The sequence below is a fragment of the Agrobacterium sp. 20P9.1.2 genome (assembly GCF_057799395.1).
In genome coordinates, this window is the sequence record NZ_JBYOKI010000003.1 from 1 (window position 1) to 112667 (window position 112667).

Genomic DNA, 112667 nt, shown 5'->3' on the forward strand with positions numbered 1-112667 from the left:
TGGAGTGGTTTCGGTTGAGCGAGTAGAGGACTTTGTTGCCACGCGTCGACCGACACTGAAGGGCAAACTGAACGCAGACCTCTTGTCGATTTTTGAAGTCCTGACGACGGATCCGCGCGGGACCACGTTCCCGCCTTGTGCGGATACATTTGTAAGGGCACACGGCCGCAAAGAACGCCGTGGCCCTGCTGGCGGATTTACCAGACGTCGCAGCAAGGGAGTCTGGATTTTATTGCTTAGAGGCTTTATCTGTCGATAAGATATAATTGGAAATGGCAGATGAGTGACGCTGACACCAAAGAGCAGATCATTACCGTCGGCCGGTCGATGGTGCAGAGCCATGGCTGCAACTTCCTGTCGTTTCGCGAAATCGCAAAGGCCATCGGGGCCAAGAGCGCGAGCATCCACTATCATTTCCCGACGAAGGACGACCTCTGTGCCACGCTGGCTCCGCGGTACTCCGAGGATGCGACGACCTATTTCAATGAGATCGAGGCGAAGGGCAGCGAGGTTGCCGAAACCTGCAAGCAATACACCGCCATCTTCCGCTCGGCGTTGGTGAACAACAACCGCATGTGCTTGTGCGGGATCATGGCGGCGGAGTACGGTGACCTTCCTCCAGAGGTCTGTGCCGAAGTGGACAATTTCACCGACGTCAACGTAGCCTGGTTGAGCAGGATGATGTCTCGCAACGATCCGAGCCTGTCTGCGGACGAAGTTCGCGACAGGTCGGTGGCGATCTTTGCAGCCATCGAAGGCGCTCAGTTGGTCGCACGGGGACGTGACGACATCGGCGTCTTCGACCGGGCAATGCACGCCTACGAAAGCGTTTGACTGATGTAGTCTTCTTTGAGGGCGGCCGTCTGCTTCGCGCAAGATAGTTACACCATTCTAATTTCAATCCATCCTCAACGCGGCGAATACACTCCGCCGCTCTCCAGCTTTGATAAGGCTCTGCAACAATGACTAGCTTTTTGAAAATCGCCGCAGTTTGTCTAATCCTGCTTTCGCTTCTGCTTGCGCTAAAAGCGGTCTATTCGGCAGCAACAAGTCCTTTCGGAGCGCCAGGCTGGGCGTCCTTGCTTGTCGCGATTGGTGCGGCCGGCTGGGCAATCAAAGATGCGTTGGAGGCAAAGGAATCCTTGGGATTTCCCATTGCTGCGGTGGTCATTGGGATCATCTCCCTGGGCGTGGGTGCTACCATCGAGTTCGGTCGCGTTTCATACGACAACGCCCTCGAGCAAACGCTCACTGACGCCGATAAGAACAGCGACCAGATGCATGCGACGGAAAAGTCGCTGGGCATCAAATGATTTAGTGCGAAGCTTCTGCCCGCTGCTTTCTCGCCAATCTAGCAACTTGACGTGCGAGACTTGAGCAGCGGTCGCGCCCAACAAGCGACGTCGCCGTACTGCGGTTTTAGTCAGTCTGAATGTTGGGTCGCGCGATGGAAGTTGAAGACAACGACACACCGATCAGCCTTTGCCTGGCTTGCGCAAACACCCCAGCCTCATTCGCTTTCATTGGAACGAACACGAATATAATCGCCACTGGGGTGGTGACAGCTTGGGAGTTCTGTCGGAGGATCCAAATAATCCTCTGGTGGGTATTGGGCAGAGTTTAAAAGTCGGAGAGGTATCGTTCCTCGTTCCGCACGAACCCGCGCCAGTAACTTTATGTGCGTCGATCCCAATCAAACCGAATTCGAAATCCCGGACCCCGAGCAGATGCCGGACGGGGCGAGGCAGGACCTCTTCGATTTCATCATAGACCACCTCGACAGGTACAATCTACCAAGCTGAGCCAACGAGGTCTATGCCTAACGACCTTATTAAAGTGTAACTGGGCGGACAGCATTCGCGGTTACTCGGCGTAAGCTTTGTGTCGGCAGTAGGCCGCAAGAAAACTACGTGCTACGGTATCTGCCAAGCAGAACTTATCAACGGTTGGGCCCATGGCCAGCCACTCTCTGAACGCATCAGGTTTATCGCGGCCTGGATGACTCAGATTGCTCGAGCGAAATCGATATAGATTTACGGCCTGATCCTTCACATCGTCAGGTATCCGCAGAATTGAAGAAACCGTGGCGATTGACGGCAACATGTTGATGAGCCCTATTTTCCGCAGTTCGGTCGATGCTTGACGGATTGCTTCGGGCTTATCGGCGCGCTTGGAAAGAGTATCGGCGAAGTCTGTAGCGAATTTTCGTTCTTCCTGTTTTATGCTGTCCGACCTCTCCTTTCGTATCGATGTCATAACGCCGTTGACGATCGCTTCAACACAAAGGATGTAGTGCTGAAGGATCGAACGCTGCAACGGTTTCGCACCGGCAGTGCTCTGGAGTTGCCAAGCCGTCAGCAAATGGATGTATGCGTTTTCCGCGACTGAATCCTTGTCTATGGTAGAGAAAAGCCACCTGACCTCAGTTAGGTCCTCCTCGGACAATGTATCTGGCTCGTGAAACATGGATATTGAAGCCGACTGCGACCATGCAGTAACCTCTTGCTGCTCTCCGACACGCCGAAGCTTGCGAAGTTCAGCATGATAGCGCCTGCCGGGAACCGACAGGCTCAAGCTCAGAAGCAGCCTGTCAGCTATGCGTTGCGCGACATTCGAGGCCTCATCGGCATTCGATGCCTCGACGTCGATCTGAAGGCGGTGGCGGCTTTGCACCTCATCGCGTGGTGGATAACAGATAAGTTGAGAGTCAAACGAAGCCTCCATCTTCATCACTGGAGGGCGCCCCTTTTTAGCACTTTCGAATTCGACATCCGTGAGGGGCGCAAGAACAATACGATCCGAGAATCTGAACTCCTCGCGAGGGAGCTGAGGTCCGGTCACGATCCACCAAGTTTGCCACTGCTCCGTAACGGACGATGAATGCGATGCCATAATGATGCTCCCTTATGACGCACGCTAAAAATAGTTGATCAGGCCAGATTCTCAATGCGTAGTTGTGACGCCTTTGTGGAAAACATACACAAAACAGCCAGTTCATCTGCGCCAAAGGATGTTCATCTGTGAGGCCCGTTTTGAGAGAACGTCAGTTTACGCTTGGCGGAATGGAGTGACGTTGTTTCCGCGCGCAATCAACGGAGGTGGCGAGGTGTTGCGCTTGAAGGAAGCTCGTTGCTGGGCTACAGCCAAGGTCGTAATGGTGAGGCCCAGAACTGATGATACTCGTGACTGGCATATCAGGCGTAGGAAAGACCTACACGATCGAGCGCTTCGTCGCTACCGTTCCCAGCTACGTTTACGCCAGAGCGAGCGCTATCCTTCAGAGGCATGATCGGCCAATTCAATCTCTTTCGAAAGAAGACGTCATCGCAAACCAGGAAGTCCTAAAGGAGGAAATCCGCATACTCGCACTCGAGCACGGCGACGCCCTCATCGTTGACGGACACGCGACCGTTGAAGACGAGGACAACTTTGCCATTTCCGTCACACACCTCTTTGCCGAGCTTCCGATCAAAACAATCGTGTTCATTGAGGACGACCATGCGCAACTTGCGATGCGTCGCGCCATAAAGGGGAAGTCGACCAACGAAACCGTGGTTCGGAATCTGCAGGCCTTGGAACTGGCCGCGTCGAGAGAGTGGGCCAAAGCACGCGGTGCGCGTTTCGGCCGTGTGCGGAGCGGCGATCTGAGAGCTTTATACGAAGCTCTGGCTACGAGTTGAGTGTCGCAAGGCGACCGTTGAAGACGAACTCAGCCTTCCCTGGGCGATAGAAGGAGTCAAGCTTCTGGGTGAGCACGAAGCCCATCCTGACGAGGATGTCTCCAAGCTCCGGCATGCGCTCTTCCGGAACCGTCGCTAGAGGAGACGCTTCTCCGACCCAGCGCCTGCCCTCTTTTATTAGGCGCACGCCGACGCCGTGCCCCATGAAATCAGGACGCACCCACAAAGTGCACAGCTTACGCTCCCCGCGTTCGCGCTTGGCGATCAGCGCGGCGATGATCTCGTCGTCGCGACGGACGACGCGAACCATCCTCGTGCCTTCTGTGATGCCAGGAACGACTGTGCCCCAATACCAGCGCTCGAAATCAGGATAGTAGCATTCCAGATGGCTCAGGCATGAATAGACCTCGGCCGACTCCGACGGACGGGCCATACCAAGGCCATGTGAGATGTTGGTGCGGGACTCGATCATAATGACTACCTCTTTTGTCTCAATCTAAGCACTGGAACCACGAAAGTCACGACCTGCTACAGCCACATGAAATAAACTTTTTCGCAGATGAAATGAGCCAAGACCGGAACGCGAAAGCGAGCACGACGGCCATCGCAAACGCGATCCAAGCGGAGGCCATGAACGCACCCCAAACACCACCTTTGTACCAACTCGCTAATATGTCCTCGACCGCGCTCCCGAGGGCGCCCAGAAGCACGACGCCTATGAAGTAGTATGGAATGTTGCCCCGCGGTGCCCTGAACCTCGCAAGCGAGACGAAGTTTTCCACCGGCCCCGAAACGGCCCTCCAGTGATAGATCATCATGTTGCCGATATCGACGTACGACAACTCGGTCGGAAGATAGCCCTCCCAAAGATTGGCCTCCATCCTCCTCATCTTCTGCATGGCACCATGCGAAGCGACGAGCTCGAAAGTTAGATCGCGGATGATGAAGCAATGCGCTGCGGTGACGTCGAAGGTTTCTGAGGTCGTGGAATCAATCTGCGACAATACGCTCTCGGGAAGGTTTCTCATCTCGTTGAAACGAAGCTCGGTGAATTCTTCGCTCCACAGGGTGCTCGCTACGAACCCGCCTTGGCTTGCACGACTTGTACTGAACTCGGTGGCTGTCTCATCGGTGAGATTGAACCGTAGGCGAATGTAGTGTCTGCCCGGCGCACGAAGCCGCGAACAGAAGGTGGTGTTGAACTCAAGTTTCACTCCCGACCGTGAATTCGTCGGTTCGGACTGAGACCAAATCACATCCTTCTCCAAGTCGACGCCATGGAAAGTTAGAAAATGCTTTTTGCCCCGTGTCGCTACGGTGAAGCTCGTGTCGCCGGACGAACCGCTTTGCGTTACCACGTCGTTGAAGACGGCACTTAGTAGCTTGTTGTCTCGAAGTCTGGGACTCAGGTCTTCGATCTTATCCAAAGCCACAGCAGCGGGCACGAAGAAGGTCATCGTCTTCAGCTCGTAGGCGTCCGATATGAGAAGGCCGACGTCGAGGAAGTTCGAGTCATGGCTGCTTTGAATGTGCCGCCAAAGATTGAAGTGGACCTCTACCTTGGCACGGTCTCCCGTAGGCGGCGTCGTCGTCCGCTCATACCATAACGCAACACTTCCAGTCATAAGGATTCGCCCCCCTTTCTTCCACCCTATGTTGCATGTTCAAATACTTCGTTAAGCTGGGACCAGGGGATTCGACCGAAAGGACAGACAGTGCAGCTCCCGAACAAAGGTCTCCTCGTACGCGAACCTTGGGCGTCCGCTCTTGTAGAGGGCCGTAAGACGATGGAATTGCGCGGCGCCAAGACCGCGCACCGGGGTAGAACCGCCATCATCCGCGCCGGAACTGGGCTCGTCATCGGAGAAGCTTCGCTCGTCGACGTGAGAGGGCCTTTCACACGATCCGATCTCGCACTGAGTATGGACGAACACCGAGTTCGCGTTGATTGGGATACCGCTGATATCCCATATCGAAAGACATACGGATGGATTTTTGCTGCGGCAGTCGCATATGAAGTTCCAACTCCATACCGTCACCCTGCGGGCGCCGTGATCTGGGTGAATTTGGGGGGCGAACGTTTAGGTCAGGTCGGAAGGTTTGATGTTCGCTCCGGTGATTAAGCCATGATGTTTTCACGCTCATCCCTCGAAATTGATCACGTTCGGCAAACAACAACTGCGTAACCGGCAATGAAGTCACCGATTTAGTTGAAATTATTTAATGAATTCAGTGAGCGCTCGGCAAGGTGTCTATGCCCGTAATACCATGACTGCTGCGTTGACGCCAACGATCGTTGGACGCCTACAGTCCGCTGGTCTCATTACTTCTTGTTCTTCCCTTGATCGTAGTGCCACTTGATGGAGAAGAACATGCCCGTGCCCAATACGAGTATCTTCAACGGAAAGAAGACAATCGGAAACCAATCTACCCAGTCTGACATTTTGAATATTTCCAGCCATTACGTTACGGTATCGCTGAGATCACTACATCGTAATTGCCGCATGTAACATCAGCCATGTTGACGCAGATGGCGTCAGAAATGGACCAAGGGCTGCCGTAATGAGCCTCCGTCGACTTATTCAACTGATGCTTCTGCTTGTCTTGGGATCGGCGTCGCCCACCTTCGCTCAGACAGAAAATGCCGGGATCCGTCATATTCAGGCAGCAATCATGCTTGTTGGCACCGCGGCCCCCTTTTTAGGAACGGCCATGTGCCGGGTGAATGAAGAGTGTGATGTGATTTCCAACGCTGAGCCTCGTATCAAACTTTCCATCACACTCAAGCGACAGCAAGATGGTGAGCTTGGCACGATGGTTATTAAGTGTTCTGACGACTGCTCGTTTGTATCTGGTCGATCGCGGATCAGTCTGCAGAACCAAAGGTCGTTTGAAATCTTCCATGGTGACAACGGCGTGGAAATCGAAGCGGTTCTGAAGCCTCGACGCAAGATCGGCGATGTTTTTCTGATCGTTCGGTGATCTGCTCGGGAGCTTGAACACAATAAAGCTGAGTATTCAGAAATTTCAATGATATCAAACCATTGTGGCCTTACGCATTTCATATAGGTTGTTCTGATCCTTTTCTACAATGGCTCGTTTCATCTCCATGCAATTTCGCGAACGCCTCGTCCTCTACGCACTCCTCACGTCCTTGACCTCGCTTAGCATCGACGCCCTGTTGCCCGGCTTGCGCGCGATTGGAGCCGAACTCGGCACGCCACCGCTGCTCTCCACCCAGCACGTCATTTCGCTGTTCATCTTTGGCATGGCATTTGGCGAGTTGTTGCTGGGGCCGATATCCGATGCGATTGGACGGAAGCGTGCGCTTCTGTTCGGGCTCGGCATCTACCTCTGTGGCACCGTCATCGCGATGCTGGCGAATTCACTGGAGATGGTCATTGTCGGGCGTTTTTTGCAGGGCATCGGTGTGTCCGGCCCGAAGATCGCGACGCGCGCCATGATCAGTGATCAGTTCGAAGGCAATGCCATGGCGCGTGTCATGTCCTTCATGTTCACCCTCTTCATTCTGGTGCCGATGATTGCCCCGGCACTTGCGCAGGGACTGATTTCCATTGCGGGATGGCGCAGTGTCTTCGTCGCCTATTTGGTAATTTCCCTCGCTCTAGGCCTTTGGCTGGCAATTCGGCATCCGGAAACATTGCCTGCTGCGCGGCGCATTCCATTTCGCCCGCGCCTGCTTGTGGCCAATGGCCTTCGCATCCTTTCCAACCGCCGCGTGACGTTGCTGTTTGTGGCGAGTGGCCTCGTCTTCGGCGCGCAACTGCTCTATCTCAGCACGGCTGCCGACATCTTTTATGATGCCTATGGCGTTGCAGAGACCCTGCCCTTCTATTTTGCCGGGCTCGCCATTTCCATGGCGCTGGCCTTCTTCATGAATGCGAGGCTCGTTCAGCGCTTTGGCATGGAGGCCATGGCGCGCGGTGCTTTCTTCGGTCTGGCAAGTGTTACCTTCGTGATGATGATTGCTTCCATCGCTTACGGAAACCACCTGCCCTTTCCCGCCTTTCTCATGATGCTCTTCATCACCTTTTTCACCATGGGTCTGCTGTTCGGCAATCTGAATGCCTTGGCCATGCAATCACTCGGACAGATCGCGGGCTTCGGTGCATCCATCATCGCCTCGGGGTCGAGCCTTGTTTCGACACTCTTCGCCCTTGTTTTCGGCCAGCTTTATGATGGGACGGTCGTATATCTATCAGTGGGCTTTTTCGCTGCGGGCATCACCGCGCTTGTGGTGGCGGAGGTGGCTTTGCGCAGCGACGCCGCGGCAGTGCAAGCGGCTACGTAGTCGTTCACGCAAATTGCTCTTGGGAAATTGAGGCTGCGCTTCTAAAAGACTGTGTGAGTTTGTTTGAGAAGAAGTGTTGATGCCGCAGATTTATGTTGATGCCGATGCGTGCCCCGTAAAGCCGGAGATTTTGAAGGTAGCTGAGCGCCACGGGCTGGAGGTGACATTCGTTGCCAATTCCGGTCTGCGTCCTTCGCGCGATCCGATGGTGAAGAACGTCATCGTTTCTGCGTCTTTCGATGCTGCCGATGATTGGATTGCGGAACATGCGGGAGAGGACGATATCGTCATCACTGCTGACGTTCCTTTGGCGGGGCGATGCGTTGCCAATGGCGCGCAGGTAACGGGACCGACCGGGCGCATCTTCGATAAAAGCAATATCGGCATGGCAACGGCCATGCGTGATCTTGGCGCACACTTGCGGGAAACCGGTGAGAGCAAGGGCTATAACGCCGCCTTCTCACCGCGTGACCGCTCGCAATTTCTGGAAACGCTTGACCGCATGTGCCGTCGGGTCAAAAAATAGGCCGGGTTGGAGATATATCCATGAAAACACCGCAGCAGAAGGTCAGCAATTACTCCAGACATCGGCCGTTTCTGATCGCTGTTGCGCTCAGTGCACTGGTTCTAGTGGGGCTGCTCGTCGTCATACCGTCTCTGGCGGTGGAAGGCGCAGCCATCGCGTTCTTTCTGACCTATCTCGCAATCATCTGTTTCCACCTGCCTCGCCTCACCGCTGCACATATGAAGGCGCATGCCGACAGCGACGATCTGCCAGCAATCGCCATCATCGCCATTACCTTTCTGGCGGTCAGTGTTTCCGTCGCATCCCTGTTCATTGCGCTCAATCACTCGGCAGGTGAAACCGTGTGGTCGCTCGCTCTTGCGTTTTTATCGGTCTTCTTCGGCTGGCTCACCATTCATACGATGACGGCGCTCCATTACGCCCACCTCTTCTGGCGGCCTTCCAAAGCGCATGAGAGGAAGCAACCGCGTGGCGGAATGGATTTTCCGAATACGGACGATCCGGGAATTTATGAATTTCTCTACTTCTCCGTCGTCATCGGCATGACGGCACAGACGTCTGATGTCGCCGTTACCACGACCTCTATGCGCAAGGTGGTGCTGCTGCACTCCATCGTCTCGTTCTTTTTCAACACCGTTCTCGTCGCAGCGGCTGTCAACGCCGCCGTATCGCTGGCGGGCTGAATACAGTCTTCATACAAGGAATAGCCTCATGAAAATCATCTCTCAAAACTCCGCCTTTGGCGGCATGCAGGGCGTTTTTGCGCATGATTCAGACGTTACGAAGTGCGAGATGACCTTTGCCGTCTATGTGCCACCGAAAGCAATCAAGGAGCCCTGCCCGGTTTTGTGGTATCTCTCCGGTCTGACCTGCACCCATGCCAATGTCATGGACAAGGGCGAATATCGCCGCATGGCGTCGGAGCTGGGCTTGATCGTGGTCTGCCCCGATACCAGCCCGCGCGGCAATGATGTGGCTGATGAGCTGACAAACTGGCAGATGGGCAAGGGCGCTGGCTTCTATCTCAACGCCACGCAGGAGCCCTGGGCCGAGCATTATCAGATGTATAGCTACATCACGGAGGAATTACCGGCGCTGATCGCGGAGCAGTTCCGGGTGAATATGAGCCGCCAGGGCATTTTCGGCCATTCCATGGGCGGCCATGGCGCGATGACGATTGCGCTGAAAAACCCGGATCGCTTTAAAAGCTGCTCCGCCTTCGCCCCCATCGTCGCGCCCTCCTCCGCTGACTGGTCGGAACCTGCCTTCGAGAAATATCTGGGCGAAGACAAGGCCGCGTGGCGTCAATACGATGCCTGCGCGCTGGTGGAAGATGGCGCGTGCTTCCCGAAATTCCTGATCGATCAGGGCAAGGCCGACAACTTCCTCGAAAAGGGTCTGCGCCCCTGGCTGTTCGAAGAAGCGATCAAGGGAACGGACATTGCGCTGACGCTGCGCATGCACGAGCGTTATGACCACTCCTATTATTTCATATCGACCTTCATGGATGACCATCTGAAATGGCATGCGGAGCGTCTTGGCTGATACGCGGCATCAGTCTGGCTTGCGGTGTTCCAGCCGCAGGCCCTTTGCGGTGCGGTTGGCAAAGCCTTTCCAGTAGCTATGCTCCGGTTTCAGGCTGCCATCCTTGTTGGCGGCCCACACGCCCTTGTCCGAATCTTCGACCAGATCGAGATACGGCGCTTTGCTCTGATCGTTCTTCAGCTTGAGATCGAACCAGACCGTCGCGAAATGCTGGGCGATGTTGTTCATGCGCACCGTGTCCCAGACCGGATCGGCGTAATGTTCGAACGGCGCGAAGCCCAGGTCTTTGTTGAAGGTCCAGCTTTCTACCGGGGCTGGCATGGTGGCTGCCGCATTGTGGTTGGCATCGGCGAAGGTCAGCAGGTAACGGTCAACCGGCATTTTGCCTTCGAAAATCCGGCGTATGCCTTTCTGGTAATCCGAAACATCATCCGCACTACCAGCCATGAAGAGGACCGGAACCTTGATTTCCGAAAGCCCCTGCGCATCCCACATATCGCGCTGCATGCCCCAGGGGGCGATGGCGATGATGGCCTTGAAGCGCGGGTCGAAAAGGTCAGTATGCTCTTTCGATCCCGCCTGATGGATAGCGAGCGCACCTTCCTTGGCGCTCCAGTCCGCCGCAACTGCTTTTGCCGAGACGCCAGCGCCAGCCGTGACGACCGCGCCATATCCACCCATGGAATAGCCGATCAGCCCGGTTCGCGAGACATCGACGAGGCCGGATAGGAAGCCATCAGTCGCTCCACTCAGCCGTGCCATTTCCTGCAAGGCAAAGCGCTGGTCGAGCGGGCGGTTGACCAATGTGCTGCCGAAGGCGCGCTGGTCGTTGTAGGTGCTGTCGGTATGGTCGATGGAGGCGACGACATAGCCCTTGCTTGCCAGATTTTCTGCAAGCGGGCTCATCAGATAACGGTTGCCGGGATAGCCGTGGGAAATGATAATCAGCGGGAATGATTTGCCGTCTTCCTTGCGCGGTTCGGCATCTCTCTGCGCCTGCCCTGCAATGGAAACCTCGGTCTTCCCGTCGCGCAGGAAGACTCTGTAGTCTCCACCCTGCCCTGCATTTTTGGCCGGATACCAGACCTCCAGAACCAGCTTGCGGTCGTAACGGGGAAGCGGCTTTCCGGGCTGGATATTGACGACATCTATCTGGTCCGGATTGAGCGCCGTAATCGTTCGCACGCCAACCGGATAGCTGCCATAGGGCGCCAGTTTAGGGGCATCGGGTCGGATGCGATCTATACGGTTTTCAGTGGCTGAAGCATGAAGGGGCATAAGAACCAGAATTGCTAAACCAACGACGCCAATCAATTTCATCATATGCTCCTGCGGCCACGACGCACTCCCCCTAACCCAAGGATATGACGGTGAATTAAAACCGGCCCGGAAACAAGGCCGTTGCCAGCGACGCAGGGCGGTTGAGGCGGAACTCGGCGATGACGCGCTCGGCAATGCCGTAGGCGAGTTCCTGCTCTATGGCGGATTTGTCGATGCCGAGAATGTTGGCGGTAAAGGCCGACTCTGCGACCACCTCGCCCGTCTGCACGGCGGCAGCGCGTACCACCACGCGGGCCGAGGCGCGTTCACCGAAGATGAAGGAGCCCTTGGTGACGGAGATGAGGCGGATGGTCAGCACCACGCGCGGGCGCGTTCTGTCCCGCGTGGTGGACTTGATCGCATTCGACATCTGGTACTGGATGGATTGCATCAGTTCAGCGGAGATATCCGGCCGCGCTGCGACGAAGGCGCCGCGCACGTCGTAAAGCAGCCTTTCGCCGTCGCTCGTCTCAGGCTCCAGCCTGAAAGACATGAGCGCAAGAGACGCCAGCAAAATGATGCCAAGGCGCTTCAGCGAGTGGTGCATGATAGACGCTTCCCCTTACGTCAGGTTCCGCATCCATCATCAACATTTACGGTTAGAAAAGCGTTAAAGCGTTACGCTCTGCCATCTCTTGCAGCGGTAAGAACATGGACGGCGGCGCGCATTTCCAGGAGCCGCTTTGCGCGTCTTTCCTGCGCTTCCTCATCCTCGCCCCATTGCTCGGCGGTCCAGTCTTCGTCCAGATGCGCCAGCGCCCAGACCTCTTCCAGACTACGTTCACCCTCGGACAAGGCAAGCGCCAGAATGGCGGAGCCGGTCAGCGTTGTCATGGTGTGTAGGGCAGCCAGTTCGATGGGTGTATCGTATTTCCTAAGCGTCACGGCGAAGGCGGCAATCGCTTCGCGCGGCTGCTCCTGATGCATGACGCCTTCGACGAGAATGAACCGCGCGCCCAGCGTATGGGATGCCCAGTCGATGATCGGATCCCATTGCTCGGACTGACGCGCCACCAGTGCCTCCGGCTCGCCCGCCCGGTAGCAAAGAAGATCGCTGGATGAGAAGCGCAGAATATCCTCAAACACCGCCTGTGTATCGCTGGCAATGCCATCGATGGCCGTATTGATGTGGCGAGAAACCGGCATGACCGTCGGATCGATGACTTCGGCCTGTGCATCCCATTCGTCGCACAGCAACTGGGCAAGCGCGCGGGTGGGCACGGCCAAGGGGCTCTTGGCCGGGGTGCGCATGGTTTTACCGTCCAGAAGAACGCTGAACGCACCCTCCTCCGTCTCACCAACAGTGACATCCTTGTAGAAACGCTTCGGCAAAGGCTTCTGCATCTGGATTTGGGAACGGCGAATGGGGTCCGGGTGGCTCAAGCCTTCCGTCAGATCATTCAACAGGTCACGCATGATACGTCCTCATCAGCCCGGAATATGGCCGGGAATTTCGCTTGGATGGTTGACGATGGCGTCGGCTCCGGCCTTCCAGAGATCGTCAACGGAGGCATAGCCCCAGGCAACGCCAATCGCCTTGGCACCCGCCGCCTTTGCCATCTGCATATCGTAAATGGCATCGCCGATAACAATAGTATCGGCGGGAACCATGCCGGTTTCGTCACAGCATTCCGTCACCATGGCCGGATGCGGCTTGGAGGGGCAATCGTCTGCCGTGCGCGAAACGATGAAATGCGGACGGAAACCATGCGTGTCCATGATGAGGTTCAGGCCGCGGCGGGACTTGCCCGTTACCGCTCCCATCAACAGCTCTTCACGTTGCGCCAGCGTCTCGATCATAGCGCTGATGCCATCGAACAATGGTTCCTGAAAACCGTCCTCTGACCGCACTTCCGCAAAGATGGCCTTGTAATGGGCCGTCATCGCGGTCGCTTCGTCATCCACATGCGGTTTGCCCTGCATGCGGGCAATCGCGATATCCAGCGTCAGGCCGATGATGGATTTCGTCAGTAAGACGTCCGGGCGGTCATAGCCGAAATGAACGAAGGTACGGGCCATGACCTCATGGATGAGGCCTACGCTATCGACCAGCGTGCCATCGCAATCGAACAGAACCAGTTTCATTCGTCGTCCCTGTCACCATCGGCAACATCAAGACCCAGCAGGTTCCATGTCTGCACCATGTGTGGTGGCAAAGGTGCCGTCACGCGCAGGCGTCCGCCGGATGGGTGCGGAATGTCGATCTTTCGCGCATGCAGATGCAGGCGTTTCTGAACGCCACCCGGGAAATCCCAGTTGACGTCTTCGATGTAATATTTCGGATCGCCGATGATTGGATGGCCCATATGCAGAGCGTGTACACGCAGCTGGTGCGTGCGGCCCGTATAGGGCTCCATTTCCAGCCATGCCAGGTTCTGCGCAGCAGTATCGATGACACGGTAATAGGAAACCGCGTGGTCGGCCCCCTCCTCACCATGCTTGGCGATGCGCATACGGTCGCCATCTGGCGTCTGTTCCTTAACCAGCCAGGTCGAAATCTTGTCCTGATGTTTGCGCGGCACGCCCTTCACCAAGGACCAGTAGGTCTTCTTGGTATCACGCTCGCGAAACGCTGCCGTCAGTTTCTGCGCGGCACCTCTGGTGCGGGCGACGACGAGAACGCCAGATGTGTCGCGGTCGATGCGGTGAACAAGGCGCGGCTTTTCGCCCTTGGAACTTGTCCATGCTTCCAGCAAACCATCGATATGGCGGTTGATGCCGGAGCCGCCCTGCACGGCAATACCGGCGGGCTTGTTGAAAACGAAAACCTTCTCGTCTTCATGCAGCAGCATGCGCTTCAACAGATCGACATCGTCGGAGTTCTTGAGGTCGGTCGAGCTGATCGGCCCGCCCTTGACCTTGGAATCGACATCCAGTGGCGGCACGCGAACGGTCTGCCCGGCTTCCACGCGCGCATCGGTTTTCACGCGGCCACCATCCACACGCACCTGACCGGAGCGCAGCAGCTTTTGCAGCGGCCCGAAGCCGAGGCCGGGATAGTGGATCTTGAACCAGCGATCGAGGCGCATTCCGCCCTCTTCGGGCTCAACCTTGATGTGCTCGATACCTGCCATGGCTAATCCGTTCTTTCTTTTCTCGCGTCCGCATCGTCAGCGTGCGGTATTTTCCGTTGCCTTTAGAACAAAGCGCGGCCCAAGGCCAGCCCGGCGAAGATTGCAGCGAAAGAAACGACGAGACTCGCGCCAAGATAAAGCGCTGCAAGCCCTATATCGCCACGTTCAAACAGCACCACGGCATCCAGCGTGAAGGAAGACCACGTCGTAAAACCACCGAGAATGCCGGTGACGATGAAGACCCGCATTTCGGCGGACGCATCGAAACGACGGGCCACCATCTCCACCATCAGCCCGATCAGAAACGCACCGACCACATTGACGGTGAGCGTGCCCCAAGGGAAATTCGCGCCCGCTAGCCGCACGCCCCACAGCCCCACCAGATAACGGGCAACGGAACCGATTGCACCGCCAAGGGCAACAAGCGCGATGTTGAGCATAGAATTCTCCGGGATATGCAAGCAAATGAGCCCCTGTCTACGACAAATACGGCCAAAGAGAAATTCCCGAAGCCTCGCATAGGGTAAAAAATGCATTCCGCGTTTCGTTAAAACTTTACTTAAATGCAACCCTTGGATTTAATCGGGAGTCAATTCACATCTGATAAGTTGGATCATCCAAGATAGGGAGGGTGATCGTATGGTACAGGTTCTGACAGTTTCCGCGACCACCGCCGCATTTGTTGCCGATAGCATCAAGTCCGTGCAGCGCGCGCCGCGAAAGATGGAAATCGAGCAGGCTGCGCGCGAACTGGCACGCAAGACCGGAAAAAGTGATGAGAGCCAGCTCAACCAGATGGTCGCCGTGGTAAGCCAGCCTGCACTATCGCTTCATTTCCTGACAGCCGGAAAGCATCAGAACCCGCAGGCGACTCTTGAAGAAGTCATTGAAGCATATGAGGAAAACAAAGCCGCAACTGACTAATCGTCTTATGTGCGTTTTATCTTCAGCGTTCAGCCTGTTGTCAGCCAGCAGGCAAAAGCTCCCGGACGATGCAAATTGGGAGCAACTTCATGAAAATCGCGTCGACATATATTCTGGCCACAACAGCCGCCCTGTTCATCGCGGCACCCGCCTTCGCTGCGACAACCATCAAAGTAACTGAGAAAGGCGAGGCCGGGCAACCGATGTCGCTCGTTATTGATAAACCAACCGTCAAGGCTGGAAGCGCTACATTCGTGGTTCACAACGACGCCATGTCCGAAGAGCATGAAATGGTTCTTGTGAAGCTGAAGTCTGCGGACGAGACAATTCCTGTCGATACAGCAAAGAACCGTATCGACGAGAAAAAGCTCAAGAGCGTCGGCGAAGTGTCGGATTTGAAACCCGGAAAAAACGGCACGCTGAAAGCAAAACTCACTCCCGGAACCTATCTTCTTTTCTGCAACATCAAAGGCCACTATGCGGCCGGAATGCAGGCCAGACTGACGGTCACAAAATAAAAACAAACGTCAGTGTGGAAGGGCTGCCGGATCACAGCGATACCGGCAGCCTCTCTTTTAGTTATGCTGATGCGCTTCGTGGCCGCCCTTGGCAGAGCCCACATCCATTATCACATCGACCTTTCCGGCCTTTTCAAACGTCAGCGTTACCGGCACCTTGTCGCCTTCGGCGAAGGGCTTGCTGACATTGTAGAACATAAAGTGAAGGTCGCCGGATGTCATATCCACGGTCTTGCCCGCGGGAATGACGATACCGGCAGCCATTTTGCGCATCTTCATCACGTCATTGACCATTGCCATTTCGTGTATCTCGACGCGCCCGGCGAGCGGTGACGCCACCGATAACAGCCGGTCGTCAGAAGCGCCGTCATTCTTCATTATCACGGTCCCGCCACCGACCGGCTGGCCAGGCAGCATGGCCTTGGCAACAGCGCCTGAAAGCTCGATATCACCGGATTTCATGACATCTGCGGCATGTTCGCCAGCACCGTGATCGTGCGCGGCGTGATCATGGTCGTGACCCTCGGCCATCGCCTGCTTTGCAACGATCTTGATCGTCGGTGCCGGATTGTTCAGGGAATGCGGGTCCTGGCCCTTTTCGGCCACTTCGTCCCAATTGGCCGTCCCCTTGTCTCCGCAGATCTGCGTGACCTTGAATGGCAGGCTGGTGCCTGCATCGACGCCCGAGATTTTGCCCTGCACGTTGAATGTATCGTAATAGGCATCCGGAAGGTCGCCGCCCGTCCAGCGAATTTCGATAGGACCGCTTGTCACCTCGGTGCCGTGGTTCATGTAGCTCTTCTTGTAATCATCCTTGATGATCTCGATATCCCAACCCGCTTTCGGCTGAGGCTTGGCGGAGATGAAACCTTCCGGCAATTGGATGCGTACCTCCGTCGTGGGCAGGCCGCCATCGCAGCCATGCGGCACCTGAAGTGCGGCGACGATGGTGCTTTCCTGCTCCGCCGTTGGGTTGACGAAGCTGGTATGGGCATAGGCCGGGACGGTGGAAACGGATGCCAGCAGAGCGGCGCAAAGCGTAACATTGTGAATTTTCATCTTGTGATCCTCTCGACTGCGGCTGTTGAAGCATCGCAGGTCGTCTATGTAGCGGTCGTATAGGGTGGCTGTTCGGGGATCAAAGATAGGCAGGCGGGGCGCGTGCTTTTGGGCTTTGGCCATCGACATGATGCACGATGGCGACGCGTAACGTCGGGCGATTATCCAGCCACGCGAAATGCGTCCTCACCCAGGAATTCGTATCCGGTGTTGGCAAAAGAATCGAGGAGGCCAGAAGGCAGGCTTCGCAGAACAGGGATATACCGGAGTGATCCGTCCTGCCCTTCTCATGCGCGGTTTGCACAGCCGCATGGCCCTCGCAGATTTCGGCAAAACTTCCGTCAGGAAGGCGATAAGCCTCATCGAAATCAACCGTTGTAGCGGCAATCGCGACTGCTGGCTTGTGAGCGAAACCTAGCGACAGCATCAGCGTGGCGCAGAAGATGCGCAGAAGTCTCGTCGCCAATGTCGGTTGCTTGCTCATGGAAGCTCTCATGACACGAAGCGATATCGCGGTTTTTGCTGTAAATCAAAGTGCAATTGCACGCAGGCGGAACCGCTGCGTTTGACGCTACGTTCTCTGCACAGTCAAAGACAGCGAGGAGACCGTCCCCATGCCCGCAAAATCCAAGGCGCAGCAGAAAGCAGCCGGTGCGGCATTGGCCGCAAAACGCGGCGATATGCCGAAATCCCGTTTACAAGGCGCTTCAAAAACCATGGCTAAGTCCATGACAGAAAAGGAACTGGAAGATCTGGCATCCACCAAGCACAAGAAGCTTCCAGAAAAGAAAGAAGACTAAAGTCACGCTGACTTGGCTTGGTTAGAACTCCCGCCGTTCCCATGAACCGATGGCGCAGGCTGAACAAAAAACTGTTTGACTGCGTCATTTGGTCCTTGCCAAGAAACTGGCTAAGCAGATAATGAACTTCCATCCCGCTGGGAGACACCGCCTCACGGCGGGGCCGAAGGAGCAACCGCCCCGGAAACTCTCAGGCAAAAGGACCAGCGGACGAGGACGGAACTCTGGAGAGAAGCCACCTGCATAAGGACGGCTCGCCGAAGGGATAACAATCTCAGGCGACAAGGACAGAGGGGGCTCTTGAACCCGGCACTTTGAACAGTGTCATGACATGAGCCCACGCGACATCGCGTAACCCTGGAGGCGTCCTTGGCCGATACAGCCGAGTTACAAGTCACCCCGCTTCATTCCCTTCATGTGTCTCTTGGCGCCCGCATGGTTCCCTTCGCGGGATACGACATGCCGGTGCAGTACCCCGCAGGCGTGATGAAAGAGCATCTGCACACGCGTACCTCCGCAGGCCTGTTCGACGTTTCCCATATGGGTCAGGTCATCGTGAAGGCGAAGTCCGGCAAGGTGGAAGACGCAGCCCTCGCTCTCGAAAAGCTGGTTCCCGTCGATATCCTCGGTCTCAAGGAAGGCCGTCAGCGCTATGGCTTCTTTACCGATGAGAATGGCGGCATTCTGGATGATCTGATGATCACCAACCGTGGCGATCACCTCTTCGTCGTCGTCAATGCTGCCTGCAAGGACGCCGACCTGGCCCATATGAAGGCGCATCTTTCCGATAGCTGCGATGTGACGCTGCTGGAAGACCGCGCGCTCATCGCGCTTCAGGGTCCACGCGCCGAAGCCGTTCTGGCGGAACTCTGGGCTGGCGTTTCGGGCATGAAGTTTATGGATGTGCGGGAAGTTCCGCTGCATGACGTGCCTTGCATCGTATCCCGTTCCGGCTATTCCGGCGAAGACGGTTTCGAAATTTCCGTTCCATCCGACAAGGCTGAATTCATTGCCAAGGCACTGCTGGAACATCCAGACTGCGAGGCCATCGGTCTCGGTGCGCGCGATAGCCTTCGTCTCGAGGCCGGGCTTTGCCTTTACGGCAACGACATAGACACTACGACATCCCCCATCGAAGCGTCGCTTGAGTGGGCAATCCAGAAAGCACGCCGTACTGGCGGTGATCGCGAAGGCGGTTTCCCGGGTGCCGAGCGTATTCTGGGTGAGTTTGCCGAAGGAACCGCCCGCCGCCGCGTTGGCCTGAAGCCGGAAGGCAAGGCGCCTGTGCGTGGCCATGCCAAGCTTTTTGCTGATGCAGAAGGCAGCAAGGAGATTGGTGAAGTCACCTCCGGCGGTTTTGGCCCGACTGTAGAAGGTCCGGTTGCCATGGGTTACGTGCCGAAAGAATTCGCAACGCCGGGCAGCGCCATTTTCGCAGAAGTCCGCGGCAAGTATCTACCTGTCGCCGTTGCCGCCCTGCCCTTTATTACTCCCACTTACAAACGCTAATTTCCGGAGAGACCAATGCTGAAATTTACTCAAGAACACGAGTGGCTGAAGATTGAAGGCGATGTTGCCACTGTTGGCATCACAACGCATGCTGCCGAGCAGCTGGGCGATCTGGTCTTTGTCGAGCTGCCAGAAGTTGGCGCGACCTTCTCCAAGGATGGCGATGCCGCAACCGTTGAAAGCGTAAAGGCGGCTTCCGACGTTTATTGTCCGCTGGATGGCGAGATCACTGAGATCAACCAGGCCATCGTGGATGACCCATCGCTGGTCAACTCCGATCCGCAGGGTGCCGGCTGGTTCTTCAAGCTCAAGCTTTCCAACGCGTCCGACGCCGATGCGCTGCTGGATGAAGCGGCCTATAAGGAGCTTATTGCGTAATGACGACTCCCACAGAGTTCCATTTCACCGACTATCAGCCCTATGACTTTGCCAACCGGCGTCATATCGGGCCGTCGCCGTCGGAAATGACGGATATGTTGAAGGTCATCGGTTACAACAGCCTCGATGCCCTCATCGACGCGACCGTGCCATCCTCCATCCGCCAGAAGACGCCGCTCACCTGGGGTGCGGCGTTGACGGAACGCGAAGCGCTGGACCGCCTTCGCGAAACCGCCAACAAGAACAAGGTTCTGACCTCGCTGATCGGTCAGGGCTATTACGGCACCATCACGCCGCCGGTCATCCAGCGCAACATTCTGGAAAACCCAGCCTGGTACACCGCCTACACGCCCTACCAGCCAGAGATTTCTCAGGGCCGTCTTGAAGCTCTGCTGAACTTCCAGACCATGATTTCCGACCTGACCGGTCTGGATGTCGCAAACGCCTCGCTTCTGGATGAAGCGACGGCTGCTGCCGAAGCCATGGCCATGTGCCAGCGCGTGGCGAAGTCCAAGGCGACCGCCTTCTTCGTGGATGCCAACTGCCATCCGCAAACGATTGCACTGATCGAAACCCGCGCAGCGCCGCTCGGCTGGAACGTCATCGTCGGCAATCCCTTCACCGATCTCGATCCGGTCGATGTGTTCGGCGCGCTGTTCCAGTATCCCGGCACGCACGGTCAGTTGAATGATTTCACCGGCCTGATTTCCCGCCTGCACCAGACCGGTGCAATCGCGGCTGTCGCGACTGACCTACTGGCGCTGACGCTTCTGAAATCGCCCGGCGAAATGAACGCGGATATCGCCATCGGCTCGTCGCAGCGTTTCGGCGTTCCAGTCGGTTATGGTGGTCCACATGCTGCCTTCATGGCCGTCAAGGATGCCATCAAGCGCTCCATGCCCGGTCGTCTCGTCGGCGTATCGGTCGATGCACGTGGCAACCGCGCCTACCGCCTGTCGCTCCAGACGCGCGAGCAGCATATCCGCCGTGAAAAGGCCACGTCCAACATCTGCACCGCACAGGTGCTGCTGGCCGTCATGGCCTCCATGTATGGCGTGTTCCACGGCCCGCAGGGCATCAAGGCCATTGCCCAGCAGACCCACCAGAAGGCTGTGCTGATGGTCAAGGGTTTGGAGAAGCTCGGCTTCGTCATCGAGCCCGAAACCTTCTTCGACACGATCACGGTCGATGTCGGCCATATGCAGGCACTCATCCTGCGTGCCGCCGTCGCCGAAGGCGTCAATCTGCGCAAGGTCGGCTCCACCAAGATTGGCATGAGCCTTGACGAGCGCACGCGTCCGGCAACACTGGAAGCCGTGTGGCGCGCATTCGGCGGCAACTTCTCCATCTCGGATTTCGAGCCGGAATACCGCTTGCCGAAGGATCTGCTGCGGACCAGCCAGTACATGACGCATCCGATATTCCACATGAACCGCGCCGAAAGCGAGATGACCCGTTACATCCGCCGTCTTTCGGACCGCGATCTGGCGCTCGACCGCTCCATGATCCCGCTTGGTTCCTGCACCATGAAGCTGAATGCGACAGCCGAAATGCTGCCGATCACATGGCCGGAATTTTCCGATATCCATCCCTTCGTGCCAGCCGATCAGGCGTTGGGCTACAAGGAAATGATCGACGATCTCTCCGCCAAGCTCTGCCAGGTGACCGGCTACGACGCCTTCTCCATGCAGCCGAATTCCGGCGCGCAGGGCGAATATGCGGGCCTCTTGACCATACGTAACTATCACCTCGCACGCGGCGATGCGCATCGCGATGTTTGCCTCATTCCAACCTCTGCACACGGCACCAACCCTGCCTCCGCACAGATGGTCGGCATGCGCGTGATACCGGTGAAGGTGAGAGAAAACGGCGATATCGATATCGAAGATTTCCGTGAAAAAGCAAAGCAATACGCGGAAAACCTCTCGTGCTGCATGATCACCTATCCGTCCACCCACGGCGTGTTTGAAGAGACCGTTCGCGAGATTTGCGAGATCACCCACGAACACGGTGGTCAGGTCTATCTCGACGGCGCCAACATGAATGCCATGGTCGGTCTTTCCCGTCCGGGCGATATCGGCTCCGACGTGTCGCACCTCAACCTGCACAAGACCTTCTGCATCCCGCATGGCGGCGGCGGCCCCGGCATGGGCCCGATTGGCGTCAAGGCGCATCTGGCTCCCTACCTGCCCGGTCACCCGGCCAGCGATGGACGCACCGGTGCGGTGTCTGCTGCACCTTTCGGTTCGCCATCGATCCTGCCGATCTCCTGGAGCTACTGCCTGATGATGGGCGGCGAAGGGCTGACGCAGGCAACCAAGGTCGCCATCCTCAACGCCAACTACATCGCTGCCCGGCTGAAGGGCGCTTACGACGTGCTCTACAAGTCCGAAGCCGGACGTGTGGCGCATGAGTGCATCATCGACACCCGTCCGCTCAACGAGAGCTGCGGCGTGACGGTGGACGATGTGGCAAAGCGCCTGATCGACTGCGGTTTCCACGCCCCGACCATGAGCTGGCCAGTTGCCGGTACGCTGATGATCGAGCCGACCGAATCCGAGCCGAAGGCCGAACTCGACCGCTTCTGCGACGCCATGCTCGCCATCCGTCAGGAAGCCCGCGATATCGAGGAAGGTCGTTCCGACAAGACCAACAACCCGCTGAAGAACGCGCCCCACACGGTGGAAGACCTCGTTGGAAACTGGGATCGTCCTTACTCTCGCGAACAGGCCTGCTACCCACCTGGCGCGTTCCGCGTGGACAAATACTGGTCGCCGGTCAACCGCGTCGACAACGTATATGGCGACCGCAACCTCATCTGCACCTGCCCGCCGATGAGCGAGTATGCGGAAGCGGCGGAATAAGCCAAACCATCAAGCAAAAGGCCCGGAGCGATCCGGGCCTTTTGATTCAGGGCGTCTCAATTTGAGTGCTGCAAAACGGTGAATGCGGCAGGTCGCCGTGAAACGTCTGTCGCCCGCTTACAGCGAGCGCAACGTCCAGGCCACGATCTCACGCGAGGATGAGGCGAATGCGTTGTCCAATGCCTTTACGAGATTGGCATTTCCCGAACCGCTGACGCGGGCGCTGGAGCGGAACACTTCCTGTGATTTGACCGTGCCGTTCTTGTCGTTCAGCAGCTTCACGGAAATCTCGATATAAGCGATGTTCTTGGCCGTATCGACTTCGAAGGCGCGAATGTCAGTCACGACCTGATAGTCGATGGCCAGACCCTGCCCCGGACGACCGACGCCACCGAGCTTGCCGGTGTCTTCAAAGGCTTCCACCAGCTTGGACTGCACCATGCGCGGCAGGCGATCACTCCACTGCGAGTTGGCGAGATACTGCACTTCGGAGCCAGACAGGCGGACCACGATGTTTTCGCTGTCCAGTGCCTTGAGTGCCGTCGGATCGGCAATCAGAAGCTGGCGTGAGCGCAGCGACGGTGCCTGGCTGACGGGCGCGGACGATACGGAAAGGTCGAACGTATCGTTCTTAGCACTGCTGCCACAACCGGCTAGAAGCCCGGCGAGAAGCGGCATTACGACGAAAACCTTGGTTCGGGCCGGGACAGACCCCTGCCAGCGCATCAACGAAACTTTCAAATCCTCAACCCCCGTCAACGCCTTGTCCGGCCATCATACTGTTTCACGTTCTCGCCGCCAAAGATCAGGCGCTGCGGATCGCGATCGAAATTCGTGATCGTGTTGTTCAGATTGTCCACAGTCTGGCGAGTGCTGCCGATCAGCGCCTGGAAATCTTTCAGACCTGAGCTGGAGAACCGCGCCAGATTATCGGCAATCGGACCAATGCGTGTGTTGAGATTATCCGCAACCGCCTTGAAGGAAGCAAGCGTCTCACGCGCCTTGGCAAAAAGCGAATTGGCGTCATCGGTTCCAAGCAGACCGTCAACTTTCGCCAGAATTCCGTCTACACGGCTGGAAGCGGAGTTCAGCTTGCGCGACATATCGGTGAAATCGGCAATCGCCTGATCGATATCCGGACGGCGCGTGCCGACATCGTCCGCAATCTGACGGAAGGTGGAAATGGCCTGACGGGCATCGGCAGTTGCTGCGGAAACATCTTCCACCGCATTGCTGACCTTTGCCGCATCAACCGATGCCAGCAATTCATCCGCACGCTTCACAACTGTCTGAACCTCGGCGCTTGCCTGCTCGAAGTTGCGCGAGGTGCGCTGCACAGTTTCCATCACGGTCTGAATGCCGCCGGAAGACGCCGCCACATCGGCCGTGACCTTGTCGACATTGGTCAGAATGGAATCGATCTTCTGCGAATCCACAGCCTTTACCAAATCTTCAACCGCCGTCAGCGTGCTATCCAGACGCACGGACACGGACTGAACGGTGGTGGAGAGCGAGCTCAGGCTTTCCAGAAAATTCTCGATGCCATCGGAATTCGAGGCCAGCGCATTGGAGAATTTCTCCGCATTCCGCACCGTTTGCGTCAGAGGTCCACGGGCGTCCTGCACGAAGCCCTGCAACTCGCCAATTGCGCCATCGGCGCGGCGCAGAATCTTGTCGGCCGTCGCCAGAAGGTTCGTCACGCTCGAGAGATCGGCGGTCAACTCTGCTGGCACGCCGGTGTCGAAGGACTTTTGCAGAATACGCTCTTCATTGTTACGACCGCCGGAAAGTTCGATATAGGCGGCACCCGTCAGGCCCTGAATTTCAAGCACGGCGCGGGTGGATGGAAACACCGGCGCATCGGCCTGCACTTCCGTAAACGCAATCGAATAGGCCGGATCGTCCCGGTCGATGGACAGGCCGCGCACGGTGCCCACGGGAATACCGTTGAAGCGCACGGGAGAGCCGACCGACAGACCATTGGCGGAGCCGGGAATACGGATCGTCAGCTGGGCTGTTGGGCCACCGCGTCCGAATTCCGCCATCCAGTAAACGAAGCCAAAGGCGGCTGCGATCACGATCAGCGTGAAAATCCCGACGATGGTGTAATTTGCCTTGGTTTCCATGGCTATCCGTCACTCCCCGGAATGTGTTGCGTGCCATCCGGTAGGACGACGGCGCGTGCCCGCTTTCCGCGGAAATATGATTGAACCCAAGGATCGTCGCTATCGAACATTTCCTCAAGTGTGCCTTCCACGGCGACTTTCTTGTCGCCCAGGACGGCTATGCGGTCGCAGACCGAAAACAGACTGTCGAGGTCATGCGTCACCATATAGACCGTCAGTCCCAGCGAATCGCGCAGCCGCGCAATCAGCATATCAAATTCTGCCGCACCAATGGGATCGAGGCCAGATGTCGGCTCATCGAGAAAGACGAGGTCGGGATCGAGCGCCAGTGCACGCGCCAAGGCGGCACGCTTGATCATGCCGCCGGAAAGCTCTGACGGATACTTGTCCGCCGCATCGGCAGCCAGACCCACCATCTCGATTTTCAGCGAAGCAAGCTCGTCCATCAACTGCTGAGGCAAATCCAGATATTCGCGCATGGGCAGCTGGATGTTTTCCTTCACGGTCAGGCCGGAAAACAACGCACCCTGCTGGAACAGCACGCCAAGGCGGGTGTCGAGCGCCATACGCTCTTCTTCCGTCGCCTTGTCATAATCCGTACCCAGAATCTTTATCGTGCCGCTCTGACGGTTTAGCAGGCGCAAAACCGCGCGCATCAGAACGGACTTGCCAGCGCCTGATGGCCCGATGAAACCAAGAATTTCGCCGCGATAGACATCAAGATCAAGGTTGTCGAGAACGACCTTGTCACCAAATGCAACAGTCACGCCTTCCACCGAGAGAATGACTTCCCGATCCTTATTGTTCTCTTTGTTATCTGTCTTCCGTTCCTGATCCTGCACAGCCGCTCCTTAAAAATCGATGGCTGCATAGAAGATGGCAAAGACGCCATCCACCAGAATCACGACGAAAATGGACTTCACCACGGATGATGTCACATGCTGACCGAGCGACTCAGCACTGCCGCCCACTTTCATGCCTTCCACAGCCGCGACGATGCCGATGATCAACGCCATGAAGGGTGCCTTGATCATGCCCGATGCGATTGTCGAGATTTCCACCGCAGAATGAAGGCGCGACAGGAAGACCTCGAAGGTGATGCCGGAGTAAAGCAGCGAGACGACAGCCGCGCCCAACAGAGCCGCAAAGTTGGCGATGATCGTCAAAAGCGGCAGCGCGATTGTCAGCGCAACCAGCCGCGGAAACACGAGAACGCCGACCGGGTTCAAGCCGATGACCTTTAGCGCATCGATTTCCTCGCGCATTTTCATCGAGCCGATTTCGGCGGTGATCGCGCTGCCGGAACGGCCCGCGATCATGATGGCGGTCAATAACACGCCGATTTCACGCAGCTGGAGAATGCCGACGAGGTCTACAACGAAGACTTCAGCGCCGAAATACCGCAGCTGGAACGCGCCCTGCTGCGCGATGATCGCGCCGATGAGGAACGACATCAGTAGAATGATGGGAACGGCGCGTACGCCCATATGGTCGATCTGGTTGACGATGGCAGCAGGCGAAACGCCGCGCCCTCGCCCCAGCTTCATCTGCGCGCCACGCACGGCGGAGCCGAGAATATACATGCCCGCCAGAAAATCTGCGCCAGCCTGCACGACATTTTTGCCGATGGGATCAAAGACGCGCTCGACGAGACCCTTTTTGCTGGTTTCCTTGGGCGGGAGAGGTGCTTCCTCCGGCAAAGCAGAGATGATTTCCTCAATCTTCTCATTGCCCTCGAAGGCAACTTGCGTGCCGGACTGCTCCATGCGGTGGCGCATGCGCCGCAAAATCCAGGCACCCGTAGTATCGATGTTGTCGACATCCGAGAGATCAATGGTAATCGAGCCGGAAGGCTTGGATTTCTCGAGCTTTTCGATATCGGGAAGAACCGAAGAGATGTTGGCGTTGCGCCACGATCCGCTCAAGGCAAAGCGCGCAGCGCCATTCTGGGCGTCATCATTAGCCGAGATTGCTGCCGGTTGCGCCTGTTGCCGTGTTTCAAGTTCTTGCATCTTGCTCCAAGCGAATGCAGCCTATTAAAGATTCTTAACGATTCATATCGAGTGACGGATCACCAAGCCACAGCACTGCGGAAGAATTCCGGAGTTTTTTCGTCTGTTTACCGGTTTATCCCCCAACGCGAAGGCAATTTTGATGCATCGTTACATTCAAGCCACAGCTGAAACATTCCCGGTTGCGGGCAGCTTCACCATTTCTCGCGGAAGCCGCACAGAAGTGGAGGTCGTGATCTGCACGATCGAGCAAAATGGCGTCAAAGGCGTGGGTGAATGCGTTCCTTATAAGCGTTATGGCGAATCGATTGACGGCGTGCTTGCCGATATCCGCGCCATGGAACAGGCGATGTCGCAGGGCATGGACCGCCACGCGCTGCAAGACGCGATGAAGCCGGGTGCGGCCCGCAATGCGGTGGATTGCGCTTTGTGGGATCTGGAAGCCAAGCTCTCGGGCAAGAGTGTTACCTCCTCGCTTCTGCCAGTCGCCCCCGGCCCTATCGTCACCGCCTATACGATTTCGCTGGGCGATGCGGACACAATGGCTGCCAAAGCCGCCGAGAATGCCGCGCGACCGCTGTTAAAGATCAAAACCGGAACGGACGATGACGAGGCTCGGCTACGCGCCGTTCGAGCGGCAGCGCCCAAGGCTCGCATCATCATCGATGCCAATGAAGGTTGGACGGAGGAGAATATCGAGCATTACCTGAAAGTCGCGGCGGAGCTGGACATCGCGCTGATCGAACAGCCCCTACCCTCTGGCAAGGACAGTATTCTGTCGCGCATCAACCGCGCAGTACCTATCTGCGCCGATGAGAGCGTTCATCTGACCGCCGATCTCGCCTCGCTGCGCGACCGCTACGACGCCATTAACATCAAGCTCGACAAGACCGGCGGATTAACCGAGGCGCTCGTCATGAAGAAAGAAGCGCAGCGTCTGGGCTACACGATCATGGTCGGCTGCATGCTGGGAACGTCACTCGGCATGGCACCGGCGTTGATGCTGGCGCAGGATACGGCATTTGCGGATCTCGATGGCCCGCTGCTTCTGGCACGGGATCGTGTCCCGGGCCTCATCTATGAAGGATCGCTCGTCTACCCGCCAAAGCCGGAACTGTGGGGATGATCGGCAAAGTCCGTTATGCGGCGTAGGTGCCGATGAGCTTGGGGAAAGCGACTGGCTCCAGTTCGCCCACCGTGTGGTCTTCGGTCTTGTCACCGGCCTGCATCCAGGTGATCAGCTCGAAGGTGCCATCGGCATTTTCGGCAACCGCCGTGCAGCTTTCCACCCAGTCACCGGTGTTGATGTAACGGATACCTTCAATATCCTCCATCACCGCGTGGTGAATATGGCCACAGATAACGCCATCCACTTTGTTGCGGCGGGCTTCTTCCGCCACCACACGCTGGAATTCGCCGATGAAGTTGACGGCGTGCTTGACCTGAAGCTTTGCCCAGGCCGAAAACGACCAGTACGGAAGCCCTATCCTGCGGCGGATAGCCGCCAGCAAAACGTTGATGGCAATCGCCGCGTCATAGGCCCAGTCGCCCAGATAGGCCAGCAGGCGGGCGTTGCGAACCACAACGTCAAACTCATCGCCATGGATGATAAGGTATTTCTTGCCGTCTGCAGCTTCGTGGATCATGCGCTCGGCAACTTCGATGCCGCCAAAATGCGTGCCCGGAAATTCGCGTAGGAACTCGTCGTGGTTTCCGGGAATATAGATGATGCGGGTGCCCTTGCGCGCCTTGCGAAGAAGCTTCTGCACCACGTCGTTACAGCCTTGCGGCCAGTACCAGTTGCGGCGCAGGCGCCAGCCGTCAATGATATCGCCGACGAGGATGATGGTCTCAGCCTCGTGGTGACGCAGGAAATCCAGAAGGAAATCCGTTTTGGCCGCTTTAGAGCCAAGATGCACATCGGAAATGAAAAGCGTTCTGAACTGTCTGGCTTCGGTTTGCGCGGCCATGGAAATCTTCCCCCTGTCTCGGCAACTTTCATCCCCTGCAAAACCAGACTCGTGTTTCAGCAAGATGACAAAACGAGATTTACACGCACCGGACCACATTTTTACGCGATATCTAAACTACCGATTTTGCCGACCTCGGACAAAATAAACGGCTGTACGCACTGGCCGATTGTTGTATGCAAAGGCCTCCAAGAAACTTGAAATAAGCGGTGATAGAATGAGTTCTCAGGACACGGGCAACACGCAAAACAAAAACGCCAATGCGGATCTGGAAGAACAGGCGCTTTTCTACCACCGCTATCCGCGCCCCGGAAAACTGGAAATTCAGGCCTCCAAGCCGCTGGGCAACCAGCGCGATCTGGCGCTCGCCTATTCCCCCGGCGTGGCGGCACCCTGCCTTGCCATTCACGAAAACCCGGAAACGGCTGCGCAATATACGGCGCGCGCCAATCTGGTCGCCGTGATTTCCAACGGCACGGCGGTTCTCGGCCTCGGCAATATCGGCCCGCTGGCGTCCAAGCCAGTGATGGAAGGCAAAGCCGTTCTGTTCAAGAAATTTGCGGGCATCGATGTGTTCGACATCGAAATCGATGCACCCGGCATCAATGACATGGTCTCCACCATCTCGGCGCTGGAGCCCACCTTCGGCGGCATTAACCTTGAAGACATCAAGGCGCCGGAATGTTTCGAGGTGGAACGTCAGCTTCGCGAGAAGATGAACATCCCCGTCTTCCACGATGACCAGCACGGCACAGCCATCATCGTTGCCGCTGCGGTAACCAACGCGCTGGAGCTTGCCGGCAAGACCATCAGCAACGTCAAGATCGTCGCGTCTGGCGCGGGCGCTGCAGCACTGGCCTGCCTCAACCTGCTGGTCGAACTGGGCGCAAAGCGGGAAAACATCTGGGTCCACGATATTGAAGGCCTCGTTTATGATGGCCGCAACACGTTGATGGACGAGTGGAAAGAGGTTTACGCCCAGAAGACCGACAAGCGTGCGCTCCATGAAACAATCGATGATGCCGACGTTTTCCTAGGCCTTTCCGCTGCTGGCGTTCTGAAGCCGGAACTTCTGGCACGCATGGCCGAAAAGCCGCTCATCCTGGCGCTGGCCAACCCGAACCCGGAAATCATGCCGGAACTCGCCCGTCTGGCGCGCCCTGATGCCATGATCTGCACGGGCCGTTCGGACTTCCCGAACCAGGTCAACAACGTGCTGTGCTTCCCCTATATTTTCCGGGGCGCACTGGATTGCGGCGCGACCACCATCAACGAAGAAATGAAGATGGCCGCCGTTCACGCCATTGCAGAACTGGCGCGTGAAGAAGTTTCGGAAGTCGCGGCAAAGGCCTATAGCGATGAAACGCCGATCTTCGGACCGAACTACCTCATCCCCTCGCCCTTCGATCCGCGCCTCATCCTGCGCATCGCGCCAGCCGTTGCACGCGCTGCGGCAGCGAGCGGCGTCGCAGCGCGTCCGATTACCGATTTCGACGCCTATCTCGATCAGCTGAACCGCTTCGTCTGGCGTTCCGGCTTCATCATGAAGCCCATCTTCAATCTGGCGAAGACAGCGGAAAAGAAGCGCATCATTTTTGCGGAAGGCGAAGACGAACGCGTGCTGCGCGCCGCGCAGGTTCTGCTGGAAGAAGGCACCGGCGTTCCGATCCTCATCGGTCGTCCGCAGATCATCGAGACGCGCCTGAAGCGCTTCGGTCTTCGCATTCGCCCCAATGCCGACTTTGCCGTGGTCAATCCGGAAGACGATCCACGCTACCGTGAATATGTCGATGACTATTTCGCGCTGGTCGGCCGTGCCGGTATCAACCCGGAAGCGGCGCGTACCATCGTTCGTACCAACAGCACGGTCATCGGCGCGCTCTCCGTCAAGCGTGGTGAAGCGGATGCTCTAATCTGTGGTCTGGAAGGCCGTTTCGACCGGCATCTGCGCGATGTGAACCAGATCATCGGCAAGCAGCAGAATGCGCATACATTTGGCGGCCTCAGCCTGCTGATCACCCAGCAGGGCGCGCTGTTCCTGACCGACACCTTCGTCAATTACGAGCCGACGGCAGAAGACATCGCGGAACTGGCAATCCTCGCGTCCAAGGAAATCAAGCGTTTCGGCATCACGCCGAAGATCGCTCTCGCCAGCCATTCGAATTTCGGCTCGCGGGATTCCGAAAGCGCCCGCAAGATGCGCCGCGCGCTTCAGCTGGTGCGCAATGCAGCGCCGGAACTGGAAATCGATGGCGAAATGCAGGGTGGGTCGGCGCTATCGGAAACGCTGCGCAAGCGTGCCATGCCCAATAGCTCGCTTTCCGGCGAAGCCAACCTTCTGGTTTTCCCGAACCTCGATTCGGCCAACATTACGCTCGGCGTCGTGCGTACCATGACGGAAGGCCTGCATGTCGGCCCGATCCTTCTCGGCTCTGCCCTGCCCGTCCACATCCTGTCGCCGACAGTCACATCGCGCGGCGTGGTCAACATGGCGGCACTTGCCGTGGTGCAGGCGTCCAACCCATCCGAGTAAGCGCGGGTTAACATAATTTTGAACCGGCTGTTGCCGCTTTGCGGCACAGCACTATGTTATCCTGAGCTAAAGTATATTCGCTCACCCATCGCGGGCGATAATCAACAGGATATGACCGGCATGATGGCGGGTCAGGAAACGGACGGACCATTGATCCCGCGCCGCAGCCGATTGTTCGGCACGCTCGTTACGCTGCTGTTTGCTGCGCCCCTCTCGGCGCAGGCAAGCGCGGTCTGTGATTCCTTGCGCGCGCAGCTGGATCAACCGACACAGATCATCGGTAATACTGCGGAAGTTCGCCGATACGCCAACGCGCTCGCCCAGCAGAATATCGTCATCCGCCGTATCAAGAACGACATGCGCAGCTACGGCTGCTCCTCAGGCAGCATCATTGTTTACGGCAATCCCAACGCCCAACTTTGCGGGGAAATTGGTGACGCGCTGGTACAGGCGCAGGCCGAGCGGGACATGATCGCGGAAGATCGTGACCGGATGCTGGCCGCACAACGGGCAGACAATGCTCAGGACGGTCGCCAACGCATTATGGCGGCACTGGATGCGCAGGGCTGCTTCGACGAGCAATCGCCATCCTTTACGTCAACAGATACATCGCAAAACCCGGATATGCGTGGCCCCGGCGATCCCTTCGACCAACCGGACAATCCGGATTACGCGCCCAACCCGGATATGCCCATGCAGGGCGGGCTGAGAACGCTGTGTGTCCGTACCTGCGACGGCGCCTTCTTCCCCATTTCCTCAGACGCAACGCCGCTCGATTTCCGCGCACAGGCCGCACAATGCGAGCGCATGTGTCCCGGCACGGAAACCGAACTTTTCTACCACTCGCTTGAGGGTCAGGAGAGTTCCGACATGGTCTCCGCCAAAACCGGCCAGCCATACGCCTCGATGCCCACAGCCTTCGCCTACCGCAACAATCCCAGCGCCTCCCGCTCACCCTCATGCAGCTGCAACATGGCGGCGTACCATGACGAGATGAAAAAGCAGGAGCAGGCACCCCAATCCACCGCTCTTCAGAACGGCTCCAGCATCACCACCATCACATCGCCCAAGGTTGACGCTGCACCAAAACCAGCCGAAACGAAGCCGGTGGAGAAAGCCGAGCCCATTCCCGAGCGGGACTACGACCCTAAGAACAGCAAGGTCCGCATCGTTGGCCCTCAGTTCCTACCCGAGGAAACCAGCCGCATCGACCTCAAGAACCCGGCAGTGAAGGGCGCGCAGCCACAGCAGCAGTAGGTGGGTTTTCGGTGAGAAACGTATTCGCAATACGATCACCGCACATGGCAAGGCATCGATCACAAAGCCGATCTTCCGTTTTTCATCTCTCTGCTTGCTGCAAAGATGAAGCCGCAACGGCAAAATCCAAGTAAAACCAACGCAAAAACACCCATAAAAGCCAGAACATTAAGGACAACCCGTGCTTTACGCGCTTCGGGGCTTTTCCTTCGCGGTCGCGCGGTCTATAGGTGGCCCTGATTTTTTGACGGAACCGCAAATGAGCAACACGATCTTCGTCCTCAACGGACCCAACCTCAACATGTTGGGAAAACGGGAGCCGGGCATTTATGGCGGCAAGACCCTGAAAGATATTGAGAGCGACTGCATCAAGGCCGGTGAAGAGCTTGGCTTTGTGGTCGAGTGTCACCAGTCCAACCATGAGGGTGCTCTGGTAGACCTGTTGCACGAAGCTGGCGAACGCGCCGCCGGTGTCGTCATCAATCCCGGCGCTTATGCACATACATCCATTGCGTTGCATGATGCTATCAGAGCCATTTCCGTTCCGGTGCTGGAGGTTCATATTTCCAACATCCACGCACGCGAGGAATTCCGCCATAAATCGATGATAGCGCCCGCCGCAAAGGGAATGATCTGTGGCTTCGGGCCATATGGCTACATCATGGCGCTTAACGCCTTGAAAAATATCACGGCATAAAAAGAAACAATCAGAATAGGGTTTGTCATGTCTGAAAAGAAAAACGGTATCGATAAAGAGCTGATCCGCGATCTCGCGAATATTCTCAACGACACCGACCTTTCCGAGATCGAGGTCGAGCAGGACGATCTACGCATTCGCGTTTCGCGTTCCATCCCGCCAGCAACGGTCTATGCAGCAGCCCCGCCATCCTACGCACAGGCACCTGCCGCCCCTGCGCCAGCGGCTGCACCGGCAGCAGCAGCGGCTCCCGCTGCCCCTGCCCGCAACCCGGCCAACACCGTAACATCGCCCATGGTCGGCACGGCGTATCTTTCGCCTGCTCCGGGCGCACGCGCATTCATCGAAGTCGGCGCCACCGTCAAGGAAGGCCAGACGCTTCTCATCGTTGAAGCCATGAAGACCATGAACCAGATTCCGGCACCAAAGTCGGGCAAGGTCACGGAAATCATCGTCAACGACTCGCAGCCAGTCGAGTATGGTGAAGCCCTCGTGGTCATCGAATAAGGGCTGATTTCATGGTATCCAAAATCCTCATCGCCAATCGCGGCGAAATTGCCCTTCGCGTGTTGCGCGCCGCCAAGGAACTCGGCATTCCGACGGTTGCCGTCCACTCCACGGCTGACGCGGATGCCATGCATGTGCGCCTTGCCGACGAAAGCGTGTGCATCGGCCCGCCGCCTTCGCGTGACAGCTACCTCAACATCCACCAGATCGTTGCGGCCTGCGAAATCACCGGTGCGGACGCCGTTCACCCCGGCTACGGCTTCCTGTCGGAAAATGCCAAATTCGCGGATATTCTCGACGCGCATGGCATCACCTTCATCGGACCGACCGCCGACCACATCCGCATCATGGGTGACAAGATCACCGCCAAGCAGACCGCGCAGGAACTCGGTATTCCCGTCGTTCCCGGTTCCGATGGCGAAGTGAAGCCCGAAAACGCTCTGGATATCGCCCGCAAGATCGGCTTCCCGGTTCTGATCAAGGCGACGGCTGGCGGCGGTGGACGCGGCATGAAGGTTGCCAATACCGAATCGGAAGTCGAAGAGGCCGTTTCCACGGCGCGTTCCGAAGCGCTGGCCGCTTTCGGCAACGACGCCGTCTACATGGAAAAGTACCTCGGCAAGCCGCGCCACATCGAAGTTCAGGTTTTCGGCGATGGTGAAGGCAATGCGATCCATCTGGGCGAACGCGATTGCTCGCTGCAGCGCCGCCACCAGAAGGTTCTTGAAGAGGCCAACTCTCCGGCACTGACCGTTGAGCAGCGTATGAAGATCGGCGAGATTTGCGCCGATGCCATGCGCAAGCTGAAATATCGTGGTGCCGGCACCATCGAGTTTCTGTACGAAAACGGCGAGTTCTATTTCATCGAAATGAACACCCGTCTTCAGGTGGAGCATCCGGTCACGGAAGCAATCACCGGCATGGACCTCGTTCAGGAGCAGATTCGCGTTGCATCCGGCCAAGGCCTTTCGGTTACTCAGGATGAAGTAAAATTCAACGGCCACGCCATTGAATGCCGTATCAACGCCGAAGATCCACGCACCTTCGTTCCGTCTCCGGGTACGCTCACCTATTTCCACACGCCCGGCGGTCTCGGCGTGCGCGTGGATTCCGGTGCCTATCAGGGCTACAAGATTCCGCCTTACTACGACAGCATGATCGGCAAGCTGATCGTGCACGGCCGCAATCGCGACGAATGCATTCGTCGTCTGATCCGCGCGTTGGACGAATTCGTGGTTGACGGCATTAAGACGACGCTGCCGCTCTTTCAGGATCTTCTTCAGAACGAAGACATCCTGAAGGGTGATTACGACATTCACTGGCTGGAAAAATATCTGGCCGGCGACAAAAGCTGATCGATGGCAAGGCGCAGCAGAAATAACGATATAACCGTCGATATTCTGCTGCGCGCCTATTCCATCGGCCTCTTCCCCATGGCCGATGCGGCAGATGACCCGGAGCTTTTCTGGGTCGAGCCGGAACTGCGCGGCATCATCCCGCTCAACGATTTCCACGTCTCCAAAAGCCTCGCCAAAGTCATTCGCAAAAAGCCGTTCGACATCCGATTCGATACGGATTTCGAAGGCGTCATGGCAGGCTGCGCTGCGGAAGCTGACAATCGCCCTAGCACCTGGATCAACACCACCATTCGCCGCCTCTACTCCGAACTCCACGAGATCGGCCATGCCCACAGCGTTGAAGCCTGGGAAGGCGACGAACTGGTGGGCGGTCTCTACGGCGTCTCGCTCGGTTCCGCCTTCTTCGGCGAAAGCATGTTCTCCAGACGCACAAACGCCTCGAAGATCTGCCTCGTCTATCTTGTGGAGCGGCTGCGCGAAAAGGGCTTCACGCTGCTCGACACCCAATTCACGACAGAGCATCTCAAGACATTTGGTGCCATTGACGTGCCGAAGGTTGAGTATGCGAAGATGCTGGATGCGGCAATGCGCTCGGAACATCTGGATTTCGGCGGGGACAAAATCGATGACGGGCAATAGTTCGCAACTTGCTTGACGCAAAGTGCTGACCTAACCCTTTCAGGACGAATATCTAAACAGGGGTGTCATGCGGTTATTTGCGCTCATTTCAATAATTGCGTTCATGACCGTTGCCGCAAGTGCTGCACCGTCGTCCCAAGAGCAAGATGTCATTTCTTGGAAAAGGCAGCTCGCCAGTGAGCTCGTTCCAATCGTAAACAAACCAGACCTAAGAGAGTTGGCAACCGGCGAATTGCAGACGCTCTATATTCGGTTTCGGATCGACGGCAATGGCAAAGCGCAGTGGATCTCATTCACTGAAAGTACCAAGGCAAGACCAGAATCAAAGATTGCTATTCAGCGCCTGATCGAAGAACGAAAATTTCCTGTGCCACCAGCAGCCGTTGCTGGTGAGTGGCTTATACTGCCACTTACCATCCAGCCCAAAGTTGTCGGTAAAAATAGCAGCGACTAAAATATCGAATGATGAGGATCAGTTTGTCTTCGCCGCAGAAGACGGAGCCGGGACATCCGATTCCTGCTTGCAGCCGGTCAGCCACACGTCATAGATCGGATGCTCGACGGCATTCAGGCCCGGGCTGTCGGCAAACATCCAACCGGTGAAGATGCGCTTGATTTTGCGGTCGAGGGTGATTTCGTCGACTTCGATAAAGGCATCGATCTTCTGTGCTTCGGTGTCGTCACGCGAATAGCAGACCTTAGGCGTTACCTGCAGTGCGCCGAACTGGACAGTTTCGTTGAGATAGACATCGAAGGACGTGATGCGACCGGTGATCTTGTCGATACCGGAGAAGACGGCGACGCGGTTTTCGATGCGGGCGGCAGACGCAGGAGAGACGGTGCCTGTCACAGGCAAAAGTGCAATCAGCGACACAGCCAGTGCACGCAAAGAACCATCTCGCGTGAATTTTCCCATATCGAACCGTCTCCAGAAAGATTTCCCGCACCGGTCAGTGCGGGGTCAACGCCTACAGGCGGAATGTGGCGAAAACGGGTGATGGCCTGTGTCGATCAGGTCAACAAACCGACCGCTTATATAGCGGCCAGCCACCCTCGCCGCTATACTTAGTTGCCAGGTGTCCAGGCGTCGTAATCGCCGGTGACCTGTGGTCGCTCACCTGCAACGGCCAACGAACCCGGTGGGCGGTAAGCCTGCGACGTGCCGGTGAGGTTCGGCTGGTGTGGCTTCTGCCAGTCACGGGCCGTGTAGCTCTCCTGGCTTGGTGGGGTGTCGGTGCGGTAATGCATCCAGCCGTGCCAGCCCGGAGGAATGGCGGAGGCTTCGGCGTAACCGTTATAGATCACCCAGCGGCGCGGCATGCCCCAGGACGTGGTGCCGCCTTCGTAATAGGTGTTGCCCAACTCATCCTGCCCAACCTTCTTGCCGAAACGCCAGGTATGAAAGCGCGTTCCGATGGTCTGGCCGTTCCACCAGGTGAAGATTTGCGTCAGGAGAGTCTTCATTGTCAGTTCCTCGGGCTTGAGTGCACTGCGGTGATTTGAGGTGCGCAGCACAACAGAAGCTTATGCCGCTCCATGGGCCGATTGTCCAGTATTTCCCGCGATATCGACACTATTTCAGTTTCATACTGAAGCCGAAATGCCGCTTGTCGAAGCCCAGCCTCTCATAGAAGCGATGTGCATCCAGCCGCGCCATATTGGATATGAGCTGGATGTTTTTGACATCACGCTGTTTGGCATCGTCAATGCAGTAACGGATCATCACCGCACCAATGCCACGACCGCGCATATCGGCGCGAGTCTGCACCGCCTCAATCTTCATCGACGTCGCCCCGCGCCCGACCAGCTTGGTGAGAATCACCGTCTGAAATGTCCCTACGACTTCGCCATCCAGTTCCGCAACATAGAGCGTTTCGTTGGATGAGTTTTCGATAGCGTGAAAGGCAGCGAGATAATCCGGCAACGCCGATTCGTCAGCCGTATCTCCATGGCCGCCAATCTCATCAGCGGCAAAAATGGCGGCTAGCGCCGGCACATCGCTTTCACGCGCAAAACGAATGACCAGATTTTCGATTGGGGTGCTCATCGGGCAAGAATCTTTTCCATGACAATGCCGGGCAAACCTTCAACGCCCGCCATCCGCTCCACACGGTCCACCTCGGCAAAGCCGACACCTTCATAGAAGGCAATCGCAACCGTGTTTTTTGGCTCGACTTCAAGGCGCATGATTTCGGCATCTGGAAAGCAGGTTTCCAGTTCGGCGAAAATATCGCGGCCCACGCCCTGTCGCTGGAACTGCGGATCGACGTAAAGCTGGTGCAACAGAGCAGTCTTGGCCATTTTGGTGGACATGGCGGCAAAGCCCATGCCGGCAATGCGCCTGCCATCATCCGCCACCAAAAACTCGCCACCCTTTTTCTCGACGCGCTCTTTCATCGCCTTGGGCGAGTGCCAGTCCGCAATCAGCTGCGCCACACGGTCCGCACCATAGATGGCGTCATAGGTCGCGTGCCAGGTGCGCGCCAAAAGCGCCCTCACCGGCTCTATATCGCGCTCACTGGCCGTGCGAATGAAGAACACCATGTCAACTCCGTCTGAGAATGAAAAAGCCGGGTGTGACCCCGGCATCGTCGCATTCGACCTTTCAAGACACTTTACGTCATCCTCGAGCTTGGCCGGAGGATGACGGAAGCGATGTTTCGGTCTCTAACTGCTTGCCGAGATGGTCCCGGCGAGTAGACTTAATCTTCAATCCCCAGCTTCGCCTTGACCAGATCCTGCACGGCCTGCGGGTTGGCCTTGCCGCCGGTGGCCTTCATGACCTGGCCGACGAACCATCCAGCCAGCGTTGGCTTGGCCTTCACCTTCTCGACCTGATCCGGGTTGGCAGCAATGATCTCGTCCACGGCCTTTTCGATGGCGCCGGTGTCTGTGACCTGCTTCATGCCGCGGCTCTCGACGATCTCAGCCGGATTGCCACCTTCGTTCCAGACGATTTCGAACAGGTCCTTGGCGATCTTGCCGGAGATGGTGTTGGCCTTGATGAGATCGATGATACCGCCCAGCTGATCTGCGGAAACCGGTGTCTCTTCAATGCCCTTGCTGGATTTGTTGAGCGCGCCAAGCAGATCGTTGATGACCCAGTTGGCGGCGATTTTGCCATCGCGGCCTCCAGCGACAAGCTCGTAATAATCCGCGATTGCCTTTTCAGACACAAGGATCGAGGCGTCATAGACCGAAAGGCCCAGCTCGTTGACGAAACGGGCCTTTTTGTCGTCAGGCAGTTCCGGCAGATCCTTGCTCAGCGCTTCGACATAGGCGTCATCGAATTCCAGCGGCAGCAGGTCGGGATCGGGGAAGTAGCGATAGTCATGCGCGTCTTCCTTGGAGCGCATGGAGCGCGTCTCGCCCTTGCCCGGATCGAACAGACGGGTTTCCTGATCGATGGAGCCACCATCTTCCAGAATAGCAATCTGGCGACGGGCTTCGTATTCGATGGCCTGACCGATGAAACGGATGGAGTTGACGTTCTTGATTTCGCAACGCGTGCCGAAAGCTTCGCCCGGCTTGCGCACCGACACGTTGACGTCCGCACGCATGGAGCCTTCGTCCATGTTGCCGTCACAGGTGCCGAGGTAGCGCACGATGGAGCGCAGCTTGGTCATATAGGCCTTTGCCTCGTCGGACGAACGCATGTCCGGCTTGGATACGATTTCCATCAGCGCCACGCCAGAACGGTTCAGGTCCACGAAGGACATGGTCGGATGCTGGTCGTGCATGGACTTGCCGGCGTCCTGTTCCAGATGCAGACGTTCGATGCCGATTTCGATGTCTTCAAAATTGCCCTGACGATCCGGGCCCAGCGAGATGACGATCTTGCCTTCACCGACAATCGGGTCCTTGAACTGCGAAATCTGGTAGCCCTGCGGCAAATCCGGATAGAAATAGTTCTTGCGGTCGAAGATCGAGCGCTTGTTGATCTGCGCCTTCAGACCAAGGCCTGTGCGCACGGCCTGCGCCACGCATTCCTCGTTGATGACAGGCAACATGCCCGGCATCGCGGCATCCACCAGCGAGACGTTAGAGTTCGGCGCATTGCCGAATGTGGTTGAGGCACCAGAGAACAGCTTGGAATTGGAGAGAACCTGAGCGTGAACCTCCATGCCGATGACGATTTCCCAATCGCCGGTCGCGCCGGGAATGAAGCGTTTCGGGTCTGGCGTGCGCACGTCTACAAGGGTCATATCAAGCTCTTAATATACGGAATTTCTGTCAGTCGTGAGGTAGAACAATTGACACCGTGGCGCAAGGCTTGTCACGCGTTACCCGCCAAAGCTCTGACTTTTTGGCCAAGTTGAAGATCGAATATTTACAATTTTGAATTCCGATAGGCTGGATGATGCTGACCCTCGCCATTGCACTCGCGGCCTATCTCACATTCAATCTGCTGGTCTTCCTCATCTACGGGTGGGACAAGAAAGCAGCGAGGAAAGGCGAATGGCGCGTGCGTGAAAGCACCCTGCTGTGGCTCGCCTTCTTCGGCGGCAGTCTCGGGGCCATTCTCGCCCAGCGCATGCTGCGTCACAAAACCCGCAAGGAACCGTTCCGCAGCATTCTGCTGACCATCATCATCTTCCAGATCGCACTTGCCACGTCACTGCTCATCATGCCCGACTGGCCTATCCAGCTACTGACGATGGCTCAAAACCCAAAGCCGTAAGATTCGCTTTCCATCTCCACAAGCTGCTTTTGCAGACCGACGGATTGCACCTCTCGATCCAGCTTCTGGGAATATTTCAGCGATAGCCAGCTGACGCTATATCCATGCTTGCGGAAGAACGAGATTGCCGGATCGTTGTGGGCGTGGCTTTCCAGCTTGCCGGCGAAGAAGCCACGCTGCACGATCTGCCGTTCGATGATTGGCAGGAGACGGCTGCCCACGCCGAGCCTTTGATAGCCAGGATCAACCCAGAAATCGCTGATCGTGTCATCGAAATTTTCGCGCGCGGCCCAGCCCGCAATAGCGCCATCCAGCTCTGCAACGGTGATGGCATTCCAGGATGAGCGAACGAAATTGCCGAAAGCGAAGCGGGCATTTTCCCGCAACTCTTCCGTCACACCAATGACGGTCGTCGCATCCGCCCACGCCCGCAGACCGATGGCCGCAAGCATGGTAGCATCACCTTCTCTGGCTAGGCGAATGGTAATCAAACAAGCTCTCCGTAATTACGGCAATAAAACACCGGGAGCGCGATTCGGCCAGCATGCCCACTCTGACCACTTAGCTTTTGCGGCGCAGTGGAATGAGCATTCGCAGAGCTTCGGACCGCAGATAGAGCCCGCCCCATGCCAGCAGCCCCAGATACACGCCGAAAAGCAGATGCGTGAACACCGGGCTTCCGACCCGCAAATGGGTGGCGATTGCACCGCCCAGCAGCCCGGTCAGCAGAATTGCACCGAGTACGGACGTGCGGGGGATGGCATAGAGAAGCGCAATGATCAACGTCATGATGCCAAGGCCGCGCGCCAGCGATGGAGCACCGGAATATCCAAGCGCGACCAGCGTTTCAGTCACGGGCGCGATAGGTGCGAGCTTGATGGCTCCATCGAAAATCAGAAAGGCGATGACGAGCCCGCTCATCACCGACCCGGCGAGCCTCTGCCAGCGCGGCAGAGGCGTTGAAAAAGTAGCGTAAGACATGAGCTTTCCCTCGTTTCCGCCTTAGAGTGTCGCGACCAGCGCAGCCAGCTGATCAGCTGCCATTCCCCAGCCTTCATGGAAGCCCATCGCTTCATGGGCCTTCTTGTCGTCTTCGGTCCAGTGTCGGGCGATTGCGGTGTATTTCGTGCGGCCATCGCCCAAATCTTCGAAAAGAACGACACCTGTCATGAATGGCTTTTCTGCAGGTACCCAAGCGCTGGTGTAGGCATCGGTGAAAACCAGCTTTTCATTGGGGACGACTTCCAGATAGACACCGCGATTTTCAACCACTTCTTCGTCCGGGCCGTTCATGATGATGAAGCTTGAGCCGCCAGCGCGAAGGTCCAGTTCCGCATGCGAAACACGCCAAGGCTTGGGGCAGAACCATTGCTTCAGCAAATCAGGGTCGCTCCACGCGCGGTAAAGCTTTTCACGCGGAGCATCGAATTCGCGCATCAGAACCAGATCGTGGGCACCGTGATGAGTTGTCATGGTCATTTTCCTTTCGCTTAGTTGGTTCATCGTCTTGATGATGCTGCAAGGACGTCTGAGCAGACAGCCACCCGACACTCACTCAAAAATTATTTCGTATTTTCCAGTGCAAGCTTGTCCAACTGCTGGCGAATATGCGCGGCTTCGGCTGGCGTGTTGGCAAGGGCTATGGCACGATCAAAGGCTTCACGCGCCTCCGCCGCCCTGCCCGCCTGCATCAAAAGCCCGCCGCGAACGCCGTGGTAGTAGAAATAGGCGTCCAGCTTTTCATCCAGGGTCTGAAGCACGGCAAGCGCTGCCTCCGGCCCATCCATTTTTGAAACGGCCACAGCCCGGTTGAGCGTGACGACGGGCGATGGCTGGAGATGCTCCAGCGCCTGATAGAGCAGGTCGATGCCTAACCAGTCCGTATCCTTAGCCGTCACTGCCCGCGCATGCAGAGCCGCGATTGCTGCCTGAAGCTGGTATGGGCCGGGTTTGCGATGGCGCATCGCCTTGTCCAGCAAGGCAAGCGCTTCATCGATGATCTGCCGGTCCCAGTTGTCACGATCCTGATCTTCCATCAGAATGATGTCACCGTCAGGTGAAAAGCGGGTATTGCGGCGCGAATGCTGCAAGAGCATCAGCGTCAAAAGCCCCATGATCTCGGTTTCGGACGGGAAAATGCGCAGCAGAATGCGGGCCAGACGAATTGCCTCTTCGCACATTGCCATGCTGTCAGGATTGGAAATGGCCGACGAATAGCCCTCGTTGAAAACGAGATAGAGCATGGCGCAGACTTTGTCTAAACGCTCCTGCCGCTCCCAGGCGGTCGGGTTTTCGAAGGGCACACCGGCCTTGGCAACGCGGCCCTTGGCGCGGGTGATGCGTTGTTCCATCGCGGCGTCCGTTACCAGAAATGCACGCGCAATCTGCGTGACGCTGAGACCGGAGACGATGCGTAGCGCAAGCGCGATCTGCTGCGTTGCCGGCAGGTCCGGATGGCAGCAGACGAACATTAGACGCAGAATGTCGTCCCGGTAATGGGAATTGTCCAGTCGCTCCGCCATGTCGGCTTCCGCATCGGAAAGATCAGACAGCACATCCTCTTCCGGCAAGGGCACGGATTTTGAATGTTTGCGAATGGCATCCACACCGCTGTTGCGCCCAACAAAGATCAACCATGCTGCCGGATCGCGCGGCGGGCCTTTTTCGGGCCAAGTCCGCACCGCGCGCAGGCAGGCCTCCTGAAAGGCTTCTTCTGCTGTGTCCAGATCGCGGAAATAACGCAGCAATGCGCCCAGCGCCTGCGGACGCGCCGCCGTCACGGCAAGGTCGATCCATGCAATATCTGTCATTTGGGTGCACCTGTGGGGTGGAAGACGTAGAAGGGCCGGATTTCGTAAGAGGTCGAACCCGGATTGGCGGCAGAAAGCTGCTTGGCAAAACTCACCGCTTCTTCCAGATTTTCGACATCTATCGTGTAAAAGCCGAGCAGCACTTCCTTGGTTTCGGCGAATGGGCCATCCAGAACCAGAGGTTCCTGCTTGCCCTTGCGAACGGTGGTGGCTGCCGTCGTCGGCATCAGCCGTCCGGTAGGACCGAGCTTGCCAGCCTTGGCCAGTGGCTCCTGCACCGCATAAAGCCTGCCCATGACCGCCTCCTCTTCTTCCTTGGACCAGGCAAAGACGGCTTCTTCATCGGCGTAACACAGAATGGCGTAATGCATTTTGCTCTCCTTCTCCCTTGGAAGACGAAGAAGTAACGCGCCTGCCGACAAGGCGCAGCAGTTTTTTTGAAGTTTAGAGAATGGAAAGCTTCACGGGTGGCGCATAACCCCTCACCTAGAAAATCTACGACTTAGCCTTTGGCTAAGATCGTGATTTTCTGTCCTATCCCACAGGGGTAGAGGTAACCCGTGGCAGGCGCGGCATTCTTATCTCTCCCCGTGTGGGAGAGAAAGCGATTTCAACATCTTAGCCAAAGGCTAAGTGTTAGAAATCGCAAGTGAGGGGTCTGCCGCGGGCGCCTTGTTGCTATAAATACCCAGATCAGGTCCGCTCGATGCGGATGACCTGTGGTTCGCTGACGAGGTATTTCTCGCTCTTGATGGCCTTTACGGCCTTGCGAATAGCATCTTCCATCGTTGCGTGGGTGACGAGGATGATGTTCTGGGCACCGCCTTCGGCTGGAACGCGCGAATGCTGCACGATGGATTCCAGCGAGATGTTGTTGTCTGCCATGGCTGTCGCGATGGAGGCGAAAACGCCGGCCTTGTCCTTCACCGTCAGACGAATGAAGTATCCGCCTTCGTGGCTCTTCATCTTGGCGCGGCGATAATCCGTCAGCGACTTAGCTGGACGACCGAGTACCGGCACCTGCTGAACGCCGGGACGGCTCTTGGCGATGTCGGCGATGTCGCCAAGAACAGCGGATGCAGTAGCGTTGCCGCCAGCGCCGGGACCAACCATCAGCAACTCGCCGAGAATATCCGACTCGACAGCGACGGCGTTGGTGACGCCATCGACCTGCGCGATAACCGAATCCAGCGGCACCATCGTCGGGTGAACGCGCTGTTCGATGCCGGATTCGGTGATCTGTGCGACGCCGAGAAGCTTGATGCGGTAACCGAGATCGGAGGCGGCCTGAATATCTTCGATGGAGATATTGGTGATGCCTTCGAGATAAATATCGTCGGCGGAAATCTTGCTGCCGAAGGCAAGCGTGGTGAGAATGGCGAGCTTATGCGCCGTATCGTTGCCCTCGATATCGAAAGCCGGATCCGCTTCGGCATAGCCCAGACGCTGCGCTTCCTTCAGGCAGGCTTCGAAGGACAGACCTTCCTTCTCCATCTTGGTCAGGATGTAATTGCAGGTGCCGTTCATGATGCCGTAAATGCGCGACACATGGTTGCCCGTGAGCGATTCACGCAGCGCCTTGATGATGGGAATACCACCAGCGACAGCCGCTTCGAAATTGAGCAGCGCGCCCTTTTCTTCCGCCAGAATGGCAAGCTCGACGCCGTGCTTGGCAAGAAGCGCCTTGTTGGCCGTCACCACATGGAGACCGCGCGACAGCGCTGCACGAACGGCTTTTTCCGCCTGACCAGACGCACCACCGACCAGTTCCACGAGGACATCGATATCGGCTTTTTCCGCCAGTTCCTCAGGTGTGTCGAACCAGGTAATACCCTTGAGATCAATGCCGCGATCACGCGAACGGTCGCGTGCGCTGACGGCGATAATCTCAATTGCGCGTCCGCAGGTAATCGCAAGTTCTTTGCTTCTCTGCTGGAGGATGCGCACAAGCGAAGAGCCGACAGTGCCGAGTCCCGCTACGCCGATTCTCAATGAATCTGCCATTGGTATATTCCTGATTTGCTGAGTTGAGAGGTGGCCGGAACCGGCCACCCTGGTGGAATGCCCTTATCTGTGGGCGTTGAGCGAGACGACGTTGTGCAACGTATCGTCTGCTGTCGACAGGAAGCGCTTGAGATTGCGCGCGGCCTGACGAATTCGATGCTCGTTTTCAACGAGCGCAAGGCGAACATAATCATCGCCCATTTCGCCGAAGCCTACACCCGGAGCAACCGCGATGTCGGCCTTCTCGATCAGCAGCTTGGAAAACTCAAGCGAGCCGAGATGGCGGAATTTTTCTGGAATCTTAGCCCATGCGAACATGGTGGCTGCTGGCGGCGGAACTTCGAAACCGGCCTTGCCGAATGTATCGACCATCACATCGCGGCGACGGCGATAGACATTGCGCACTTCCGCAATATCGGAGCCATCACCGTTGAGCGCGTGAGTGGCCGCGACCTGGATCGGCGTGAAAGCGCCGTAGTCGAGGTAGGACTTCACACGCGTCAAAGCCGCAATCAGCCGCTCGTTGCCGACAGCAAAGCCCATGCGCCAGCCGGGCATAGAGAAGGTTTTCGACATGGAGGTGAACTCCACGGCCACATCCATGGCGCCCGGCACTTCCAGAACGGACGGAGGCGGGTTCTTGTCGTCAAAATAGATTTCCGAATAGGCAAGGTCGGACAGCACGATCAGATCATGCTTCTTCGCGAATGCGATGACGTCCTTGTAGAAATCCAGAGACGCGACATGTGCCGTCGGGTTGGACGGGTAGTTGATGATGAGCGCGAGCGGCTTGGGGATGGAGTGGCGCACGGCACGCTCCAGCGGTCCAAAGAAGCTCTCATCCGGCTCCACATTCATCGAGCGGATAACGCCACCTGCCATCAGAAAGCCGAAGGCGTGGATCGGGTATGTCGGATTTGGACACAGAATGACATCGCCTGGCGCCGTGATGGCCTGCGCCATGTTGGCAAAGCCTTCCTTGGAACCGAGTGTGGCGACAACCTGCGTATCAGGGTTAAGCTTCACACCGAAGCGGCGGGCGTAATAAGCCGCCTGCGCGCGGCGAAGGCCGGGAATGCCTTTGGAGGACGAGTAACGGTGCGTGCGTGGGTCCTGAACGACTTCGCACAGCTTATCGACAATCGCCTTCGGGGTTGGAAGGTCTGGATTGCCCATGCCAAGGTCGATGATGTCGGCTCCACCCGCTCGCGCGCTCGCTTTCAAACGGTTGACCTGTTCGAACACGTATTGCGGCAGACGCTTGACCTTGTGAAACTCTTCCATCTCTTTCCTCATGGAAATGAGCCAGACAACCCGGCTCACATAACGTTCGTTTTTTGGTTTGAAACACAGCCGACACGAACACATCGGGCCTGTATCATTTATTGTACCGCATGCGCCGGAAAACACGAATTGCTTTTCGGCAGGACACGACAGTGCCTTCGTGAGGGAAAGCATCGGGCAGCAGAGGCGGCGCAGATTCGCCGCATATCCATGCAGGTTCAATGGACTTGCATAACGCGAGTTTTTTCAAAAATGCAAGGCAAGCCGCCGCGTTTGGCGACGCCTTGGCTCAATCAGCCGCGTTCACCCTGCACAATTGCGCTGCGAATGACCGAAAGCACACGTTCCGGCTTAATATCCGTGCAGACGAGCTGGCTGGGATGGCCATCCCATTTGCCGGGCGGAAAGCCCACGCCATCCGGCTTCTGAATCGTCTGACCATCGGCCAAACCACCACAGACCACACGAATCGCGCCGCTGCGGGTCTCGAAAAGCTCAGGGTTGGTCAGATAGACGCAAGCGCAGCTATCATGCACCACCATACCGTCGCCGGTGCGCTGATTGTAGAACTCGATGTAGAACTGCGACAGATCCGACAGAAGCTGGACGGGTGCCCCGCCCTCCTTCGCCATCTCGGCCATGAAGGCAGATGTCATGACGGTGCGAGTCGTCACATCGAGGCCGACGACGGTAACGCGCCATGGTGCGGTAAACACCACGTCTGCGGCCTCCGGGTCGCCGTGAATATTGGCTTCCGCCGCCGGGCTGACATTGCCGTTGATATCGAACGCGCCGCCCATGACGATGACATCCTTGACCAGGGCAGCAAAATCCGGGTCTTCCCGCAGCGCCAGCGCAAGGTTGGTCATGCGGCCAACAGCAATCAGCGTCACCTCGCCCGGGTTCGCCTTGACCGTATCGATGATGAAGTTGTGGGCCGGACGCGGATCGAGCGGCAGATCGATTGTCTCGGGCACACCGATATTGCCGAGCCCATCTTCCCCATGAATGAATGTCGGCCAGTGGCCTTCCGGGCGTGATGGATCGAAGGTCACATCCGCGCCTTTGGCTACGGGTGCCGTCATAGCCCACTGCTGCTTGAGGAACAGCGCATTGCGGGTGGTGATCTCAATCGGCGCATTGCCGAACACGGTGGTCACGCCAATCAGATCAATGTCCGGGTGGCGGTGCAGAAATAGCAGCGCCATTGCGTCATCAATGCCGGGGTCCGTGTCGAAAATTACCTTATGCATGCCGTGTCCTCGAATTCATATGCAGGCGGAATCGCCCAATCGATGGCGAAGCAGCGAGCGCACCATAAACGGACGCGCAATTGACGCAATGGCTTCCTCGCAACAGATGAAAAACGTTGCACCTTGCACAATTCAGTGACAGAAGCAGCCATCCATATCCCCTCCCGGAATACTCCCGTGCAAGACGTTGCCCTTCAGCTGTTTCTCATCCTGTTTCTTGTCGCCGTTTTTGCGGGCTTCGTCGATTCGATTGCCGGCGGTGGAGGGTTGATCGTCATTCCGGCTATGCTGATCCTCGGCGTTCCGCCGCTGGAGGCGCTGGGAACGAACAAGCTGCAAGCGCAGTTCGGCAGCGCTTCCGCGACGATTGCTTATGCAAGACGTGGTCATGTCGATCTGAAAAAGCAGTTCCCCATGGCGTTCATGGCCTTTGTCGGCGGCATTTTGGGCGCAATCATCGCCGCCTACGTGCCGCCAGATATTCTGCGCGCCATCATGCCGTTTCTGCTGATCGCAATCGCCCTCTATTTTGCCTTCAAACCTAATCTCAGCGACATCGACAGCCACCAGCGCATCACACCCTTCGTGTTCGGATTGACAGTCGTTCCGCTCGTCGGTTTTTACGACGGCATTTTCGGCCCGGGCGCGGGCTCGTTCTATATGCTGGCCTTTGTAGGGCTGGCGGGCTTCGGCATGTTGAAGGCTACAGCCCATACCAAGCTTCTCAACTTCGGGTCGAATTTTGGCAGCTTCCTTGTATTTACGCTGAACGGCGCGATTTTGTGGAAGCTGGGATTGGTGATGGGGCTGGGTCAGTTTCTGGGTGCGCAGATCGGCTCTCGCCTAGCCATGAGTAACGGCGCGAAGATCATCCGCCCGCTGCTTGTCATTTCCTGCATCGCCATGGCGACGAAACTGCTGATGGATTCCGGCGCGTTTTCTTCGTTTGGCGCATTCGTCTCGCGCCTGATTGGCGGCTGAGAAAGCTCAGCTGCACGCCAGCGTGGCGGACTGGTCGGCGTGTTGCAACACGATGACCGCGCCGATGATCTCGTTCTGAACACCACGCAGCGGCGTCATCCGGCAACGCGTGGCGAAGTTCTCACGATTGCGACGTCCCTTGTGGATGTAGTCGATCTTTTCGCCCTTGAAACACTTGTCGAAAGCCGGCTTCGCCAACTTGCTGAAGCTCTCTTCACCCACGAACTCCGAGACGTGGCAGCCGATCATGGACAAGGTGGTGCGGCCCAGAAACTGTGCGTTTTCCTGGTTGGAATAGAGATAGCGATAATCCCTAGTAATCACGCCGACGCGATCCGGTAGACTGTCCAGAATGGCTTCGTTGAGCAGAGGTTGCTCGGCGAGGCCGAATGCGGCAGGCTTTTCCAGCGGGCGGGGAAGCAGCTGCTGCAAACTATCTTTGCCATCACCGCTCGTGCGGAAATACCGATCGATCAGCATTGCCATGGCAGCGCTGCGACGTGTCACGCTTGATTTGTCGTCTGCCTCGTCACGGATCAGGCCGTTGAGGAACTGTAATTGCATATGAGCTTCTTCGCGGTTCTCCGCCCTGAAGGACAGAATATCCGCGATCATCGGCTCAAGCTCCTTGTCCAGCAGACGAACGAGATCGTCATGCCCGCAAGCAACAGCCTGTTTCAATTGTATGCATTTCAGCGAAAAAGCGTCGAAGAGTCCTAACAATGGAGCCTCCATTCCATCACCCAAGTTCCTGATGTCCGACGCCACCCTCAGGCTTGGCCGAACACGGTCAGAAGAACTTCCTTCTTTCTAAAGCACGCCGGGCCGATCAAGACCCAATCCGCCGTCTCACGAGACGACGCTTCCTCCCTAAAGAAGCGGAGACGTTCACGGATGAAACGGCGTGCTCGAACGTCCAGCCCTCTGACACCATGAACACCACAGAGGCTCAACCCGTCAATACACTAGTTTTCACCTATCGAGCGCCGTCGAGGCGATTAATATTTATTATAGGATGAGAATTTTCCGATACGCAACAAAACCGAACGTAAGACTTCGAATGCTGGGGCAACAATACTGTCGTCAACGCGACAATATATTCATAAAATTGGTCGCAACATCACTTTTATTCATTGAATGGGCGATTTTTGACGAAAGTCAATTTTGCCGAGAGCTATAAATCTGTCCGACAAATCAGAAACGCGTATTGGGTACCTGCCCGCAGCAAGACGAATCGCAATGCGAGGACAGTTTATTGGAGCCAAATTAACGCCAACAGGCGTGTCAAATGACATACGCCTGAGCAAAAGCTCACGCCAACTTGGGGCGAACGAAGCTTATTTACGCTACCGCGCGGTTTCTACGATCAGCCAGTTCCTTCACGATGATGATCGCGCCCACCAGCTTGTAGGATGGAGAATAGCACGGCGACATCTCATAGGAGCGTACCACGGTGCGTCCGTCGATGTCCTCGGCATAGGTATATTTCGCCGCCTCGCCCTTGAAGCACGCGTCCAACTTCTCACGCAGAGCCTGCTGGAAGTGGTGGATGCCAATGAATTCGGCAATATGCCGACCGACGAGGTCGTTGGTCTTGGCTTCGTAGCAGAGCGCATTGAGTGCGTTGGTGTAATTGATGCGGTAGCCGGGAGATACGACGAAGACGCGCTCGTCCAGATCATCCAGCCGGTCTTCGTCCAGAATGACGTAAGGGCTCCAGGAGGCCGATTCGCCGTCCGGCGTCGCGCCGTCGTAGGGCAGACCCGCGCCGATATAGCGATCCACGAGTTTGCGCAGAAGTTCGGAGTTTCGCTGAACGCAGCCCGTATCCTCGGCCTCCTCGTTGAGGAGATCGATAGCAAAGCGGAACTGCTCAAGAACCTCTGAGGAATTCTTGGTCTTTCTGCTGGTTATGCTCTCGAGCAGCGGATCAAGCTCACGATCAAGCATCGTGATTTTCAGGGCGTCGTTGCGATCAACGGCACCTTTCAGCTCCGAATATCGTTGCCAGAACAAGTCAATCAAAGCTTTCAACTCGACTCTCCCCCGGAAGATCGTGCGCCTGCCGCACTTTCAAATCGTTTCCGGTTCCGTGGCGCGAGACTCGTTATAAGGTATCACCGTAAAAAATGACGTAACGAGAAACAGCACCGCCATTACAAACACAAGATAAATTAACACACGCAGAACGTCTTTAACAAATCCCAGAAATTGTGAAGAAAAATATACATACACAATCCTGGGATGTTAGCGCTTAACAAGAACCAAATCTGGTCTATTCTAGTCCTTGATACTGCCCTTGATATGCCAGCGGTCGTGATACCACAGCCACTGACCAGGATATTCCCGCACCCAGCTTTCCACCTTGTCGTTGAGAAGCTGCGCGGTTTTCTGAACGTCGACTGCACCCTTTTCGTTCAAGGGTATCTCGACCTTCGGCTCGATTTCCAACCTGTAACGATTGTCCGGCAAGCGAATGCAACGCGCTGGAAAAACATCGCAGCCAAACTGGCGCACCAGCTTTGCCAGCAGTGGGTTGGTCAGCACGTCATTGCCGAAGAATTGCGTCGGCAGGCCTTTTCTGAACTTCTGATCCACCAGAACGCCGATACCGCCGCCCTTTTCCAACTGACGCGCAAGCGCAAAAGAAGAGCCCGCATGCGACGGCACGAGATGGCCCATACGCTCCTTGCGGAAATCGAAAATGCGCTTTGCCACATAGGGATTGTTTGGCGGACGAAACAGCACTGTCACATCGAGGCCGAAGGCCGAACCTGCGACGGGCAACAGCTCGAAATTGCCGGAATGGGCGGTGAAGACGATGAACGGACGCGGATTGTCGCGCAGCTCGAGAAATGTCTCGGTGCCGATGACTTCTACCCTGCCCGGTTCTGTCTTTGTCGGATCGAAATCGAACAGGCGATCCAGAAAGACATATTCGGCAGCCAGGCGACCCATATTGCCCCAGCTGTCCAGCGCGATTTCCAGACGCTCCTCTTCCGATTTCTCGGGATAGGCACGACCAAGATTGAACAGCATCAGCTTGTGGCGCGGTGTCTTCGGGCCGATCTTGCGCGCCATTCTGTCCGCAAACCGAATGGCGGGATCGGCAGGCAAAAGTTTCAGCAGGTTCAGAAAGCCGAATGCGAGCGTCGCATTCAGCCACTGCCGGAAGTTTTCGAGCGCCAGAACGACGCGCGTGATGAACATTTTCAATGGCGTCAGTCCATCCGCAGAACGATTTTGCCGAAGACCTGACGGGTCTCCATACGCTCCAGCGCCGTTTCGATGGTGTCGAAGGTGACTTCGGTGTCGATAACAGGGTAAACGAGACCGCGCGCCATTTTCTGCATCGCATCAGCCATATTTTCCATGCGGCAACCGAAGGAGCCGAGCAGCTTCAACTGCTGCTGGAACAGCATCATCAGGTTGATTTCCGAGGACACGCCGGACGTGGAACCGCAGGTTACCAGTCGACCACCGCGCTTGAGGCAGAACATGGAGCCAGCCCAGGTGTCCTTGCCGACATGTTCGAAGACGACATCGACGCCCTTCTTCTTGGTCAGCTTGCGCACGACGCCTTCGAAGCGGTCGACGCGGTAATTGATAACGTGATCTGCACCCAGCGCCTTGGCGCGCTCGATCTTGTCGTCGGAACCGACTGTCGTGATAACGGTGCAGCCCATTTTCTTGGCGAGCTGGATAGCAGCCGAGCCGATGCCGGAGCCGCCAGCGTGAATGAGGATGGTTTCGCCCGGCTGGAGCTTGGCGTTATCGAACAGCATATGCTCGACCGTGCCGAAGGTGACAGGCGCAAGAGCCGCAGCAACGGCATCGACGCCGGGCGGTGCCAGCACGAGCTGACGGGCGGGAATGTTGATCTTTTCCTGCGCAAAGCCATCCAGATGGAAGCCGTGGACGCCGCCGACGTTTTCGCACAGATTGTCGCGACCGGCCACGCAGTGGTGGCAGCGACCGCAGGTGCGTGCGCCGTAGATGGAGACGAGCTGGCCCGGCAGAACATTGGACACGCCGGGGCCGATGGCTTCCACCACGCCAGATGCTTCCGCACCGATGGTCAAAGGCATCTTGCGCTTGGCGAAGGCCATGCCGCGCCAGCCCCAGACATCGATGTGGTTCAACGCCACGGCCTTGACCCGGAGCGTGACTTCGCCGGGTGCCGGGGCTCCCGGCTCGGGCAGGTCCACTCTTTCAAGTTTACGATCATCAACGAGTTGCAAGGCGCGCATAATGAAGTCCTTCGCCCGGAGGCGTTATTTTTGTTTTCGAGTTGGGGAACCGCTTAAGCCGGTTCCCGCGTCATGACAAGGCTTGCGTTCTGTCCGCCGAAGCCGAAGGAGTTGGACAGCACGGCGGTAACGTCCGCATCGCGCTTCACATTCGGCACCACGTCGAGCGCAATCGTCGGGTCTGGATTGGTGTAGTTGATGGTGGGCGGAACCGTTCCCGTCAGCATGGTTTGCAGCGAAAACACCGCTTCAACCGCGCCGGCTGCCGTCAACGTATGACCGATCATCGACTTGTTGGACGAGACAGGGATGGATTTCAGCCCCTCACCGAAGACGGCGAGCATGGCACCATATTCCATCTTGTCGTTCTCAGGCGTCGAGGTGCCGTGGGCGTTGATGTAATTGATATCGCCTTCGGCCACGCCCGCATCGGCCAGCGCCGCGCGGATGGTGGCAATGGCTGGACCGCCATCCGGTGACGAGCGGGTGCGGTGGAAGCTATCGGCCTTTTCACCGGCACCCTTGATGATGCCAAGAATTTTCGCACCACGGGCGACGGCTGCTTCCAGCGATTCCAGCACCAGCGTTGCAGCACCTTCGGCAATGACGAAGCCATCGCGGTCCTTGCTGAAAGGCTTGGAGGCCTTTTCCGGCGGATCGTTCTGGGTCGACAGCGCGGACAGAAGCGAGAAGCGGATGAGCGCTTCGGCGCTGACCGAACCATCGGTCGCGACCGTCAGCGCACGGTCCGTGCGTCCCTGACGAATGGCTTCGACGCCGAGCTGAATGGCCGTCGCGCCAGATGCACAGGCCGTGGACAGCGTAACGGGCAAGCCGCGTGTGCCGAACCGGTCAGCCAGACGCTCGGAAATCGCGCCGAACAGAGCGGCTTCCTGAAACTCAGGATCGGGACGTTCGCGCAGTGCCGCCATGAAGCGATCATAGGCATCGCCAGGCTTTGCAGCGGGTGGAGAGCGGTCGCCCAGTTCGAAACGGGCGCTCCATTCCGGCTCGATGGGCGGTGCCGCCAGAAACAGCGGGCCGTTGAAATCACCGGAGAGACCGGCCTGCGCCAGCGCCTCGATGGTGGTTTCGCGGGCAAAGGCGAAGGATCGCTCGACCGAGTTCGGCTTGGGGATCTCGATAAAATCCACCGTGCCGCAGATGCGGGTCGACAGATTGTCGGTCGGGAAACGGGTGATCTTGTGGATGCCCGATTTGCCTGATGTCAACGCCGCCCAGTTATCCGTCAGCCCCTGACCGAGCGAGGTGATGATACCCATGCCGGTAACGGCGACGATGGGACGACCGAGGTGATCCTTGAAATTGCTGGACGCCATGGTGTCTACTCCTCAAGAATCTTTGGAAAGCACGGCAACGCCTTCGCCGCGAACATGGCCAACGGTGGTGACAACGGCCTGCGTGGCGATTGCCGCCATTGGCTTTTCGGCCTTATCGTCGAAGGATGGGACCTTCGCATCGCTGCTCAAAGCAAGGGCTGCGAGCGCGAGACCCAGCGGAAATTGCGCTTCCAGCCCATGACCGGTAATACCGCTAAAGCCCCGAAGTGTTGCCTTCGGCAAAGCCTTGTCCAACACAGCCTTTTCGCGTGCGGTCACGGTATTATGGCCGCTGGCACCGGAAAACACGATTGTGGTCGCATCATCATGGGCAGGCGAAAGAAGCCGCTCGAAGCGCTGCTCGAACTTGTTGTCGTCCCGCGCACCGCGATCACCTTCGATGGCATCGATGCGGGCGTAAATCTTTGCGCCGCGCGCTTCTGCGCGCTTGCGTGATTCGAGAACGAGGAATGCGCCGACGGAGCCGGTGATCATGCCACCGCCCTCACCGTCTGTGCGCGACCAAAGCGGCTGCCACTGCCCTTGAGCATGGGCACCGATGGCTTCGAACAGCAGCGTCATGTCGGGACGTTCCGCAGCGAAGGCACCGCCAACGAGGGCATGGCTCGATTCGCCAGAGCGTATACGATAAAATGCGGTCTCGACGGCGGAGATGCCGGCGGCCTCTTCGCCCATGAAGGTGCGCGACGAGCCGGTCACCTTGTGGACGATGGAGATGTTGCCAGCCATGAGGTTGGACAGCTGGGCCAGAAACAGCGTCGGACGAAGCTCGGTCGTCAGCTTTTCGTTGAGCATGACCTCTCGGTCGTTGCGCTTCAGACCTTCATCGACAATCAGCGTATCGACATTGATGTCGCGCTCGCCACCACCGGCAGCAACGATCATGTCCATGGTGCCGCAGGCATCGGCATCCGTCTTCAGGCCAGCATCATCCAGCGCCAGACCGGCGGCGAACACGCCAAGGCGCTGCCAGTTTTCCATCTGACGCTGATCCTTGCGACCGATCTGGCTCGACCAGTCGATTTCCGGCAGCGGATGGATGGGATAGGGCGCGAACTTCTCGGTTTCAACGATTGCTTCGGGCGCAGCACCTGCAGAGAGCAGCGCAATATGGGCGTCGATACCGACACCATGACAGGTCACGATACCGACCCCGGTAATCACCACATCATTGTCAGACTTCATTATCTGTCATCCTTCGTCGCTTGCCCGTGAAGAAGCAGGCCAGCTTTTCAAAGCGGTCTTGGAGACCGCACATGCCATGCGAAATAAAGGGCGAGATGCAGCTTTGCAATGGCGAAGGCCCAAAGACGCGTCGCAATGCATGGATTTTCAGAGGTCTATGGTGAAAAAACTCAGCTTTTGGCATGGGATACGCGGCGGGTGCGGCTTACCCCCCTCTGCCCTGCCGGGCATCTCCCCCTCAGGTGGGGAGATCGGCTGGGCGCGAGCTGACCGGTTCAACCGCAACGGAAATGCGAACCTCCTCGACAGCGGTCAAGATACACGGGAGGTTGCCGCGATTCGATCTCCCCCCTTGAGGGGGAGATGTCCGGCAGGACAGAGGGGGGTAAACCACACCCACCATCGCGCCCTTATGACTCTCTCGACGACTTAAACCGACTTATCCGCAGCAATCGCCGCCATCAACCCCACCTCTTCGGCACGCTTTTTGACGATAGGTCCTAGGGGAATCTCGGAAAACGGCATGGTCCGCAGTTTCAGTTGCGCATCACACACCTTCTTGCCCTCAGACGTGATCTTGGCTTTCGTCACCGCAAAGCCGGAACCGTCATGTTCCAGATAGGCTTCGATATCGAGGACGGCGTTGGGCTCCACGAAGGTGCGCATCTTAGCGCCGTCTACCGTCATCAAAAACGGCATGGCCGCGAAATCGGTCATGGCGAGAACCAGCATGCCGGACGCCTGCGCCATGGTTTCAATGAGCAGAACGCCGGGAACCAGCGGCATACCAGGAAAATGCCCCTCGAAGACCGGGCTCTGCGCGGGCACGACGGAACGTGCTTTCAGGATACGCGCCGATCTGTCGATGGACTCGATCCGGTCCACCATCTGGAAATATTCTAGAAGCATGTTTTGTCCGTGGAATGGGTGGTGAGTTGGATGCTGCATTTTTGCAGCGGTTCCGTAGCACTCCGTCATCCCGGACTTGATCCGGGATCCAGCAGCCGCGCGTCTGCGCGGCAAAAGGTTCTTTCGCGATCAAGGACTTTATCGCACTGGATTCCGGCTCAAGGCCGGAATGACGGCCACTGTTGGTAGCCGTCCCTAGCCAGCACTAACGCAAAATCAGCCCTTGGCGGCCTTCAGTTCGTCGATCTTGGCGCAGAGGTTCTTCAGTACGAAGTATTCCTCGGTCGAAACCTTGCCTTCGTTGACTTCCTGCGTCCACTGCTCGAGCGGGATCTTGATGCCGAATTCCTTGTCGATAGCGAAAACGATGTCGAGGAAGTCGAGGCTGTCGATGCCCAGATCGTCGATCGTGTGGCTTTCCGGCGTAATGTTTTCGCGGTCGATCTCGCTGGTGTCAGCAATAATGTCTGCAACCTTGTCGAATGTAGCTGTCACGCCCATAATCCTTCGTGTGTCTTTATTTATAAGCTCTGTTCAGACGCACCACATAGGCAACTTGGGCAAAAAAGCCAATGGGGTCGTGAAGTATCCTTGAATTTTCAGCGCAAAGTGTTGCCTAAACAGCAACCGAATGGCGTCCGCGACCGCTGGAAAGATAGGTATCGAAGGTCGCAGCGATGCTTCTGGCGAAGGGTTTGCCAGCTTCGGTCAACCGGAAAACGCCCTCCTCCATCTCAACGAGGCCGTCGCGTTCGCCCTCTGCAAACTGCCGCGCCTCAGCAATGGCAAGAACCGCAGCCGGGCCGTAAAGCTGCGAGAGCGCCGTAAGGTCCAGCGAAAAATCGCACATGATACGCTCGATCACGAAGGCCCGGACGCGGTCTTCCTGCGATAGCTCGATGCCGCGCACCACGCAAAGCTCGCCGCTGTCCGCCAGCCGTTCATATTCGCCGGTGGCAGGCATATTCTGCACATAGCCCTGCGGCAATTTGCCGATGGACGACGCGCCGAGCCCAATCAGCGCATCGGCGCAGTCATCCGTATAGCCCTGAAAATTACGCTTCAATACACCGTCCTTCATGGCAACGGCCAAGGTGTCGTCCGGCCTGGCGAAATGATCGATGCCGATGGCCACGTAACCGGCCGCGACCAGCATCTGCCCGGCCATCGTCATCTGCAGATAACGCTCCGAAACATCGGGCAATGCCTTTTCGGGGATCATCGTCTGGTGCTTCTTCATCCACGGCACATGGGCATAGCCGAAAAGGGCGATGCGGTCGGGCGAAAGCGAAATGATCTGGTCGACCGTATCCTTCAACGTCTCCAGCGTCTGGAACGGCAGGCCATAGAGAATATCGCAATTGACGGAGTGAACGCCCCTCGCCCTGACAGCCTCGACCACCGAGCGCGTCTGGTCGAAGGTCTGGATGCGGTTGATGGTCTTTTGCACGTTCGGATCGAAATCCTGCACGCCAAGGCTCGCCCGCGTCATGCCGATGGCGGCGAGCGCATCGTAGCGCCCCTCATCCAGATCGTTGGGGTCCATCTCCACGCTGATCTCAACATCCGGCGCAAAGGAAAATGCACTGCGCAGACAGTCCACCAGCGCAATCATATCATCAGGCTTGACCATGGTCGGCGAACCACCGCCGAAATGCACCGCCGTCACCCTGGCATCACCAGACACAAGCCGGCCGACTTTCTCGATTTCACGGTGCAGAGATTTGAGATAAGTCGCGATGGGCTCGTATTTCAGCGTTTGCTTGGTGTGACAGGCGCAGAACCAGCAGAGACGGTCACAATAGGGAATATGCAGATAGAGCGAAATACGGTTATCCGCATCGAGCTTTTTTAGCCAGGAAGCATAAATGCCCGAATCGATTCCCTCATGAAAATGCGGCGCGGTTGGATAACTGGTGTAACGCGGCACGGCGGCGGCATATTTACGGATGAGATGCTCGGTCACGGCAGATTTCCCCCTTAGCATGTATCAATTCTGCGACTATGGGATACAGCCTGCGACAGTTTGCAACTTTGACTTCGATCAAGTCAGGTCGTAAACATCGCGTATCAAAAGCCGTGGGGGATTACGGCTTATCGGGGCGGGGCGACAAGCATATCAAGCAATTGGTTGCCACCCTTTGCCCTGGTCTTTGCGATCGGGACATTCACTATGGATACGTTGCAGCGAAACATCCACAATTCGGATATTCCTGTGGTTTGCCGTTCTTGCGAAGCAAGGCACGGCGGGCTGTGTGGTGTTCTGACGCCAGATCAGCTCTCGGAACTCAACCGGCAGTCCACCCGAAAGAAAGTCGAACTGGGTCACGAATTGCTGGGTCAGGGCGAGCAGGTTGCTTATTACGCCAACATTCTCAGAGGCGTGGTGAAATTGTCGAAGATGATGTCGGATGGTCGCCAGCAGATCGTCGGTCTGCAATTCGCTCCCGACTTCCTCGGTCGTCCCTTCATTGCCGAAAGCAGCATGAGCGCCGAGGCCGCAACCGATCTGGAAATCTGCAGTTTCCCACGCCGTCTGATCGATCGCATGGTGGGTGACGTTCCCGGCATGGAGCGCAGGCTTCACAGCCAGTCTCTGAAAGAACTGGACGAGGCGCGCGACTGGATGCTGACGCTTGGGCGCAAATCTGCGCAGGAAAAAGTGGCGAGCTTCCTTTATCTCATCGCCACGCATATCGATCCTGAGAATGAGGACAAATCCTGCTTCGATCTACCGCTATCACGTGCCGATATCGCGGATTTTCTGGGCCTTACCATCGAGACCGTCAGCCGTCAGATGACCAAGCTGCGCAAGGAAGGCATCATCCAGATCGAGAATAACCGTCACATCACGGTGCCTGACATGGATGAGCTGAATTTCGCCGCAGGTAACGACTGACCCTGCGGATTGCGACTCACCGAGCGTGGCCGGTATGGCTGGTGATCATGTAAGGCGCTTTCGCCTGCGCCGGATTAAACACGGCGGCTGCAACGATCAGACAAACAAAAAAGCACTTCATTTTAACGCTCCCCAGCGCCAGTGAAACTGTGGTGTTTCATGGGAAGAGTTATAACGCATAAGTTGCCTATACGGGCTTAAGGAACGCGGTAAGCTGGTGCTTTCCGGATTGCGTAAAAATGCCAGATGCCTGTTTACGCTGCGTTAATCAGCAGATTACTGCGCGGCTGCTGGTGTCGCGACAGGCTTTTGCTGTTCCTGCAAAGCGCGAAGTTCTGCAACGCGACGCTTGTATTCCGCTTCGGAAATCTGGCCCTTGCGACGGGCGCTGCCGAGGCGCGTCATGGTCGTTTCCATGGAATCGGCCTCTTCATTGTCCATTTGCGGCAGAGCGGCGGTCATGGGGGCGGCGAAAGTCGGGTAGGTCCCGGTGTCGCGCTTTTGAGCAACGGGCGAAGCATCGACCTTCTGCGGGCCAACGATCTGTGCGGCGGGCCGCTTCATGTTGGCGGGCGCAACGACGGGGTCGAGCGTCTTGCAGGCGCCCAGCAATGGCAAAAGGATGCCGCAAACCGACAGCACCGTTGCCGCTCTTACGCATTCCATATGCTTGCCCATTTCACTGTCCCGCCTGTAACGTAGTATTTGAATGCCGGACGCCGGTTTCTTGGGCGTCGCTGTTGCTGGAACTTGTATTCGTTTTCATGCAGAATGTGCAAACACAAAAATGCGCCGGAGGACAATGTATGGCAGGCACTGAAGGCGGGGTGAACGACGAGGAGGAAAAGCCCAAGGGCTTCGACCCCAAATCCGCCGACGCCTATATTGTGCGCGACCCGCAGGCCTTTGCCATGAACGTGGCGAGAGCCCTGGAAAATCTGGGCAAGGCAGCTTCCGAATGGCTGGCACCCAGAGAGCGTGGAGACATTCCGCAAACCAGTGCCAGTCCCATGAGCGATCTGGTCCAGACACTTTCCGACGTCGCCGAATACTGGATGGCGGAGCCGAAGCGTTCGGTGGAAGCACAGACGCATCTCCTCTCCAGCTATTTCGATATCTGGCAGAAATCCGTCTCGCAAATGTCTGGCGAAGCCAAATCCGCGCCGGAACAGCCGGGTAACCAGCGCAAGGACAAACGCTTTGCCGACGAAGACTGGCAGGCCAATCCTTTTTTCGATTTTTTGCAGAAGGTCTATTTCGCCACCGCCAACTGGGCGGAGAAGATGGTGGCAGAGGCAGACGGTTTAGATGAACACACCCGCCAGAAGGCCCGCTTCTACATGCGGCAGGTGACGGAGGCCATCTCGCCCGCCAACTTCGCCTTTACCAACCCGCAGGTGTTTCGCGAAACCGTGGCCACCAGTGGCGCCAATTTGGCCAAGGGTATGGCCCAACTTGCCGAAGACATGGCAGCGGGCAATGGCAACATCAAACTGCGCCAGACCGATTACAGCAAATTCGTCATCGGCCAGAACATCGCCGTTACCCCCGGCAAGGTCATTGCCCGCAGCGATCTTTGCGAAGTCATTCAGTATGCGCCATCCACCGAAAAGGTGCTGAAGCGCCCCCTGCTGATCATCCCGCCATGGATCAACAAGTTCTACATTCTCGATCTCAATGCCCGCAAATCCTTCGTCAAATGGTGCGTGGATCAGGGCCATAGCGTGTTCATGATCTCATGGGTCAACCCAGATGCGCGCCACGCGGAAAAGGGTTGGGACAACTACACGAGTGAGGGAATCGATTTCGCGCTGGATGCCATCGAACAGGCGACCGGCGAAAAGCAGATCAACGCGGTGGGTTACTGCATCGGCGGTACACTGCTCGCCTCCACCCTAGCGCTGCATGCGCAGGAAAAGAACAAGCGCATCCGCTCCGCGACATTTCTGGCAGCCCAGACAGATTTTACCCATGCCGGCGACCTGAAGGTCTTCATAGACGAGCAGCAACTGGCAGCCCTCGATGCGCACATGAAGGCGGTAGGGTATCTGGATGGAGCGATCATGGCCAGCGTCTTCAATATGCTGCGCGCCTCCGACCTCATTTGGCCCTATGTGGTTGATAATTATCTGCGTGGCGCGCAACCGCCGCCTTTCGACCTGCTCTACTGGAACTCCGATTCCACCCGGGTCGCTGCCGCCAACCACTCCTTTTATCTGCGCAATTGTTATCTGGAGAACAATCTGGCGCATGGTCGCATGAAGGTAGCGGGCAAGGTTGTCGATCTCAAGGACATCGAGATACCGGTCTATGATCTCGCCACCCGCGAAGACCATATCGCGCCCGCCAAATCCGTCTTTACGGGAGCCGCATGCTTTGGTGGACCGGTGGAATTCGTGCTGAGCGCGTCTGGCCACATAGCCGGTGTCGTCAATCCGCCTGAGATGGAGAAATATCAATATTGGACAGGCGCGTCACCGGGCGGTGACTTCGACGAATGGCAGGGGCAGGCGAGCGCTCACAAGGGCTCATGGTGGCCGCATTGGCAAAAATGGATCAAGGCGCAGGACAAGCGCAAAGTCGCGGCCCGCATTCCCGGTGATGCCGCCCTGCCCGCGCTTTGCGATGCGCCGGGCACCTATGTGCTTGAATAAGCGCGCAGCGGACACGACACTGCACCATGCTTTTTGATTCTCCCCTCACTTCCGCCACGCTCGTCTCCCGCTACAAGCGTTTCCTGTTCGATGCCGTGCTGGAAGACGGCACAGAGATCACCGGCTCCTGCCCCAATACCGGCTCGATGCGCGGGCTGACGACGCCGGGGTCACGGATCTGGTTGTCCGAACACGACAGCCCTACCCGCAAATATCGCCACATGCTGGAGATGGTAGAGGCGGATGGCACGGTGGTTGGCATCAACACTGGGATGCCCAACAAGCTTGCGCAGGAAGCCATCGAGACCGGCAAAATCCCATCCCTTGCCGGTTACTCTACGCTAAAGCGCGAACAGAAATGCGGCATCAATTCCCGCATCGATTTTCTGCTGTTTGCTACCGGCAGGCCGGATGCCTATGTGGAGGTAAAGAACGTGCATTTCATGCGCGAAAAAGGCCTCGCCGAATTTCCCGATACCGCCACCGCACGCGGCGCAAAACATCTGGAAGAGCTGGGCGACGCGGCGCAGGCAGGATATCGCGCCGTCATGCTCTACCTCATCCAGCGCAGCGATTGCGACCGCCTTCGCATCTGCGGCGATCTCGATCCGGTCTATTCGGCCGCCTTTCAGCGGGCAATGACGCGCGGCGTGGAGGCTTACGCCATAAAATGCAGCGTCTCTTCGTTGGAAATCGTCGCAAACGAGATGGTTGCAATAGACGACTGGTACCCTGCTGCTTTATGAAACGAAGCATTGAAGACAAGAAAGCGGTATAATGGTTACTTACATCGACGCGGCACAGGCACCCATGAAGAATACGGGCGTCATCCGCCTGTATAATGCGGAAGACTTCGCGCGCATGCGCAAGGCAAGCCAGCTGACCGCGCGCTGCCTTGATGAACTGGCCAGCATCGTCAAGCCGGGCGTCACCACCAATACCATCGACCGCTTCGTGTTTGAATTCGGCATGGACAACAACGCCCTGCCCGCCACGCTGAATTATCGCGGCTACACCAAGTCCGTCTGCACCTCCATCAACCACGTTGTCTGTCACGGCATTCCCGATGACAAGCCACTCCGAGAAGGCGATATCGTCAATATCGACGTCACCTATATCTTGGATGGATGGTACGGCGATTCCAGCCGCATGTATCCGGTGGGGCAGATCAAGCGCGCGTCCGAGCGTCTTCTGGAAGTGACCCATGAGTGCCTGCTGCGCGGTATCGCCGCCGTTCGGCCTGGTGCCCGCACCGGCGCAATCGGTGCCGCCATTCAGGCCTATGCTGAAGGCGAGCGTTGCTCGGTGGTTACAGATTTCTGTGGTCATGGCGTTGGACGTCTTTTCCACGATACGCCGAATATTCTCCATTACGGCAAGGAAAGCGACGGCCCGGAAATCCGCGAAGGCATGATTTTCACCATCGAGCCGATGATCAATCTCGGAAAGCCGCATGTGAAGGTGCTGTCGGATGGCTGGACCGCCGTCACGCGTGATCGCTCTCTCTCCGCGCAATACGAACATGCCGTGGGCGTGACGGCGACGGGCTGCGAAATTTTCACGCTTTCGCCCGGCGGTCTGCACCGTCCTGGCCTGCCACCGCTCTGATTTAGAGAACAATGCCGATGGCCAAACATCCCGCCGATCAAACGACAATGTTCAACTCCGAAGACGGCGCGGACAAGGTGATCGGCGGCCTTGCCGAAGATATGGACGAACGCGGCTTCTTTGCCGAGCCACGGCAAGTCTCCAAAAAGATGAAGATGAAGGCGACGCCAACGCCATCACCGGATGGTGACATGGCGCACTACCACGGCCACCGCGAGCGGCTGCGCGCCAAATATCGCGACAATGGCGATGCGGCGCTGGCCGATTACGAGCTGCTGGAGCTTCTGCTGTTCCGGCTTATTCCACGACGGGACACCAAGCCGATCGCGAAAGCGCTGATCGCACGCTTCGGCACCTTCGGTGGCGTCATGGGTGCGCCGATTGCGCTGCTTCAGGAAGTGAAAGGCGTTGGCGAAGCGGTGGCGCTCGATCTCAAGCTCATCGCCTCCGTGTCCCAGCGCATGCTGAAAAGCGAAATCCGCAACAAGCAGGTTCTGGGCTCCTGGTCATCCGTCATCGATTACTGCCACGCCGCCATGGCGCATGAATCCCGCGAGCAGTTTCGCATCCTCTTCCTCGACAAGCGCAATGTGCTGATTGCCGACGAAGTGCAGGGCCACGGCACGGTCGATCACACCCCCGTCTACCCGCGCGAGGTGGTGCGCCGTGCGCTGGAGCTGTCTTCCACCGCCATCATCCTCGTGCACAACCATCCCAGCGGCGATCCGACCCCGTCCCGCGCCGATATCGACATGACCAAAACCATCATCGATACGGCCAAGCCGCTTGGCATTGCCGTGCATGACCACATCATCATCGGCAAGGATGGGCATGTCAGTTTCAAGGGTCTGCGGTTGATTTAGAGCGCTTCCGCCTCACCTCTCGCCCCATCTGTCCCGAAACACCAGCTCCTCCAGCGGCAGCCGCTGCCGCCAGCCTTTGACGGCCAGTTCCGGCTCGCCGTAAAGCGTATCGACCCGCCCGACACAGAGCCATGCGACGATTTCGATGTGCTGCGGAATGGCGAGGATTTCGCGAATATCTGCATCATGAAAAATGCTGACCCAGCCAACGCCGATGCCTTCGGCGCGTGCTGCAAGCCACAGGTTCTGCACCGCGCAGACGGTGGAATAGACATCCATGCGTGGATTGTGGGTGCGGCCGAGAACCACATCGCCGCCTCGCGTCGGATCGCAGGTCACGCAGATGGATAGCGGGGCCTTGCGAATGCCTTCTAGCTTGAGGCTGCGGTAAAGCGCCTGTTGCTCCTGCTCGAACATCTCGGCGGCTTCGGCATTGGCCCGGGAAAAGGCCTGCCATGCGCGCTCTTTGACATCAGCATTGGTGACGAGCGTGAAATTCCATGGCTGCATGAAGCCAACCGAGGGTGCGGCATGTGCAGCCTTGAGCAGGCGTTCCACCAGCTCTTCCGGCAACGGATCGGGCAGAAACTGATCGCGCACATCCCGGCGCGTTTCTATGACGCGGTAGACCGCCTGCTTGTCGCTGTCTGAAAACTCGCACGCTTTTACCAGCGCGTTCTGAAACTCATCGGGCCGCATCGTCAATCCCCAACAATGCACAGGCCGGACGCCGAAAGCATCCCACCCATCAACAACCTGCCGCCGTCCATGCGGTTCGGTCTATGGCATCAGGCCGGTCTTCTGACTTGGCTTCGTCCGCGCATTGCCGCCTTCCCGATTTCTCAGTGGTCTATGGCAATCCGCGTCCACCTTACAGCGTTGGGCACGTCGCGGGCTTTCACCGCGTTCCCGATTCTCCCGCTTGAAAGCAGGCACCTGACTGGCGGCTTTATGACGGCCAGAGCATTGTGACGCAAGAGCCCCCGCTTCATTTCCATGAGTACCGGAACCGCTGCCCGCCCCGCGCATTCTCTTCGCAAATGGAGAACCAATATGGACCACTATAGCGAACTTCGCCAACAGATCGGCCAGGATCTCGATACGCTCACCCGCAAGGAAAGCCCGAAATCCATTTTTGAACTTGCAGAAGATTATCTGTTGGGTGACCCCGCCTTGAAACGGCAGATGGTGGAAGACATCATCAAGGAAGAAGCCGACAAGCGGAATATCGAAATCCATTGATACGACACGCAATATCCGGGACAGGGAACCGACGCGGGTGAAACCATAATTGTGACTGCCATTGTAGCCTTCGCCATCTCAATCGTGGTCGTTCTTGTCGCGGGTATCGCCCTCGCTTCCTGCCACCGTGACAAAATCATCATCAAAATCGCCTCCGCCGCTTTGCGTAAAGAGCCGGACGCAACACCGCTGGACCGTCACTGGACCAATCTCCAGAACGCTCATGCAGAGCGCAATGCCCTGTCTCTCATCCAGTCCAACCTCGGTGCTTTTGCCGCGAGGGTAGAAGCCGCCCGCGCGGCCGGGCGCAGTCTTGATCTCATGTATTACATGTGGAATGCCGATCTAACCGGGCAATTGATGATGCGCGAAGTCATCGCTGCGGCAGACCGTGGCGTGCGCGTCCGTCTTCTGCTGGACGATCTCGGCGTGTCCATCTCAGATCGCGCCTTTCACGCCATCGACAGCCACCCCAACATCGAATTGCGACTGTTCAACCCCACCAAGGCTCGGGAGAACGTCTTCCGGCGCGGGCTGGAACTTCTGTTGCGGTTTCGCAGCGTCAATCGTCGTATGCACAACAAAGCCTGGATTGCCGATGGCCGGGTGCTGATCGTTGGCGGGCGTAATATCGGTGACGCCTATTTCGATGCGGCCGAACAGGCGAATTTCCGCGATTTCGATGTGATCGCTCATGGCGATTGCATCGCGCAGGCTGAAGAAATTTTTGACGATTATTGGAACAGCGCCGTTGCTGTGCCCGTGCGTTCCTTGCTGGCGCGGCGCCCCAGCAAACTCGCGAAACTTCGCCGCCGCATGGATATTCTGGCCTCCGGCAGCGCCGCGCGGCCTTATCTGGCGCAGGTGGAGAGCCAGCACCATTCCGGCAATTTTCTGATGTCCGACAATCTGCATTGGGTGGAGAGTGCACAGGTGGTTGCCGACCCGCCGGAGAAAGCTGCCGGGAAACGCCGCAGCGGCCATAATTTCCTGATGGAAACGTTGCTCCCGGTGATGGAGGAGACTGAGAAAAAGCTGAGCATCACCTCGCCCTATTTCATTCCCGGCCAGAAGGGCGTGGAAACGCTGTCGCGCCTCTCCGCCGAAGGTGTCAAAGTCAGTGTTCTCACCAACTCATTGGCCGCGACCGATGTCGCCGCCGTGCATGCGGGATATTCGCGCTATCGCCGACCACTTCTGATCAACGGCATCAAAATCCACGAACTGCGCTCGCTGGCCGATCATCACAAATCCTTCTCCCTACGCGGCTCAGGCCAGGCCAGCCTTCACACCAAGGCGTTTACACGCGATGGCAAGATCGGCTTTATCGGTTCGCTGAATTTCGATCCACGGTCCATGTCGCTCAACACCGAGATGGGCGTGCTGTTTTCATCCGCTGGACTGGTGGGCGAGATGGAGGAGATCTTTAAGGACGAGACGAGCCGCGAGATGAGCTTCGAACTGACGCTCAATGAACGCAGAAATCTGACATGGACGGGGCTGGTTCGCGGTGAGCCCCGCCATTACCGTCATGAGCCCTATGCCAGTTTCAGCCGCCGCGCTTTGGTCAGCCTCATGGGTTTGCTTCCCCTGGAATCGCAGCTTTAGGAAAAAAGCGCATCTCTGAACTGATCGAATTTCCCGCTCACGCATTTTAGAAACAGTGAAATGCAGGAGACGTATCATGTTCATCGACCCGCCAGAGCCGAAAACCAGCCGTAAAACCGCAGAAATGTACCGCAATGCGGAAGACACTTACGGATATCTGCCGAACATGTACCGCGCTTTCGGCCACCGGCCTGAGGTGATGGAAAGCTGGAGTGCTTTGCTGGTTAGTCTGCGCGGCAATATCGAGCCACGGCGCTATGAGCTGGTGACGCTGGCTGCAGCTCGCGAATTGCGATCATCCTATTGCATTCTGGCCCACAGTGCCGTGCTGGCCCGCGAAGGTGTTTCCGGTGAGGAACTGACCGCCATCGTCTCCAACGCAGAAGATGCGCCGCTGGATGAGCAGGAGCGCGCCATCATGATCTTTGCTTCCAAGGTCGTGCATGATGCGACGTCAATCACGCAGGCAGATATAGACGCCTTGAAGACACATGCTCTGACCGATGCGGAAATATTCGATATCGTCGCTGCCGCCGCAGCCCGCTGTTTCTTTTCCAAAACACTGGATGCGCTGGGCGCATCTCCAGACCAAGCCTATGTCAAAAAGCTTGGTCCGGAACTTGCCGAGAAACTGGCTCTCGGTCGCCCGATCGAGCAGGAGGCGGAAGCCGCCCTGCCCTGATTGTCAGGCGGCCTTCTTGCCGAGAGATTTTGCTGCCTGGATCTGGACCAGCGTGTCCAGATTCTGGTTTACGCGGCAGTAAAACTCTTCTTCGATGAAGGGCCGGAGCATGAAGTCGTTGCCGCCAGCTTTCAGGAAGCGCGCAGACAACAGCCTGTTGGTGGAGGACGATACGCCGATGATGCGAAGCTCGTGCGAGCCGCGCATAGTGCGAATGCGGCGCGTCAGTTCGAAACCATCGATATCAGGCATGTTATAGTCGGTGACAACAAGACCGATATCCTTGTTGTTCTTTAGCAACTCCAGTGCCTTGGCACCGCTTTCCGCCAGGCTGACACGGAAATTGTAGCGCTTCAGGCGGCTAGACAGAAGGGCGCGCGCCGTTGGGCTGTCATCGACAATCAGCACATGGTGGCGATGGTTGGTGAGGAAGCGGCAGACCGATTCCGTCAGCATATCGACGGCAAAGACATTGTCTTTCAGAATGTAATCGACAACTTCCTTGGTGATCAGCTTTTCACGCGTGTCTTCATGGAAGGTGCTTGTGAAGACGATGGTCGGGATGGAAAGATCGATAAGATATTCCAGCGCTTCGCCATTTTCTGCGCCTGGCAAATTGATGTTGGAAATTGCGAGCGTTACCGGCTCAGTAGAATGCTCGTAGCATTCCTGCAACTCTTCGAAGTTACGGCAGACTTCGACAGTCAGGCCCAGCAACTCCTTGAGACGTGCACCAATCATTTGGGTGAAGACATTGGAGTCTTCGGCCAGCAATATTCTTGTGTCATGAAATGGCACGCCAGAATACTGCATGCCCGTAATACCCAGAAAATTCATAGTGCCCCCAAAACACATAACGCTTTGGGAATCACTATAAGTCAGGCTGTTTTCAGAATAATTAATTACAAAAACCGCATTTAAACTGTGGTTACTTATTCACAAACGTTCATTAGCGATAAGTAACGGAAATAGCGGTCACGCCGTCATGCGTCTTAGCGTATCGACAACCTTCTGAAAGTCATACGGCTTGGAAAAGAACACGCTGCGGACGGGCAGATCTTCTTCCTCAGGCCTGTGGTGACCAGACGTCAGAACAATACCCAGCGGTATATCCGTTGCGCGCGCCCAGTTGGCCAACGCAACGCCGTTCATGCTGCCAGGCATATCGACATCGGTAAACAGAACCTCGACATCGGAACGGCTCTCGAGAATTTCCACGGCTTCATCTGCGCCCGATGCTTCTATCGCATCGAAACCCGCATCCTCCACCATGTCTACCGCCATCATACGCAGAAGCGGGTCGTCTTCGACAACCAACACCACCTGCCTGGCGAATGGATTTCTCTGTCCCATTGTTCCGCTACCTACTTCTACATCCGAGCGTCGAGTTCATGTGAACTCTTTACCCTTGGATTGAACAACGTCCCTGTGGGGTGCTTGTTCCTTGAAGACCCGTGGAAACAGGCCTTCTCTAGGTGTTTATGCAGGGTAGCTGGAGCAATCAGAGCGATAGATTAGCGGTAATAGCGTTTACACAGAACGAGTTAGCCCGCCATCGACACGCAGGTTCTGGCCGGTAATATAACCGGCCCCGTCGGACGCCAGAAAGGCAACGGTCGCGGCAATCTCTTCGCTTTTGCCGTAACGCTGCATCGGCACCATTTCGCGCCGCTGTTCCGTTGCGGGCAAGCTGTCGATCCATCCGGGCAGAACATTGTTCATGCGCACATTATCAGGCGCGTATGTGTCAGAGAAGATTTTGGTGTAGGCAGCAAGACCGGACCGGAACACGGCGGATGTGGGAAACATGTCGCTCGGTTCAAAAGCCCATGCCGTGGAAATATTGATGATGGCACCGGACTTCTGCGACACCATGGTCGGCGCGATAATACGCGTCGGGCGAATGACGTTGAGCAGATAGACATCGAGCCCGGTGTGCCACTGCTCATCCGTAATATCGAGAATCGGTGCGCGTGGCCCGTGACCGGCGCTGTTGACCAGCACATCGATGCGGCCGAATTTCTCCAGCGTCAGATCGGCAAGCTTTTGAAGATCGTCGTTGGACTGGTTGGATCCCGTCACACCAATGCCGCCAAGCTCAAGCGCCAAAGCTTCACCCTTGCCGGAGGACGACAAAATCGCGACCTTATATCCATCGGCAGCCAACCGCTTTGCGACCGCAGCACCCATGCCGCTGCCACCCGCCGTTACCACCGCCACTTTTTCTGCCGACATCTTTGCTCTCCCTTGAAATTTGCTGCGAGCTTATCCGGCTTCACCGGCAAACTCGAACCAAAATCATTGATAGAGAGTGCAGAAATCCTGCAAGGCTGTGCCCCTACTTCAACCAACCCTCGATACGCCCTACGGCTTCGGCAATATCCGAGACAGAGCCCGCATAGGAGAATCGCAAGGCGCGATGCCCTTCCAGCGGATCGAAGTCCAGACCCGGCGTGGCCGCTACATCGATTTCCGCCAGCATGCGCTTGGCAAAATCCATACTGTCATTGGAGTAGCGGCTGGTATCAACATAGGCGTAGAACGCGCCGTCCATGGGCGACGCCAACGGAAGGCCGAGTTCCGGGAGACGTGTGGTCAGGAAATCGCGGTTGGTGCGGTAGCTCTCCTTATAGACATCCAGTTCTTCTTCCGCGGAGAAAGCAGCCGTTGCAGCAAGTTGAGAAAGCTCCGGTGCGGAAATATACATGCTCTGCGCAAGACATTCGATGGGACGTATCAGCTTTTCCGGCAGTACCATCCAGCCGATGCGCCAGCCGGTCATGCAATAATACTTAGAGAAGGAATTGATGACGATGGCGTTTTCGCTGATCTCGACAGCGCTCGTCTCATCTCCCACGAAGGTCAGGCCATGGTAAATCTCATCGGAGATGAAAGCGATGTCGCGGCTGTCGCAATAGCTCACCAGACGCTTCAGTGCTTCACGCCCCGTGACGGTGCCGGTCGGGTTGGCAGGGCTTGCCAGAAGCACGCCCTTCAGCTTGCAGCCTGCCTTGGTTTCCGCTCGCTCCAGACTTGCTGGCGTCAGCGTGTAACCGGTTTCGGCAGTGACGGGCACTTCCACGACATTGAGACCGAGGGCTTTCAAGATATTGCGGTAGGCCGGATATCCGGGACGAGCAATGGCAACCGCGTCACCCACATCGAAGAGCGCGAGAAAGGCCAGATTGAACGCAGCAGAAGAACCCGTCGTCACGGCAATTCGGGCGGGATCAACAATCGCGCCGTGGCGATGCCGATAGCTTGTGGCGATGGCTTCACGCAGTTCCCGAAGCCCAAGCGCATCTGTGTAGCCGATGCGGCCATGTTTCAGCGCAAGTTCGGCAGCCTCGAGCGATGCCTTGGGCGCAGCATGCGAAGGCTGCCCCACCGCCATGGAGATAACGGGGCGCCCCGCCTGTCTGCGTCGGTTTGCTTCTGCCAGAATATCCATGGCATGAAATGGCTCAACCGCGCTTCGCTTGGATAAGGTTATCAAAAGCATGTTCTTTCTTGGAAAACTGTCGGAGATTTGCCGTATTATTGCTGTCTTCACAATGACGAGATCGCAACGGACAGATTACTTTGCGATATGGCAATTAAATTAAATTACGGTAATTGCGTGAGATAACAGAATCATCACGCACAACGAATCTATGAGGACCGACATGGCACTTTCGATCAAATCCACGGCTCTTGCCAGCCTGACGGCCCTTTCGACGCTCTTCGTGTCCCTGCCCGCCCATGCGCTGGATGACCAGCAGAAAAAAGAGTTCGGCGCTTTCATCAAGGAATATCTGATCGAGAACCCGGAAATCATGCTGGAGGTTCAGGAAGCGCTTGAGCGCAAGCAGTATGAAACACGAAATGCCAAGGCAGCGGAAGCCGTAGCGGACAATCAGAAGACGATTTTCCAATCCAAATACGACCTGTCGCTCGGCAATCCCGATGGCGACGTGACACTAGTGGAGTTCTTCGATTACAATTGCGGTTACTGCAAGCGCGCCATGAGCGATGTCGACACCATTCTAAAGACCGACAAGAAGGTGCGTTTCGTTCTCAAGGAATTCCCGATCCTCGGACCGGAATCCATGGAAGCTCACAAGGTTTCCAATGCCGTAAAGCTCATCGCGCCTGAGAAATACCCTGAATTCCAGCGCACCCTTCTGGGCAGCAACGGTCGCGCCAATGAGGCGAGCGCCATCGAAGTCGCAGAATCGCTCGGCATCAAGGAAGCCGACATCCGCAAATCCATGGCTGCAAACCCCAACGACGCCCAGGTGAAGGAAGCCTACACCCTCGCCACCAACCTCGGCATCACAGGCACACCTTCCTACGTCATCGGCAACGAAGCCATATTCGGTGCAGTCGGCGCAGTTCCCTTGAAGGAAAAGATTGCCAACATGCGCACATGCGGCAAGGCGACTTGCTCGTAAAGCTACCCTCGCCTTCCCTCATTTCTGACCGGAACAGATGAGGGAAGGGATAAATCCTTGCCGTCCGCGCCCTGCGCAACTCAATAAACCACCCCGAAGATCAGTGCTCAAAAACGGCACAACTGCGAATTCTCCCCCTTAATCAAAAATCAATTTATCTAAATTAGATTATTCGAAAATAATAATTCGGATCAGGGGGCGCCATGAAACATGTGGCAGAAATCATCCGCAATCGTTCCGGTTCAGCGGCGGTCGAGTTCGCAATCGTTGCTCCGGTTTTCATCCTCGTTCTTTTGACCATGATCGCCTACGGCATTTACCTGACGGCGGCCTATGCTGTGCAGCAAGTGGCTGCCGATGCGGCCCGCACTGCCGTTGCCGGCATCAACACGACAGAACGTCAGAGCCTGGCGAAGGACTTCATCGACAAGAGCGCGCTGAACTACATTTTCCTCGACAAGAAATATGTGAATGTCAGCGTCGGCAGCGACCCGGCCAATGTCAACCAGTTCACGGTCACTGTGGAATATGACGCGACGGAACTGCCCATCTGGAGCCTCTACACCTATGCGCTTCCGGACAAGACCATCAGGCGCTTTTCAACAATACGGATCGGGGGGATCTGAGATGCGGGCATCTGTTTCATTGATGCGGCGCCTGTCGCGTGACCGATCCGGCAACATCGCCATCATGGCGGCCATTACCGCACCGATGATAATGGGTGTGCTGGCATTGGGCGTAGATTATGGCTCGCTGACGCTGCAAAAGCGGCAGTTGCAACAGACGGCTGATCTCGCTGCCGTGTCCGCCGCATCTGCTACCAATGCGGAGCAGGCTGTGTTTCAGTATTTCCAGCTCAACAACAAGAACATCGGCGTCAAGACGGCTACCGGTATCCTGACGGACACCGGCACGATCCCTTTCGATGCCACGACCGTTTTTTCCAATCGCGATGGTTACGCCGAAGTCATCAAGGGCCGCTATGTGCCTGACGCCAGCGTCGCAGTCGGCCAGCGTTTCGTGGAAAATGCTACGCCGACCAACGCGGTGAAGGTCAATATTCTTGAAAAAGGCCGCATCTATTTCGCCGGGACGTTCACCACGCCACCTACGTTGGGCGCTGTCGGAACGGCAGCCGCGCAACGGGTTGCTGCCTTCTCTGTCGGGTCCCGCGTCGCCAGCCTCAATAGCGGCCTATTGAACAGCCTGTTGAGCGGGTTGCTGGGAACCACAATCAACCTGAACCTCGTGGACTATCAGGCGCTCGTCGCCGCCGATGTGAATGCGCTGACCATCGTTGATGCGCTGGCCACCGATCTCAATATCACCGCTGGCACCTATCGCGATGTTCTGCACACCGAAATCACCTATGGCAAATTCATCTCCGCACTGACCAAAGCCACAGGCACCAAACCCGTGGTGACGGCAGCGCTGAAGACGCTGGAAAAAACGCTCAACAAGACCACCGTAAAATTGCGGCTGGAACAGGTGCTGGCGCTGGAGCCCATTCTCGACAAGCAGATTGGCAACTCGGAAAACCTCAATGTTCAAGCGGGCATCTTCGATCTTATCACCGCTGCAGCAACTGCGGCCAATGGCGGCAAGCAGGTTGCGGTGGATGCCGGTGTCACCGTACCGGGACTTGCCTCGACCAAGATCACGCTGGCCATCGGAGAGCCGCCTGTCGGCACGCCATCACTCGCCGTCGGATCCCCTGGCACCATCGTCAGAACCTCACAGACACGTCTATCCATCGAAACGAAAGTCGATGGGCTGAAAGCTTTGCTCGGCCTCTCGGTCAACCTGCCACTTTATGTCGAGGTGGCCAATGCGGAAGCGAAATTGACAGATATTCGCTGCAACGCCAATGGCACCGGTGCGGTGGATGTGGATGTCGTTCCCGGCATCGCTGAAATCTCGCTCGGCAATGTCGATACGACCGCATTCAACAATTTCGGAAGAGACCCGCGCGTAACCAAAGCCGCCATCGTGGATTCGCTGGTGCTGAAAATCAACGGTATGGCCCATGTCGATGCGGCCAACATGACCAAAACGAAACTGACTTTCCAGCAGGCCGACATCACCCAGGCCACGGTCAAGACCGCCTCCACCAAAGATATCTCGACCTCTCTCATCAAGTCGCTGCTGAAGAACCTTGACGTCGATATCAACGTCCTCTTCCTCACAATCGGCACGCCTACACTCGTGCAGGCGGCGCTGGCAGAAACGCTCTCCGTGGCAACGGTGCCAATCGACGGTTTGCTCTACAACACACTCACCTTGCTCGGCGTCAAAGTTGGCGAGGCCGATGTGCGGGTCACGGATTTACGCTGCATGCACCCGGCGCTGGTGCAGTAAAAAACCACAAAACAAAAAAAGCCGCCGGATCGCTCCGGCGGCTTTTGTTTGTCTTTCAAAACCAATTAGCCGTTTACAACAGCCAAACGCTTCTCGTCGCGACCGCTCTTCATGCGCTCGGACAGGAGGAAAGCCAGTTCCAGTGCCTGATCGGCGTTGAGGCGCGGGTCGCAATGCGTGTGGTAGCGATCAGACAGCGAATCCGCCGTGACCGTGCGTGCACCACCGGTGCATTCGGTCACGTCCTTGCCGGTCATTTCGATGTGAATGCCGCCCGGATGCGTGCCTTCGGCGCGGTGAATCTGGAAGAAGCTTTCGACTTCCGACAGAATACGCTCGAACGGACGCGTCTTGTAGTGGTTGAGCGTGATCGTGTTGCCGTGCATCGGATCGCAGGACCAGACGACCTTGCGGCCTTCCTTCTCAACAGCGCGGATCAGCTTTGGCAGGCTCTCGGCAACCTTGTCGTGGCCGAAGCGGCAGATCAGCGTCAGGCGACCAGCTTCGTTAGAAGGGTTCAGCGCATCGATCAGCTCGATCAGATTGTCCGGCTGTAAGGATGGGCCGCACTTCAAACCAATCGGGTTCTTGATGCCGCGGAAATATTCCACATGGGCATGGTCCAACTGGCGCGTACGGTCGCCGATCCACAACATGTGGCCGGATGTCGCGTACCAGTCACCGGAGGTGGAATCGACGCGGGTCAGCGCTTCTTCGTAGCCCAAAAGCAACGCTTCATGGCTGGTGAAGAAATCGGTCTCGCGAAGGCTCGGCTGATTTTCAGCCGTGATACCGATGGCCTTCATGAAGTCCATGGTCTCGGAAATGCGGTTGGCCAGCTTGCGGTAACGGTCTGCCTGCGGGCTATCCTTGACGAAGCCGAGCATCCACTGGTGCACGTTCTCAAGGTTGGCATAACCACCCATGGCAAAGGCGCGCAGCAGGTTCAGCGTGGCAGCCGACTGGCGGTATGCATCCAGCTGGCGCTCAGGGTTCGGAATGCGCGAGGCTTCGTTGAACTCGATACCGTTGATGATGTCACCACGGTATGACGGCAGGCTGATGCCATCAGCCGTTTCGATGTTGGACGAGCGTGGCTTGGCGAACTGGCCAGCAATACGGCCAACCTTGACGACAGGAAGCTGCGCGCCATAGGTCAGAACGACCGCCATCTGCAGGAAGGCACGGAAGAAGTCGCGAATATTGTCGGCGCCATGCTCGAGAAAGCTCTCAGCGCAATCGCCGCCCTGAAGCAGAAAAGCTTCGCCTTCGGCAACGCTGGCAAGCTGCTTCTTCAAACGGCGCGCCTCGCCCGCAAACACCAGCGGCGGATAGGTCGCAAGCGTCGCTTCCGTTGCCGCGACTGCCGCCGCGCTAGGATATTCGGGAACCTGCTGGATAGGTTTGTGTCTCCAGCTACCGGGTGTCCAATTCTGTGCCATGTTCTTCACCTGGTTTCCACGCCAACTCTGTCCTGAGCGGCGATCTCGAAAGTTGCGCGGCTTATAGCTTCAAGGACAGGCTTTGCAAAGCCTGTCCTTATGAAGCCTATGCGTTTCAGCCATTTTTGTGCCGATAAAGCGAAGAAAATAGAATCTAAACGATTTAATTTCTCCTTTTGTCGCAACGCAACTATACGCGCTGCCCGTTCCTGATGCGGTAGCTTGGCGAATACATCGTCACCAGTTCTTCCGCAGCCGTGGGGTGGACGGCCATAGTGGCGTCGAAATCGTCCTTGGTGCAGCCTGCTTTCAGGGTGATGCCCAGAAGCTGCGCCATTTCGCCTGACTCATGGCCCAGAATATGCGCGCCAACGACCTTGCGATCTGCGGCGTTGACGATGAGCTTCATAATGGTCTTTTCCGTGCGGCCGGACAGCGTTGCCTTCATGGGGCGGAACTGGGCGCGGTAGACTTCGATTTCCTCGAATTTAGCAGCCGCCTCTTCCTCGGAAATGCCGACAGTGCCGATTTCCGGCTGGGAGAACACTGCCGTTGCGATCAGGTGATGATCCGGCTTGGTCGGGTTGTTCTTGAACTCGGTTTCGATGAAGCACATGGCCTCATGGATAGCGACAGGCGTCAACTGTACCCGGTCGGTGACGTCGCCCAGCGCAAAGATGCCAGGCACGTTGGTGCGCGAATACTCATCCACGATGATCGCGCCCTTTTCGTTGACCGCGACACCGGCGTTTTCCAGACCCAGCCCCTTCGTGTTCGGATCACGGCCTAGCGCCAGCATGACCTGCCCGACATTGAGCGAATGGCCCTGCTTGGTGCGCGCGACGAGACCACCTGCGCCGTCCTTGCTCACTTCCTGAATGACATCTTCAAGGATAATGCGAATGCCCTTTTCAGTCATCGCGGCATGTAGGCCCTCACGCATATCGTTATCGAAGCCATTCAGAATTTGCTTGCCGCGATAGATCAGCGTCGTTTCGACACCCAGACCATGGAAGATGTTGGCGAACTCCACGGCGATGTAACCACCGCCAGCAATCAGGATAGCTTTCGGCAACTCGTCCAGATGGAATGCTTCGTTGGAAGAAATTGTCAACTCGTGGCCGGGCAGCGAAACATGCGGGTTGGGTGTGCCGCCAACCGCAATCACGATGCGTTCTGCCGTTACCGTCTTGCCGGTTTTCGTCAGCTTCACCGTATGGGCATCGACCAGTTCAGCGCGGCTGTCGAAAATATCGGCCTTCGCGTTTTCCAGCCCCTTGCGATAAAGGCCTTCGAGACGTTCGATTTCCTTGTCCTTGGCAGCAATCAGTTTTTTCCAGTCGAACGTGCTTTCGCCCACGGTCCAACCATAACCGGCAGCATCTTCAAAATGCTCCTGATATTGCGAGGCATAGACGAACAGCTTCTTCGGCACGCAGCCTCTTATGACGCAGGTTCCGCCGTAGCGGTATTCTTCCGCAATGCCGACGCGCTTGCCGAGAGATGCTGCCACACGGGCGCTGCGCACGCCGCCGGAACCGCCGCCGATAACGAAAAGATCATAATCATAAGATGTCATGGAAGAGCCTCTGATAGGAAAGACGGCTGCAAGCCATCCCGTTTGGCATTCATATAGGTGGTGCAGCGCACAAATGAAAAGCCCGGACTGTTATCCGGGCTTTGAAAAATTCTGACACTGGTAAAAAGGATCAGGGCTTTGGCTTGGCAGCCGGTGCCGCTGGAGCAGGCGCTGTTGCGCCCGGTGCACCGCCGGTGTTGGCGCTGTTTGCAGGCAGCGGCTGAAGATCAGCGCCGGCTACCTTTTGCAGTTCGGTCATGCTCGACGTGTTGAGATCGCGGTTGATGCCAGCGGCCCAGATGTCGGCAGCCTTCATCAGTTCGCGCGTGGCAATCGGGCCATCCTTCAACAGCTTCTTGCCAGCTTCGCTGCTGTAGAAGGTCGAGATTGCCTTGAGCTCATCCAGCGAGAAAGCGCGTGCATAGGTCAGCGCAGCTTCGCGCTCCAGATCGGCGCGGCGCGGTGCAAGTTCCAGTGCCTTTGCATCCACAGTTTCAGTGATCGCGTCCTGAACATTCGGCGAAGCCTGAATAAGCTCGGCCTTCAGGCGCTCTGCAAGACCCGGCAGAATGTCGTCGAAACGGTCGGTCACGCCCAGAGCGGCGATTGCCTGCTTTGCAGCGGCAACATGCTCCGGCGAAATTTCCTGTGCGCGCACGGCAGTACCGAATACGACGCCGGAAATGAGGATCGAAGCAGCGGCAGCTTTGCCCAGTCCCGCAAGTTTGATCATGAAATCTCTCGCTCCTGTTATAGTTTCGCCTGCATTACGCGGGCGCCATCCGGCCCGGCGATAATGGCAAGCGATGCCAGATTAATGAAAAGTCCGTGCTCGACAACACCGGGTATGGTGTTCAGCTCGCGTGCCAGTGCTTCTGCATCAGGAATACGGCCAAAAGATGCGTCGAGAATGAGGTGTCCACCGTCCGTTTTGAAGGGGCCATCCTCCAAAGAACGCAGCTTCAATTCGCCTGAAAGGCCAAGCTTTGAAGCCAGTTTTTCGATAGCGATGCGCGTCGCGACCTGACCGAAAATATTGATTTCGATGGGCAGTGGAAACGCACCCAGCGTGTCCACCACCTTGGTCTGGTCGGCAATCACAATGACGCGAGACGAGGCTGCGGCCACGATTTTTTCGCGCAGCAAAGCGCCGCCGCCGCCCTTGACCAGCCGCAAGGCGTGGTCGACTTCATCCGCACCATCAATGGTCAGATCCAGTTCCGGCAATTCATCCAGAGACTTGAGCGGGACGCCCAGTTCCACGCACAGACGCGCCGTGCGCTCGGATGTCGGAACACCCTGAACCTTCAGGCCGGACGAAACCTTTTCCGCCAGAAGCCGGACAAATTCTTCCGCCGTGGACCCGGTACCAATTCCAAGACGCATTCCGTCTTCGACATGGGACAACGCCGCTTCTGCGGCCTTGATCTTCATTTGGCGGGCATCCATGCGGCTGCAAACTCCGGGTCTAATCCACTCGATCCGCGCTTCGGACCTGCTTTTGCGGCCTGACGCTGGCGTGCTGTTTACACGGGTCGAATAGCAAACGAAAGCCCTTTTCGGAACGCAGCAGGCGACGATTCAAAGGTTTCGTTGCAAATGCCTGCGCCTTTGCTTAGCCTTGCCGAAGATAGACAGTTCATCATGAGGCATTCCTTGACTTCTCCCCTCGTCATATTCGATCTCGACGGCACTCTGGTCGATACCGCACCCGACCTGATCGACAGCCTGAATTACGCCATCGCAGCCGATGGCCTTGCGCCTACAACCTTTGCTGATCTCACCCATCTGGTCGGCCAGGGCGCACGCGTCATGATCAAGCGGGCCTTTGCCCTGCGCAACAAGCCGCTTGCCGACGACCAACTGGAGCCGCTTTATGAGCGCTTCATCGCGCACTACATCGAGAAAATGCCGGGTGAAAGCGTGCCTTACCCGGGCCTAACCCAAGCGCTGGACAGATTGTCGAGCGCGGGCTTCACGCTGGCCGTCTGCACCAACAAGACGACCGTCCTAGCACTTCCACTTCTGGAAAAGCTTGGCCTAAGCAACCGTTTCAGGACCATCACCTGCGGAGATACCTTCGAGTGGCGCAAGCCGGACGGACGCCATATTCTTGGCACCATTGAAAAGGCTGGCGGCGACCCCGCCAAAAGCGTGATGGTGGGCGATAGCGGCAACGACATTCTTGCCGCCAAGAACGCCAATGTGCCCTCTATCGGCGTGACTTTCGGTTACACGGACGTACCGATGGCCGAACTCGGACCAGACGTGACAATCGATAATTTCGATGAGTTGGATGCGATGCTGATCGAACGGCTCATGTCGAAGCGCGTAGCCGCAGCCTAAGGGCAAGCTCCGCTCTCAGTCATACCGGGCTTGCCCCGGTATTCAGCAGCCACATCTCCGCGTGGCTGTAAACATCACGAATAGAAATGTTTGGTCGGGAGCCTGACTGACGTCAGCAATCAGTCGGCGTCGCCCGCTGAAATATTCTGCGCCAGCGATATGGCGACGCGTCTGTCGTCTTCCGCTGCCACGGAGAAAGCCTGTTCCTGCAGGTTCTGAATCCACTTGCAATTGGCGACAGAACATTTGTCCAGCGCAGCCGTCATGAACGCGAGCCCGCGCACGGTCTGGCCTTCTTGAAACAGAAGATTGCCGAAAATCGACATAGCACCGGCATGACCATGCTTGCGGGCCTGGTTCAGCCACTTCTTGGCCTGCTGCGCATCGGCACGACCGCCCTCGCCTGCCAGAATCATCTGCGCCAGTTCAAACTGCGCTTCAGCAACGCCGAAGGTGGATGCTACCTGGAAATAAAGCTGGCGGGCCTGCGACAGATCGGTCTTCACCGGACTGCCCGGAATGCCGTGGCGATAATAGTCAGCCAGCGACAGAAGCGCGTTCACGAAGAAACCCGTATCCTCAGAGCCGGGCTCTACGCCCTGGCTGGCAATTTCGCTGTAAATCTTGAAGGCTTCGAAGTCGTTTTTGGTCACGCCATCGCCGAAGGCATACATATTGGCAAGCGCCCAGCGCGAGCCGGTGTGACCCTTTTCAGCCGCGTAACGATAAGCCTCGACGGCGTCTTCCTTCTTGCCGCTCTTGTAGGACTTGAAGCCAAACTTGAACAGGTCGAAAGGGCCGGATTCCTTGGTCACGCCGGAATTGATATCAAAAGCCGCAGCGGGCATTGCAAGCGTCGCAAGCAATATTCCCGTACACAGCGGCTTAAAAACGTTGATGTCACATTTCAGCATTTCAACGGACTTCTCTCACTCTTCCCGGCGTATAGCGAATACTTACGCAATACTGCAAAGCCAATTCACGCCGGGCTGCGATTTTAGAACACACTGCGTCTTTCCAGCCGCACTTTTCATCGTGCTGCCAGTGATCATTTGCGGCGGTCGATCAGTATTTGCATGAAGACAGATATAGGCGCCGTTTCCGGCAACATAACGGCGTTTGAACGCCTGAAGGATTCCTCCAAGCAAGACGGGCAAGGCAATTCCCGCCTTTACTTGCTTAGACACTGAATCCACACCTGTTTTCACATTAACCACTTCCGCAGAACCACTTTCGAAGCCTGCATATTCTTCCATTTCCCGCGTCTTCGAAGACAAACAAGCAACTTGTTTGTGGCGGGAAATGGACAAATAAGCCCGCATTCTTACGCTACGTGAAGGTTGCAGAAATATGTTGCCAAATCGTCACAATATTGCGGATAGGCAACAAAAAACCCGGCCGCGAGAGGCCGGGTTTGCATGATGCAGGCACTGGTTAGAACTTCACCTTAACAGAGGTGGACACAGCAGCCACCAAATCGTTACCGAAGCTGTACGAGGCGTCACTACCATAAGAGACACCATTTAACACAACAGGTCCTGAGCTACCACTGGTTAGGATACCGAGAGCACCAGCGAGGCGAAATTCGACGTTTTGATTGGGCGCATAGGAAACGCCAGTACCTACGGTCCAAGTGTCTGTCTGAGTACCAAAGCCCTGCGAAGTACCACGATCCCATGTCAATGTGACCGCACCGCTCCATTGTTCGTTAAATTTATGTCCGACACCGCCGGAGACGGTCCAGCCATCTCGATAGCCTAGGTCGAGAGATGTTGCCGCAACGGAAGGATTACAAAGCGCTACCCCAGCAACAGAGCAGAAGAAGGGAATTTTTCCGAACTGGCTCCAGTCAGTCCATTTTACTGAACCCAATACAAGCCAATCAGGTGCAATACCGCTCTGGAATTTAAACTCTAGAGAATCTGGCATTGCCTGAGAACCGTACACCGGTAACAAAGGAAGTCCAAGCTGTGTCAGGTTAAGCGTTCCAGTGATGTCGTCCAGCTTTACTTCACTGTTGTAGACCAAACTGGCTCTAAGCGCGTATTCTGGAATTTCGTATGCTACCCCGGTGCGCCAACCCCATCCGTCAGCCTCGAGATCTAAGCGTCCAGTGGCCGTCGGCGTCACTTGCCGCTCTTTAAAACCCGAAAGCTCTTGATAAAACCCTCCGCCAATCAAGCGCAACTGGCCTTTGCCAAGATCAAACTTGTAGGAGCAGGTTAAAGCATAATTATCACTTTCGACTTTCGTTTCGATATTCTCTCGACGCCCAGCCCAGGTGTTGCCGGGCTTGGTATGCGCACCCCACGGCTGCGAATAGTCAGCCATACAATCGACAGCATCGCCAAAGCCCGCTTTTAAACCCACTCTGGGCACCCAGTAATTTTCAGTGTCGTCAGCTGTTGACCCACCTCCAAATGCGCCAGTCGCATTCTTGAGCTTACGCTGAGGTGCAACGAACGTCGCAGCCGATTCTGCTGCAAATCTCGAATTGTCGAAAAGCAGGTCAATATTATATCCACCACGCTCCAAACCGCCCGCGAAAGCAGGTGTCATCGATGTGATACCGACAGCAAGGCCCAAAGCGCCACTAATAATACGATTTTGTGTTGCCATCTCTCTCCCCAATCAAGGCAATGTCGTGACGGTGAACGTGCAGGGCTTTGAAACAAAAGACAATCTGCCGCAGCGGACCGGGTCTTTTTTGCAGTGCGAAAAATTGTTACGTAAGATGCTGATCAACATGGTCTCATCGTTTCTATTTGGATGATTATTCTAATGATTTTGGATTAATACGTTTCAAAATAGAATGATATGTCAATTGCGCGCGTAGGTGTGACCCCATGACCACATCCACAATTTTCACACGCAAAAGCCGTGATTTTGCCCGCTTGAGGCGGACCCGCCCGAACCGCCTTCTCGATTGTGGAGCACGGGCAAAGTGATTCTTCGCTCTGCCACCCTGACATTCCAAAGCAGATACAAAAAAGCCGCCCCTCAGTGAAGGGCGGCTTTTATTGAGCTACGCTTTGATCAGCCTGCTTCGTTGACCCGCTGAAGCGCGACCTTGAGGCTTTTGATCTGGACTTCCAGCTCCGCCTTGCGGTCGCGGTCGGCGGCTACGACTTCCGGATCGGCATTGGACACAAACTTCTCGTTCGACAGCTTCTTGTCGATGCGTTCCAGTTCGCTTTCTGCCTTGCCGATAGCCTTTTCGAGACGTCCCTTTTCAGCCGCGATATCGATGAGGTTGCCGAGCGGAATGCACACGGTTGCCTCACCCAGCACCAGCTGCGCCGAACCCTTCGGCGCGACATCAGCTGCCAGAATTTCATCTGCGCGGGCCAGACGGCGGATGGCCGCCGAGTGACGGTCGAGACGCATTTCCGTCGTCGGGTTCGCCGCAACGATGACCAGTGGTGCAGTCGCGCCTGGCGGAACGTTCATTTCCGAGCGGGTCGAGCGAATGCCGGAGACGAGATCGACCAGCCAGTTGATTTCGGCAGCAGCAGCATCGTCGCGGAACTCAGGTGTTGGCCAATCCGTATGGCACAGCAGGTCCTTGCGGCTTTCGCCCTCACCTGCCGAATGCTCCCACAGTTCTTCTGTCATGAATGGCATGAACGGGTGCAGCAACTTGTAGATTTCTTCCAGAACATAGGCAGCGCAAGCCTGTGCTTCCTTCTTGGCAACCTCGTCCTCACCGCTGAAAACGGGCTTCAGCAGTTCAAGATACCAATCGCAGACCTGATTCCAGACGAAGCGGTACAGTGCGCTTGCCGCATCGTTGAAACGGTAATTCTCGATAGCCGATGTGACGTCCTTTGCCGCATTGGCAAGTTCCGTCAAAATCCAGCGGTTGATCGTCTGTGTCGTTGCTTCCGGCAGGAAGTGCGGGTCGCGCTTCACGCCGTTCATTTCGGCAAAACGCGTCGCATTCCACAGCTTGGTGCCGAAGTTGCGGTAACCGGCGATGCGGGCCGGGTCCAGCTTCACATCACGTCCCTGCGCCGCCATGATGGCCAGCGTGAAGCGTAGCGCGTCTGCACCATACTCGTCGATCAGTTCCAGCGGATCGATGACGTTGCCCTTAGACTTCGACATCTTCTGGCCGTTCTTGTCGCGAACCAGCGCGTGAATGTAGACGGTATGGAATGGCTCGACCGGGTTGCCGGCATCATCCTTCATGAAATGCAGACCCATCTGCATCATGCGCACGACCCAGAACGGGATGATGTCAAAGCCGGTGACCAGAACGTTGGTTGGATAATAGCGCGCCAGTTCCGGCGTCTTTTCCGGCCAGCCGAGTGTGGAGAATGGCCACAGCGCGGACGAGAACCATGTGTCCAGAACGTCTTCATCACGGGTCAGAATTTCACCCGGCTTGAAGTTTTCCAGCTTCTCCTCAACCCAGGCCTTCCACGGGCCCTCGTGCGAGATATAGTGCTGGATTGCGGCCTGAAGCGCCTCTTCCTCCGTTTTCTCGACGAAGACCTGGCCATCCGGACCATACCATGCCGGAATCTGGTGGCCCCACCAGAGCTGGCGCGAAATGCACCATGGCTGGATATTTTCCATCCACTGGAAGTATGTGTTTTCCCAGTTCTTCGGCACGAAATTGGTGCGGCCTTCGCGAACGGATTCGATGGCTGGCTTGGCAAGCGTCTTGTTGTCCACCCACCATTGATCGGTCATGCGCGGCTCGATTGGCACGCCGCCACGGTCGCCATGCGGCACCATGTGCTTGTGCGGCTCGATCTTGTCCAGCAGACCTGCTTCTTCGAATATCTCGACAATGATCTTGCGAGCGGTGAAACGATCCTGACCTTCGAGGCGATCCCATGCTCCATGCAGGGCGGCTGGATGATCCAGTCCTTCGAGAAACTCCTCGTTTTCCTTGATGGTAATTGTCGCGTCGATGTTGAGAATGTTGATCGCACGAAGACCTGCACGCTTGCCGACTTCGAAGTCGTTGAAATCATGCGCAGGCGTGATCTTGACCGCGCCGGTACCCGCTGTCGGATCGGCGTAGTCATCGGCAACGATTGGAATCTTACGACCAACGATCGGCAGAATGACGTGCTTGCCAACGATGGACTTGTAACGCTCATCATCCGGGTTCACGGCGATGCCGGTATCGCCCAGCATGGTTTCCGGGCGCGTGGTGGCAACGACGATGTAATCGCGGGTTTCGAATTCGGTGGCCTTGCCCTCTTCATCGAATGCGATTGGGTATTCGTAGGTAACGCCCTTTTCCAAGGGGTAGCGGAAGTGCCAAAGGTTGCCCTTCACTTCCAGCTGCTCGACTTCCATGTCGGAAATCGCTGTCAGCAGCTTCGGATCCCAGTTTACAAGGCGCATGTCCTTGTAGATCAGGCCTTCCTTGTAGAGCGTAACAAAAACTTCGAGAACGGCCTGAGAAAGGCCTTCATCCATCGTAAAGCGTTCGCGCGACCAGTCGCAGGATGCGCCAAGGCGCTTCAGCTGGTTGAAGATCAACCCGCCGGACTCTTCCTTCCACTGCCAGACTTTCTCGATGAAGGCTTCACGGCCCATGTCGCGGCGGCCAGGCAGCTGATTTTCCATCAACTTGCGCTCGACCACCATCTGCGTTGCGATACCGGCATGGTCCATGCCCGGCTGCCATAGCACGTCCTTGCCGCGCATACGCTCAAACCGGACCATGATGTCCTGAAGCGTGTTGTTGAGCGCGTGCCCCATGTGGAGAGAGCCGGTCACATTCGGCGGCGGTATCACGATTGTGAACGTTTCCGCGCCCGGCTTGGCGTTCGCGCCAGCGCGAAACGCATTGGCCTCATCCCAGGCTTTGGCGATTTTGGGTTCTACGGATGCGGAATCGTAGGTCTTTTCGAGCATTTACTGACCTGAATTTTAGAGTTCTGGAGCATGTCGCGCAAATTTGCAGCGGTTTTGCGGAAACGACATACGACAATACAAGGAATCTACAGTGCACCACGAATCCTAGGGATCGCAATGCGCCATATGTTTGATTTTTTAAATAAGGATGGGCGGTGCAGAGTCAACAGAAAGTGGCGTTTTCAACGGCAAAGGCTAACAAACAAAAAAGCCGCCCCGGGTTCTGAAGCGGCTTTGCGTTGGTTTCTTTCGCTGTGATCAGCGGCGCGGGCCGCGGGCTACGCGCTCGATTTCCTCGCGCACCAGCCTCTCGACCAGCGTAGGAAGGTTGTCTTCCAGCCAATCCTTCAGCATCGGGCGCAGCATATCCTGTGCCATCTGCTCGACGGAGGGACGCTCTACGCCATCGAACATCTCCGCCAGTTCGCCGAAGGACTGCGCGATCTGCGCACCTGCGGCAGCGGAAATGAGGTTAAGCGAGAGGCCAGTTTGTTCCGGCTGACGGTGCTGCGGCTCGGCTGCTACCGGCTGTTCGGCAACGGGCTGCTCCATAACGACTTCCGGCTGAGCAGCAGGTGCCGGGGCTGGCGCAGGCTGCTCAGGCTCAACGGCACCGCGAAGGGCCATGTTTTCCCAAACCGGCAAAGGCTGTGGTTCCGGCGCGGCAACGACCGGGCGCGTGAAAACGGGCGCGGGTTCCGGCTGCTGGCGAACGGGGGCCTGCGTTGCATTCAGCAGCGGGCGCATGTCGGTCGGGCGAATGGATGCAGCGGCTGCCCGCTCCTGCTGGAACGGTGGCTGCGAAACCGGGGCTGGCTCGACCAGACGCTGGGCTGCGTAGCCTTGAGGGCCGAGCGACGCATTGCGATCCGCAGCAGCACGGACACGGGCCGCGACATCTGCCAGCGACATGGTCTTGTCCGCCGAATCTGCACTGGTCATATCAGGCCGTTCCGCAAAGGATGGCTCGGGCTGGCGCGCGCCGTAACCTTGGTTTGCGGCTGGCGGCACATGTGCGGGCGGGCTGGCAAGCTCTGCCGAGAAGGACGAATCCGCATCCTCTTCCTCATCATAAACCGGAGGCAACGGCGCCGAAAAAGCATCCGATGACGCAGGCTCGTTGCTTTCGATGATCCTGCGAATGGATGCCAGAATTTCTTCCATGGATGGTTCGCGCGCTACACTTGGCTGAGCCATTTTTATCCCCGGTTTTCACGTTCAAGACGGAACGGAGCAAAATACGCACTCCGAATCACCGTTAGTGTAGGGCACCCATGGGTAGAAATGAATCCACCTGACGGCAGTAAGTCGCTTGTTACACAGCTTTATTTCGCGCGGCTGAAAAACGGAAATGCCGGACCCTCGCCGGCCCGGCACCTCAACATCCATTTAAAACTGAAGTCTTCGATCAGAAAACGAAGTCGCGCGCCTTGGCAAAACCCGGAACCGGCTTGACCGAAGCATTGAAGAACGAGGTGGATGATGTGCCCTTGCCATCGCGGCGGTAAACGGTTGCCTTGGCAGAGTTGCCGTAACCGACGACGGCGATGAGACGGCCACCATCACCAAGCTGATCGAGAAGAGCCGCAGGCACGTCTTCCACAGAGCCGTTGATGAAGATGAGGTCGTAAGGCGCCTCTGCGGCATAACCCTTGTCCAGCGCGCCGGTGACGGTCGCGACATTATCGAAACCAAGCGACGACAGCGTTGCTGTCGCGGCTGCGCTCAACTCTTCATCCGATTCCAGCGAAACGACCGAACCCGCCAGCTGCGAAAGGACCGCCGAAACATAACCCAGACCGCCGCCGATTTCGAGAACGACATCATCCTTGGTGATGGCTGCCAGCTGCAACAGCTTGGCCAGTGGCGATGCCTTCATTACGTAGCGAGGACCAAGTCCATCCTTGGCCGGACAGATCTGCAAATCCTCATCCGCGTAAGCAATCCGCTTCACACCGGCGGGCACGAACTCTTCCCGCGGCACCGCCAGAAAGGCCTTCAGCACCGAATGCGAGGTCACATCGGTCGTGCGCAACTGGCTGTCTACCATCTTGCCGCGTGCGGTTTCGAAATCCATCATGTCGTGTTCGCCTCAAATACAAGCTCGAAAGCAGCCTGAAATTCAGACCACCGTTGGCTACCGTCTTAATTGCCTGCGCGTTGGCTTTCAAGCACAAGCACACCGCAGAGGGTGGAAAAAGGCAGGTTGTGACTTTCATCGCAGATTTTAGCATCCAGATTGCGCAAAACACTCCAAAAGCGGGAACTTTTTATCCGCCTAATCATTGATAAAGGACTGGAAACGCTCAACAACCTTCGGAGGCCAGCATGCTCGGCACAATCCTTATTATCCTGCTCGTTCTGTTCCTGATCGGCGCTTTGCCGAACTGGGGTTACCATAATTACGGGTATGGTCTTTCAGGCGGTCTCGGCCTTGTTCTCGTGATCGTGCTGATTTTGGTCCTCCTCGGCCGTATCTAACGTCCCTGTAAAAGCCGCATCGTCCCATCAAAAAGGACATGCGGCTTTTTCACAAAACTTCTTCGGCTTTTTCAAACCTACCCTATTGCGTGGAAAATGGATTCGTTCTAAATCCCCGCCATGGCTTGAGCGATACAAGCCCGTGAGGCCTCGTGGCGGAGTGGTGACGCAGAGGACTGCAAATCCTTGTACCCCGGTTCAATTCCGGGCGAGGCCTCCAACAAAAATCACCGAAATTTCAAATGTTTACAGCAGTCCCTTAAAGTCACTCCATCGATGGTGTGACTGACGGATGGGACCGTGCTGTCTAATTCCCCCACCTCGTCGGAACATCAATCGGCTTTTGCAGTTTACCGCGATACAAGAGTAGTGTTGCGATATGCAACCCAACAGACTTTCCGGGAGAGCGCCATGAGATTGACCGTTGTTTTAATGAGTGCAGGACTGGCGTTGGGGCTTGGCGGTTGTACGGCTGGCGGCTTTACGGCCACGTCTATCTCGTCCTACAGCCTGGAGCCGATACCCGGCAGCATTACTTACGGCGGGCAGCCGCGAACGAAGTTGACGAAATCGCCTATCGGCAGCACGTTTACCCATAATTTCCGCCGCTTCGATGACCGCGTTATTGAAACGTATCAGATCCAGCCGGACCGTTCGCTGAAAATCATCGACCGCCGTATCATCAGGGACTGGTCGTTCCTTGGTCGGGATGACTAGGCTGGCAACATAATGCCGGTAGCATGCAGATAGACATTGAACAGCTACCCCGAACCTTCTAAACGCCCTTCCAGTATTGGAAGCAACGGGGAAAGCCATGCAGACGCCTTGGAAAAAGCCGGTTCTCATCGCGTTGGAAGAGCCAGGCGTCTATGTGAGCATCGAATCGACGCAGGCGGCGTCCTGGGCGTTGATCGAAGATTGGCCGGAAGAAGATGGCGAGATGCTGGACCGTGCACTTCTCGTCTTTGCGGCTGTGGATGCTGGCAAGAAAAAGCCCGAAGATGCGCGCAAGGCCTTCATCGATGCGGCGATTGAAGCTGGTCTAGACGTAAAGTCATAGTGACGCAGGTGATTTTGCCATCTTAAAAACCGGCCGCCTTGTCGGTAAGATGTTGACGAAAATCAAAAAATACCGAGGCACTCTTCTCAATGAAAAAGTTCATTTTCATCCTTATTCTGGCCTGCCTGCTGATCAGCATTGTCGGGCATTGGATTTTTGCACTCGTCGTGACCTGAGTGCAAATGCCGGGCATGTATGCTGCCCATAGAATTCCTAACAATTCATGTCAGCGTCACGGAACTCCGTTAAGTTTTGCACGTTCTTCTTCCACGAACATGGAGGGTAAAGCGATGCGTGACGGTCTCAACAGTCTGCTTGAAGTTTCACTACTTGGTTTTGTGGTTGTTACTTGCCTTATGATGGTTAACCCCATCATTTGATAGCAATATCAGAGTGATTATCAGACAACGTTATTTAAAATAACGATGCCAAAATGCGGCCTTTGTGCCGCATTTTGTTTTTCCGCTTCACGACTTTGTTCATCAGCTTTTTTTCAATAGCAACCTTATTGCATTCGGCGTGGGGGGCGCTAACGTCTGACAATAGCCTCTCGTGAGTAACGCGCATGTCTGCACCCCAGTCTTCCTCCACAATCGTCACCGCCGCCATGCTGGCCATTGGCGATGAGCTTCTTTCCGGTCGCACCAAGGATAAGAACATCGGCCACCTCGCCGATGTCATGACCATGTCAGGCATAGATCTCAAGGAAGTGAGAATTGTCGCGGATGAGGAACCTGCTATCATCGAGGCGCTGAATGCGCTGCGTGAGCGTTATGACTATGTCTTCACGTCGGGCGGGATCGGCCCCACCCATGACGACATCACCGCCGATGCCGTATCCGCAGCCTTCGGTCTGCCCTGCGAACATGACGACGAAGCGATGCGCCTGTTGGGCGAGATGTACCGCGTTCGAGAAATGGAATTTACCGATGCCCGCAAGCGCATGGCCCGCATGCCCCGTGGGGCGCAGCACATAGCCAACCCGGTATCGGTCGCGCCCGGCTTTATCGTGGAGAATGTCTACGTCATGGCCGGCGTACCGCAGGTGTTTCAGGCCATGCTCGACAATGTGATTCCCACACTCCGCACCGGATCGAAAATCCTGTCGCAAGCTGTTCGCTCGCCCTATGGCGAAGGTGATATCGGCACGCTTTTGACCGTCGTTCAGAAGGCCCATCCCGAAACGAGCATCGGCTCCTACCCCAAATATGACGGCCAGCGTTTTTCTACGGAGATCGTCGTTCGCGCCCGCAATGCAGCGGCCCTCAACGCCGCAGCGCAGGACGTGACCGCAATGATCGAGACCATCACTCGCGAGAAAGCAGCGCGCGCCGTTTGAACGCTTGCAGCCGTCGAACGTTTACGCAAATCGAAACCGCCTTTGCGTTCGCGTTGATCGTGATCAAGGCTTTGCTAGGCTGAAGGCAACAGAGTGCTGGCTTAAACGGAAGCGGATTGCAGATTTCCCAGGCTGCACAGCTTCACCATGATGAGGGAGCCCGAACATGGGTTACAAGACGATACTTGCCGTTATGGACACCGCGGAAAATGCCCGAAAGCTAGGCGATTTTACCGTTTCGCTGGCAAACACATTCTCCTCACACGTCATTGGCCTGCATATGGAAACATTTGCAGCCGTTCCGCTCGTTGCCCCCATGGAGATGCCAGACCCGGCAACCGTACAAGCGGTGCAGGAAGTCGCGCATCAGGAAACCACGGATGTGGGGCGGATATTCGATAAGAAAATGTCTGCCGAAGGCGTTTCGCACGAGTGGCGCAGCTTCGTTTCCTCCGTCGGTTACTCTTCCAACACAGCCGTTCAGAGCGCGCGCTGCGCCGATATCGTGCTCGCGAGGCAGACGAGTGCTTCGGCAATGTCAGATAGCCGTGCGGAGCTCGACAATTTTCTCTATGAAAGCGGGCGCCCGATCCTTCTCGTTCCACACATCTTGCAGCAACCCAAACCAATTAAACGCGTGCTGGTGGCGTGGAACGGTTCGAGAGAGGCCACCCGCGCGGCCTTCGATGCCCTACCCTTCATGATGGCGGCAGATAGCGTCGAGATTTTCTCTGTCGGTGCGGAGGACAGCGATGTTCAGTCCGGTGCCCTTGCAGGTTCCGAACTCGCCTCCACCCTCGCCCGCCACGGCATCAATGTCAGCGTCACCTCGCAGGAAAAAGCGCATGGCCTGTCTGCCGAAAAGGCAATCGAGCAGCGTCTGTCGGATAACAGCATCGATCTGCTGGTCATGGGTGCTTATGGCCATTCCCGCTGGTGGGAGATGCTGTTCGGCGGCGTTACGCGCACCGTGCTGGACAAGACTACTGCCCTGACGCTTTTGTCGCGTTAAGCCGATGGTGAGCTGAAAACCAAAGAAGCCGCCGAGACGATCGGCGGCTTATCGCACTCTGGCCGCTAGACTAAATTAGTCGCTTCTCACCCGTCGCGAATTTCGCCTTCAGCAGACATTCGTCATATTCCGCATCCGCAGTGGAATCGAACACGATACCGCCGCCGACATTGAACGTGGCTCTGCCATCCTCAAACAGCGTGATAGTGCGAATGGCGACGGAGAAGCGCATGTCTCCTGTGGGTGATATGAGGCCGATTGCGCCGCAGTAGGCGTTGCGCGGCCCTGTCTCCAGATCGTGCAGAATCTCCATGGCGCGCATTTTCGGCGCACCCGTGATCGAGCCGCAGGGAAACAGGGCTGCGAAAATATCTGTTATGGACAAATCAGGCAGCAGCTTTGCGCTGATATGGCTGACCATCTGGTGAACCGTCGGATAGGTCTCGATATCGAAAAGCTTGGGAACGTCCAGCGTGCCGACTTCGGTGATGCGCGATATGTCGTTGCGCAGCAGGTCAACGATCATTCGGTTTTCGGCCAGCGTCTTTTCATCCCGCAACATGCGCTCGATCAGGGCCGCATCTTCATCCGGTGAGGCGCCGCGCCGGATCGTGCCCTTCATCGGGTGCGTTTCAATCCAGCCATCCCGGATGGAGAAAAACAGTTCAGGCGAACGGGAGAGAATGACGGGGCCACCCAGATCGATCAACGCGCCGTATTTCACCGGCTGCCGCTCGATCAGCGACCAGAATGCGGTGAGCGGGTCTGCCTGCCAGCGCGCATGGATCGGCATTGTCAGATTGGCCTGATAACAATCGCCCTGCCGCAGATGCTGATGCAGCCTGTCGAACTGCTGGCGATATTGCGGAAGCGTCCAGGCCGGTTTGATGTCGGTCAGAAAATCATCGACTTGCATCAAGTCCGCCGGAGGCTCCACTTCGTCACCAACCGGTGACGTGAAGACGCCGAAGCAGAGAAGCGGGACATCGCGTTTTACGTCCGCGATCGGTGCGAGCTTTTTCTCGAAGAGGTAGCCTGCCTCATAGGACATATAGCCAGCGAGATATTTGCCACTTTCACGCGCCCGCTGCATGCGCTCCAGCGCGGGCAGGAATTCATCCGCGTTATGCGCAACGATGATTTCTTCCGGTTCAGTGAACAGCGTCACCGAACCGGTCGTATCATCGCGAAAGAGAACATAGGGCGCGGTTGGCAATGCGGTCGATCCGTTGAGTTTCAAACAGACTCTCAGATGCGATCGATATCGCCTTTCGCCCACATTTCAATGGTCTCGGCGTAGAAATCCGCAAAGCGGCCTTCTTCAATTGATTTGCGGATGCCCTGCATCAGTTCCTGATAATAGGCCAGATTGTGCCAGGAGAGCAGCATGCCGCCCAGTGCCTCGTTGGAGCGGGCGAGATGGTGCAGGTAGGCGCGGGAATAATCGCGCGATGCCGGGCAGTTGGACTGTTCGTCCAGCGGGCGCATGTCTTCAGCGTGGCGGGCGTTGCGGATGTTGACGCGGCCACGGCGGGTGAAGGCCAGACCGTGACGACCGGAGCGGGTGGGCATGACGCAATCGAACATGTCGATGCCGCGGGCGACCGATTTCAAGATATCATCCGGCGTGCCGACGCCCATCAGATAACGCGGCTTTTCCGTTGGCAGAACCGGAAGCGTCGTGTCGAGCATCGCCAGCATCACCTCTTGCGGTTCGCCCACGGCAAGACCGCCCACGGCATAACCCTTGAGATCGAGCTGCTTGAGCCCTTCCGCCGAGCGGATGCGCAAATCCGGCTGATCGCCACCCTGCACGATGCCGAACATGGCCTTGCCCGGTTGCTCGCCAAATTGAACGCGGCAACGCTCCGCCCAGCGCAGCGACATTTCCATGGCGCGTTCGATTTCCTTGCGCTCGGCAGGCAACGCGATGCATTCATCGAGCTGCATCTGGATATCAGAATCCAGCATGCCCTGAATTTCGATGGAGCGTTCTGGTGACATGTGGTGCAGCGAGCCATCCAAATGGCTTTTGAAGGTCACGCCCTTCTCATCCAGCTTGCGTAGGCCAGACAGTGACATGACCTGAAAACCGCCGCTATCGGTGAGGATCGGGTGCGGCCAGCGGATCAGCTCATGCAGACCACCAAGGCGCTGTACTCGCTCCGGGCCGGGTCGCAGCATCAGGTGGTAGGTATTGCCCAGAATGACATCGGCGCCGAGGTCACGCACCTGATCCAGATACATGGCTTTGACGGTGCCAACCGTGCCGACCGGCATGAAGGCCGGTGTGCGGATGGTGCCGCGTGGCATGGCCACTTCGCCAAGACGCGCGCCGCCGCTGGTTGCTTTGAGGGTGAAGGAGAAGTTCTCGTGCATCAGGTTTTCCGAAAAAGGAGGCTGGAATCGCCATAGGAATAGAAACGGTAGCCGGTTTCGATAGCGCGCGTGTAGGCCTCGCGCATGGTTTCCAGCCCGCAGAAAGCCGAAACCAGCATGAACAGCGTGGATTTCGGCAGGTGAAAATTCGTCATCAGAATATCGACAGCCTTGAAACGGTATCCCGGCGTGATGAAGATGCCGGTTGGCCCGGACCAGGGCATGATCTGTCCATCATCAGCAGCCGCACTTTCGATCAGCCGCAGCGACGTTGTGCCGACGCAAACGATGCAACCGCCCCTCGCCTTGACCGCATTCAGCTTGGCCGCAGTTTCCTCTGAGACAGTGCCGATTTCGAGGTGCATCTTGTGCTCTTCGGTGTCATCAGCCTTTACAGGCAGAAACGTGCCAGCGCCCACATGAAGCGTTACAAAGTGCCGCTCGATACCGGCGGCATCCAGAGCTTCGAAGAGCGCGGGCGTGAAGTGCAGGCCGGCGGTGGGCGCTGCGACGGCCCCTTTTTCGCGGGCGTAGATTGTCTGGTAATCGGTCTGGTCCTGCGCGTCTTCAGGACGCTTGGCGGCGATATACGGTGGCAAGGGGATGTGGCCGACGGACGCGATGGCCTCGTCCAGCACGGGGCCGGAGACGTCGAACAGCAGCGTGATTTCGCCCTCTTCGCCCTTTTCCTCGACGGTCGCCTCAAGGAAAGCCAAGCCGCAGACATTGTCACGCTCGTAACCGAAGCGGATGCGGTCGCCCTGCTTGATGCGCTTGCCGGGACGGGCAAAAGCCTTCCAGCGGCTGGCATCTGCGCGCATATGCAGCGTGGCGGAAACGGCAGTCTCCGGAGCGCCCTCGCGGAGCCGGACGCCTTCTAGCTGGGCGGGAATAACGCGGGTGTCGTTGAACACCAAGGCGTCGCCGGGCTTCAGAAAACTTGGGAGATCAAAAACCTGATGGTCCGTCATGCTGCCTGCATTCGGATCGACCACAAGCAGACGCGCACTGTCGCGCGGGTTCGCCGGGCGAAGCGCGATGTTATCGTCAGGAAGGTCGAAGTCGAACAGGTCTACACGCATGATGGGCTTTCGAAAAACATCAAACCCGCCCCGCATTCGCATGTGGGCGGGTAATTCGGGTGACGGGGCGTTCTCCAAACTCTGCGTCATCCTCGGGCTTGACCCGAGGATCTAACGATCCACAACGATCCTCGGGGCAAGCCCGAGGACGACGACGGAGAGGTTGATGCCCGCCACCCAATCAAAACCCGCCCCGCAGAACCTGCGAGGCGGGCCAAGTGTCTATATCCGACGATCAGGCCGCAGAAGCAAGGCGGATCGAGACGATGGAATCGGGGTCCTTCACAGGCTCGCCGCGCTTGACCTTATCGATGGCTTCCATGCCTTCGATGACCTGGCCCCAGACGGTGTACTGCTTGTTCAGCCATGGGCTGTCCGTAAAGCAGATGAAGAACTGCGAGTTGGCAGAATTCGGGCTTTGCGAACGGGCCATGGAGCAGGTGCCGCGAACGTGGGAAATGGCGGAAAATTCTGCCTGCAGGTCAGGCTTCTCGGAGCCGCCCATGCCAGCGCGGCTTGGGTTGAAGCTTTCAGAACCCTTCTTGCCGAACTTCACGTCGCCGGTCTGCGCCATGAAATCGGAGATGACGCGGTGGAAAACAACGCCGTCATAGGCCTGCTCGGACACCAGTTCCTTGATGCGGGCAACGTGGCCGGGGGCCACTTCCGGCAGAAGCTGGATCACGACCTTGCCAGTCGTGGTTTCCATGATGAGGGTGTTTTCGGGATCTTTGATCTCGGCCATGGTATCTCTCCTTTTACGTGGGCATGCGCCCGGTTTTATTTCTTGCCAACGGTGACTTTGACCATGCGGTCAGGATCGGAAACTTCGCCGTTGCCGCCTTTACCCTTCTTGATCTTGTCGACAAATTCCATGCCGGACACGACCTTGCCGACGACGGTATACTGGCCGTTCAGGAACGAGCCCTGATCGAACATGATGAAGAACTGCGAGTTGGCGGAATTCGGGTCCTGCGAACGGGCCATACCGACAGTGCCACGCTCGAACGGTGTCTTGGAAAACTCGGCCGGCAGATCAGGCAGGTCGGAACCGCCGGTGCCTGCGCGCTGGGCGTTGAACGACTTGCTCATGTTACCGTACTGCACATCACCCGTCTGGGCCATGAAGCCGGGAATGACGCGGTGAAAGGCGACGTTGTCGTAAGCACCTTTTTCAGCCAGCGCCTTGATCTGCGCAACGTGCTTGGGCGCAACTTCCGGCATAAGCTGGATGACGACAGGGCCGTCTTTCAGCTGGATCGTGAGGAATTCCGCAGCCGAAGCAAAGGTGCTGGCGGCGATGGCGCTGACGAACAGGGCGCCAGCAAAGGCAAATCGAAGCAGTTTCATCGGATTGGCTCCAGAGTATTGGCTGAGACTAGTGTTTCAGCTTGCTGTTGAGGGCTTGCAACACGGCTTTCGGCACGAAAGTCTCCACATTACCGCCCATTGCGGCGATCTGCCGAACCAATGTGGCGGTAATGGGCCGCGATGCCGTTCCGGCTGGTAGAAATACGGTCTGAATATCGGGCGCCATCTGCCTGTTCATGCCAGCCATCTGCATTTCGTAATCCAGATCGGTGCCATCCCGCAGGCCGCGCACCAGAAGCGTAGCACCATGCTCGCGGGCGGCATCCACCACCAGATTGCCGAAGGAAACGACCCGAAGGCGATCAACGGCATCCGGCAATGCTTCGGTCAAAGAACGGCGAATAAGCTCGGCTCTTTCCTCGAAGCTGAACATCGGCGCCTTGCCGGGATGAATACCTATAGCGACGATGACTTCCGACGCAACATTCAACGACTGGATCAAAACATCCAAGTGTCCGTTGGTCATCGGATCAAAAGATCCGGGATAAAAGGCAATCGTCATACCGCTCTCGATATTTAACGTTAGTTGTGCCGCCTTTTGTCATGTAAGACAGAGCTTCGCAAGACCTCGGCGTGGCAGGCTTTTCGCCGCGCAGCCTCAATATTACACTGAACACCACATGAACGCGCCATTCAGCGCGGCTTCAAAGCATATCTCTATAAACGTCTCATCGCATCGCAAACGGGCACTCTGCCCAATCGGAGACGGAAATGCTGGTATTTATGATGATCCTGACAATCGCGACATCCTTCGTCGTTGAATATGTCTTCATGGATTGACGTGAACTGCCGATTTCCTGAACGCCAGATGAACGAAGCATTCAACAAAGCTTCAGAGGCGCGATGCTAATCGATTTTTAACAATAACGCGGAACTGGATTAGCTGTCACGCGTTCAGATCGCAGTAAAGGAACGGGCACATGTTTATCAGAGAAAAACAGTCTACTTCGGCGAAAATCGGCGTGATCAGCACAGCCTGGACAATGTTGGTTATTGCAATGGTAGCAACCACGTTCAGCCTTTACGGTCAAAAGCCGGAACAGAACGGCCCTGAATTTCCGCAGCTTACTGCCCGCTCTCAGTATATGAATTATTATTGATCCAGCGGGAGTGAAATACTCATCACTTCTGGAGTTATGCCATGCTTACATTCTTGACACTGCTAGCAGCCTTGATCAGCGCAATGTTCGTGGCATCCGTTATCTCGGTGGTGACGGAGTCTCGTAAGGAAGATGAGGATTTCAAAGCGTTGATGGAACGCAGCAAGGCGTTATGACTGCCAGACTCTGAAGGTTTGATACAATATTCGAAGTTTGAAAGCCGCCTGCCCGTCAGGCGGCTTTTTGGTGTCTGGCGTTTCGCATGGTGCGCACAATTACTCCCACTGGCGCAATTGCTCACGCCATCGTTTGAAGAAGCACGCCTTTACGCGGAATTTAGCCTTCAATTCCAAAGAGGATTGATTTAAGGAAGCCCCATAGACCCGGCGTAACGGGCGAATATTGTGAGGTTTGCATAACGATGCTCGATTCCCTGAGAAATGCTTCTCGAACTTTGGCGGCAAAGATTCTTCTTCTTCTCCTCGTCGTGTCCTTCGGCGTGTGGGGCGTTTCCGCATCTCTGGTGTCGACAAATTCGCATGCCGTCATGACGGTGGGCGACCAGACGGTCACGCCCAATGAATTCCGTTTTGCCTATCAGCGCCAGATGGCAGATGTCGGCCGCCAGTTTGGCACGCGTCTGACCACGGAACAGGCCAAGGCGTTCGGCATCGACCGTCAGGTGTTCAGCCAGCTTGCTGCCGGTGCAGCGCTGGACGAACTGGCCTCGAAGATGAACCTCGGCCTTTCCGAAGATCGCCTCGCGACCCTCATTGCCGAAGACCCGGCATTCAAGTCTCCAAACGGCCAGTTCGACCGCAGTCTCTTTAGCCAGCGTCTGCGCGGCGCGGGCTTCAACGAAGATGATTACGTGAAGGAGCGCAGCAAGGTTGCCGTGCGCGGCCAGATCGTGGATGCCATTTCCGACGGCTTCAAGCCGCCGCAAGTTCTGGTCGATGCGCTGAAGCATTATCGCGATGAACAGCGCTCAATCGAATATATCCTGCTGTCCAACGCCAATATCGATCCGGTCAAAGCACCGGGTGACGATGTGCTGGCGGCATGGTTTGAGAAGAACAAGGCCAATTACCGCGCGCCGGAATATCGCAAGTTCACCTATGTGAAGCTTGAGCCGTCCGACATCGCCGATCAGGCCGCAATCACCGATCAGCAGATTGCCGACTATTACGAAGGTCACAAGGATAACTTCCGCACAGCCGGACGCCGCACCATCGAGCAGCTGACATTCTCCGACAAGGAAATGGCGCAAGCCGCTGCGACACAGATTCGCGCCGGAACCACCACTTACGATCAGGTCGTGAAAGATCAGGGCAAGCAGCCTGCCGATGTGACGCTGGGCGAATTCACCAAGGACACGGTTCCCGACCAGTCGGTCGCCGAAGCAGCCTTCGCAATCCAGAAGGATGGCGGCGTGTCTCCCGTCGTTGACGGCGCCTTCGGCCCGGTCATCCTGCGCGTGACGGGCATCAAGAACGAAAGCATGAAGACGCTGGATGAGGCGAAGGAAGAGATTCGCACCAATCTTGCCACGGCCAATGCTGCCGAAGAGCTGAACAATGTTCACGACCGCTACGAAGACCTGCGTGGCGGCGGCTCTTCGCTGGCGGATGCAGCAACACAGCTCAAGCTCAAGCCGGTTACGGTCGAAGCAATCGACGCCAATGGCGAAGACGACAAGGGCAAGCCTGTCGAAGGCCTGCCGACCCCTGCCCTCGTAACGGAAGTCTTCAAGGCCGATCAGGGAGGCGATGCGCCTGCTGTCAATATCGGCCGTGACGGTTACGTCTGGTTCGACCTGCAGCAGATCACCGCACCGCGCGACCGGACCCTGAACGAAGTCAAGGATCAGGTCGTGGCCGATTGGACTGCCGAACAGCAGCGCACAGCGCTGGCCACCAAGGCCGACGAACTGAAGGCACGCGTTGAAAAGGGCGAAACGCTGGCTGCGATCGCTGGCGAGATGGGCCTTGCCGTGGAAACCAAGATGGGCCTTCGCCGCACCAGCGAAGACGCATTGCTGGGCCAGCAGGCCGTGGCCGCCGTCTTTGCGGGCGCAAACGGCCTTGTCGGTACAGCGCCGGACACGGAAGGCTCCAGCCGCGTTCTGTTCAAGGTTACGGATGTCACCAACTCGCCATCCGACGCGCTTGATAACAACGACCAGCAGCTGACTGCCATGGCAACCGCCGCCGGCGATGACATGCTCGACCAGATGGTCAACCGTCTTCAGAATGATTATGGTGTCACCATCAATCAGGCTGTCGCAGACCAGGCCATGACAGCATTCTAAGCCGCAATTCGGGGGACGTGACGACATGGCTGACTTGAAGCCGCTGATTGCGAAGGTGGCCAATGGCGAAAGCCTGAACCGGGATGATGCCCGTCAGGCCTTCGACATTCTGATGTCCGGCGAAGCAACACCTTCGCAGATCGGTGCGTTCCTCATGGCTTTGCGGGTGCGCGGTGAAACGGTTGACGAGATCGTCGGTGCTGTTTCCTCCATGCGCTCGCGCATGCTGCCCGTAACGGCCCCTGCCGATGCCATGGATATCGTTGGCACCGGCGGCGATGGGCTGGGTACCTACAACATCTCCACGCTCGCCTCCATCATCGTGGCGGGCGCAGGCATACCGGTTGCCAAGCACGGCAACCGCGCGCTAAGCTCCAAATCCGGCACGGCAGATGCGCTCTCCGTTTTAGGCGTGAAGCTGGATATCGATCCGGAGCTGATCAGCCGCTGCATCGGCGAGGCCGGTCTTGGCTTCATGTTCGCACAGCGTCACCATTCCTCCATGCGCCACGTCAACCCCAGCCGGGTTGAGCTTGGCACGCGAACCATCTTCAACCTGCTCGGCCCGCTGTCCAACCCGGCTGGCGCGAAGAAGCAGTTGCTCGGCGTTTTTGCGCCGCATTGGCTGGTGCCGCTTGCAGAAGTGTTGCGCGATCTGGGCTCGGAAAGTGTCTGGGTCGTTCACGGTGATGGGCTGGACGAAATCACCACCACAGGCACCACCCATGTGGCCGCGCTGGAAGGTGGCAAGATCAGAAGCTTCGATCTGACGCCAAAGGATTTTGGTGTCGATACCGCCAGCATAGAGGATCTCAAGGGTGGCGATGGCGTTGCCAATGCGGCGGCCTTGCGCGACGTCTTAAGCGGGCACAAGAACGCTTACCGCGACGTATCGCTGTGCAATGCCGCGGCCTCTCTCGTCGTGGCTGGCAAGGCGCAGACGCTGGCAGACGGCATGAAAATCGCAAGTGCCTCGCTGGACGAAGGCAGAGCAACAGCAGCCCTCGACAGACTGATTGCTGTTTCGAACGAAGAGTAAGGCAAAGCCATGAGCGACATTCTGAAAAAGATCGAAGCCTACAAGCGCGAAGAGATTGCTGCTGCCAAGGCAAGGGTTTCGCTGGATGATCTGAAGGCAATGGCTGCCGACCAGACAGCGCCGCGCGGCTTTTACAATGCGCTGAAGCGCAAACAGGCAGATGGCGCGTTCGGGCTTATCGCTGAAATCAAAAAGGCCAGCCCTTCCAAGGGCCTCATCCGCCCGGATTTCGATCCGCCAGCGCTGGCAAAAGCCTATGAGGCCGGCGGTGCTGCCTGCCTTTCCGTGCTGACGGATACGCCAAGTTTTCAGGGCGCACCGGAATTTCTGACCGCCGCCCGCGAAGCCTGCGCCCTGCCCGCGCTGCGCAAGGATTTCATGTTTGAGGCCTATCAGGTCCATGAAGCCCGTGCCTGGGGTGCCGATTGCATTCTTCTCATCATGGCATCGCTTTCTGACGATGAGGCCAAGCGTCTGGAAGACGAGGCTTTCTCGCTCGGCATGGATGTTCTGGTTGAAGTGCATGACGAAGAAGAGACAGAACGCGCGCTGAAACTCACCTCCCCGCTGCTCGGCATCAACAATCGCAACCTGCGCACCTTCGAGGTCAGCCTCGATGTCAGCGAGCGTCTGGCGGCGATGGTTCCTGCGGACAAGCTGCTGGTGGGCGAAAGCGGCATCTTCATCTATGAGGATTGCAGCCGCCTTCAAAAATCAGCCATCACCACCTTCCTCGTCGGCGAGAGCCTCATGCGCAAGGATGATGTTACAGCCGCTACACGCACGCTGCTGACGGGCCGCAGTGACATTCTGGCTGCCGAATGAGCGCCGACCCTAAACTGACCCATATCGGCGCGTCCGGCGAGGCGCACATGGTCGATGTGGGCGACAAGACTGAGACGACGCGCGTTGCGGTGGCGGAAGGCTTCGTGAAAATGAAGCAGGAAACGCTGGCGCTGATCCGTGAAGGCAATGCCAAGAAGGGCGACGTCATCGGCACGGCCCGGCTGGCCGGTATCATGGCCGCCAAGCAAACCTCAAACCTCATTCCGCTCTGCCATCCGCTAATGCTGACGAAGGTCGCCGTCGATATTACCGAAGACGAAGCCCTGCCCGGCCTGCGCGTTCAGGCCACCGTCAAGCTGTCCGGCAAGACGGGCGTCGAAATGGAAGCCCTCACCGCCGTTTCCATCGCCTGCCTGACCATCTACGATATGGCGAAAGCCGCCGACAAGGGCATGGAAATCGGCTCCATCCGCCTGCTGGAAAAGACCGGCGGAAAATCCGGGCATTTCAAGGCACAAGACTAAGACATTGAATGGGTCCGGCGGGGATGCGGCGAATCCACCCTTACGGCCACAGGAAGAGGAAACGCCATGAAACCCCTCCTGCCCGTTGCGGAAGCTCAGGCGCGCTTGCTGGGTGCAGCCAGACCCGTCATGTCGGTCGAGACCGTGCGACTGGAAGACGCCGACCAGCGTGTGCTGTCGCAGGATCTTGAGGCGCGCCTCACCCAACCACCCTTTCACGCCTCTGCCATGGATGGTTACGCGCTGAGGGCCACCGACGCCCCACAGATCGGCTCCATCCTCACCGTCATTGGTGAGTCCGCTGCGGGCCATGCGTTCGAGGGCCGCGTGGGCGAAGGTGAGGCCGTGCGGATTTTCACCGGTGCGCCTTTGCCCGAGGGTGCCGATTCGGTTCTCATTCAGGAAGATGCGGAAAAGCTCGAAGGCGGCAAAATCCGCACGACGTTCGAGGTCACCGAGGGAAGACATATCCGCCCGCGCGGACAGGATTTTCTGGAAGGCGAAACCGGCCTAAGGGCCGGAACGGAACTCACCTTCGCAGACATTACCCTTGCCGCCGCTATGAACCATGCGGAGCTTTCCGTCTACCGCAAACCGCTCATCGCTGTTCTCGCAACCGGCGATGAACTGATCCCGCCCGGCGGCACCCCCAACCCCGCGCAGATCATCGCCTCCAACACCTTTGGCGTCGCCACGCTGGCCCGCAGAGCCGGTGCAAACATCCTCGATCTCGGCATCGTCGCCGATGACGAATCCCTCATCCGTGCCGCCATCGACAAAGCCATCGCCGCAAAAGCTGACGTCCTCGTTACCCTCGGCGGTGCCTCGGTCGGCGATCATGACCTCGTGCAAGGGGCGCTGAAAGCCCAAGGCATGGAGCTGGATTTCTGGCGCATAGCCATGCGCCCCGGCAAACCGCTGATGGTCGGCTCTATCGGCGACATGCAGGTGCTCGGCCTACCCGGCAACCCGGTCGCCAGCCTCGTTTGCAGCCTGTTGTTTCTGGAACCGCTTATCCAAAAACTCAGCCACCGCCCAATCACATCCCGGGAAATCAAAGCCAAGATTGCCACCGCGCTGAAAGGCAACGACCAGAGGCAGGATTATCTGCGTGCACGGATCATCGGTTATGAAGGTGGCTTTCCGGTTGTCGAAGCCTTTACGAAGCAAGACTCATCCATGATGAAAATCATGGCGGAGGCCGATTGCTTGATCGTGCGTGCGCCGTTTGCGGAGGAGTTGGAGGTTGGTGGGGAGTGTTTAGTGGTGCGGTTGCGTTAAGAGCAGCTATTGGTTTAATTTTACTTATTTAAATGGTGCTTTCATATCACCCGTTTCAGGTCTACCCAATACGAGCAAACTATGTGTTTCTTTCCGGTTTTATACTGCTTTCTTAATTCATAACTGCAGATACTGATTAAACTGTATCTAGCTCCGCCGCTAAACTACCGAACATACTGCGGGTTGTCGCAACTATCGAATCGTCGTCGCGGAGAAGTTGAAGAACTGCTGCTTCGTATTGATAGCGATTTTGAAGACCCACACCCTTAGCTATCGTATCCAAAGCTTGCGTTTCTCTGATGGGGCAACGAGTTAAAATCCGAACCCAGTCACCGGTCTGTGCTGCTGCAGAAAGCGTCGAGATCTCTCCTTTGACGATAGATTCCGTGTCTATTTGGAGTGCAACGGGTTCCCGCAATTCGATCTGCCGTAATGTCGGTAAGCTATTAAAAAATGTCCGTCGGATTGTCTTTTCAACTGCTCGGGCCGCTAGACGTGGAAAATGAGTCTCTGTCACAGATATCGCAGCACTGATGGCATTTTCTGCATTCGCTATACCGTCTCCCCCTGTTACAGAAGCTTGCTTCAAGGCGACAGCTCGGATCAGACCGGGATGGTAGTAGATTGATTCAACTGAATAAAAAGGAAGCGCGAAAATTCCATTGGATTGAAGGGATGCTATTGAGACTGCGTCACGCCCATCGTTGTCGATAATACCCCAAGCCTTTACCCAATGAAGCGTTTCTGAAGCTCTGATTCCACTCACAGCATACTCCACATCACGTGAAGACCCCTTTGACCGGACAGAGACACCTGGAAACAGGACGCTGTAAAGTGGCCGATCTAGGCTTGAGGAATCACCTTCAACGAAAACGATTTTACGGCGTGCGCCAACAATATCTTGCCTAATGGATTCTTCGATTTCTGCATTCGCTGGAATTATATCTACATCCCAGTTAGTAGCTGTCTGGCCAGCATAAACGCAGGACCTCACGAGCAACACGCGAGTGTCTGGATTGTCAACTGGTAGCATCAAGTCGTGCGTGGCAACTATGAACGCACAATCGTCCCGGAAACGAAATAACTGCGTCAACAAAGGTGAAATAATCGACCTATGAAGATGTCGCTCTGGTTCGTCGATAATCAACAAGGTCCCTGATTTAGCCGTCAATACATCTGCTGCTATGAGCAATGCATTTCGTTCACCGTCGGACAACTCTGCTGCACCATATGGCGGCCCCCCTTTTTTGGAGGCCACCAAACGATCACCCTCCTGAACGGAGATTTTTATCTCAATGTTTGAAAGTGCCAAAAGTTCGTTGATTTTTGCTATAGGTGCTGTTTTTCGGGCAAGTTTGGTCGCTTCATCTATATCACCTACACGCATGGCACCTGCAATTGCTCTCGCATCGACATTTTCTGCATCAATAAGGTCGTAGAGAGTTATACCTGATCGCATCTGAGCATTTTGCTCCATCCAGCGCGAATTAGTGGTATTATCCCAATTCTTAACTTGTTGCTCATACGACTGCTTCTGAGAGGCTGTGAACTCAAGCGAACTCGACTGGAACCATGTTTGTCTGCTCGCTGATATACGTCGCGCATTGGCACCGCCCATCGCTGAAAAAGTTTGCAATAAAGAGGATTTACCAGTCCCATTCGCGCCAAGCACAAAAAGAGTTTGACCGGACAAGATTTCGATAGGAAAGACTTCACCTGAAAGAGAAGGAATGTTTAAGCTGATTTTCACGAGTAATATTTCCCCATCGAGTTAACATAAGAGCTAAAAATTAAACCCATGGACAATTTGGAATAGAACAATCTCTAACTGCAAGAGCATATATCGTTCGAACGTATATCATTTTCTATTATTTTATTTTTTATTACGCAGCTCGTTATTGGTTTTAATTTCCTCCCTCCAAGTAGACCAATGCTCCATAAATGGCAAAAAGGCCGCATCGCTGCGGCCTTTTTAAATTTCGGTCCAATCAAACCAACCGGCTCCGCTCCAGCGCCGCTTCAATGAAACTCGCAAACAGCGGATGCGGGTCTAGCGGGCGGCTCTTGAGTTCGGGGTGGTATTGCACGCCGATGAACCACGGGTGGTCGGGGTATTCAACCGTCTCTGGCAGAACGCCGTCCGGGGACATGCCGGAGAAAACGAGGCCGCAGCTTTCGAGGCGATCCTTGTAATCCACGTTCACCTCGTAGCGGTGGCGGTGGCGCTCCGAGATATCCGTCGAGCCGTAGATTTCGGCGATCTTGGTGTCTTTCTTGAGCGACGCCTTGTAAGCACCGAGACGCATCGTGCCGCCGAGATCGCCGGCTGCGTTGCGCTTCTCTAGCTCGTTGCCCTTGACCCATTCCGTCATCAGGCCAACGACCGGCTCGGACGTCGTGCCGAACTCGGTTGATGATGCCTGCTCGATACCGGCCAGATTGCGAGCCGCTTCCACGACCGCCATCTGCATGCCGAAGCAGATACCGAAATACGGCACCTGACGCTCGCGGGCATATTGCGCTGCGCGTATCTTGCCTTCAGAGCCGCGCTCACCAAAACCGCCGGGAACGAGGATGGCGTCTACCTTTTCCAGATAGGGAGCCGGATCTTCTTTTTCGAAGACTTCCGATTCGATCCATTCCAGCTTGACCTTGACCCGGTTGGCAAAGCCACCGTGATGCAGGGCTTCGATCAGCGACTTATAGGCATCCTTCAGACCGGTATATTTGCCGACGATGGCAATGGTGACTTCGCCTTCCGGCGTGTGGATGCGGTTGCAGACTTCTTCCCAATGCTCAAGGCGCGGCTTCGGTGCAGGTTCGATACCGAAGGCGGCCAGAACCTCGTTGTCGAGGCCTTCCTTGTGGTAGGCAATCGGAACGTCGTAGATGTTGGCAACATCAAGCGCCTGAATGACGGCGGATGGACGCACGTTGCAAAACAGCGAGAGCTTGCGGCGTTCTGCTTCCGGGATTTCCCGGTCGGCACGTACCAAGAGAATGTCAGGGTGAATACCCAGCGCCTGCAATTCCTTGACGGAGTGCTGCGTTGGCTTGGTCTTAAGCTCACCGGCTGCCGGAATGTAAGGCATGAGTGTCAGGTGAACGAAGATGGCCGTGCCGCGTGGAAGGTCGTTCTTGGCCTGACGAATGGCTTCCATGAAGGGCATGGCTTCGATGTCACCCACCGTGCCGCCGATTTCGCAGATGACGAAGTCGTATTCCTCATTACCTTCGGTCACGAAATTCTTGATTTCGTTGGTGACGTGCGGAATGACCTGCACCGTCGCGCCGAGATAATCGCCGCGGCGTTCCTTATCGATGATGTTCTTGTAGATACGACCCGTGGTGATGTTGTCGGTCTTGGTGGCCGAGCGCCCCGTGAAGCGTTCGTAGTGACCGAGATCGAGGTCCGTCTCCGCGCCGTCATCGGTCACGAACACCTCACCGTGCTGGGTGGGGCTCATGGTGCCGGGATCGACGTTGAGATAGGGGTCAAGTTTGCGAAGTCGTACCCGATAACCACGGGATTGCAACAACGCTCCGAGTGCTGCGGCCGCAATGCCCTTACCAAGTGAGGAGACCACGCCGCCTGTGATGAATACATATCGCGCCATGGGATTCACCGCTTACCTTTAAATGAGTGATTCCGCCAGCCCAAATTTCTGAACGCCCGCATTCATCTGTTGATGGAAATGCGGCAGGCTTGCCCGGAATGTAAACAAAAGAAAACCGGCAGGCTTTTGGCCTGCCGGAGTGATATGCTTGAACCGGTTTTACTGGCCGGTCGGAACTGCGTTGTTGGCCGGAGCCGGTGTCGCTGGTGCCGGAGTGGCAGGCGTCGTGGCCGGTGCCGTACCTGTGGCAGGCGCAGCGCCTGTGGCCGGAGCAGCAGCGCCATTGGTCGTGGACGGAACGCCGCCCTCAGTCGGGGCCTGCGTCGCTGGCGCTGTCGAAGACGGGCCGAGCGTATCCAGAATGCCGTTACCCTGCCCCTGCGTGGCGGGAATGCGGTCCAGAATATCGGTCGGGCGCGATTCGTAGCGGGTCAGAAGACCAAGGCCGAGAGACGTTGCGAAGAACAGCGCCGCGAGGATGGCCGTGGTGCGCGTCAGCGCATTTGCCGTACCGCGCGCGGACATGAAGCCGGAACCACCGCCGATACCAAGGCCACCGCCTTCGGAACGCTGGATCAGAACCACGCCGACAAGCGCCAGCACGATCATGAGATGAATAACAATCAGTACGTTCTGCATGACAATCCATTCCATGCCCCGTTGGGAGCACAATGAAGAAGTTTGCGGCTCTTTACATGAGGCGAAAGCGTATTCCAAGCCCCTGTAAGACGAAAGAAGCGATCAAGCAGTCAATTGCTCGTATGCCGCATAGATGGAGAGAAAATCGGATGCTTTCAAGCTGGCCCCGCCAATCAGCGCGCCATCCACATTCTCGACGCCCATCAATTCCAGCGCGTTGCCGGGCTTGACCGATCCACCATAGAGAATGCGCATGCCCTTACCTTCCGCACCGAAGCGCTTGACCAGTTCTTCACGCATGAAAGCGTGCGCTTCCCGCACATCCTGTGTCGTCGGCGTCAGGCCGGTGCCGATAGCCCAGACGGGCTCGTAGGCAATCACGGTATCTGCAGCAGTCGCCTCATCCGGCAGAGAACCAGCCAGCTGGCGCTTCAGCACGTCCAGCGTCTGGCCTGCCTTGCGTTCATCCGCCGTTTCACCGATGCAGACGATGGCAACGAGGTCTGCGGCGTGAGCCGCGGAGGCCTTGGCGCGAACGAGGTGGTCGGTCTCGGCATGGTCCGTGCGACGCTCCGAATGGCCGACGATGACGTGCGTGCCAAAGCAATCAGCAATCATCTCGGCAGAAATGTCACCCGTATGCGCGCCGGATGCATTCTGGTGGCAATCCTGTGCGCCGATCAAAAGCGGGCTGTCTTCGCACAACGCGGTCGCGACATAGAGCAGCGTGGAGGGTGGGCAGATCAGCGAATCGATTTTTTCAGACAGCGATCCTTTGACACCTTCGGCCATCGCTTTGATCTGATCAAGCGACTCGCGCGTTCCGTTCATCTTCCAGTTTCCAGCGACGAGCGGGCGAACATCAGGGGTCATAAGCGATCCATTCCTCTTAACTAAAAGGGCGCCCTAAAAGACTGGACGCCGGTAACGGCAGGTACTGGCTAAGTCTTAAAGGCTAGCGAGATCATTTGGTACAAAAAAGAAAGGTTTTGGTTCAAAACTTTGGTCAAAATCGTCGCATTTTGTCGTTTTTTGATCAGCTGGCCGCTTCTTTTATGTTCAACTTGATATCAGGTAGTTCAGTACCGCCCGCCAATCCGTCATGCGTACCGGCGTACCGTGCGTTCCGCTTTTATACAGCGTGAACCGCGCGGGCTGCCCTGCTTTCAGCAATGTGCGGAAAATGCCTGCCTGCTGGTCTGCGGAATAAACCCTGTCTTCGCTGCCATGAGTAAACCAAACCGGCTTCTTGGCTTTCACAAAAGCGCTTTTGGGAAAATCGGGATCGACCGCGCCGCCAAGAATGGCCATGCCTTTCAGGTCGGAAACAGCTTTCTTATCGCGGCTAATGCCGTAGCAGATGAAGCTGCCCATGGATGCGCAGGCGAGTATGACCGGGCGCCCGCCGGATTTTGCTTTCGCATCGGCAATCAACGCGGCGATATCGGCAACGCCATTTTCATCGAAGCTTTTCACGCTCGGCGCGTAATAGGTGCCGCCATTGGCGACGGCGAGATTCTTCAGCCGGTTGAAATTGCCGCCGAAGGTATAATCATTCATGCCCAGCCTTCGGTCTCCACCTCGGCCGTGAATGAAGATCACCGTAAAGGCTTGCCCGGAGGCCGCCCCCACGCGCCCGACATCCAGCGCCCTACCCTCTACCGAGAGTGTTTCCAGTTCCTGAAATTTCTTCGGTGCCAGATCGACATATTGACGCTTCACCCGCCGTTCCGGCGTCTCGTCGCGGCCATTGATGTCGCGCATTTCATTGTAGTCGACGATCACGGAGGCACCGCCATCACCCGTGGAAAGCACGGGCTGATTGGAAAACAGATCGTCCTTGAAGGGTTTCAGCGGGCCGCCCGTGCTTTGCGCCTGAGCGGGCGTTATCGCAACAGACAGGCAAAAAAGAGTACAAAAGGTGAAGATAGCTGTGGACATGCCTTGAGTAACCGTTTCATTTGGGCCAGAACACTTGTCATCCGGGCGGGGGCAGCGCAATCCTTTGAGATGACGCAAACCCGATTATTCCGTGCTTGAGTAACAGCATGTCTTGCCGTCAGAGGCAAAGCAACGCTGATTCGCATGGCCAAATTCTGACTGAACTGGGTACAATGGACGATAGCAACGACCTATTTTCAAGCCAAGCCGCACCGCAACGCGGAGAGCCAGAGCCTCGCGAGGCTGCGCCTGTTGCTGCGGCCAAAGCTGTTGCCGCAACGCCAAAGCCTACGCTTGTGACCACCTCATCGGGCGATGATTACGGTGCATCCTCCATCCGTGTGCTGGAGGGGCTGGAGCCCGTGCGCATGCGCCCCGGCATGTATATTGGCGGCACGGATGAAAAAGCTCTGCACCATCTGTTTGCCGAAGTCATCGATAACTCCATGGACGAGGCCGTCGCCGGCCACGCCAATTTCATCGAAGTGCATCTCGATGCGGAAGGTTTTCTGACCGTCAGCGACAATGGTCGCGGTATTCCGGTGGAAAACCACCCACAGGTTCCGGGCAAGTCTACGCTTGAAGTCATCATGACCAAGCTGCATGCGGGCGGTAAGTTCGATGGCAAGGCCTATGAAACTTCGGGCGGTCTGCATGGCGTGGGCGTCTCTGTCGTCAACGCTCTGTCCGATCTTCTCGAAGTCGAAGTCGCGCGCAATCGCAAGCTCTATCGCCAGCGCTTTTCGCGTGGCGTTCCCATGGGTGGCCTTGAAGAGCTGGGTGATGTGCACAATCGTCGCGGCACCCGCGTTCGCTTCCATCCCGATCCCCAGATTTTTGGCGACCACGCCCGCTTCGAACCGGCGCGCATTTTCCGCATGGCACGCTCGAAAGCCTATCTGTTTGGCGGCGTAGAGATACGATGGAGCTGTGATCCCGGCATGGTCCCACCGGATGGTGACATTCCGGAAAAGGCCGTGTTCCACTTCCCCGGCGGCCTGAAGGATTATCTTGCTGCCACGCTCGGCAAGGACTTCACTGTCACCCGCGAAATCTTTGCCGGAAAGACGGAAAAGACCGGTGGCCACGGGGCGATGGAATGGGCCATAACCTGGTATGGCGGCGATGCCCAGCTGCATTCCTATTGCAACACCATCCCCACGCCCGAAGGCGGCACGCACGAGGCAGGGCTTCGCATTGCGCTGACCAAGGGCCTGAAGAATTACGCCGAATTGACGCAGAACAAGCGCGCCCGCGAAATCACTACCGATGACGTTATGATTTCGGCTGTCGGCATGCTTTCCGTCTTCATTCGTGAGCCTGAATTTGTCGGCCAGACTAAGGACAAGCTGGCGACGGTCGAGGCGCAGCGCATCGTCGAAAACGCGCTTCGCGATCCGTTCGACCACTATCTTGCCGGCAACCCGAATGAAGCGGCCAAGCTGCTGGACTGGGTTATCGAGCGTTGCGAAGAACGCCTTCGCCGCCGCAAGGAAAAGGAAGTCAACCGCAAGACCGCCGTTCGCAAGCTGCGCCTGCCCGGTAAGCTGGCGGATTGTTCGCAGAACACGGCAGAGGGTGCCGAACTTTTTATCGTGGAAGGTGATTCGGCTGGTGGTTCGGCCAAGCAGGCGCGCAACCGCGCCAATCAGGCCATTCTGCCGCTGCGTGGTAAAATTCTGAACGTGGGAAGCGCCAGCCGCGAAAAGCTGTCTGCCAATCAGCAGATCGCAGATCTCATTCAGGCACTCGGTTGCGGCACACGCACCAAGTATCGCGACGAAGACCTTCGTTACGAACGCATCGTAATCATGACCGATGCCGACGTGGATGGCGCGCATATCGCCTCGCTACTGATTACCTTCTTCTATCAGGAAATGCCGGAACTCATCCGGGGCAACCACCTCTATCTCGCCGTGCCGCCGCTTTACGTTATCCGCCAGGGTGCAAAAACGGTCTATGCCCGCGACGACGCGCACCGCGCCGAGCTGATGGAAACAGTCTTCAAGGGCAAGAAGGTCGAAATCGGTCGCTTTAAAGGCCTTGGCGAAATGATGCCAGCGCAGCTGAAAGAAACCACCATGGACCCATCCAAGCGCACATTGCTGCGCGTGGAAATCGATGACGTGGATTTCGAAGGCACCCGCGAAGCCGTGGACAATCTCATGGGCACCAAGCCGGATGCACGCTTCCGCTTCATTCAGGATCGCTCCGCATTTGCGGAAAATCTGGATATTTGAGGATAGAAAGGTATCTGTGAGACCAACGCCCAGATACTACACGCAGGCAACTGAGCTGATCCATCATCAGGTTAGTCTCTCTAAAGCCCCAACTCCTCCGGTCGATCCAGCACCGCGCCGAAATGGTGTTTCCACAGGCGCGCGCCCAATGCGCCGGAGCGGTCCAGGCTGGAGCCAACCGTTAGCCATGGAATGAGCGTCGGGTGCAGTCCGGCGTCGAAGAAGGCGAATCCGGCGGCGAGGACGCAGGTGTCGGCTTGGATGCCGCAGACGAGGACGCGGTCTGGGTTCAGAGACTTTAGATACTCCACCGCTTCCCGCGTCGGTGCGTAGCCGTGTTTGATGAAGATGCGATCTGCGGGCACAAGCGAATCGTCGGATGGTCCCGGTTTCCAGCCAAGCTGTCGCTCGAAGGGTGTTATGCTTTCGTCATGGCGCTCGACGCTTGCGACACTGGGCATTTTCTTGGCGAGAGTGGTGATGTCGCTCACCAGTTGAGCGGGCGGATTGAAGCTTGGTTGGACATCGACGATATAAAGTATCTG

The 112667-nt window shown here is 56.9% G+C and carries 116 protein-coding genes, 1 tRNA gene and 2 riboswitches (1 of these 119 running past the window's edge); of the genes, 51 read left to right on the plus strand and 66 right to left on the minus strand.

Features of this window, described 5'->3' with window-relative positions; translation table 11 throughout:
- Nucleotides 1-279: 279 nt before the first annotated feature.
- Both AC27VJ_RS09380 and AC27VJ_RS09385 read left to right on the plus strand, forming a co-directional pair.
- Nucleotides 280-834, plus strand: coding sequence for a TetR/AcrR family transcriptional regulator (locus AC27VJ_RS09380; protein ID WP_488683816.1), 555 nt, complete (start codon nt 280-282; stop codon nt 832-834).
- A 128-nt stretch (nt 835-962) separates the two neighbouring features.
- Nucleotides 963-1313 (plus strand): hypothetical protein, encoded by a 351-nt coding sequence (locus AC27VJ_RS09385; RefSeq protein ID WP_488683817.1) that lies wholly within the window; start codon nt 963-965, stop codon nt 1311-1313.
- A gap of 550 nt (nt 1314-1863) precedes the next feature.
- Here AC27VJ_RS09385 and AC27VJ_RS09390 read toward each other — a convergent pair.
- Nucleotides 1864-2892, minus strand: coding sequence for a hypothetical protein (locus AC27VJ_RS09390; RefSeq protein ID WP_488683818.1), 1029 nt, complete (start codon nt 2890-2892; stop codon nt 1864-1866).
- A gap of 281 nt (nt 2893-3173) precedes the next feature.
- Here AC27VJ_RS09390 and AC27VJ_RS09395 point away from each other — a divergent pair, with 281 nt between their 5' ends.
- On the plus strand, nt 3174-3680 hold the full coding sequence (locus tag AC27VJ_RS09395) for an AAA family ATPase (RefSeq protein ID WP_488683819.1): 507 nt from the start codon (nt 3174-3176) through the stop codon (nt 3678-3680).
- On the opposite strand, the gene AC27VJ_RS09400 is transcribed toward AC27VJ_RS09395, so the two are convergent.
- Both AC27VJ_RS09400 and AC27VJ_RS09405 read right to left on the minus strand, forming a co-directional pair.
- The gene (locus AC27VJ_RS09400) at nt 3670-4152 is read right to left on the minus strand and encodes a GNAT family N-acetyltransferase (protein ID WP_488683820.1); all 483 of its coding nucleotides are present in this window, start codon (nt 4150-4152) and stop codon (nt 3670-3672) included. The two genes, AC27VJ_RS09395 and AC27VJ_RS09400, sit on opposite strands and share 11 nt — an antisense overlap.
- Before the next feature lie 46 nt (nt 4153-4198).
- A complete protein-coding gene (locus tag AC27VJ_RS09405) occupies nt 4199-5305 on the minus strand; it encodes a hypothetical protein (RefSeq protein WP_488683821.1) in 1107 nt (368 codons plus the stop codon).
- A 90-nt stretch (nt 5306-5395) separates the two neighbouring features.
- Between AC27VJ_RS09405 and AC27VJ_RS09410 the strand changes: the two genes are divergently transcribed.
- The 6 genes from AC27VJ_RS09410 to fghA all read left to right on the plus strand — a co-directional run bounded on the left by AC27VJ_RS09410 (nt 5396) and on the right by fghA (nt 10063).
- A complete protein-coding gene (locus tag AC27VJ_RS09410; protein WP_488683822.1) occupies nt 5396-5803 on the plus strand; it encodes an ASCH domain-containing protein in 408 nt (135 codons plus the stop codon).
- A gap of 439 nt (nt 5804-6242) precedes the next feature.
- Complete coding sequence (locus tag AC27VJ_RS09415) at nt 6243-6662, plus strand: hypothetical protein (RefSeq protein WP_488683823.1); 420 nt, start codon at nt 6243-6245, stop codon at nt 6660-6662.
- Nucleotides 6663-6771: 109 nt separating this feature from the next.
- Nucleotides 6772-7992, plus strand: a complete 1221-nt coding sequence (locus AC27VJ_RS09420; RefSeq protein WP_488683824.1) for an MFS transporter — start codon at nt 6772-6774, stop codon at nt 7990-7992.
- A gap of 79 nt (nt 7993-8071) precedes the next feature.
- Entirely contained in the window at nt 8072-8518 is a 447-nt protein-coding gene (locus AC27VJ_RS09425; RefSeq protein WP_113088199.1) for a YaiI/YqxD family protein, read from the plus strand.
- 20 nt (nt 8519-8538) lie between these two features.
- A complete protein-coding gene (locus AC27VJ_RS09430) occupies nt 8539-9201 on the plus strand; it encodes a DUF1345 domain-containing protein (protein WP_488683825.1) in 663 nt (220 codons plus the stop codon).
- 28 nt (nt 9202-9229) lie between these two features.
- Entirely contained in the window at nt 9230-10063 is an 834-nt protein-coding gene (fghA, locus tag AC27VJ_RS09435; protein ID WP_488683826.1) for an S-formylglutathione hydrolase, read from the plus strand.
- 9 nt (nt 10064-10072) lie between these two features.
- Here fghA and AC27VJ_RS09440 read toward each other — a convergent pair whose 3' ends face one another.
- The 6 genes from AC27VJ_RS09440 to crcB all read right to left on the minus strand — a co-directional run bounded on the left by AC27VJ_RS09440 (nt 10073) and on the right by crcB (nt 14897).
- Entirely contained in the window at nt 10073-11383 is a 1311-nt protein-coding gene (locus AC27VJ_RS09440) for an alpha/beta hydrolase family protein (protein ID WP_488683827.1), read from the minus strand.
- Nucleotides 11384-11438: 55 nt separating this feature from the next.
- Entirely contained in the window at nt 11439-11930 is a 492-nt protein-coding gene (locus AC27VJ_RS09445; protein WP_113088196.1) for a hypothetical protein, read from the minus strand.
- Nucleotides 11931-12001: 71 nt separating this feature from the next.
- A complete protein-coding gene (locus tag AC27VJ_RS09450; RefSeq protein WP_488683828.1) occupies nt 12002-12799 on the minus strand; it encodes an ATP12 family chaperone protein in 798 nt (265 codons plus the stop codon).
- 12 nt (nt 12800-12811) lie between these two features.
- Nucleotides 12812-13468 carry an HAD-IA family hydrolase gene (locus tag AC27VJ_RS09455; protein WP_488683829.1) on the minus strand — a complete coding sequence of 219 codons (657 nt, stop codon included), beginning with the start codon at nt 13466-13468 and terminating at the stop codon, nt 12812-12814.
- On the minus strand, nt 13465-14457 hold the full coding sequence (locus AC27VJ_RS09460; protein ID WP_113088193.1) for an RluA family pseudouridine synthase: 993 nt from the start codon (nt 14455-14457) through the stop codon (nt 13465-13467). The genes AC27VJ_RS09455 and AC27VJ_RS09460 overlap by 4 nt, the downstream gene beginning before the upstream one ends.
- Before the next feature lie 62 nt (nt 14458-14519).
- Nucleotides 14520-14897 carry a fluoride efflux transporter CrcB gene (crcB, locus tag AC27VJ_RS09465; protein ID WP_488683830.1) on the minus strand — a complete coding sequence of 126 codons (378 nt, stop codon included), beginning with the start codon at nt 14895-14897 and terminating at the stop codon, nt 14520-14522.
- A gap of 199 nt (nt 14898-15096) precedes the next feature.
- Between crcB and AC27VJ_RS09470 the strand changes: the two genes are divergently transcribed.
- Together AC27VJ_RS09470 and AC27VJ_RS09475 are read left to right on the plus strand one after the other, a co-directional pair.
- The gene (locus AC27VJ_RS09470) at nt 15097-15381 is read left to right on the plus strand and encodes a hypothetical protein (RefSeq protein ID WP_488683831.1); all 285 of its coding nucleotides are present in this window, start codon (nt 15097-15099) and stop codon (nt 15379-15381) included.
- 89 nt (nt 15382-15470) lie between these two features.
- Entirely contained in the window at nt 15471-15899 is a 429-nt protein-coding gene (locus AC27VJ_RS09475) for a plastocyanin/azurin family copper-binding protein (protein WP_488683832.1), read from the plus strand.
- A gap of 57 nt (nt 15900-15956) precedes the next feature.
- Here AC27VJ_RS09475 and AC27VJ_RS09480 read toward each other — a convergent pair whose 3' ends face one another.
- Together AC27VJ_RS09480 and AC27VJ_RS09485 are read right to left on the minus strand one after the other, a co-directional pair.
- The gene (locus AC27VJ_RS09480) at nt 15957-16958 is read right to left on the minus strand and encodes a DUF1775 domain-containing protein (RefSeq protein ID WP_488683833.1); all 1002 of its coding nucleotides are present in this window, start codon (nt 16956-16958) and stop codon (nt 15957-15959) included.
- 79 nt (nt 16959-17037) lie between these two features.
- A complete protein-coding gene (locus AC27VJ_RS09485; RefSeq protein ID WP_488683834.1) occupies nt 17038-17442 on the minus strand; it encodes a hypothetical protein in 405 nt (134 codons plus the stop codon).
- Between the two features lie 130 nt (nt 17443-17572).
- Here AC27VJ_RS09485 and AC27VJ_RS09490 point away from each other — a divergent pair, with 130 nt between their 5' ends.
- The 4 genes from AC27VJ_RS09490 to gcvP all read left to right on the plus strand — a co-directional run bounded on the left by AC27VJ_RS09490 (nt 17573) and on the right by gcvP (nt 22509).
- The gene (locus AC27VJ_RS09490) at nt 17573-17758 is read left to right on the plus strand and encodes a DUF3008 family protein (protein ID WP_062449909.1); all 186 of its coding nucleotides are present in this window, start codon (nt 17573-17575) and stop codon (nt 17756-17758) included.
- 128 nt (nt 17759-17886) lie between these two features.
- Nucleotides 17887-17974: riboswitch (glycine riboswitch) on the plus strand.
- A gap of 153 nt (nt 17975-18127) precedes the next feature.
- A complete protein-coding gene (gene gcvT, locus AC27VJ_RS09495) occupies nt 18128-19267 on the plus strand; it encodes a glycine cleavage system aminomethyltransferase GcvT (protein WP_488683835.1) in 1140 nt (379 codons plus the stop codon).
- A 15-nt stretch (nt 19268-19282) separates the two neighbouring features.
- Complete coding sequence (gcvH, locus tag AC27VJ_RS09500; RefSeq protein ID WP_045230457.1) at nt 19283-19645, plus strand: glycine cleavage system protein GcvH; 363 nt, start codon at nt 19283-19285, stop codon at nt 19643-19645.
- Nucleotides 19645-22509, plus strand: coding sequence for an aminomethyl-transferring glycine dehydrogenase (gene gcvP / locus AC27VJ_RS09505; RefSeq protein WP_488683837.1), 2865 nt, complete (start codon nt 19645-19647; stop codon nt 22507-22509). Before gcvH ends, gcvP begins: the two co-directional genes overlap by 1 nt.
- A gap of 117 nt (nt 22510-22626) precedes the next feature.
- Here the strand turns inward: gcvP and AC27VJ_RS09510 are convergent, their stop codons facing one another.
- The 4 genes from AC27VJ_RS09510 to AC27VJ_RS09525 are packed head-to-tail and all read right to left on the minus strand — an operon-like array spanning nt 22627 to nt 26647.
- Nucleotides 22627-23235, minus strand: coding sequence for an ABC-type transport auxiliary lipoprotein family protein (locus AC27VJ_RS09510; RefSeq protein WP_488684322.1), 609 nt, complete (start codon nt 23233-23235; stop codon nt 22627-22629).
- A gap of 29 nt (nt 23236-23264) precedes the next feature.
- Nucleotides 23265-24635, minus strand: coding sequence for an MlaD family protein (locus AC27VJ_RS09515; protein WP_353575773.1), 1371 nt, complete (start codon nt 24633-24635; stop codon nt 23265-23267).
- A gap of 2 nt (nt 24636-24637) precedes the next feature.
- On the minus strand, nt 24638-25477 hold the full coding sequence (locus AC27VJ_RS09520; RefSeq protein ID WP_113088183.1) for an ABC transporter ATP-binding protein: 840 nt from the start codon (nt 25475-25477) through the stop codon (nt 24638-24640).
- 9 nt (nt 25478-25486) lie between these two features.
- Nucleotides 25487-26647 carry an ABC transporter permease gene (locus tag AC27VJ_RS09525; protein WP_113088182.1) on the minus strand — a complete coding sequence of 387 codons (1161 nt, stop codon included), beginning with the start codon at nt 26645-26647 and terminating at the stop codon, nt 25487-25489.
- A gap of 142 nt (nt 26648-26789) precedes the next feature.
- Here AC27VJ_RS09525 and dgcA point away from each other — a divergent pair, with 142 nt between their 5' ends.
- Complete coding sequence (dgcA, locus tag AC27VJ_RS09530; protein ID WP_488683838.1) at nt 26790-27773, plus strand: N-acetyl-D-Glu racemase DgcA; 984 nt, start codon at nt 26790-26792, stop codon at nt 27771-27773.
- Nucleotides 27774-27786: 13 nt separating this feature from the next.
- On the opposite strand, the gene AC27VJ_RS09535 is transcribed toward dgcA, so the two are convergent.
- A complete protein-coding gene (locus AC27VJ_RS09535) occupies nt 27787-28617 on the minus strand; it encodes a UDP-2,3-diacylglucosamine diphosphatase (RefSeq protein WP_113088180.1) in 831 nt (276 codons plus the stop codon).
- A gap of 217 nt (nt 28618-28834) precedes the next feature.
- On the opposite strand from AC27VJ_RS09535, the gene AC27VJ_RS09540 reads away from it, so the two are divergent.
- The 7 genes from AC27VJ_RS09540 (at nt 28835) to AC27VJ_RS09570 (ending at nt 36062) form a co-directional block, all read left to right on the plus strand.
- Nucleotides 28835-31150, plus strand: coding sequence for an NADP-dependent malic enzyme (locus AC27VJ_RS09540; protein WP_488683839.1), 2316 nt, complete (start codon nt 28835-28837; stop codon nt 31148-31150).
- A gap of 123 nt (nt 31151-31273) precedes the next feature.
- Nucleotides 31274-32407: a DUF2865 domain-containing protein gene (locus AC27VJ_RS09545; protein ID WP_488684323.1), complete on the plus strand. Its 1134-nt coding sequence runs from the start codon at nt 31274-31276 to the stop codon at nt 32405-32407.
- 259 nt (nt 32408-32666) lie between these two features.
- On the plus strand, nt 32667-33104 hold the full coding sequence (aroQ, locus tag AC27VJ_RS09550) for a type II 3-dehydroquinate dehydratase (protein WP_113088177.1): 438 nt from the start codon (nt 32667-32669) through the stop codon (nt 33102-33104).
- A 27-nt stretch (nt 33105-33131) separates the two neighbouring features.
- Complete coding sequence (gene accB, locus AC27VJ_RS09555; protein ID WP_353575778.1) at nt 33132-33611, plus strand: acetyl-CoA carboxylase biotin carboxyl carrier protein; 480 nt, start codon at nt 33132-33134, stop codon at nt 33609-33611.
- Nucleotides 33612-33622: 11 nt separating this feature from the next.
- Nucleotides 33623-34966 carry an acetyl-CoA carboxylase biotin carboxylase subunit gene (gene accC, locus AC27VJ_RS09560; RefSeq protein WP_113088175.1) on the plus strand — a complete coding sequence of 448 codons (1344 nt, stop codon included), beginning with the start codon at nt 33623-33625 and terminating at the stop codon, nt 34964-34966.
- 3 nt (nt 34967-34969) lie between these two features.
- On the plus strand, nt 34970-35608 hold the full coding sequence (gene aat / locus AC27VJ_RS09565; RefSeq protein ID WP_488683840.1) for a leucyl/phenylalanyl-tRNA--protein transferase: 639 nt from the start codon (nt 34970-34972) through the stop codon (nt 35606-35608).
- A gap of 103 nt (nt 35609-35711) precedes the next feature.
- The gene (locus AC27VJ_RS09570) at nt 35712-36062 is read left to right on the plus strand and encodes a hypothetical protein (RefSeq protein ID WP_488683841.1); all 351 of its coding nucleotides are present in this window, start codon (nt 35712-35714) and stop codon (nt 36060-36062) included.
- A gap of 18 nt (nt 36063-36080) precedes the next feature.
- Here the strand turns inward: AC27VJ_RS09570 and AC27VJ_RS09575 are convergent, their stop codons facing one another.
- The 5 genes from AC27VJ_RS09575 to gatB all read right to left on the minus strand — a co-directional run bounded on the left by AC27VJ_RS09575 (nt 36081) and on the right by gatB (nt 39813).
- On the minus strand, nt 36081-36524 hold the full coding sequence (locus AC27VJ_RS09575) for a DUF2155 domain-containing protein (protein ID WP_353575781.1): 444 nt from the start codon (nt 36522-36524) through the stop codon (nt 36081-36083).
- A 149-nt stretch (nt 36525-36673) separates the two neighbouring features.
- Entirely contained in the window at nt 36674-37072 is a 399-nt protein-coding gene (locus AC27VJ_RS09580; RefSeq protein ID WP_113088171.1) for an NADH:ubiquinone oxidoreductase subunit NDUFA12, read from the minus strand.
- Nucleotides 37073-37181: 109 nt separating this feature from the next.
- Nucleotides 37182-37655: a GNAT family N-acetyltransferase gene (locus AC27VJ_RS09585; protein ID WP_488683842.1), complete on the minus strand. Its 474-nt coding sequence runs from the start codon at nt 37653-37655 to the stop codon at nt 37182-37184.
- Nucleotides 37652-38149, minus strand: coding sequence for a GNAT family N-acetyltransferase (locus AC27VJ_RS09590; RefSeq protein WP_488684324.1), 498 nt, complete (start codon nt 38147-38149; stop codon nt 37652-37654). The genes AC27VJ_RS09585 and AC27VJ_RS09590 overlap by 4 nt, the downstream gene beginning before the upstream one ends.
- A 161-nt stretch (nt 38150-38310) precedes the next feature.
- Nucleotides 38311-39813, minus strand: coding sequence for an Asp-tRNA(Asn)/Glu-tRNA(Gln) amidotransferase subunit GatB (gatB, locus tag AC27VJ_RS09595; RefSeq protein ID WP_488683843.1), 1503 nt, complete (start codon nt 39811-39813; stop codon nt 38311-38313).
- A gap of 155 nt (nt 39814-39968) precedes the next feature.
- Here gatB and AC27VJ_RS09600 point away from each other — a divergent pair, with 155 nt between their 5' ends.
- Nucleotides 39969-40289 (plus strand): DUF1294 domain-containing protein, encoded by a 321-nt coding sequence (locus AC27VJ_RS09600; protein ID WP_488684325.1) that lies wholly within the window; start codon nt 39969-39971, stop codon nt 40287-40289.
- Here AC27VJ_RS09600 and AC27VJ_RS09605 read toward each other — a convergent pair.
- The 8 genes from AC27VJ_RS09605 to AC27VJ_RS09640 form a co-directional block, all read right to left on the minus strand.
- Entirely contained in the window at nt 40271-40780 is a 510-nt protein-coding gene (locus tag AC27VJ_RS09605; RefSeq protein WP_488683844.1) for a GNAT family N-acetyltransferase, read from the minus strand. The two genes, AC27VJ_RS09600 and AC27VJ_RS09605, sit on opposite strands and share 19 nt — an antisense overlap.
- A gap of 70 nt (nt 40781-40850) precedes the next feature.
- Nucleotides 40851-41270, minus strand: a complete 420-nt coding sequence (locus AC27VJ_RS09610; RefSeq protein WP_488683845.1) for a DoxX family protein — start codon at nt 41268-41270, stop codon at nt 40851-40853.
- 21 nt (nt 41271-41291) lie between these two features.
- Nucleotides 41292-41768 (minus strand): SRPBCC family protein, encoded by a 477-nt coding sequence (locus tag AC27VJ_RS09615; RefSeq protein WP_488683846.1) that lies wholly within the window; start codon nt 41766-41768, stop codon nt 41292-41294.
- An 83-nt stretch (nt 41769-41851) separates the two neighbouring features.
- Entirely contained in the window at nt 41852-43099 is a 1248-nt protein-coding gene (locus AC27VJ_RS09620; RefSeq protein WP_488683847.1) for an RNA polymerase sigma factor, read from the minus strand.
- Nucleotides 43096-43470, minus strand: a complete 375-nt coding sequence (locus AC27VJ_RS09625; RefSeq protein WP_353575788.1) for a YciI family protein — start codon at nt 43468-43470, stop codon at nt 43096-43098. The genes AC27VJ_RS09620 and AC27VJ_RS09625 overlap by 4 nt, the downstream gene beginning before the upstream one ends.
- 322 nt (nt 43471-43792) lie before the next feature.
- The gene (locus tag AC27VJ_RS09630; RefSeq protein ID WP_113088164.1) at nt 43793-45103 is read right to left on the minus strand and encodes a homoserine dehydrogenase; all 1311 of its coding nucleotides are present in this window, start codon (nt 45101-45103) and stop codon (nt 43793-43795) included.
- Nucleotides 45104-45166: 63 nt separating this feature from the next.
- Nucleotides 45167-46387: an LL-diaminopimelate aminotransferase gene (locus AC27VJ_RS09635; protein WP_353575789.1), complete on the minus strand. Its 1221-nt coding sequence runs from the start codon at nt 46385-46387 to the stop codon at nt 45167-45169.
- Nucleotides 46388-46680: 293 nt separating this feature from the next.
- Nucleotides 46681-47640 (minus strand): nucleoside hydrolase, encoded by a 960-nt coding sequence (locus AC27VJ_RS09640; protein WP_113088162.1) that lies wholly within the window; start codon nt 47638-47640, stop codon nt 46681-46683.
- A gap of 177 nt (nt 47641-47817) precedes the next feature.
- Here AC27VJ_RS09640 and AC27VJ_RS09645 point away from each other — a divergent pair, with 177 nt between their 5' ends.
- On the plus strand, nt 47818-48621 hold the full coding sequence (locus AC27VJ_RS09645) for a TSUP family transporter (protein ID WP_488683848.1): 804 nt from the start codon (nt 47818-47820) through the stop codon (nt 48619-48621).
- A gap of 6 nt (nt 48622-48627) precedes the next feature.
- Here AC27VJ_RS09645 and AC27VJ_RS09650 read toward each other — a convergent pair whose 3' ends face one another.
- From AC27VJ_RS09650 to hemN, 9 genes are all read right to left on the minus strand, one after another.
- Nucleotides 48628-49344 (minus strand): PAS domain-containing protein, encoded by a 717-nt coding sequence (locus AC27VJ_RS09650; RefSeq protein ID WP_488683849.1) that lies wholly within the window; start codon nt 49342-49344, stop codon nt 48628-48630.
- A gap of 618 nt (nt 49345-49962) precedes the next feature.
- Entirely contained in the window at nt 49963-50655 is a 693-nt protein-coding gene (locus AC27VJ_RS09655; RefSeq protein WP_488683850.1) for a hypothetical protein, read from the minus strand.
- Between the two features lie 246 nt (nt 50656-50901).
- Complete coding sequence (locus tag AC27VJ_RS09660) at nt 50902-51831, minus strand: lipid A biosynthesis lauroyl acyltransferase (RefSeq protein WP_488684326.1); 930 nt, start codon at nt 51829-51831, stop codon at nt 50902-50904.
- Nucleotides 51832-51842: 11 nt separating this feature from the next.
- Nucleotides 51843-52871: a zinc-binding dehydrogenase gene (locus AC27VJ_RS09665; RefSeq protein ID WP_488683851.1), complete on the minus strand. Its 1029-nt coding sequence runs from the start codon at nt 52869-52871 to the stop codon at nt 51843-51845.
- Nucleotides 52872-52924: 53 nt separating this feature from the next.
- Complete coding sequence (locus tag AC27VJ_RS09670; RefSeq protein WP_488683852.1) at nt 52925-54211, minus strand: beta-ketoacyl-ACP synthase; 1287 nt, start codon at nt 54209-54211, stop codon at nt 52925-52927.
- A 12-nt stretch (nt 54212-54223) separates the two neighbouring features.
- On the minus strand, nt 54224-55420 hold the full coding sequence (locus tag AC27VJ_RS09675) for a beta-ketoacyl-ACP synthase (RefSeq protein WP_488684327.1): 1197 nt from the start codon (nt 55418-55420) through the stop codon (nt 54224-54226).
- Nucleotides 55421-55846: 426 nt separating this feature from the next.
- Nucleotides 55847-56326, minus strand: a complete 480-nt coding sequence (locus AC27VJ_RS09680) for a 3-hydroxyacyl-ACP dehydratase FabZ family protein (RefSeq protein ID WP_488683853.1) — start codon at nt 56324-56326, stop codon at nt 55847-55849.
- A 216-nt stretch (nt 56327-56542) separates the two neighbouring features.
- Nucleotides 56543-56827 (minus strand): acyl carrier protein, encoded by a 285-nt coding sequence (locus AC27VJ_RS09685; protein ID WP_488683854.1) that lies wholly within the window; start codon nt 56825-56827, stop codon nt 56543-56545.
- Between the two features lie 115 nt (nt 56828-56942).
- Nucleotides 56943-58292, minus strand: a complete 1350-nt coding sequence (gene hemN / locus AC27VJ_RS09690) for an oxygen-independent coproporphyrinogen III oxidase (RefSeq protein WP_488683855.1) — start codon at nt 58290-58292, stop codon at nt 56943-56945.
- 207 nt (nt 58293-58499) lie between these two features.
- Between hemN and fnrN the strand changes: the two genes are divergently transcribed.
- Complete coding sequence (fnrN, locus tag AC27VJ_RS09695) at nt 58500-59225, plus strand: transcriptional regulator FnrN (RefSeq protein ID WP_488683856.1); 726 nt, start codon at nt 58500-58502, stop codon at nt 59223-59225.
- Nucleotides 59226-59501: 276 nt separating this feature from the next.
- Here fnrN and AC27VJ_RS09700 read toward each other — a convergent pair whose 3' ends face one another.
- A complete protein-coding gene (locus AC27VJ_RS09700) occupies nt 59502-59903 on the minus strand; it encodes a hypothetical protein (protein WP_488683857.1) in 402 nt (133 codons plus the stop codon).
- A gap of 128 nt (nt 59904-60031) precedes the next feature.
- On the opposite strand from AC27VJ_RS09700, the gene AC27VJ_RS09705 reads away from it, so the two are divergent.
- From AC27VJ_RS09705 to radC, 4 genes are read left to right on the plus strand one after another with little or no spacing between them, the layout of a single operon-like run.
- A complete protein-coding gene (locus tag AC27VJ_RS09705; protein WP_488683858.1) occupies nt 60032-61879 on the plus strand; it encodes a PHA/PHB synthase family protein in 1848 nt (615 codons plus the stop codon).
- Nucleotides 61880-61905: 26 nt separating this feature from the next.
- Complete coding sequence (gene sfsA, locus AC27VJ_RS09710) at nt 61906-62625, plus strand: DNA/RNA nuclease SfsA (protein WP_488683859.1); 720 nt, start codon at nt 61906-61908, stop codon at nt 62623-62625.
- 31 nt (nt 62626-62656) lie between these two features.
- On the plus strand, nt 62657-63487 hold the full coding sequence (map, locus tag AC27VJ_RS09715) for a type I methionyl aminopeptidase (protein WP_488683860.1): 831 nt from the start codon (nt 62657-62659) through the stop codon (nt 63485-63487).
- Between the two features lie 17 nt (nt 63488-63504).
- Nucleotides 63505-64350, plus strand: a complete 846-nt coding sequence (gene radC / locus AC27VJ_RS09720) for a RadC family protein (protein WP_488683861.1) — start codon at nt 63505-63507, stop codon at nt 64348-64350.
- Between the two features lie 12 nt (nt 64351-64362).
- On the opposite strand, the gene bluB is transcribed toward radC, so the two are convergent.
- On the minus strand, nt 64363-65049 hold the full coding sequence (gene bluB / locus AC27VJ_RS09725) for a 5,6-dimethylbenzimidazole synthase (RefSeq protein ID WP_488683862.1): 687 nt from the start codon (nt 65047-65049) through the stop codon (nt 64363-64365).
- Nucleotides 65050-65124: 75 nt separating this feature from the next.
- A riboswitch (cobalamin riboswitch) is annotated at nt 65125-65305 on the minus strand.
- A gap of 98 nt (nt 65306-65403) precedes the next feature.
- Here bluB and AC27VJ_RS09730 point away from each other — a divergent pair.
- The 3 genes from AC27VJ_RS09730 (at nt 65404) to AC27VJ_RS09740 (ending at nt 67882) form a co-directional block, all read left to right on the plus strand.
- Nucleotides 65404-65592, plus strand: a complete 189-nt coding sequence (locus AC27VJ_RS09730) for a hypothetical protein (RefSeq protein ID WP_113088146.1) — start codon at nt 65404-65406, stop codon at nt 65590-65592.
- 51 nt (nt 65593-65643) lie between these two features.
- Nucleotides 65644-67200 (plus strand): phospholipase D family protein, encoded by a 1557-nt coding sequence (locus tag AC27VJ_RS09735; RefSeq protein WP_488683863.1) that lies wholly within the window; start codon nt 65644-65646, stop codon nt 67198-67200.
- A 73-nt stretch (nt 67201-67273) separates the two neighbouring features.
- The gene (locus AC27VJ_RS09740) at nt 67274-67882 is read left to right on the plus strand and encodes a carboxymuconolactone decarboxylase family protein (RefSeq protein WP_488684328.1); all 609 of its coding nucleotides are present in this window, start codon (nt 67274-67276) and stop codon (nt 67880-67882) included.
- A 3-nt stretch (nt 67883-67885) separates the two neighbouring features.
- On the opposite strand, the gene AC27VJ_RS09745 is transcribed toward AC27VJ_RS09740, so the two are convergent.
- The 4 genes from AC27VJ_RS09745 to AC27VJ_RS09760 form a co-directional block, all read right to left on the minus strand.
- A complete protein-coding gene (locus AC27VJ_RS09745) occupies nt 67886-68719 on the minus strand; it encodes a response regulator (RefSeq protein ID WP_488683864.1) in 834 nt (277 codons plus the stop codon).
- Nucleotides 68720-68857: 138 nt separating this feature from the next.
- Nucleotides 68858-69235: a response regulator gene (locus AC27VJ_RS09750; protein ID WP_488683865.1), complete on the minus strand. Its 378-nt coding sequence runs from the start codon at nt 69233-69235 to the stop codon at nt 68858-68860.
- Between the two features lie 177 nt (nt 69236-69412).
- Entirely contained in the window at nt 69413-70117 is a 705-nt protein-coding gene (locus AC27VJ_RS09755) for an SDR family oxidoreductase (RefSeq protein ID WP_488683866.1), read from the minus strand.
- 103 nt (nt 70118-70220) lie between these two features.
- Nucleotides 70221-71378, minus strand: coding sequence for a pyridoxal phosphate-dependent aminotransferase (locus AC27VJ_RS09760; RefSeq protein ID WP_488684329.1), 1158 nt, complete (start codon nt 71376-71378; stop codon nt 70221-70223).
- A gap of 169 nt (nt 71379-71547) precedes the next feature.
- On the opposite strand from AC27VJ_RS09760, the gene AC27VJ_RS09765 reads away from it, so the two are divergent.
- The 3 genes from AC27VJ_RS09765 to AC27VJ_RS09775 all read left to right on the plus strand — a co-directional run bounded on the left by AC27VJ_RS09765 (nt 71548) and on the right by AC27VJ_RS09775 (nt 74673).
- Nucleotides 71548-72315, plus strand: a complete 768-nt coding sequence (locus AC27VJ_RS09765; RefSeq protein WP_353575806.1) for a DsbA family protein — start codon at nt 71548-71550, stop codon at nt 72313-72315.
- A 203-nt stretch (nt 72316-72518) separates the two neighbouring features.
- Entirely contained in the window at nt 72519-72941 is a 423-nt protein-coding gene (locus AC27VJ_RS09770) for a TadE family protein (RefSeq protein ID WP_113088138.1), read from the plus strand.
- Nucleotide 72942: 1 nt separating this feature from the next.
- The gene (locus AC27VJ_RS09775) at nt 72943-74673 is read left to right on the plus strand and encodes a pilus assembly protein TadG-related protein (RefSeq protein WP_488683867.1); all 1731 of its coding nucleotides are present in this window, start codon (nt 72943-72945) and stop codon (nt 74671-74673) included.
- A 65-nt stretch (nt 74674-74738) separates the two neighbouring features.
- Here the strand turns inward: AC27VJ_RS09775 and AC27VJ_RS09780 are convergent, their stop codons facing one another.
- The 4 genes from AC27VJ_RS09780 to rpiA all read right to left on the minus strand — a co-directional run bounded on the left by AC27VJ_RS09780 (nt 74739) and on the right by rpiA (nt 79143).
- The gene (locus tag AC27VJ_RS09780; protein ID WP_113088136.1) at nt 74739-76115 is read right to left on the minus strand and encodes a class II 3-deoxy-7-phosphoheptulonate synthase; all 1377 of its coding nucleotides are present in this window, start codon (nt 76113-76115) and stop codon (nt 74739-74741) included.
- Between the two features lie 190 nt (nt 76116-76305).
- The gene (gene gor / locus AC27VJ_RS09785; RefSeq protein ID WP_488683868.1) at nt 76306-77694 is read right to left on the minus strand and encodes a glutathione-disulfide reductase; all 1389 of its coding nucleotides are present in this window, start codon (nt 77692-77694) and stop codon (nt 76306-76308) included.
- A gap of 130 nt (nt 77695-77824) precedes the next feature.
- Entirely contained in the window at nt 77825-78427 is a 603-nt protein-coding gene (locus tag AC27VJ_RS09790; protein ID WP_488683869.1) for a DUF2059 domain-containing protein, read from the minus strand.
- 17 nt (nt 78428-78444) lie between these two features.
- Entirely contained in the window at nt 78445-79143 is a 699-nt protein-coding gene (gene rpiA / locus AC27VJ_RS09795; protein WP_113088131.1) for a ribose-5-phosphate isomerase RpiA, read from the minus strand.
- Nucleotides 79144-79350: 207 nt separating this feature from the next.
- On the opposite strand from rpiA, the gene gph reads away from it, so the two are divergent.
- Nucleotides 79351-80040 carry a phosphoglycolate phosphatase gene (gph, locus tag AC27VJ_RS09800; RefSeq protein WP_488683870.1) on the plus strand — a complete coding sequence of 230 codons (690 nt, stop codon included), beginning with the start codon at nt 79351-79353 and terminating at the stop codon, nt 80038-80040.
- 119 nt (nt 80041-80159) lie between these two features.
- On the opposite strand, the gene exoR is transcribed toward gph, so the two are convergent.
- The 6 genes from exoR to AC27VJ_RS09830 all read right to left on the minus strand — a co-directional run bounded on the left by exoR (nt 80160) and on the right by AC27VJ_RS09830 (nt 88000).
- Nucleotides 80160-80954 (minus strand): exopolysaccharide production regulator ExoR, encoded by a 795-nt coding sequence (gene exoR / locus AC27VJ_RS09805; RefSeq protein ID WP_488683871.1) that lies wholly within the window; start codon nt 80952-80954, stop codon nt 80160-80162.
- Between the two features lie 42 nt (nt 80955-80996).
- Nucleotides 80997-81296 carry a hypothetical protein gene (locus tag AC27VJ_RS09810; protein ID WP_488683872.1) on the minus strand — a complete coding sequence of 100 codons (300 nt, stop codon included), beginning with the start codon at nt 81294-81296 and terminating at the stop codon, nt 80997-80999.
- A 178-nt stretch (nt 81297-81474) separates the two neighbouring features.
- Nucleotides 81475-82659 carry an OmpP1/FadL family transporter gene (locus AC27VJ_RS09815; protein ID WP_488683873.1) on the minus strand — a complete coding sequence of 395 codons (1185 nt, stop codon included), beginning with the start codon at nt 82657-82659 and terminating at the stop codon, nt 81475-81477.
- 417 nt (nt 82660-83076) lie between these two features.
- Nucleotides 83077-85920, minus strand: a complete 2844-nt coding sequence (locus tag AC27VJ_RS09820) for a valine--tRNA ligase (protein WP_488683874.1) — start codon at nt 85918-85920, stop codon at nt 83077-83079.
- Between the two features lie 258 nt (nt 85921-86178).
- Entirely contained in the window at nt 86179-87117 is a 939-nt protein-coding gene (locus AC27VJ_RS09825) for a PopZ family protein (protein WP_488683875.1), read from the minus strand.
- Nucleotides 87118-87328: 211 nt separating this feature from the next.
- The gene (locus tag AC27VJ_RS09830; protein WP_488683876.1) at nt 87329-88000 is read right to left on the minus strand and encodes a protein-L-isoaspartate O-methyltransferase family protein; all 672 of its coding nucleotides are present in this window, start codon (nt 87998-88000) and stop codon (nt 87329-87331) included.
- Between the two features lie 248 nt (nt 88001-88248).
- Here AC27VJ_RS09830 and AC27VJ_RS09835 point away from each other — a divergent pair, with 248 nt between their 5' ends.
- The 6 genes from AC27VJ_RS09835 to AC27VJ_RS09860 all read left to right on the plus strand — a co-directional run bounded on the left by AC27VJ_RS09835 (nt 88249) and on the right by AC27VJ_RS09860 (nt 91812).
- A complete protein-coding gene (locus tag AC27VJ_RS09835) occupies nt 88249-88401 on the plus strand; it encodes a DUF3309 family protein (RefSeq protein WP_082469772.1) in 153 nt (50 codons plus the stop codon).
- Nucleotides 88402-88547: 146 nt separating this feature from the next.
- Nucleotides 88548-88621 (plus strand) — tRNA-Cys (locus AC27VJ_RS09840).
- Nucleotides 88622-88812: 191 nt separating this feature from the next.
- Nucleotides 88813-89118, plus strand: coding sequence for a hypothetical protein (locus AC27VJ_RS09845; protein ID WP_488683877.1), 306 nt, complete (start codon nt 88813-88815; stop codon nt 89116-89118).
- Between the two features lie 97 nt (nt 89119-89215).
- Nucleotides 89216-89461 carry a DUF982 domain-containing protein gene (locus AC27VJ_RS09850; protein ID WP_113088125.1) on the plus strand — a complete coding sequence of 82 codons (246 nt, stop codon included), beginning with the start codon at nt 89216-89218 and terminating at the stop codon, nt 89459-89461.
- 565 nt (nt 89462-90026) lie between these two features.
- Nucleotides 90027-90800 (plus strand): competence/damage-inducible protein A, encoded by a 774-nt coding sequence (locus tag AC27VJ_RS09855; RefSeq protein WP_488683878.1) that lies wholly within the window; start codon nt 90027-90029, stop codon nt 90798-90800.
- A gap of 166 nt (nt 90801-90966) precedes the next feature.
- Nucleotides 90967-91812 carry a universal stress protein gene (locus AC27VJ_RS09860; protein WP_488683879.1) on the plus strand — a complete coding sequence of 282 codons (846 nt, stop codon included), beginning with the start codon at nt 90967-90969 and terminating at the stop codon, nt 91810-91812.
- Nucleotides 91813-91882: 70 nt separating this feature from the next.
- On the opposite strand, the gene AC27VJ_RS09865 is transcribed toward AC27VJ_RS09860, so the two are convergent.
- The 6 genes from AC27VJ_RS09865 to coaD form a co-directional block, all read right to left on the minus strand.
- Nucleotides 91883-93028 (minus strand): aminodeoxychorismate synthase component I, encoded by a 1146-nt coding sequence (locus AC27VJ_RS09865; protein WP_488684331.1) that lies wholly within the window; start codon nt 93026-93028, stop codon nt 91883-91885.
- 32 nt (nt 93029-93060) lie between these two features.
- Nucleotides 93061-94191: a tRNA guanosine(34) transglycosylase Tgt gene (gene tgt / locus AC27VJ_RS09870; RefSeq protein ID WP_488683880.1), complete on the minus strand. Its 1131-nt coding sequence runs from the start codon at nt 94189-94191 to the stop codon at nt 93061-93063.
- Entirely contained in the window at nt 94191-95273 is a 1083-nt protein-coding gene (gene queA, locus AC27VJ_RS09875; protein ID WP_488683881.1) for a tRNA preQ1(34) S-adenosylmethionine ribosyltransferase-isomerase QueA, read from the minus strand. Before queA ends, tgt begins: the two co-directional genes overlap by 1 nt.
- A gap of 235 nt (nt 95274-95508) precedes the next feature.
- Entirely contained in the window at nt 95509-96018 is a 510-nt protein-coding gene (locus tag AC27VJ_RS09880; protein WP_488683882.1) for a peptidylprolyl isomerase, read from the minus strand.
- Between the two features lie 35 nt (nt 96019-96053).
- Nucleotides 96054-96623, minus strand: coding sequence for a peptidylprolyl isomerase (locus tag AC27VJ_RS09885; protein WP_045230545.1), 570 nt, complete (start codon nt 96621-96623; stop codon nt 96054-96056).
- Nucleotides 96624-96651: 28 nt separating this feature from the next.
- Entirely contained in the window at nt 96652-97146 is a 495-nt protein-coding gene (gene coaD, locus AC27VJ_RS09890) for a pantetheine-phosphate adenylyltransferase (protein ID WP_488683883.1), read from the minus strand.
- A 418-nt stretch (nt 97147-97564) separates the two neighbouring features.
- Between coaD and AC27VJ_RS09895 the strand changes: the two genes are divergently transcribed.
- The 7 genes from AC27VJ_RS09895 to AC27VJ_RS09925 all read left to right on the plus strand — a co-directional run bounded on the left by AC27VJ_RS09895 (nt 97565) and on the right by AC27VJ_RS09925 (nt 103685).
- Nucleotides 97565-97744, plus strand: coding sequence for a hypothetical protein (locus AC27VJ_RS09895; RefSeq protein WP_113088116.1), 180 nt, complete (start codon nt 97565-97567; stop codon nt 97742-97744).
- 41 nt (nt 97745-97785) lie between these two features.
- On the plus strand, nt 97786-97920 hold the full coding sequence (locus tag AC27VJ_RS09900) for a hypothetical protein (protein ID WP_488683884.1): 135 nt from the start codon (nt 97786-97788) through the stop codon (nt 97918-97920).
- A 245-nt stretch (nt 97921-98165) separates the two neighbouring features.
- Nucleotides 98166-100055 carry a peptidylprolyl isomerase gene (locus AC27VJ_RS09905; RefSeq protein ID WP_488683885.1) on the plus strand — a complete coding sequence of 630 codons (1890 nt, stop codon included), beginning with the start codon at nt 98166-98168 and terminating at the stop codon, nt 100053-100055.
- Between the two features lie 25 nt (nt 100056-100080).
- Nucleotides 100081-101094: an anthranilate phosphoribosyltransferase gene (gene trpD / locus AC27VJ_RS09910; RefSeq protein WP_488683886.1), complete on the plus strand. Its 1014-nt coding sequence runs from the start codon at nt 100081-100083 to the stop codon at nt 101092-101094.
- A 9-nt stretch (nt 101095-101103) separates the two neighbouring features.
- Nucleotides 101104-101919 (plus strand): indole-3-glycerol phosphate synthase TrpC, encoded by an 816-nt coding sequence (trpC, locus tag AC27VJ_RS09915; RefSeq protein ID WP_488683887.1) that lies wholly within the window; start codon nt 101104-101106, stop codon nt 101917-101919.
- The gene (gene moaC, locus AC27VJ_RS09920; protein WP_488683888.1) at nt 101916-102404 is read left to right on the plus strand and encodes a cyclic pyranopterin monophosphate synthase MoaC; all 489 of its coding nucleotides are present in this window, start codon (nt 101916-101918) and stop codon (nt 102402-102404) included. The genes trpC and moaC overlap by 4 nt, the downstream gene beginning before the upstream one ends.
- Nucleotides 102405-102470: 66 nt before the next feature.
- A complete protein-coding gene (locus AC27VJ_RS09925) occupies nt 102471-103685 on the plus strand; it encodes a molybdopterin molybdotransferase MoeA (RefSeq protein WP_488683889.1) in 1215 nt (404 codons plus the stop codon).
- 136 nt (nt 103686-103821) lie between these two features.
- Here the strand turns inward: AC27VJ_RS09925 and AC27VJ_RS09930 are convergent, their stop codons facing one another.
- The 5 genes from AC27VJ_RS09930 to AC27VJ_RS09950 form a co-directional block, all read right to left on the minus strand.
- Nucleotides 103822-105435, minus strand: coding sequence for an AAA family ATPase (locus AC27VJ_RS09930; protein ID WP_488683890.1), 1614 nt, complete (start codon nt 105433-105435; stop codon nt 103822-103824).
- A 238-nt stretch (nt 105436-105673) separates the two neighbouring features.
- Nucleotides 105674-107302, minus strand: coding sequence for a CTP synthase (gene pyrG / locus AC27VJ_RS09935; protein WP_488683891.1), 1629 nt, complete (start codon nt 107300-107302; stop codon nt 105674-105676).
- Between the two features lie 159 nt (nt 107303-107461).
- Entirely contained in the window at nt 107462-107941 is a 480-nt protein-coding gene (gene secG / locus AC27VJ_RS09940; RefSeq protein ID WP_488683893.1) for a preprotein translocase subunit SecG, read from the minus strand.
- Between the two features lie 102 nt (nt 107942-108043).
- Entirely contained in the window at nt 108044-108814 is a 771-nt protein-coding gene (gene tpiA / locus AC27VJ_RS09945; RefSeq protein ID WP_488683894.1) for a triose-phosphate isomerase, read from the minus strand.
- A 186-nt stretch (nt 108815-109000) separates the two neighbouring features.
- Nucleotides 109001-109882 (minus strand): alpha/beta hydrolase, encoded by an 882-nt coding sequence (locus AC27VJ_RS09950; protein ID WP_488683895.1) that lies wholly within the window; start codon nt 109880-109882, stop codon nt 109001-109003.
- A 173-nt stretch (nt 109883-110055) separates the two neighbouring features.
- Between AC27VJ_RS09950 and parE the strand changes: the two genes are divergently transcribed.
- Nucleotides 110056-112122: a DNA topoisomerase IV subunit B gene (gene parE / locus AC27VJ_RS09955; RefSeq protein ID WP_488683896.1), complete on the plus strand. Its 2067-nt coding sequence runs from the start codon at nt 110056-110058 to the stop codon at nt 112120-112122.
- Nucleotides 112123-112202: 80 nt separating this feature from the next.
- Here parE and AC27VJ_RS09960 read toward each other — a convergent pair whose 3' ends face one another.
- Nucleotides 112203-112667, minus strand: the 3' portion of a protein-coding gene (locus AC27VJ_RS09960) for an isochorismatase family protein (RefSeq protein ID WP_488683897.1). The gene runs 6 nt beyond the window's last position; only the last 465 of its 471 coding nucleotides appear in the window; its start codon lies off the right edge, out of view — the gene reads right to left on this strand; its stop codon occupies nt 112203-112205.

What these genes read in the sequence shown, in the direction of transcription:
- AC27VJ_RS09380 (WP_488683816.1), top strand. Translation starts at nt 280, where the DNA reads ATGAGTGACGCTGACACCAAAGAGCAGATCATTACCGTCGGCCGGTCG.
- AC27VJ_RS09385 (WP_488683817.1), top strand. Translation starts at nt 963, where the DNA reads ATGACTAGCTTTTTGAAAATCGCCGCAGTTTGTCTAATCCTGCTTTCG.
- AC27VJ_RS09390 (WP_488683818.1), bottom strand. Translation starts at nt 2,892, where the DNA reads ATGGCATCGCATTCATCGTCCGTTACGGAGCAGTGGCAAACTTGGTGG.
- AC27VJ_RS09395 (WP_488683819.1), top strand. Translation starts at nt 3,174, where the DNA reads ATGATACTCGTGACTGGCATATCAGGCGTAGGAAAGACCTACACGATC.
- AC27VJ_RS09400 (WP_488683820.1), bottom strand. Translation starts at nt 4,152, where the DNA reads ATGATCGAGTCCCGCACCAACATCTCACATGGCCTTGGTATGGCCCGT.
- AC27VJ_RS09405 (WP_488683821.1), bottom strand. Translation starts at nt 5,305, where the DNA reads ATGACTGGAAGTGTTGCGTTATGGTATGAGCGGACGACGACGCCGCCT.
- AC27VJ_RS09415 (WP_488683823.1), top strand. Translation starts at nt 6,243, where the DNA reads ATGAGCCTCCGTCGACTTATTCAACTGATGCTTCTGCTTGTCTTGGGA.
- AC27VJ_RS09420 (WP_488683824.1), top strand. Translation starts at nt 6,772, where the DNA reads ATGGCTCGTTTCATCTCCATGCAATTTCGCGAACGCCTCGTCCTCTAC.
- AC27VJ_RS09425 (WP_113088199.1), top strand. Translation starts at nt 8,072, where the DNA reads ATGCCGCAGATTTATGTTGATGCCGATGCGTGCCCCGTAAAGCCGGAG.
- AC27VJ_RS09430 (WP_488683825.1), top strand. Translation starts at nt 8,539, where the DNA reads ATGAAAACACCGCAGCAGAAGGTCAGCAATTACTCCAGACATCGGCCG.
- fghA (WP_488683826.1), top strand. Translation starts at nt 9,230, where the DNA reads ATGAAAATCATCTCTCAAAACTCCGCCTTTGGCGGCATGCAGGGCGTT.
- AC27VJ_RS09440 (WP_488683827.1), bottom strand. Translation starts at nt 11,383, where the DNA reads ATGAAATTGATTGGCGTCGTTGGTTTAGCAATTCTGGTTCTTATGCCC.
- AC27VJ_RS09445 (WP_113088196.1), bottom strand. Translation starts at nt 11,930, where the DNA reads ATGCACCACTCGCTGAAGCGCCTTGGCATCATTTTGCTGGCGTCTCTT.
- AC27VJ_RS09450 (WP_488683828.1), bottom strand. Translation starts at nt 12,799, where the DNA reads ATGCGTGACCTGTTGAATGATCTGACGGAAGGCTTGAGCCACCCGGAC.
- AC27VJ_RS09455 (WP_488683829.1), bottom strand. Translation starts at nt 13,468, where the DNA reads ATGAAACTGGTTCTGTTCGATTGCGATGGCACGCTGGTCGATAGCGTA.
- AC27VJ_RS09460 (WP_113088193.1), bottom strand. Translation starts at nt 14,457, where the DNA reads ATGGCAGGTATCGAGCACATCAAGGTTGAGCCCGAAGAGGGCGGAATG.
- crcB (WP_488683830.1), bottom strand. Translation starts at nt 14,897, where the DNA reads ATGCTCAACATCGCGCTTGTTGCCCTTGGCGGTGCAATCGGTTCCGTT.
- AC27VJ_RS09470 (WP_488683831.1), top strand. Translation starts at nt 15,097, where the DNA reads ATGGTACAGGTTCTGACAGTTTCCGCGACCACCGCCGCATTTGTTGCC.
- AC27VJ_RS09475 (WP_488683832.1), top strand. Translation starts at nt 15,471, where the DNA reads ATGAAAATCGCGTCGACATATATTCTGGCCACAACAGCCGCCCTGTTC.
- AC27VJ_RS09480 (WP_488683833.1), bottom strand. Translation starts at nt 16,958, where the DNA reads ATGAAAATTCACAATGTTACGCTTTGCGCCGCTCTGCTGGCATCCGTT.
- AC27VJ_RS09485 (WP_488683834.1), bottom strand. Translation starts at nt 17,442, where the DNA reads ATGAGCAAGCAACCGACATTGGCGACGAGACTTCTGCGCATCTTCTGC.
- AC27VJ_RS09490 (WP_062449909.1), top strand. Translation starts at nt 17,573, where the DNA reads ATGCCCGCAAAATCCAAGGCGCAGCAGAAAGCAGCCGGTGCGGCATTG.
- gcvH (WP_045230457.1), top strand. Translation starts at nt 19,283, where the DNA reads ATGCTGAAATTTACTCAAGAACACGAGTGGCTGAAGATTGAAGGCGAT.
- gcvP (WP_488683837.1), top strand. Translation starts at nt 19,645, where the DNA reads ATGACGACTCCCACAGAGTTCCATTTCACCGACTATCAGCCCTATGAC.
- AC27VJ_RS09510 (WP_488684322.1), bottom strand. Translation starts at nt 23,235, where the DNA reads ATGCGCTGGCAGGGGTCTGTCCCGGCCCGAACCAAGGTTTTCGTCGTA.
- AC27VJ_RS09515 (WP_353575773.1), bottom strand. Translation starts at nt 24,635, where the DNA reads ATGGAAACCAAGGCAAATTACACCATCGTCGGGATTTTCACGCTGATC.
- AC27VJ_RS09525 (WP_113088182.1), bottom strand. Translation starts at nt 26,647, where the DNA reads ATGCAAGAACTTGAAACACGGCAACAGGCGCAACCGGCAGCAATCTCG.
- dgcA (WP_488683838.1), top strand. Translation starts at nt 26,790, where the DNA reads ATGCATCGTTACATTCAAGCCACAGCTGAAACATTCCCGGTTGCGGGC.
- AC27VJ_RS09535 (WP_113088180.1), bottom strand. Translation starts at nt 28,617, where the DNA reads ATGGCCGCGCAAACCGAAGCCAGACAGTTCAGAACGCTTTTCATTTCC.
- AC27VJ_RS09540 (WP_488683839.1), top strand. Translation starts at nt 28,835, where the DNA reads ATGAGTTCTCAGGACACGGGCAACACGCAAAACAAAAACGCCAATGCG.
- AC27VJ_RS09545 (WP_488684323.1), top strand. Translation starts at nt 31,274, where the DNA reads ATGGCGGGTCAGGAAACGGACGGACCATTGATCCCGCGCCGCAGCCGA.
- aroQ (WP_113088177.1), top strand. Translation starts at nt 32,667, where the DNA reads ATGAGCAACACGATCTTCGTCCTCAACGGACCCAACCTCAACATGTTG.
- accB (WP_353575778.1), top strand. Translation starts at nt 33,132, where the DNA reads ATGTCTGAAAAGAAAAACGGTATCGATAAAGAGCTGATCCGCGATCTC.
- accC (WP_113088175.1), top strand. Translation starts at nt 33,623, where the DNA reads ATGGTATCCAAAATCCTCATCGCCAATCGCGGCGAAATTGCCCTTCGC.
- aat (WP_488683840.1), top strand. Translation starts at nt 34,970, where the DNA reads ATGGCAAGGCGCAGCAGAAATAACGATATAACCGTCGATATTCTGCTG.
- AC27VJ_RS09570 (WP_488683841.1), top strand. Translation starts at nt 35,712, where the DNA reads ATGACCGTTGCCGCAAGTGCTGCACCGTCGTCCCAAGAGCAAGATGTC.
- AC27VJ_RS09575 (WP_353575781.1), bottom strand. Translation starts at nt 36,524, where the DNA reads ATGGGAAAATTCACGCGAGATGGTTCTTTGCGTGCACTGGCTGTGTCG.
- AC27VJ_RS09580 (WP_113088171.1), bottom strand. Translation starts at nt 37,072, where the DNA reads ATGAAGACTCTCCTGACGCAAATCTTCACCTGGTGGAACGGCCAGACC.
- AC27VJ_RS09585 (WP_488683842.1), bottom strand. Translation starts at nt 37,655, where the DNA reads ATGAGCACCCCAATCGAAAATCTGGTCATTCGTTTTGCGCGTGAAAGC.
- gatB (WP_488683843.1), bottom strand. Translation starts at nt 39,813, where the DNA reads ATGACCCTTGTAGACGTGCGCACGCCAGACCCGAAACGCTTCATTCCC.
- AC27VJ_RS09600 (WP_488684325.1), top strand. Translation starts at nt 39,969, where the DNA reads ATGCTGACCCTCGCCATTGCACTCGCGGCCTATCTCACATTCAATCTG.
- AC27VJ_RS09610 (WP_488683845.1), bottom strand. Translation starts at nt 41,270, where the DNA reads ATGTCTTACGCTACTTTTTCAACGCCTCTGCCGCGCTGGCAGAGGCTC.
- AC27VJ_RS09615 (WP_488683846.1), bottom strand. Translation starts at nt 41,768, where the DNA reads ATGACCATGACAACTCATCACGGTGCCCACGATCTGGTTCTGATGCGC.
- AC27VJ_RS09620 (WP_488683847.1), bottom strand. Translation starts at nt 43,099, where the DNA reads ATGACAGATATTGCATGGATCGACCTTGCCGTGACGGCGGCGCGTCCG.
- AC27VJ_RS09625 (WP_353575788.1), bottom strand. Translation starts at nt 43,470, where the DNA reads ATGCATTACGCCATTCTGTGTTACGCCGATGAAGAAGCCGTCTTTGCC.
- AC27VJ_RS09630 (WP_113088164.1), bottom strand. Translation starts at nt 45,103, where the DNA reads ATGGCAGATTCATTGAGAATCGGCGTAGCGGGACTCGGCACTGTCGGC.
- AC27VJ_RS09635 (WP_353575789.1), bottom strand. Translation starts at nt 46,387, where the DNA reads ATGGAAGAGTTTCACAAGGTCAAGCGTCTGCCGCAATACGTGTTCGAA.
- AC27VJ_RS09640 (WP_113088162.1), bottom strand. Translation starts at nt 47,640, where the DNA reads ATGCATAAGGTAATTTTCGACACGGACCCCGGCATTGATGACGCAATG.
- AC27VJ_RS09660 (WP_488684326.1), bottom strand. Translation starts at nt 51,831, where the DNA reads ATGTTCATCACGCGCGTCGTTCTGGCGCTCGAAAACTTCCGGCAGTGG.
- AC27VJ_RS09665 (WP_488683851.1), bottom strand. Translation starts at nt 52,871, where the DNA reads ATGCGCGCCTTGCAACTCGTTGATGATCGTAAACTTGAAAGAGTGGAC.
- AC27VJ_RS09670 (WP_488683852.1), bottom strand. Translation starts at nt 54,211, where the DNA reads ATGGCGTCCAGCAATTTCAAGGATCACCTCGGTCGTCCCATCGTCGCC.
- AC27VJ_RS09680 (WP_488683853.1), bottom strand. Translation starts at nt 56,326, where the DNA reads ATGCTTCTAGAATATTTCCAGATGGTGGACCGGATCGAGTCCATCGAC.
- AC27VJ_RS09685 (WP_488683854.1), bottom strand. Translation starts at nt 56,827, where the DNA reads ATGGGCGTGACAGCTACATTCGACAAGGTTGCAGACATTATTGCTGAC.
- fnrN (WP_488683856.1), top strand. Translation starts at nt 58,500, where the DNA reads ATGGATACGTTGCAGCGAAACATCCACAATTCGGATATTCCTGTGGTT.
- AC27VJ_RS09700 (WP_488683857.1), bottom strand. Translation starts at nt 59,903, where the DNA reads ATGGGCAAGCATATGGAATGCGTAAGAGCGGCAACGGTGCTGTCGGTT.
- AC27VJ_RS09705 (WP_488683858.1), top strand. Translation starts at nt 60,032, where the DNA reads ATGGCAGGCACTGAAGGCGGGGTGAACGACGAGGAGGAAAAGCCCAAG.
- sfsA (WP_488683859.1), top strand. Translation starts at nt 61,906, where the DNA reads ATGCTTTTTGATTCTCCCCTCACTTCCGCCACGCTCGTCTCCCGCTAC.
- map (WP_488683860.1), top strand. Translation starts at nt 62,657, where the DNA reads ATGGTTACTTACATCGACGCGGCACAGGCACCCATGAAGAATACGGGC.
- radC (WP_488683861.1), top strand. Translation starts at nt 63,505, where the DNA reads ATGGCCAAACATCCCGCCGATCAAACGACAATGTTCAACTCCGAAGAC.
- bluB (WP_488683862.1), bottom strand. Translation starts at nt 65,049, where the DNA reads ATGCGGCCCGATGAGTTTCAGAACGCGCTGGTAAAAGCGTGCGAGTTT.
- AC27VJ_RS09730 (WP_113088146.1), top strand. Translation starts at nt 65,404, where the DNA reads ATGGACCACTATAGCGAACTTCGCCAACAGATCGGCCAGGATCTCGAT.
- AC27VJ_RS09745 (WP_488683864.1), bottom strand. Translation starts at nt 68,719, where the DNA reads ATGAATTTTCTGGGTATTACGGGCATGCAGTATTCTGGCGTGCCATTT.
- AC27VJ_RS09750 (WP_488683865.1), bottom strand. Translation starts at nt 69,235, where the DNA reads ATGGGACAGAGAAATCCATTCGCCAGGCAGGTGGTGTTGGTTGTCGAA.
- AC27VJ_RS09755 (WP_488683866.1), bottom strand. Translation starts at nt 70,117, where the DNA reads ATGTCGGCAGAAAAAGTGGCGGTGGTAACGGCGGGTGGCAGCGGCATG.
- AC27VJ_RS09765 (WP_353575806.1), top strand. Translation starts at nt 71,548, where the DNA reads ATGGCACTTTCGATCAAATCCACGGCTCTTGCCAGCCTGACGGCCCTT.
- AC27VJ_RS09770 (WP_113088138.1), top strand. Translation starts at nt 72,519, where the DNA reads ATGAAACATGTGGCAGAAATCATCCGCAATCGTTCCGGTTCAGCGGCG.
- AC27VJ_RS09775 (WP_488683867.1), top strand. Translation starts at nt 72,943, where the DNA reads ATGCGGGCATCTGTTTCATTGATGCGGCGCCTGTCGCGTGACCGATCC.
- AC27VJ_RS09780 (WP_113088136.1), bottom strand. Translation starts at nt 76,115, where the DNA reads ATGGCACAGAATTGGACACCCGGTAGCTGGAGACACAAACCTATCCAG.
- gor (WP_488683868.1), bottom strand. Translation starts at nt 77,694, where the DNA reads ATGACATCTTATGATTATGATCTTTTCGTTATCGGCGGCGGTTCCGGC.
- AC27VJ_RS09790 (WP_488683869.1), bottom strand. Translation starts at nt 78,427, where the DNA reads ATGATCAAACTTGCGGGACTGGGCAAAGCTGCCGCTGCTTCGATCCTC.
- rpiA (WP_113088131.1), bottom strand. Translation starts at nt 79,143, where the DNA reads ATGGATGCCCGCCAAATGAAGATCAAGGCCGCAGAAGCGGCGTTGTCC.
- exoR (WP_488683871.1), bottom strand. Translation starts at nt 80,954, where the DNA reads ATGCTGAAATGTGACATCAACGTTTTTAAGCCGCTGTGTACGGGAATA.
- AC27VJ_RS09810 (WP_488683872.1), bottom strand. Translation starts at nt 81,296, where the DNA reads ATGGAAGAATATGCAGGCTTCGAAAGTGGTTCTGCGGAAGTGGTTAAT.
- AC27VJ_RS09815 (WP_488683873.1), bottom strand. Translation starts at nt 82,659, where the DNA reads ATGGCAACACAAAATCGTATTATTAGTGGCGCTTTGGGCCTTGCTGTC.
- AC27VJ_RS09820 (WP_488683874.1), bottom strand. Translation starts at nt 85,920, where the DNA reads ATGCTCGAAAAGACCTACGATTCCGCATCCGTAGAACCCAAAATCGCC.
- AC27VJ_RS09825 (WP_488683875.1), bottom strand. Translation starts at nt 87,117, where the DNA reads ATGGCTCAGCCAAGTGTAGCGCGCGAACCATCCATGGAAGAAATTCTG.
- AC27VJ_RS09830 (WP_488683876.1), bottom strand. Translation starts at nt 88,000, where the DNA reads ATGATGGATTTCGAAACCGCACGCGGCAAGATGGTAGACAGCCAGTTG.
- AC27VJ_RS09835 (WP_082469772.1), top strand. Translation starts at nt 88,249, where the DNA reads ATGCTCGGCACAATCCTTATTATCCTGCTCGTTCTGTTCCTGATCGGC.
- AC27VJ_RS09845 (WP_488683877.1), top strand. Translation starts at nt 88,813, where the DNA reads ATGAGATTGACCGTTGTTTTAATGAGTGCAGGACTGGCGTTGGGGCTT.
- AC27VJ_RS09850 (WP_113088125.1), top strand. Translation starts at nt 89,216, where the DNA reads ATGCAGACGCCTTGGAAAAAGCCGGTTCTCATCGCGTTGGAAGAGCCA.
- AC27VJ_RS09855 (WP_488683878.1), top strand. Translation starts at nt 90,027, where the DNA reads ATGTCTGCACCCCAGTCTTCCTCCACAATCGTCACCGCCGCCATGCTG.
- AC27VJ_RS09860 (WP_488683879.1), top strand. Translation starts at nt 90,967, where the DNA reads ATGGGTTACAAGACGATACTTGCCGTTATGGACACCGCGGAAAATGCC.
- tgt (WP_488683880.1), bottom strand. Translation starts at nt 94,191, where the DNA reads ATGCACGAGAACTTCTCCTTCACCCTCAAAGCAACCAGCGGCGGCGCG.
- queA (WP_488683881.1), bottom strand. Translation starts at nt 95,273, where the DNA reads ATGCGTGTAGACCTGTTCGACTTCGACCTTCCTGACGATAACATCGCG.
- AC27VJ_RS09880 (WP_488683882.1), bottom strand. Translation starts at nt 96,018, where the DNA reads ATGGCCGAGATCAAAGATCCCGAAAACACCCTCATCATGGAAACCACG.
- AC27VJ_RS09885 (WP_045230545.1), bottom strand. Translation starts at nt 96,623, where the DNA reads ATGAAACTGCTTCGATTTGCCTTTGCTGGCGCCCTGTTCGTCAGCGCC.
- coaD (WP_488683883.1), bottom strand. Translation starts at nt 97,146, where the DNA reads ATGACGATTGCCTTTTATCCCGGATCTTTTGATCCGATGACCAACGGA.
- AC27VJ_RS09895 (WP_113088116.1), top strand. Translation starts at nt 97,565, where the DNA reads ATGTTTATCAGAGAAAAACAGTCTACTTCGGCGAAAATCGGCGTGATC.
- AC27VJ_RS09900 (WP_488683884.1), top strand. Translation starts at nt 97,786, where the DNA reads ATGCTTACATTCTTGACACTGCTAGCAGCCTTGATCAGCGCAATGTTC.
- AC27VJ_RS09905 (WP_488683885.1), top strand. Translation starts at nt 98,166, where the DNA reads ATGCTCGATTCCCTGAGAAATGCTTCTCGAACTTTGGCGGCAAAGATT.
- trpD (WP_488683886.1), top strand. Translation starts at nt 100,081, where the DNA reads ATGGCTGACTTGAAGCCGCTGATTGCGAAGGTGGCCAATGGCGAAAGC.
- trpC (WP_488683887.1), top strand. Translation starts at nt 101,104, where the DNA reads ATGAGCGACATTCTGAAAAAGATCGAAGCCTACAAGCGCGAAGAGATT.
- moaC (WP_488683888.1), top strand. Translation starts at nt 101,916, where the DNA reads ATGAGCGCCGACCCTAAACTGACCCATATCGGCGCGTCCGGCGAGGCG.
- AC27VJ_RS09925 (WP_488683889.1), top strand. Translation starts at nt 102,471, where the DNA reads ATGAAACCCCTCCTGCCCGTTGCGGAAGCTCAGGCGCGCTTGCTGGGT.
- pyrG (WP_488683891.1), bottom strand. Translation starts at nt 107,302, where the DNA reads ATGGCGCGATATGTATTCATCACAGGCGGCGTGGTCTCCTCACTTGGT.
- secG (WP_488683893.1), bottom strand. Translation starts at nt 107,941, where the DNA reads ATGCAGAACGTACTGATTGTTATTCATCTCATGATCGTGCTGGCGCTT.
- tpiA (WP_488683894.1), bottom strand. Translation starts at nt 108,814, where the DNA reads ATGACCCCTGATGTTCGCCCGCTCGTCGCTGGAAACTGGAAGATGAAC.
- AC27VJ_RS09950 (WP_488683895.1), bottom strand. Translation starts at nt 109,882, where the DNA reads ATGTCCACAGCTATCTTCACCTTTTGTACTCTTTTTTGCCTGTCTGTT.
- parE (WP_488683896.1), top strand. Translation starts at nt 110,056, where the DNA reads ATGGACGATAGCAACGACCTATTTTCAAGCCAAGCCGCACCGCAACGC.